The sequence below is a fragment of the Sphingobacterium daejeonense genome, from assembly GCF_901472535.1.
Taxonomy (GTDB): Bacteria; Bacteroidota; Bacteroidia; order Sphingobacteriales; family Sphingobacteriaceae; genus Sphingobacterium; species Sphingobacterium daejeonense.
The window spans coordinates 1,439,845-1,555,187 of record NZ_LR590470.1; the positions used below are offsets into that span (position 1 = coordinate 1,439,845).

128 protein-coding genes and 10 pseudogenes (2 of these 138 only partly in view) are annotated in these 115,343 nt (G+C 38.9%); 81 read left to right on the forward strand and 57 right to left on the reverse strand.

What is annotated here, in order from left to right; all coding sequences use genetic code 11:
* From FGL31_RS06875 to FGL31_RS06915, 14 genes are all read left to right on the forward strand, one after another.
* Positions 1-213: the final stretch of a hypothetical protein gene (locus tag FGL31_RS06875; protein WP_138090236.1), read on the forward strand. 894 nt of this gene lie to the left of the window's left edge; 213 of the gene's 1,107 nt are visible here — the last part of the coding sequence; its start codon lies off the left edge, out of view; its stop codon occupies positions 211-213.
* Between the two features lie 369 nt (positions 214-582).
* Positions 583-945, forward strand: a complete 363-nt coding sequence (locus FGL31_RS06880) for a HEPN domain-containing protein (protein WP_138090238.1) — start codon at positions 583-585, stop codon at positions 943-945.
* Positions 939-1,814, forward strand: a complete 876-nt coding sequence (locus FGL31_RS06885) for a hypothetical protein (protein WP_138090240.1) — start codon at positions 939-941, stop codon at positions 1,812-1,814. The genes FGL31_RS06880 and FGL31_RS06885 overlap by 7 nt, the downstream gene beginning before the upstream one ends.
* A gap of 340 nt (positions 1,815-2,154) precedes the next feature.
* Positions 2,155-2,259 carry a SymE family type I addiction module toxin gene (locus tag FGL31_RS29680; protein ID WP_394366184.1) on the forward strand — a complete coding sequence of 35 codons (105 nt, stop codon included), beginning with the start codon at positions 2,155-2,157 and terminating at the stop codon, positions 2,257-2,259.
* A gap of 992 nt (positions 2,260-3,251) precedes the next feature.
* A complete protein-coding gene (locus tag FGL31_RS06895; RefSeq protein WP_138090242.1) occupies positions 3,252-4,232 on the forward strand; it encodes a hypothetical protein in 981 nt (326 codons plus the stop codon).
* 34 nt (positions 4,233-4,266) lie between these two features.
* Positions 4,267-4,443 (forward strand): hypothetical protein, encoded by a 177-nt coding sequence (locus tag FGL31_RS22545; RefSeq protein ID WP_171017568.1) that lies wholly within the window; start codon positions 4,267-4,269, stop codon positions 4,441-4,443.
* Positions 4,403-4,978, forward strand: coding sequence for a hypothetical protein (locus tag FGL31_RS06900; protein ID WP_138090244.1), 576 nt, complete (start codon positions 4,403-4,405; stop codon positions 4,976-4,978). Before FGL31_RS22545 ends, FGL31_RS06900 begins: the two co-directional genes overlap by 41 nt.
* Complete coding sequence (locus tag FGL31_RS23200; protein ID WP_197734119.1) at positions 4,971-6,095, forward strand: hypothetical protein; 1,125 nt, start codon at positions 4,971-4,973, stop codon at positions 6,093-6,095. Before FGL31_RS06900 ends, FGL31_RS23200 begins: the two co-directional genes overlap by 8 nt.
* Complete coding sequence (locus FGL31_RS23205; RefSeq protein ID WP_197734120.1) at positions 6,082-6,804, forward strand: hypothetical protein; 723 nt, start codon at positions 6,082-6,084, stop codon at positions 6,802-6,804. Before FGL31_RS23200 ends, FGL31_RS23205 begins: the two co-directional genes overlap by 14 nt.
* A gap of 17 nt (positions 6,805-6,821) precedes the next feature.
* Positions 6,822-8,378, forward strand: coding sequence for a helicase-related protein (locus tag FGL31_RS23210; protein WP_197734121.1), 1,557 nt, complete (start codon positions 6,822-6,824; stop codon positions 8,376-8,378).
* 224 nt (positions 8,379-8,602) lie between these two features.
* Positions 8,603-9,973 (forward strand): DUF8724 domain-containing protein, encoded by a 1,371-nt coding sequence (locus tag FGL31_RS06910; protein WP_512745621.1) that lies wholly within the window; start codon positions 8,603-8,605, stop codon positions 9,971-9,973.
* Positions 9,942-10,526, forward strand: coding sequence for an MrfA Zn-binding domain-containing protein (locus tag FGL31_RS23215; protein WP_197734123.1), 585 nt, complete (start codon positions 9,942-9,944; stop codon positions 10,524-10,526). Before FGL31_RS06910 ends, FGL31_RS23215 begins: the two co-directional genes overlap by 32 nt.
* A 52-nt stretch (positions 10,527-10,578) precedes the next feature.
* Positions 10,579-10,959, forward strand: a complete 381-nt coding sequence (locus FGL31_RS23220) for an AlbA family DNA-binding domain-containing protein (RefSeq protein ID WP_197734124.1) — start codon at positions 10,579-10,581, stop codon at positions 10,957-10,959.
* A complete protein-coding gene (locus FGL31_RS06915) occupies positions 10,931-11,890 on the forward strand; it encodes an ATP-binding protein (protein WP_197734125.1) in 960 nt (319 codons plus the stop codon). Before FGL31_RS23220 ends, FGL31_RS06915 begins: the two co-directional genes overlap by 29 nt.
* A gap of 589 nt (positions 11,891-12,479) precedes the next feature.
* Here FGL31_RS06915 and FGL31_RS06920 read toward each other — a convergent pair.
* Positions 12,480-13,100 carry a phage lytic cycle repressor MrpR family protein gene (locus FGL31_RS06920; protein WP_232046335.1) on the reverse strand — a complete coding sequence of 207 codons (621 nt, stop codon included), beginning with the start codon at positions 13,098-13,100 and terminating at the stop codon, positions 12,480-12,482.
* Between the two features lie 780 nt (positions 13,101-13,880).
* Between FGL31_RS06920 and FGL31_RS22550 the strand changes: the two genes are divergently transcribed.
* The 5 genes from FGL31_RS22550 to FGL31_RS06950 all read left to right on the forward strand — a co-directional run bounded on the left by FGL31_RS22550 (position 13,881) and on the right by FGL31_RS06950 (position 18,668).
* Positions 13,881-14,612: a cupin domain-containing protein gene (locus tag FGL31_RS22550; protein ID WP_171017569.1), complete on the forward strand. Its 732-nt coding sequence runs from the start codon at positions 13,881-13,883 to the stop codon at positions 14,610-14,612.
* Positions 14,613-15,037: 425 nt separating this feature from the next.
* Positions 15,038-15,412 carry a DUF1304 domain-containing protein gene (locus FGL31_RS06935; protein WP_197734126.1) on the forward strand — a complete coding sequence of 125 codons (375 nt, stop codon included), beginning with the start codon at positions 15,038-15,040 and terminating at the stop codon, positions 15,410-15,412.
* A gap of 493 nt (positions 15,413-15,905) precedes the next feature.
* The gene (locus tag FGL31_RS06940; protein WP_138090246.1) at positions 15,906-16,655 is read left to right on the forward strand and encodes a (Fe-S)-binding protein; all 750 of its coding nucleotides are present in this window, start codon (positions 15,906-15,908) and stop codon (positions 16,653-16,655) included.
* Between the two features lie 42 nt (positions 16,656-16,697).
* Positions 16,698-18,086 (forward strand): lactate utilization protein B, encoded by a 1,389-nt coding sequence (locus FGL31_RS06945; RefSeq protein WP_138090248.1) that lies wholly within the window; start codon positions 16,698-16,700, stop codon positions 18,084-18,086.
* 90 nt (positions 18,087-18,176) lie between these two features.
* Positions 18,177-18,668 (forward strand): LutC/YkgG family protein, encoded by a 492-nt coding sequence (locus FGL31_RS06950; RefSeq protein ID WP_197734127.1) that lies wholly within the window; start codon positions 18,177-18,179, stop codon positions 18,666-18,668.
* 133 nt (positions 18,669-18,801) lie between these two features.
* Here the strand turns inward: FGL31_RS06950 and FGL31_RS06955 are convergent, their stop codons facing one another.
* The 11 genes from FGL31_RS06955 to FGL31_RS06995 all read right to left on the reverse strand — a co-directional run bounded on the left by FGL31_RS06955 (position 18,802) and on the right by FGL31_RS06995 (position 26,279).
* Positions 18,802-19,281 (reverse strand): Dps family protein, encoded by a 480-nt coding sequence (locus tag FGL31_RS06955; RefSeq protein WP_138090250.1) that lies wholly within the window; start codon positions 19,279-19,281, stop codon positions 18,802-18,804.
* A 371-nt stretch (positions 19,282-19,652) separates the two neighbouring features.
* Entirely contained in the window at positions 19,653-19,880 is a 228-nt protein-coding gene (locus tag FGL31_RS24740; protein WP_232046337.1) for a hypothetical protein, read from the reverse strand.
* Positions 19,849-20,328, reverse strand: coding sequence for a hypothetical protein (locus FGL31_RS06960; RefSeq protein WP_232046338.1), 480 nt, complete (start codon positions 20,326-20,328; stop codon positions 19,849-19,851). Before FGL31_RS06960 ends, FGL31_RS24740 begins: the two co-directional genes overlap by 32 nt.
* A 5-nt stretch (positions 20,329-20,333) precedes the next feature.
* Positions 20,334-20,666 carry a hypothetical protein gene (locus FGL31_RS24745; RefSeq protein ID WP_232046339.1) on the reverse strand — a complete coding sequence of 111 codons (333 nt, stop codon included), beginning with the start codon at positions 20,664-20,666 and terminating at the stop codon, positions 20,334-20,336.
* A 28-nt stretch (positions 20,667-20,694) separates the two neighbouring features.
* A complete protein-coding gene (locus FGL31_RS24750; RefSeq protein WP_232046340.1) occupies positions 20,695-21,246 on the reverse strand; it encodes a relaxase/mobilization nuclease domain-containing protein in 552 nt (183 codons plus the stop codon).
* On the reverse strand, positions 21,227-21,640 hold the full coding sequence (locus tag FGL31_RS06970) for a plasmid mobilization protein (protein WP_232046341.1): 414 nt from the start codon (positions 21,638-21,640) through the stop codon (positions 21,227-21,229). Before FGL31_RS06970 ends, FGL31_RS24750 begins: the two co-directional genes overlap by 20 nt.
* Before the next feature lie 92 nt (positions 21,641-21,732).
* The gene (locus FGL31_RS06975; RefSeq protein WP_232046342.1) at positions 21,733-22,614 is read right to left on the reverse strand and encodes a DUF8464 domain-containing protein; all 882 of its coding nucleotides are present in this window, start codon (positions 22,612-22,614) and stop codon (positions 21,733-21,735) included.
* 69 nt (positions 22,615-22,683) lie between these two features.
* Positions 22,684-23,730 carry an AAA family ATPase gene (locus FGL31_RS06980; protein ID WP_138090252.1) on the reverse strand — a complete coding sequence of 349 codons (1,047 nt, stop codon included), beginning with the start codon at positions 23,728-23,730 and terminating at the stop codon, positions 22,684-22,686.
* Positions 23,730-24,029 (reverse strand): helix-turn-helix domain-containing protein, encoded by a 300-nt coding sequence (locus FGL31_RS06985; protein ID WP_138090254.1) that lies wholly within the window; start codon positions 24,027-24,029, stop codon positions 23,730-23,732. The genes FGL31_RS06980 and FGL31_RS06985 overlap by 1 nt, the downstream gene beginning before the upstream one ends.
* A 330-nt stretch (positions 24,030-24,359) precedes the next feature.
* A complete protein-coding gene (locus FGL31_RS06990; protein ID WP_138090256.1) occupies positions 24,360-25,454 on the reverse strand; it encodes a hypothetical protein in 1,095 nt (364 codons plus the stop codon).
* Positions 25,455-25,466: 12 nt separating this feature from the next.
* Positions 25,467-26,279, reverse strand: coding sequence for a sigma factor-like helix-turn-helix DNA-binding protein (locus FGL31_RS06995; RefSeq protein ID WP_138090258.1), 813 nt, complete (start codon positions 26,277-26,279; stop codon positions 25,467-25,469).
* A gap of 1,852 nt (positions 26,280-28,131) precedes the next feature.
* Here FGL31_RS06995 and FGL31_RS07000 point away from each other — a divergent pair.
* The 4 genes and pseudogenes from FGL31_RS07000 (at position 28,132) to FGL31_RS22555 (ending at position 30,616) form a co-directional block, all read left to right on the forward strand.
* The gene (locus FGL31_RS07000) at positions 28,132-28,434 is read left to right on the forward strand and encodes a DUF7830 domain-containing protein (RefSeq protein WP_138090260.1); all 303 of its coding nucleotides are present in this window, start codon (positions 28,132-28,134) and stop codon (positions 28,432-28,434) included.
* Between the two features lie 300 nt (positions 28,435-28,734).
* Positions 28,735-28,879 (forward strand): annotated as a pseudogene (locus FGL31_RS24755) (transposase); the annotation flags it as partial.
* Between the two features lie 1,061 nt (positions 28,880-29,940).
* Positions 29,941-30,351 carry a hypothetical protein gene (locus FGL31_RS07005; protein ID WP_138090262.1) on the forward strand — a complete coding sequence of 137 codons (411 nt, stop codon included), beginning with the start codon at positions 29,941-29,943 and terminating at the stop codon, positions 30,349-30,351.
* 94 nt (positions 30,352-30,445) lie between these two features.
* Positions 30,446-30,616 (forward strand): hypothetical protein, encoded by a 171-nt coding sequence (locus tag FGL31_RS22555; protein ID WP_171017570.1) that lies wholly within the window; start codon positions 30,446-30,448, stop codon positions 30,614-30,616.
* A 159-nt stretch (positions 30,617-30,775) separates the two neighbouring features.
* Here FGL31_RS22555 and FGL31_RS07010 read toward each other — a convergent pair.
* The 6 genes and pseudogenes from FGL31_RS07010 to FGL31_RS22560 form a co-directional block, all read right to left on the reverse strand.
* Positions 30,776-31,657, reverse strand: a pseudogene (locus FGL31_RS07010) (IS982 family transposase).
* A gap of 173 nt (positions 31,658-31,830) precedes the next feature.
* Complete coding sequence (locus FGL31_RS07015) at positions 31,831-32,400, reverse strand: HdeD family acid-resistance protein (protein WP_232046343.1); 570 nt, start codon at positions 32,398-32,400, stop codon at positions 31,831-31,833.
* 69 nt (positions 32,401-32,469) lie between these two features.
* The gene (locus FGL31_RS07020; RefSeq protein ID WP_138090264.1) at positions 32,470-32,889 is read right to left on the reverse strand and encodes a hypothetical protein; all 420 of its coding nucleotides are present in this window, start codon (positions 32,887-32,889) and stop codon (positions 32,470-32,472) included.
* A gap of 467 nt (positions 32,890-33,356) precedes the next feature.
* Positions 33,357-34,172, reverse strand: coding sequence for an FRG domain-containing protein (locus tag FGL31_RS07025; RefSeq protein WP_138094702.1), 816 nt, complete (start codon positions 34,170-34,172; stop codon positions 33,357-33,359).
* A 115-nt stretch (positions 34,173-34,287) separates the two neighbouring features.
* On the reverse strand, positions 34,288-34,500 hold the full coding sequence (locus FGL31_RS07030) for an Arm DNA-binding domain-containing protein (protein WP_232046344.1): 213 nt from the start codon (positions 34,498-34,500) through the stop codon (positions 34,288-34,290).
* Between the two features lie 764 nt (positions 34,501-35,264).
* A complete protein-coding gene (locus FGL31_RS22560; protein ID WP_171017571.1) occupies positions 35,265-35,441 on the reverse strand; it encodes a hypothetical protein in 177 nt (58 codons plus the stop codon).
* Positions 35,442-36,661: 1,220 nt separating this feature from the next.
* Between FGL31_RS22560 and FGL31_RS22565 the strand changes: the two genes are divergently transcribed.
* Positions 36,662-36,802: a hypothetical protein gene (locus FGL31_RS22565; RefSeq protein ID WP_171017572.1), complete on the forward strand. Its 141-nt coding sequence runs from the start codon at positions 36,662-36,664 to the stop codon at positions 36,800-36,802.
* Between the two features lie 92 nt (positions 36,803-36,894).
* Positions 36,895-37,365 (forward strand): helix-turn-helix domain-containing protein, encoded by a 471-nt coding sequence (locus tag FGL31_RS07035; protein WP_171017573.1) that lies wholly within the window; start codon positions 36,895-36,897, stop codon positions 37,363-37,365.
* 449 nt (positions 37,366-37,814) lie between these two features.
* Here FGL31_RS07035 and FGL31_RS22570 read toward each other — a convergent pair whose 3' ends face one another.
* From FGL31_RS22570 to FGL31_RS24770, 4 genes are all read right to left on the reverse strand, one after another.
* Complete coding sequence (locus tag FGL31_RS22570; RefSeq protein WP_171017574.1) at positions 37,815-37,964, reverse strand: hypothetical protein; 150 nt, start codon at positions 37,962-37,964, stop codon at positions 37,815-37,817.
* A gap of 414 nt (positions 37,965-38,378) precedes the next feature.
* A complete protein-coding gene (locus tag FGL31_RS24760) occupies positions 38,379-38,849 on the reverse strand; it encodes a tyrosine-type recombinase/integrase (protein ID WP_232046345.1) in 471 nt (156 codons plus the stop codon).
* The gene (locus FGL31_RS24765) at positions 38,816-39,400 is read right to left on the reverse strand and encodes a phage integrase SAM-like domain-containing protein (RefSeq protein WP_232046346.1); all 585 of its coding nucleotides are present in this window, start codon (positions 39,398-39,400) and stop codon (positions 38,816-38,818) included. Before FGL31_RS24765 ends, FGL31_RS24760 begins: the two co-directional genes overlap by 34 nt.
* 148 nt (positions 39,401-39,548) lie before the next feature.
* Positions 39,549-39,710 carry a hypothetical protein gene (locus FGL31_RS24770; protein WP_232046347.1) on the reverse strand — a complete coding sequence of 54 codons (162 nt, stop codon included), beginning with the start codon at positions 39,708-39,710 and terminating at the stop codon, positions 39,549-39,551.
* 461 nt (positions 39,711-40,171) lie between these two features.
* Here FGL31_RS24770 and FGL31_RS24775 point away from each other — a divergent pair, with 461 nt between their 5' ends.
* The 19 genes and pseudogenes from FGL31_RS24775 to FGL31_RS07110 all read left to right on the forward strand — a co-directional run bounded on the left by FGL31_RS24775 (position 40,172) and on the right by FGL31_RS07110 (position 50,699).
* Positions 40,172-40,648, forward strand: a complete 477-nt coding sequence (locus tag FGL31_RS24775; protein WP_232046348.1) for an Arm DNA-binding domain-containing protein — start codon at positions 40,172-40,174, stop codon at positions 40,646-40,648.
* Positions 40,566-40,805, forward strand: coding sequence for a phage integrase SAM-like domain-containing protein (locus FGL31_RS24780; protein WP_232046349.1), 240 nt, complete (start codon positions 40,566-40,568; stop codon positions 40,803-40,805). Before FGL31_RS24775 ends, FGL31_RS24780 begins: the two co-directional genes overlap by 83 nt.
* Positions 40,768-40,890, forward strand: coding sequence for a hypothetical protein (locus FGL31_RS30500; RefSeq protein ID WP_512745608.1), 123 nt, complete (start codon positions 40,768-40,770; stop codon positions 40,888-40,890). The genes FGL31_RS24780 and FGL31_RS30500 overlap by 38 nt, the downstream gene beginning before the upstream one ends.
* Positions 40,835-41,410 carry a site-specific integrase gene (locus FGL31_RS24785; protein WP_232046350.1) on the forward strand — a complete coding sequence of 192 codons (576 nt, stop codon included), beginning with the start codon at positions 40,835-40,837 and terminating at the stop codon, positions 41,408-41,410. Before FGL31_RS30500 ends, FGL31_RS24785 begins: the two co-directional genes overlap by 56 nt.
* A gap of 220 nt (positions 41,411-41,630) precedes the next feature.
* Positions 41,631-41,906: a helix-turn-helix domain-containing protein gene (locus tag FGL31_RS07050; RefSeq protein WP_002993139.1), complete on the forward strand. Its 276-nt coding sequence runs from the start codon at positions 41,631-41,633 to the stop codon at positions 41,904-41,906.
* 660 nt (positions 41,907-42,566) lie between these two features.
* On the forward strand, positions 42,567-42,836 hold the full coding sequence (locus tag FGL31_RS07060) for a single-stranded DNA-binding protein (RefSeq protein ID WP_446677077.1): 270 nt from the start codon (positions 42,567-42,569) through the stop codon (positions 42,834-42,836).
* Positions 42,736-42,960: a single-stranded DNA-binding protein gene (locus tag FGL31_RS30260; RefSeq protein ID WP_446677085.1), complete on the forward strand. Its 225-nt coding sequence runs from the start codon at positions 42,736-42,738 to the stop codon at positions 42,958-42,960. The genes FGL31_RS07060 and FGL31_RS30260 overlap by 101 nt, the downstream gene beginning before the upstream one ends.
* A 43-nt stretch (positions 42,961-43,003) precedes the next feature.
* A pseudogene (locus FGL31_RS07065) lies at positions 43,004-44,080 on the forward strand (DUF932 domain-containing protein).
* Positions 44,081-44,132: 52 nt separating this feature from the next.
* The gene (locus tag FGL31_RS07070; protein ID WP_002993144.1) at positions 44,133-44,330 is read left to right on the forward strand and encodes a hypothetical protein; all 198 of its coding nucleotides are present in this window, start codon (positions 44,133-44,135) and stop codon (positions 44,328-44,330) included.
* 25 nt (positions 44,331-44,355) lie between these two features.
* Positions 44,356-44,694, forward strand: coding sequence for a hypothetical protein (locus FGL31_RS07075; protein ID WP_002993145.1), 339 nt, complete (start codon positions 44,356-44,358; stop codon positions 44,692-44,694).
* A gap of 18 nt (positions 44,695-44,712) precedes the next feature.
* Complete coding sequence (locus tag FGL31_RS07080) at positions 44,713-44,937, forward strand: hypothetical protein (protein WP_002993146.1); 225 nt, start codon at positions 44,713-44,715, stop codon at positions 44,935-44,937.
* A 210-nt stretch (positions 44,938-45,147) separates the two neighbouring features.
* Positions 45,148-45,755 (forward strand): annotated as a pseudogene (locus FGL31_RS07085) (PRTRC system protein E).
* An 18-nt stretch (positions 45,756-45,773) separates the two neighbouring features.
* Positions 45,774-45,992, forward strand: coding sequence for a PRTRC system protein C (locus tag FGL31_RS07090; RefSeq protein ID WP_002993150.1), 219 nt, complete (start codon positions 45,774-45,776; stop codon positions 45,990-45,992).
* Positions 45,993-46,009: 17 nt separating this feature from the next.
* Positions 46,010-46,501 carry a hypothetical protein gene (locus tag FGL31_RS24790; protein ID WP_232046351.1) on the forward strand — a complete coding sequence of 164 codons (492 nt, stop codon included), beginning with the start codon at positions 46,010-46,012 and terminating at the stop codon, positions 46,499-46,501.
* Positions 46,501-47,163: a hypothetical protein gene (locus FGL31_RS24795; protein WP_232046352.1), complete on the forward strand. Its 663-nt coding sequence runs from the start codon at positions 46,501-46,503 to the stop codon at positions 47,161-47,163. The genes FGL31_RS24790 and FGL31_RS24795 overlap by 1 nt, the downstream gene beginning before the upstream one ends.
* A 32-nt stretch (positions 47,164-47,195) precedes the next feature.
* Positions 47,196-47,888: a PRTRC system protein B gene (locus FGL31_RS07100; protein WP_232046353.1), complete on the forward strand. Its 693-nt coding sequence runs from the start codon at positions 47,196-47,198 to the stop codon at positions 47,886-47,888.
* Positions 47,888-48,409, forward strand: a complete 522-nt coding sequence (locus FGL31_RS24800) for a ThiF family adenylyltransferase (protein WP_232046354.1) — start codon at positions 47,888-47,890, stop codon at positions 48,407-48,409. The genes FGL31_RS07100 and FGL31_RS24800 overlap by 1 nt, the downstream gene beginning before the upstream one ends.
* A gap of 38 nt (positions 48,410-48,447) precedes the next feature.
* Positions 48,448-48,693 (forward strand): ubiquitin-activating E1 family protein, encoded by a 246-nt coding sequence (locus tag FGL31_RS24805; protein ID WP_232046355.1) that lies wholly within the window; start codon positions 48,448-48,450, stop codon positions 48,691-48,693.
* A 470-nt stretch (positions 48,694-49,163) separates the two neighbouring features.
* Complete coding sequence (locus FGL31_RS07110; RefSeq protein ID WP_027384264.1) at positions 49,164-50,699, forward strand: SulP family inorganic anion transporter; 1,536 nt, start codon at positions 49,164-49,166, stop codon at positions 50,697-50,699.
* 198 nt (positions 50,700-50,897) lie between these two features.
* On the opposite strand, the gene FGL31_RS07115 is transcribed toward FGL31_RS07110, so the two are convergent.
* Complete coding sequence (locus FGL31_RS07115) at positions 50,898-51,938, reverse strand: IS110 family RNA-guided transposase (protein WP_138090268.1); 1,041 nt, start codon at positions 51,936-51,938, stop codon at positions 50,898-50,900.
* A gap of 400 nt (positions 51,939-52,338) precedes the next feature.
* Between FGL31_RS07115 and FGL31_RS07120 the strand changes: the two genes are divergently transcribed.
* Genes FGL31_RS07120 through FGL31_RS07135 form a run of 4 tightly spaced genes read left to right on the forward strand, consistent with a single transcriptional unit; the run spans position 52,339 to position 56,475 of the window.
* A complete protein-coding gene (locus FGL31_RS07120; protein ID WP_002993154.1) occupies positions 52,339-52,647 on the forward strand; it encodes a helix-turn-helix domain-containing protein in 309 nt (102 codons plus the stop codon).
* Between the two features lie 23 nt (positions 52,648-52,670).
* Positions 52,671-54,173: an SMEK domain-containing protein gene (locus tag FGL31_RS07125; protein ID WP_002993155.1), complete on the forward strand. Its 1,503-nt coding sequence runs from the start codon at positions 52,671-52,673 to the stop codon at positions 54,171-54,173.
* Positions 54,170-55,618, forward strand: a complete 1,449-nt coding sequence (locus FGL31_RS07130; protein WP_002993156.1) for an argonaute/piwi family protein — start codon at positions 54,170-54,172, stop codon at positions 55,616-55,618. Before FGL31_RS07125 ends, FGL31_RS07130 begins: the two co-directional genes overlap by 4 nt.
* Before the next feature lie 5 nt (positions 55,619-55,623).
* Positions 55,624-56,475, forward strand: a complete 852-nt coding sequence (locus FGL31_RS07135; RefSeq protein WP_002993157.1) for a pPIWI-associating nuclease domain-containing protein — start codon at positions 55,624-55,626, stop codon at positions 56,473-56,475.
* Positions 56,476-56,477: 2 nt separating this feature from the next.
* Here the strand turns inward: FGL31_RS07135 and FGL31_RS07140 are convergent, their stop codons facing one another.
* The 3 genes from FGL31_RS07140 to FGL31_RS07150 form a co-directional block, all read right to left on the reverse strand.
* Complete coding sequence (locus FGL31_RS07140) at positions 56,478-56,861, reverse strand: response regulator (protein WP_002993158.1); 384 nt, start codon at positions 56,859-56,861, stop codon at positions 56,478-56,480.
* Positions 56,862-57,134: 273 nt separating this feature from the next.
* A complete protein-coding gene (locus FGL31_RS30265; protein ID WP_232046356.1) occupies positions 57,135-57,329 on the reverse strand; it encodes a helix-turn-helix domain-containing protein in 195 nt (64 codons plus the stop codon).
* 86 nt (positions 57,330-57,415) lie between these two features.
* Positions 57,416-57,889: a helix-turn-helix domain-containing protein gene (locus tag FGL31_RS07150; RefSeq protein ID WP_232046357.1), complete on the reverse strand. Its 474-nt coding sequence runs from the start codon at positions 57,887-57,889 to the stop codon at positions 57,416-57,418.
* A gap of 13 nt (positions 57,890-57,902) precedes the next feature.
* Here FGL31_RS07150 and FGL31_RS24815 point away from each other — a divergent pair, with 13 nt between their 5' ends.
* From FGL31_RS24815 to FGL31_RS07160, 3 genes are all read left to right on the forward strand, one after another.
* Positions 57,903-58,247 carry a hypothetical protein gene (locus FGL31_RS24815; RefSeq protein ID WP_232046358.1) on the forward strand — a complete coding sequence of 115 codons (345 nt, stop codon included), beginning with the start codon at positions 57,903-57,905 and terminating at the stop codon, positions 58,245-58,247.
* Positions 58,248-58,302: 55 nt separating this feature from the next.
* Positions 58,303-59,505 carry a hypothetical protein gene (locus tag FGL31_RS07155; RefSeq protein WP_232046359.1) on the forward strand — a complete coding sequence of 401 codons (1,203 nt, stop codon included), beginning with the start codon at positions 58,303-58,305 and terminating at the stop codon, positions 59,503-59,505.
* Positions 59,506-59,936: 431 nt separating this feature from the next.
* On the forward strand, positions 59,937-62,156 hold the full coding sequence (locus tag FGL31_RS07160) for a phospholipase D-like domain-containing protein (RefSeq protein ID WP_232046360.1): 2,220 nt from the start codon (positions 59,937-59,939) through the stop codon (positions 62,154-62,156).
* Between the two features lie 59 nt (positions 62,157-62,215).
* On the opposite strand, the gene FGL31_RS07165 is transcribed toward FGL31_RS07160, so the two are convergent.
* The 15 genes and pseudogenes from FGL31_RS07165 to FGL31_RS07225 form a co-directional block, all read right to left on the reverse strand.
* Positions 62,216-62,497: a hypothetical protein gene (locus tag FGL31_RS07165; RefSeq protein WP_002993166.1), complete on the reverse strand. Its 282-nt coding sequence runs from the start codon at positions 62,495-62,497 to the stop codon at positions 62,216-62,218.
* A gap of 121 nt (positions 62,498-62,618) precedes the next feature.
* Positions 62,619-63,068, reverse strand: coding sequence for a DUF3872 domain-containing protein (locus FGL31_RS07170; RefSeq protein ID WP_002993167.1), 450 nt, complete (start codon positions 63,066-63,068; stop codon positions 62,619-62,621).
* 11 nt (positions 63,069-63,079) lie between these two features.
* Positions 63,080-63,640 carry a conjugal transfer protein TraO gene (locus FGL31_RS07175; RefSeq protein WP_002993168.1) on the reverse strand — a complete coding sequence of 187 codons (561 nt, stop codon included), beginning with the start codon at positions 63,638-63,640 and terminating at the stop codon, positions 63,080-63,082.
* A gap of 27 nt (positions 63,641-63,667) precedes the next feature.
* Positions 63,668-64,563 (reverse strand): annotated as a pseudogene (gene traN / locus FGL31_RS07180) (conjugative transposon protein TraN).
* 24 nt (positions 64,564-64,587) lie between these two features.
* Positions 64,588-64,836: a conjugative transposon protein TraM gene (gene traM, locus FGL31_RS30270; RefSeq protein WP_232046361.1), complete on the reverse strand. Its 249-nt coding sequence runs from the start codon at positions 64,834-64,836 to the stop codon at positions 64,588-64,590.
* Positions 64,837-64,921: 85 nt separating this feature from the next.
* Positions 64,922-65,002 (reverse strand): annotated as a pseudogene (locus tag FGL31_RS30275) (hypothetical protein); the annotation flags it as partial.
* Positions 65,003-65,151: 149 nt separating this feature from the next.
* Positions 65,152-65,937 carry a hypothetical protein gene (locus FGL31_RS30280; RefSeq protein WP_232047198.1) on the reverse strand — a complete coding sequence of 262 codons (786 nt, stop codon included), beginning with the start codon at positions 65,935-65,937 and terminating at the stop codon, positions 65,152-65,154.
* Positions 65,924-66,208, reverse strand: a complete 285-nt coding sequence (locus FGL31_RS07190; protein WP_002993171.1) for a hypothetical protein — start codon at positions 66,206-66,208, stop codon at positions 65,924-65,926. The genes FGL31_RS30280 and FGL31_RS07190 overlap by 14 nt, the downstream gene beginning before the upstream one ends.
* A 17-nt stretch (positions 66,209-66,225) precedes the next feature.
* Entirely contained in the window at positions 66,226-66,654 is a 429-nt protein-coding gene (locus tag FGL31_RS07195) for a hypothetical protein (protein WP_138090272.1), read from the reverse strand.
* 10 nt (positions 66,655-66,664) lie between these two features.
* Positions 66,665-67,288: a conjugative transposon protein TraK gene (gene traK, locus FGL31_RS07200; RefSeq protein WP_002993173.1), complete on the reverse strand. Its 624-nt coding sequence runs from the start codon at positions 67,286-67,288 to the stop codon at positions 66,665-66,667.
* 20 nt (positions 67,289-67,308) lie between these two features.
* Complete coding sequence (traJ, locus tag FGL31_RS07205) at positions 67,309-68,304, reverse strand: conjugative transposon protein TraJ (RefSeq protein ID WP_002993175.1); 996 nt, start codon at positions 68,302-68,304, stop codon at positions 67,309-67,311.
* A 3-nt stretch (positions 68,305-68,307) separates the two neighbouring features.
* Positions 68,308-68,940: a DUF4141 domain-containing protein gene (locus FGL31_RS07210; RefSeq protein WP_002993177.1), complete on the reverse strand. Its 633-nt coding sequence runs from the start codon at positions 68,938-68,940 to the stop codon at positions 68,308-68,310.
* A 27-nt stretch (positions 68,941-68,967) separates the two neighbouring features.
* Positions 68,968-71,469, reverse strand: coding sequence for a TraG family conjugative transposon ATPase (locus FGL31_RS07215; protein ID WP_138090274.1), 2,502 nt, complete (start codon positions 71,467-71,469; stop codon positions 68,968-68,970).
* Entirely contained in the window at positions 71,466-71,798 is a 333-nt protein-coding gene (locus FGL31_RS07220; RefSeq protein ID WP_002993179.1) for a DUF4133 domain-containing protein, read from the reverse strand. The genes FGL31_RS07215 and FGL31_RS07220 overlap by 4 nt, the downstream gene beginning before the upstream one ends.
* A gap of 11 nt (positions 71,799-71,809) precedes the next feature.
* The gene (locus FGL31_RS07225; RefSeq protein WP_138094704.1) at positions 71,810-72,073 is read right to left on the reverse strand and encodes a DUF4134 domain-containing protein; all 264 of its coding nucleotides are present in this window, start codon (positions 72,071-72,073) and stop codon (positions 71,810-71,812) included.
* Between the two features lie 628 nt (positions 72,074-72,701).
* Between FGL31_RS07225 and FGL31_RS07235 the strand changes: the two genes are divergently transcribed.
* On the forward strand, positions 72,702-74,873 hold the full coding sequence (locus FGL31_RS07235) for a TonB-dependent receptor (RefSeq protein WP_138090276.1): 2,172 nt from the start codon (positions 72,702-72,704) through the stop codon (positions 74,871-74,873).
* A gap of 5 nt (positions 74,874-74,878) precedes the next feature.
* The gene (locus FGL31_RS07240) at positions 74,879-75,673 is read left to right on the forward strand and encodes a cation efflux transmembrane domain-containing protein (RefSeq protein ID WP_094280386.1); all 795 of its coding nucleotides are present in this window, start codon (positions 74,879-74,881) and stop codon (positions 75,671-75,673) included.
* A gap of 60 nt (positions 75,674-75,733) precedes the next feature.
* On the opposite strand, the gene FGL31_RS07245 is transcribed toward FGL31_RS07240, so the two are convergent.
* The 3 genes from FGL31_RS07245 to FGL31_RS07255 are packed head-to-tail and all read right to left on the reverse strand — an operon-like array spanning position 75,734 to position 77,549.
* Positions 75,734-76,369, reverse strand: coding sequence for a hypothetical protein (locus FGL31_RS07245; RefSeq protein WP_002993186.1), 636 nt, complete (start codon positions 76,367-76,369; stop codon positions 75,734-75,736).
* A gap of 2 nt (positions 76,370-76,371) precedes the next feature.
* Positions 76,372-76,770 (reverse strand): DUF3408 domain-containing protein, encoded by a 399-nt coding sequence (locus FGL31_RS07250; protein ID WP_002993187.1) that lies wholly within the window; start codon positions 76,768-76,770, stop codon positions 76,372-76,374.
* An 11-nt stretch (positions 76,771-76,781) separates the two neighbouring features.
* Entirely contained in the window at positions 76,782-77,549 is a 768-nt protein-coding gene (locus FGL31_RS07255) for a ParA family protein (protein ID WP_002993188.1), read from the reverse strand.
* A 690-nt stretch (positions 77,550-78,239) separates the two neighbouring features.
* Between FGL31_RS07255 and mobA the strand changes: the two are divergent.
* From mobA to FGL31_RS29695, 25 genes and pseudogenes are all read left to right on the forward strand, one after another.
* Positions 78,240-78,669: pseudogene (mobA, locus tag FGL31_RS24835) on the forward strand (conjugal transfer protein MobA).
* Between the two features lie 8 nt (positions 78,670-78,677).
* Positions 78,678-79,958 (forward strand): conjugal transfer protein MobB, encoded by a 1,281-nt coding sequence (mobB, locus tag FGL31_RS07265; RefSeq protein ID WP_138090278.1) that lies wholly within the window; start codon positions 78,678-78,680, stop codon positions 79,956-79,958.
* Between the two features lie 96 nt (positions 79,959-80,054).
* Positions 80,055-80,429: an ArsR/SmtB family transcription factor gene (locus FGL31_RS07270; protein ID WP_002993197.1), complete on the forward strand. Its 375-nt coding sequence runs from the start codon at positions 80,055-80,057 to the stop codon at positions 80,427-80,429.
* On the forward strand, positions 80,426-81,019 hold the full coding sequence (gene merTP / locus FGL31_RS07275) for a mercuric transport protein MerTP (RefSeq protein ID WP_002993200.1): 594 nt from the start codon (positions 80,426-80,428) through the stop codon (positions 81,017-81,019). Before FGL31_RS07270 ends, merTP begins: the two co-directional genes overlap by 4 nt.
* 7 nt (positions 81,020-81,026) lie before the next feature.
* Positions 81,027-81,233 carry a GDCCVxC domain-containing (seleno)protein gene (locus tag FGL31_RS28830; protein ID WP_002993202.1) on the forward strand — a complete coding sequence of 69 codons (207 nt, stop codon included), beginning with the start codon at positions 81,027-81,029 and terminating at the stop codon, positions 81,231-81,233.
* 200 nt (positions 81,234-81,433) lie between these two features.
* A pseudogene (gene mobC / locus FGL31_RS07285) lies at positions 81,434-83,433 on the forward strand (conjugal transfer protein MobC).
* Between the two features lie 723 nt (positions 83,434-84,156).
* On the forward strand, positions 84,157-88,461 hold the full coding sequence (locus FGL31_RS07295; RefSeq protein WP_232046362.1) for a CusA/CzcA family heavy metal efflux RND transporter: 4,305 nt from the start codon (positions 84,157-84,159) through the stop codon (positions 88,459-88,461).
* An 8-nt stretch (positions 88,462-88,469) separates the two neighbouring features.
* Complete coding sequence (locus FGL31_RS07300) at positions 88,470-89,729, forward strand: efflux RND transporter periplasmic adaptor subunit (protein ID WP_094258247.1); 1,260 nt, start codon at positions 88,470-88,472, stop codon at positions 89,727-89,729.
* Between the two features lie 11 nt (positions 89,730-89,740).
* Positions 89,741-90,163 (forward strand): Fur family transcriptional regulator, encoded by a 423-nt coding sequence (locus FGL31_RS07305; protein WP_094258248.1) that lies wholly within the window; start codon positions 89,741-89,743, stop codon positions 90,161-90,163.
* A 47-nt stretch (positions 90,164-90,210) separates the two neighbouring features.
* Positions 90,211-90,930, forward strand: a complete 720-nt coding sequence (locus tag FGL31_RS07310) for a transglutaminase-like domain-containing protein (RefSeq protein WP_094258315.1) — start codon at positions 90,211-90,213, stop codon at positions 90,928-90,930.
* Between the two features lie 5 nt (positions 90,931-90,935).
* Positions 90,936-92,969, forward strand: coding sequence for a heavy metal translocating P-type ATPase (locus tag FGL31_RS07315; RefSeq protein ID WP_094258249.1), 2,034 nt, complete (start codon positions 90,936-90,938; stop codon positions 92,967-92,969).
* A gap of 925 nt (positions 92,970-93,894) precedes the next feature.
* Positions 93,895-94,461, forward strand: coding sequence for a DUF3347 domain-containing protein (locus FGL31_RS07325; RefSeq protein ID WP_232046363.1), 567 nt, complete (start codon positions 93,895-93,897; stop codon positions 94,459-94,461).
* Between the two features lie 9 nt (positions 94,462-94,470).
* The gene (locus FGL31_RS07330) at positions 94,471-94,896 is read left to right on the forward strand and encodes a hypothetical protein (RefSeq protein ID WP_002993214.1); all 426 of its coding nucleotides are present in this window, start codon (positions 94,471-94,473) and stop codon (positions 94,894-94,896) included.
* Positions 94,897-94,914: 18 nt separating this feature from the next.
* On the forward strand, positions 94,915-95,493 hold the full coding sequence (locus tag FGL31_RS07335) for a DUF3347 domain-containing protein (RefSeq protein WP_002993215.1): 579 nt from the start codon (positions 94,915-94,917) through the stop codon (positions 95,491-95,493).
* A 93-nt stretch (positions 95,494-95,586) separates the two neighbouring features.
* Entirely contained in the window at positions 95,587-99,438 is a 3,852-nt protein-coding gene (locus FGL31_RS07340; RefSeq protein ID WP_002993216.1) for an efflux RND transporter permease subunit, read from the forward strand.
* A complete protein-coding gene (locus FGL31_RS07345) occupies positions 99,425-100,891 on the forward strand; it encodes a TolC family protein (protein ID WP_002993217.1) in 1,467 nt (488 codons plus the stop codon). The genes FGL31_RS07340 and FGL31_RS07345 overlap by 14 nt, the downstream gene beginning before the upstream one ends.
* A 25-nt stretch (positions 100,892-100,916) precedes the next feature.
* Positions 100,917-102,134, forward strand: a complete 1,218-nt coding sequence (locus FGL31_RS07350; protein WP_232046364.1) for an efflux RND transporter periplasmic adaptor subunit — start codon at positions 100,917-100,919, stop codon at positions 102,132-102,134.
* Positions 102,079-102,465 (forward strand): heavy-metal-associated domain-containing protein, encoded by a 387-nt coding sequence (locus tag FGL31_RS24840; RefSeq protein WP_232046365.1) that lies wholly within the window; start codon positions 102,079-102,081, stop codon positions 102,463-102,465. Before FGL31_RS07350 ends, FGL31_RS24840 begins: the two co-directional genes overlap by 56 nt.
* Before the next feature lie 60 nt (positions 102,466-102,525).
* Positions 102,526-102,999: a heme-binding domain-containing protein gene (locus tag FGL31_RS07355; RefSeq protein WP_002993219.1), complete on the forward strand. Its 474-nt coding sequence runs from the start codon at positions 102,526-102,528 to the stop codon at positions 102,997-102,999.
* Positions 103,000-103,264: 265 nt separating this feature from the next.
* Positions 103,265-103,762: a hypothetical protein gene (locus FGL31_RS24845; RefSeq protein WP_232046366.1), complete on the forward strand. Its 498-nt coding sequence runs from the start codon at positions 103,265-103,267 to the stop codon at positions 103,760-103,762.
* A 404-nt stretch (positions 103,763-104,166) separates the two neighbouring features.
* Complete coding sequence (locus tag FGL31_RS30285) at positions 104,167-104,418, forward strand: hypothetical protein (protein ID WP_446677063.1); 252 nt, start codon at positions 104,167-104,169, stop codon at positions 104,416-104,418.
* The gene (locus FGL31_RS07365) at positions 104,415-104,996 is read left to right on the forward strand and encodes an RteC domain-containing protein (protein ID WP_446677078.1); all 582 of its coding nucleotides are present in this window, start codon (positions 104,415-104,417) and stop codon (positions 104,994-104,996) included. Before FGL31_RS30285 ends, FGL31_RS07365 begins: the two co-directional genes overlap by 4 nt.
* A gap of 248 nt (positions 104,997-105,244) precedes the next feature.
* Positions 105,245-105,418 carry a transposase gene (locus tag FGL31_RS29685; protein ID WP_394366185.1) on the forward strand — a complete coding sequence of 58 codons (174 nt, stop codon included), beginning with the start codon at positions 105,245-105,247 and terminating at the stop codon, positions 105,416-105,418.
* Between the two features lie 4 nt (positions 105,419-105,422).
* A pseudogene (locus FGL31_RS29690) lies at positions 105,423-106,003 on the forward strand (IS256 family transposase).
* Positions 105,987-106,394, forward strand: a complete 408-nt coding sequence (locus FGL31_RS29695) for a hypothetical protein (RefSeq protein ID WP_394366128.1) — start codon at positions 105,987-105,989, stop codon at positions 106,392-106,394. Before FGL31_RS29690 ends, FGL31_RS29695 begins: the two are co-directional and overlap by 17 nt.
* Positions 106,395-106,413: 19 nt before the next feature.
* On the opposite strand, the gene FGL31_RS28835 is transcribed toward FGL31_RS29695, so the two are convergent.
* The 13 genes from FGL31_RS28835 to FGL31_RS07395 all read right to left on the reverse strand — a co-directional run bounded on the left by FGL31_RS28835 (position 106,414) and on the right by FGL31_RS07395 (position 113,998).
* Positions 106,414-106,749, reverse strand: coding sequence for a four-helix bundle copper-binding protein (locus tag FGL31_RS28835; RefSeq protein WP_002993225.1), 336 nt, complete (start codon positions 106,747-106,749; stop codon positions 106,414-106,416).
* A gap of 29 nt (positions 106,750-106,778) precedes the next feature.
* Positions 106,779-107,399 carry a DUF305 domain-containing protein gene (locus FGL31_RS07380; protein ID WP_002993226.1) on the reverse strand — a complete coding sequence of 207 codons (621 nt, stop codon included), beginning with the start codon at positions 107,397-107,399 and terminating at the stop codon, positions 106,779-106,781.
* Positions 107,400-107,595: 196 nt separating this feature from the next.
* The gene (locus FGL31_RS29700; RefSeq protein ID WP_232046367.1) at positions 107,596-108,108 is read right to left on the reverse strand and encodes a hypothetical protein; all 513 of its coding nucleotides are present in this window, start codon (positions 108,106-108,108) and stop codon (positions 107,596-107,598) included.
* A complete protein-coding gene (locus FGL31_RS29705; RefSeq protein WP_232046368.1) occupies positions 108,053-108,649 on the reverse strand; it encodes a hypothetical protein in 597 nt (198 codons plus the stop codon). Before FGL31_RS29705 ends, FGL31_RS29700 begins: the two co-directional genes overlap by 56 nt.
* A gap of 66 nt (positions 108,650-108,715) precedes the next feature.
* Positions 108,716-109,036 (reverse strand): helicase-related protein, encoded by a 321-nt coding sequence (locus tag FGL31_RS29710; RefSeq protein ID WP_394366129.1) that lies wholly within the window; start codon positions 109,034-109,036, stop codon positions 108,716-108,718.
* Complete coding sequence (locus FGL31_RS29715) at positions 108,948-109,244, reverse strand: hypothetical protein (protein ID WP_232046369.1); 297 nt, start codon at positions 109,242-109,244, stop codon at positions 108,948-108,950. Before FGL31_RS29715 ends, FGL31_RS29710 begins: the two co-directional genes overlap by 89 nt.
* Positions 109,245-109,251: 7 nt before the next feature.
* Positions 109,252-109,485: a helicase-like domain-containing protein gene (locus FGL31_RS30505; RefSeq protein ID WP_512745609.1), complete on the reverse strand. Its 234-nt coding sequence runs from the start codon at positions 109,483-109,485 to the stop codon at positions 109,252-109,254.
* Positions 109,442-110,245 carry a helicase-like domain-containing protein gene (locus FGL31_RS29720; RefSeq protein ID WP_512745610.1) on the reverse strand — a complete coding sequence of 268 codons (804 nt, stop codon included), beginning with the start codon at positions 110,243-110,245 and terminating at the stop codon, positions 109,442-109,444. The genes FGL31_RS30505 and FGL31_RS29720 overlap by 44 nt, the downstream gene beginning before the upstream one ends.
* Positions 110,133-112,031 carry a DUF8437 domain-containing protein gene (locus FGL31_RS29725; RefSeq protein ID WP_232046371.1) on the reverse strand — a complete coding sequence of 633 codons (1,899 nt, stop codon included), beginning with the start codon at positions 112,029-112,031 and terminating at the stop codon, positions 110,133-110,135. The genes FGL31_RS29720 and FGL31_RS29725 overlap by 113 nt, the downstream gene beginning before the upstream one ends.
* A 37-nt stretch (positions 112,032-112,068) precedes the next feature.
* On the reverse strand, positions 112,069-112,842 hold the full coding sequence (locus FGL31_RS29730; RefSeq protein ID WP_232046372.1) for an N-6 DNA methylase: 774 nt from the start codon (positions 112,840-112,842) through the stop codon (positions 112,069-112,071).
* Between the two features lie 25 nt (positions 112,843-112,867).
* Complete coding sequence (locus tag FGL31_RS29735; RefSeq protein WP_232046373.1) at positions 112,868-113,131, reverse strand: hypothetical protein; 264 nt, start codon at positions 113,129-113,131, stop codon at positions 112,868-112,870.
* Positions 113,118-113,555 carry a DUF1896 domain-containing protein gene (locus FGL31_RS07390; protein WP_002993229.1) on the reverse strand — a complete coding sequence of 146 codons (438 nt, stop codon included), beginning with the start codon at positions 113,553-113,555 and terminating at the stop codon, positions 113,118-113,120. Before FGL31_RS07390 ends, FGL31_RS29735 begins: the two co-directional genes overlap by 14 nt.
* Positions 113,556-113,668: 113 nt before the next feature.
* Positions 113,669-113,998, reverse strand: a complete 330-nt coding sequence (locus tag FGL31_RS07395; RefSeq protein ID WP_002993231.1) for a methyltransferase-A70 family protein — start codon at positions 113,996-113,998, stop codon at positions 113,669-113,671.
* A 169-nt stretch (positions 113,999-114,167) separates the two neighbouring features.
* Here FGL31_RS07395 and FGL31_RS07400 point away from each other — a divergent pair, with 169 nt between their 5' ends.
* The 3 genes and pseudogenes from FGL31_RS07400 to FGL31_RS07410 all read left to right on the forward strand — a co-directional run.
* A complete protein-coding gene (locus FGL31_RS07400; RefSeq protein WP_002993233.1) occupies positions 114,168-114,497 on the forward strand; it encodes an ArsR/SmtB family transcription factor in 330 nt (109 codons plus the stop codon).
* Positions 114,498-114,571: 74 nt separating this feature from the next.
* Positions 114,572-115,037, forward strand: a pseudogene (locus FGL31_RS07405) (DUF6428 family protein).
* Positions 115,038-115,056: 19 nt separating this feature from the next.
* Positions 115,057-115,343 carry the 5' end (the start) of a low molecular weight phosphatase family protein gene (locus FGL31_RS07410; protein ID WP_002993237.1) on the forward strand. Its footprint extends 328 nt past the window's final position, so only the first 287 of its 615 coding nucleotides appear in the window; its start codon is at positions 115,057-115,059; its stop codon lies off the right edge, out of view.

Genomic DNA, 115,343 nt, shown 5'->3' on the forward strand with positions numbered 1-115,343 from the left:
CTATACGGCAAGGGGTACAAATGGATTAAAAGGCCTTGGAAATATCTCCATGATCAATTTAAAAAGAAGCCTATCCAAGAATGGCGCAGTCTGCTGGAACTATGTCTGGAAGACGTATTGAGCAACCAACAAATCGGATATAGAATTGACCGTGATAACGATGAAATACTGGATTTCATTGATGGGATACTCTTTTTTGGAGGGACTATCTAAGTATGAACCAGAAATATATTAGCGTATGGAACAACTAAAAAATCAAGAAAATTTGGAAAAAATTATCTCCCAAATAACTTCTAAATACAACATCGAGCAAATCTATCTCAATACCTACAATCGTGATAACTTGCCTCCACGAACTGATCATCCTCGTATCCAACAAGTATGTCAAGGCTTTAGGCGATCTGGTTCCAAAGATTGTTAATACTATCAAGGAATATCCGCAATATAAAGTGATATGCTATGTGGCTTTTCAGGCAAAGGATAAGATCAGAGAAGGGAATCTATTTCTGTTTACGTCCTGTCAACCCCAAAAACTCATTTACACAAAGGAGAATTCTGAGTTTGTGCCGATCCCCGAAAATTTTGATTTCACCAAAATGCAGGGGGCTTGCTATCGATTTTAAGAATCGGGAACAGCAAAAAATCGACGAGTTTAAAGAGGGTTATTATCATTTCAATGAAAAGGGGAAATATTCTTTGGCTTCTTTCATGTTGCATCAAGCTATTGAGCTTACTTATCGCTATCTCGAACTTTTACTTATTGCCAAAGAACGGGTTACGCATTCGATCCGATGCCACCATCTGTATATGAAGGAAATCAGTTCTATTTATGCTAATGTTTTCGATGAAGACGATCACGATGATATCGTTTTACTCCAAGTTTTGGAAGATATATACCGCTCAACCGTTACGAAGATCATTTTGAGATCGCCCCTGAGATGTTAAAGCGATTAGAAGCGAAGATGGAGGCATTACATTTAAATGCGGAACAGATTTTTAGTCATGTTCTGCAATCTTTTGAACAACCTTATACCGAAAATCATCATCTAATTGACCAAGAACATTATTTACCCCGAGAAATAACAATAAGTAAGCTAGATGATAACGCATGTTTGAAGGATGCTGTCGAGCAATTAAAACTAAGCATATCAGAGCCTATTGCGGTTTATTTGTTTGGGCATCGTGCGCGGTCATTTTTTATCGAAGGGATCAATGAGCGTGAAACCATTGGTATCTGTGACTATTATTTCGATTTGTTGATAGTTAGCGAAACGGATATAAGGGAGCAGTTAAGCAGTTTACAACCTTTAATAAACGAGCGTATAGGCATTTCTTTATTTCTATTGTCCTTTACAAAAGTCCAGATACAAAAGGAGCTCGATAAAAACAGCCCATTCTTTCACCGAGTGCTGTGTGAAAATGAAGCGTTGCTTCACGCAGGATTAGAAGTTAGCGATTGGCATTTTCATGAAAGTAAAGGGATGCGCACAAAGCAAGAGGTTGAGACGGCAAGAACAAAGTGGTACCAGCGAAAGGATAACGCCAATGGGTTCTTGCATGGTGGTAATGCTATAGATAATTCAGAGGAAGTCGTGATTAAGGTTCTTTTATATAATCAGGCTATGGAGCAAGCCTGTCTTGGGTTGCTCGAGTTCTTTTATGGCTATACTCCCTATCAGCATAACCTTCATCATCTGTATAATTTATGCTGCAGCTTTTGGTACTTTCCAAATGATATATTTCCAAGGGCTACTAAAGAGGACAAAAGACTTTTTAAGGAATTTGTCCACGTAGTTAAAGAATGTTCGCTATAAAGGGCTGTCTTATATTGATTGGGATGAAGCATACCGGTACGAAGCACGATGTGAACGATTTCTTGAAGAATGTATCAAACTCGTCCAAGGAACTTTCTCTAATGAATAGATTTAATAGGGTCGTTAGCCGTAAGACCAACGACGCCCACTCTTGCTTTGGCTGTTTAATATAAAAAACTCATTTGCCATATGAGGTAATATCAGACATCTGTTGATTACTATTTAAAATCTTTAGCATAATACATCCAAGAAGAGAGTAAGCAAACGACAAGAGGTCAGAAGATTAAAAATCCAACCAAAAATCAAGTTTAACCGTTTCAGTGAAACTAAAGTTCGTGTAATCAAATTAAGCGGACTATGGCTCGACAGATTGGGATTTTCTCCCCAAAAACGAGTAACAGTGACGACAATGGACAAACTGCTCATTATTCGATTAGACGAATAATGATAATAACAAAGCCGTCAGTTCAAATCGAATTGGACGATTTTTTTTATTCTTCTAATTCTACCTTTTACTTCCGATTGGATAGCAGTCTAAATAAGGCATAAAATGATTAGATTTGTATAAGGCTTAATATCGCCGTTATAAAACCAAAGAAAATAAGAGACGAGCAAGGAAGTGGTGGTGCCCGAAAGGGATAACTATAATACGTCGATAATCTATATTAAATATAATAGCCAGTTGAAAAATTAGGTTTGAAAGAGAATGATATGTAAATGAAGAACCAAATTAAAAGTTATTTAGAGCAGGTTTACGTAGAGGTTTCAAGTAGCATTTCAAAGCAATTTGATATGCGAAAGAATGATTTATCAAAGTTTTGCACTTTTGATTTGGTTAATTTTCATTTGATTAGCCAATATATTTTAGATGAAAATAAAAAAGATTTTTCATTAACATTCCACAGAGTGAATACAGACCCAATTTTTTTACTTCAATTTTTCATTCAATAGTTCTAATCAAACTCTACCAAAATTATTTTAGTCACGAAAACGTGGTGCCTATATTGGATAAAGGAGATTTGATATATGCGAAGCGTAAATAAAGAATATAGAGTTTTTGTTGTCAAAAATTTACTACCAGAGCAAATAAAAAATAAACTTTAGGTTTCCAAGAAAGAATGAAATTGGAATCAATGATTTTCCACTAAAAAAGCAATTTCTTACGAAACTGAATCCAAATTTAGTAGATACCAGAAATTCAACGAAGAATGTAAACTCCTATCGTGAATTTTTATCCTCTAATTTTAATGAAGATTTCCCATTTATAACAGATTTTAAGAATAGAACATTGGTAATTGCCGAAAAGCAATTTTTCATTGAAAGTAAAGTTTACCCATCAGATACACGAGTAAGAAAGGAAAAATAAGTAATGATTTACCGTTTTTAAGTTATTTGGTTGAATGTTGCAATGACTTTAATTCTGCAAAAGAATTTGTGTTGAACAGTAGTCAATGTTTTGATGAAATAATTGTCATTGGAGATTCTAAATATCGAGACATTTTTGACTTTATCCTTCAAGAAAAACACAGGGGTAGGTACGAAAATATTGTTCTTATTGGTGCAGAAAAACCAAATACAGAAAATCAGTTTTTAGAATGGTCTTGGTCTCATGATGAGTTGAAGATAGCAAATAATGAAAGGGTAAACAGACTTACAAAAGTTGTATTAAAGGACGACAGTCTGTATTCGTTATTTATAGAATTAAAGTCTGAAGTTGAAAAAATAAAAGAAGAAAGCAAGGTTAATCTTGCGTTTATATTGAAATATGCTAATTTCTTTTCGAGAATGATTTTGGTAAATACCAATTTGTCAAAGGGAATTTTTCGGGAATATTTAGAGAGGCTGAACCATTATTTTCAAAGCGAGACATTTGCTGAAGAAGTTAATAGCCTTTTCTATGGAAAAGATATTTACAATCCTGATGTAATTGAGCATTATACGAATCGGATTTTTGATAAATTCTCTGGAATTTCAACGTATTTGGAAACTGAAAATTTAAAATGGGATTACATAAAACAAAAAGCTAACTCTAATCAAGCAAAAACTGTCTGTTTAATTGTAGAAAAGAAAAATTACGATGCTATAAATAATCAACTACTAAATGAAAGTATCAATACTATTCGTTTGATAAGTGATAAAAGAATAGACCATTCAAAACTTTATTTGGATAAATGGCTGAATGATGAACAAAATTCTCAAGACAAATTAGTCATTATCCCATATTTGAATAATATGGAACTATATACAAAGATTACATCTGTAAAAGGTTGTTGTGAAGTGCTTTGTTATGAAAATATAGATGAAATTTCATTTGACAATGTAGAACGGAGTTACCAAAGCCAAGAAAAGTTAAAATTAACACATAATGACAGAGCAAAATTTATAAAGACTAATTTCCGTTCAGATAGTCGAATTTAAAAAAAGAGATTTAGATGATGTTTTTACTTTCGATTTGAATGGTGAGAATTTTAAGAATAACCCTTACGAATATATTGATTTACCAAAGGAAAAGGCTTTTTATGAGGTTATGTTTGATGATGGAACAACAGAAAAATTTGAGTCATCAAAAGGAATTTTCCTGATTGAGAATGGGGGAGCAGATAAAAACTACGATTGGAGAACTATATGATAATTCTACCATTAGGTTCTATCAAAACAATAGCCCAAAAGAATTTAGGGAAATTTTAAAAATATTTGACACTGAAAACTTATTAGATTCATTTGATGAATATTCAATGAGTTGGAAGCAGACATTAATCAACCTATCATCAAAATTTGGGGGAATTGAGAATCTATACAATCGGATTTTCACAACTTATAAAATAAACTATAATACATTTCGATTATATTTTGATAAAAATTCTCAAACACGATTTCCAAGAGTGAAAACATTAGAAGCTATTCGAATATTTTGTTTGAATAATGGTTATACAGACGAGCTTATTGTAAGTGAATTTGAGAAGTTCAAAGTTTATTCAAAAAGAGACCATTCCATAAGACAACAAGCAGGAAAAATATTAGGTAACGATTTGTTGGATTATATTGCTTCGGATAAAACAGAAGTAAGTGATTCGTTGGGAAAATTATCCAAAAACATCCTGGATAAATTAACTGACACCATTCAAGAAAAAATTGTGATAAGAAAGACTTTATTAGATGAATAAATACATAGAAGAACCAAGATTAATATTCCGAGATACGATTCAAAAAAACTTGATTGGTCCCGGCTCCGATGTTTTTGTGTCAGACAGTGAAAACGAAATAATATCTGATTATCCATTAAGTAGATATTATTCAGGGATTTTGTTTCCTGAACGAGATACTGAAACTTCTATTGGTGAAAAAGAAATGATTGATGCTAATGCAGAAATAGAGGATGACAATCTTGAAGAGAATCTAATACTGTTAGACAAAGGTGAAGAAGATTTTGACGAAGATGTAGATATAAGCAAAAATGTAGAGCCTGAAAAAGAATATTCAGAAGCTAATCAGTACTTTCCGACAAATTTTGGGTTAACTTTTTGTGTCCCCAAAGATACAAAAAGTTTAAAAGTGGCTTTTAAGTACGCAAAGTATGAACAAATTAAACCTACAAATGCAGTAATAGAAATTGATGAAAAAGATTATAGATGGTTCGTAGAACATCCATATAATTATATTAACAGATATTTCAAGTATGAGAACGGACTAATGTCCTTAAACAAAGATGAGTTTGACAAAGGGGGATTGTCCGTTCGTAATTATAGGGATAGATTTAAGGAAGATGAGCGTCAAAGAGAATTGTTGGATAGCGTTGGATATAAAAAAGGAGAGCTATTGTTAGGGCGACTTTGGAAAAGAGTGCAACGAGAACCGATAGTTGTCGAACTAAATCTAACAGAAATTAATGCAGATGAATCAAAAGAATATCCATTGGACGAAAACCAAGAGGATAAATCGGTTATAACTTGTTATTACAAAAAGATTTATGAGACTCATTATGGTAAGTTCATAAAAATTCTTTTGGCAAACAGATTAAATCACCCGAAAAATAAATTTTCATTTGGTAATGAGTTACTAAATAAGAAAGCGATTTTTCAAGGTGAAATATCAATAACAGGAACTGAATTCCTACCATACAAACAACTCACAGAAACTAATCCATTTGACGAAGAATTAAACTTAATCAATTTTCAATACAGAGAAGAGCATTCTTTTGCTATTGGACACGGTTGTGCTGTTACTTGGAATAATGGTAAAACACCCACGGAATTAAAAACAACTTTTTTTGCCCGAAGTTGACATTAAAAATTACAGTAATGCCTTTAAAGACACTTTTCCAAAAGAGTTAAAGGAAATAACTGAATTAAAACAACTTTCGATTTGGACAGATTTAGATAAGTCTACCATTATCCAGAAATTAAAACTCTTTGCTCAAGAATATAAGAATTGGACAACAACAAAGCAGGAAACTACTATTGCAGAGGAAAATTACAGAAAATCTTTAAACACTGTTTTAGAAAAACAGAACAAAACTTATGATAGGCTAATCAAAAACATAGATTTTCTTAATTCAGATGAAATTGCTTTTAAATCTTTTTTGTTGGCAAATACAGCAATGTATATTCAGATGTTGATTTCCAATAAAGATTTGTTTGGTAAGAAGGGAATTGAGTTAAATGAGATTGATAGCAATTTGAATTATAATGATTTGTATTTCTTTAAAAATCATTCATTCAAACCAAATTACAGACCATTCCAATTAGCGTTTTTTCTTTTGAATCTTGAATCAACAATCAATGAAAATTCTAATGATAGAAATAATGTTGTCGATTTGCTTTGGTTTCCCACGGGGGGAGGTAAAACGGAAGCATATTTAGCAATTACAGCTTTCACGATGATTAGCAGAAGAATTTTACACGGCAAAGATTCAGAGGGGGTTTCTGTAATAATGCGATATACCTTGCGATTATTGGACAGCACAAACAATTTGAAAGAGCAACGAAATTGATTCTGTCATTGGATTTTTTGAGAAGAAATTTTAAATCAGATAATGATTACTTTTTTGGAAATGATAAAGTGTCAATCGGGATGTGGGTTGGAGCTTCTACCACACCAAACTCATACAAAGATGCTCAAAAAATATACAAAAAAGTCTTTGAAGAAATTACCAAACTAAATAATGGAAAAACTGGAGATTATCGCAAAGTCAATACGTTTCCTATAACAAACTGTTCTTGGTGTGGCTGTAACTCTGTTTCAAAAAATCAATTTGGGAAATATGATTTAGGTTACACAGCTACTGATAAATCATTTTCCACACATTGCCTTAATTCAGATTGTGCATTTAGTGAAGAGCTCCCTATTTACTTTGTAGATGATAAGATTTATCAACATCCACCTACATTGCTTTTTGCAACTGTAGATAAATTCGCAATGCTTTCACATAGAGAAGAAGGACATAAATTATTTAATTCCCAAGAAGAAAGTAAATTACCCCCTGATTTGATTATTCAGGATGAATTACATTTATTGAGCGGGCCTTTAGGTTCAATCACAGGTTTGTATGAATCCATCGTAGAAATGCTTTCAACAAAGGGAAACAGAAAGCCTAAAATTATCACATCAACAGCGACAACAAGAAATACGGAACAGCAAGTTGCCATGCTCTATGGTAACAGGGCATTGAATATATTTCCGCCAATGGGTGTAACGTATGATGATAATTTCTTTTCTTTTGTTTCCGATGATAGTAAAAGAAAACATATTGGTTTTATGCCAACAGGAAAAACAGCCCTAAATTCACAAATAAGGATTTTAGGTAATCTGCTTTTGTCTCGTATTGAGCTATTCAAGTATTATAGGGAAAAAGAGCAATTAACACGAGAGGATGCAATTGATAGAGAAAATAATTTTTGGACAATAGTTTCATTCTACAATAGTTTGCGTGATGTCGGAAAAGTTTATAACAAGGTTCCTGCGGAAATATCAGATTTCTTGAAACTGTTACATAACCGTTATCAGTTGAACAAACAGATTTATGGGTTCAATTATTTTGGGCTTTCCGGAAGAACGAAGGAATTAACGAGTAGAGTCGAAAGCAATTCTATCAAAAAACTCTTAAACGAATTGGAAGAACCATTTAATTTAGTTGTAAAGGATGAATGGAATTTTGTACAGAATACTGTTGATTTGGTTTTGGCTTCCAATATGTTTTCTGTAGGAATAGATATTGAACGATTGAATGTAATGTTAATGAATGGGCAACCTAAAAATGTAGCAGAATATATTCAGGCATCAAGTCGTGTGGGAAGAAAAGACAAAGGAATAGTTATCAATTTATTAGATGCCAACCGCTCAAGAGATAAATCCTATTTTGAAAACTATGTTCCATTTAACAACGCATACTACAAATTTGTTGAACCTTTAAGTGTTACACCATTTACAGAAATTGCTTTGGACAAAGTCTTAGCGAGTTTATTGGTTTGTTTTGTGAGACATAAGCAAGGTTTATACCTTGACAAAAGAGCGAAAGATTTGTTGGAAATTATGAAGACCTTAAGAAATTCATTTCAGATAGAATAAGAAATAAAAAGCAATTGGATTACGCTTTGGAAAAACTACAACTTTTAGTTGATAAATGGACTACAAAGGAAGGCGATTTGACTTATAAAATTCTGATTAAAAAGATGTCAGATTTAGATGATTGGAGTCTGATGATGTCAATGAGAGAAATAGACACAAATAGCATAGTAAAAATAATAAACAGATAATGGGGGCAATTTGAACAAATACAAACAAGAAAGGCTATTAGTTCTTATGGCGGTGTCGGTTCTATTATAGAAACAAGAGATGGCTCTATATTGATTGACAATTTTGATGAATGGCCATTTTTCCAAGTTGTGAATGGAAAGTTTGAAGAGCATAATTTTGTCATTGATAAAAGGTTTAAGAATCGTTTAAGTAAATATTTTCAAGAATTAGAGTATTTGATAAAAATTCCTGTTAATGATTTAAAACAAGGTTATCAACCTGAAAATCCATTTGCTTTTTTATCGGCTCAGTATTTCCCTGAATGGTTTTATTGCAATAATTGTCATCGTTTTGATAGAATTGACAATTGGAAACGAAATTGGGATAACAATGTAGAGAGTCACCATAAGACCACTAACACAGAACGAAGCTATTTTTATCCGCCAAAATGTTATTGTTGTTATGTAAATAACAGAGACAAAAAACGGAAATTTTTCAATTTGGAACAAGTAAGATTTATTTTAACCTCACCTAATGGGGAAATAGCAGATATTCCTTGGGATAAATGGGCGATGTTTTTGGATACAAAGAAGAAAGGAAATAAAGAAAAATCTGAAAATACAACGGACGAAGAAGAAATCATTACTCTTTCAAATGTTCAAGTTCCAGAAGATGTAATTTTTGAATATAAAACATCTGACAAATTAGATGATTTGAAAGGTATTTGGATAATAGCAAAAAGAAAAAATGGTGAACAAATAAGTTTTGCAACATTGTCAGGCTTATTCGATTTAAGGATAAAAATTCAAGAGTTATTACCCAATACTAAAGAAACGGATATTTTGTTTAAACCTGTTATTCGTTCAAGTAATAGCGTTTATTATCCGAATATTTTATCAAGTATTTTTATTCCTGCTAATGATGAATTAAATGATTATACGATCAACCTGATTAAAGAAGAATTTGAAGAAGGAAGTAATGTAAATCAAATTTCAAAAAATCTAAAACGATATAAAAATATAGATATTGAATCTCAGGCTATTCAAACTCTTATAGACAATAATTTTAGTGAACGAGAAGCTGAAATTGCAAAAACAGAAAACCAATACCGATACGATGAATATAAATTCATTACGGGAAAAGATAATGAAAGAGTTGAAGACAGATTAATTTTTTCCAAAATAGATAGTTCATATTTTCATAGCGATTTGATAAAATCCATTTACAAAATGGATAAGATAAAAATAACATCTGTACAAACATCCTATACAAGGCAGGAACCGATTTCTAAAAATTATTTTTTAGATGATGAGGACTTAGAGAAAGCAACAAAAGAAAGTATCACTAAAAAATTTACTTCCACTAATGGTAAGAATGCGAAATATTTGCCAGCGGTTGAGAGTTTTGGAGAAGGTGTTTTTTTTTGAATTTGACAATGATATTTTAAATAAGTGGATTGCAGATAATCTAAAGGTACAAGAACGAATTTCCATTATAACCGGTAACCACAGTCAATTGGAATCAAATTTTAATGATGACTTAATTTTAAGTCCAAAATACATTCTCATTCATACATTTTCTCATTTAATTATTAAAGAATTAGAATATTTGTGTGGTTATCCATCAACTTCTATTCAAGAAAGGTTATATATAGATGAGAGTTTAACAATGAATGGAGTTTTAATTTATACTATTGCTGGGTCAGAGGGAAGTTATGGCGGGATTACATCCATCTGCGATGATGACCGAATAGGAAAATTGATAGAATCTGCAATGATTCGTGCTACTGATTGTGCAACAGACCCAATTTGTTATCATACACATGGACAAGGTGTTGCAAATCTTAATCTTTCTGCCTGTTTCAGTTGTACTTTGCTTCCTGAAACATCTTGTGAAATGTTTAACTGCTATCTTGACAGAAGAATTTTAGTAGATAAAGATTATGGATATTTTAAAAACCTTTTCAATACGAAGAAATAAGCAATATTAATTTTTGAAAAGGTTAAATAATTCTGAAAATTAATAAAATAGGATGCCTGAACAACAAAATATAGAATATAAACAGAGTTGGCACGAAGAATATCTTAAGTGGGTTTGTGGTTTTGCAAATGCACAAGGTGGGCTGATTTACATCGGGAAAGACGATAATGGGGATGTCGTTGGTTTGGAAGATTATAAAAGGCTAATGGACGATATTCCCAACAAGATTCGTAACGCAATGGGGATAACTGTTGAGGTGAATTTACACGAGGAAGCAGGGAAACATTTCATTGAAATCGTTACGCATTCTTATTCCGTGCCTATTTCATTGCGTGGTAGATATTACTACCGTAGCGGAAGCACCAAGCAGGAATTGACAGGGGGCATCACTCAACGAGTTTTTGTTGAAGAAGTCGGGCAAGACGTGGGATGATGTGATTGAACCAAGAGCGACATTTGATGATATCGATGAAAATACTTTTTCCGCATTTCTAAAAATGTCAGAAGAAAAAGGTCGGATGCCCGAAACAATTGGTTTAACCATTCCACAGATATTTGATAAACTTCTGTTGACTGAAAATGGACAGTTGAAAAGAAGTGCTATTATTCTGTTTGGGAAAAATCCTGCAAAGTTTTATCCGAATACGTTTGTGAAAATCGGACGTTTCAGAGAGAACGATATTTTATTTCACGATGTAGCAGAGGGCAATTTGATTACACTTTTGCGAGAAGTTACGAATCAACTCAATCATAAGTATCTCACACAAAAAATTCATTTTGAGGGTTTGTATCGTATTGAAACAGGCGAATACCCTACACCTGCAATCAGAGAAATGTTATTGAACGCTTTGATACACCGTAATTATATGGGTGCAATGACACAAATCCGTGTGTATGACGATAGTATCAATGTGTGGAATGATGGAACATTGCCAGCAGGTATTAATTCAGAATCTTTGAAAAGACCGCATCGGTCAAATCCACGCAATCCGATTATTGCAGATGTTTGTTTCAAAGGAGGTTTGATTGATTCGTGGGGAAGCGGAACGATAAAAATCATTGACACTTGTAAACAAGCCGAACTACCCGAACCCGAACTTATTGAACAAGAGGGAGGTTTCTCGGTAACCCTTTTCAAAAATAAGTTGACAGTAGAACAGCTAACGAAACTTGGCTTGAATGACCGTCAATTAAAAGCCGTTGAGTATGTGAAAGAGAAAGGGAAGATTACGAATAAAGAGTATCAAGAGCTGTTTGAAGTTGCAAGAATGACAGCGACAAGGGATTTAACAGAATTAGTTGAAAAAGCCGTATTTAAGTCGTCAGAGGTCAAAGGAGCGGGTGCTTTTTATGAACTTTTGTGAATTGCACCATAATTGCACCAATTGCATCATAATAGCATCACGATTGCATCATTTAAGCATAACCAAAGTGTAAAGAGAGTTGGTAACCGACTTGATTTCCCCCGCTCATTAGTGGCTTGCGAAACCCCACTGCTCTTGCCCTGCGCTGTTCTCGCTTTGGCTGTTTACGGAATTGGTTTGATGATTAAATACCACAAAAAAGGATTGTTATTATCAGGATACTTTCGTATCTTTATGATAACAAAGTACATTGACTGATTGGAAAAGGTTCTATCGGGAGAACACAAAAGCCTACAAAGGCGGTGATATTAAAGGTGACCTATTCGGTTACCTCTCTTGATAGTTTACTTGTTAACATTAATATAATCAACGCATTAGAGGTGTGGTGGAAAATCCTGCCACCCCGACAAAAGCCATTGATTATCAGTGGCTTTTTCTTTTTTCGGACACATTTCGGACAAATTATATCTGAATATTGATTATTCAATAACCTAAGCAAAGTTAAGTTAAGCTAGAAGAATAACCCTTCTTAAAGAATGATTGGAGCATAATGCTTGTTTCTATAGAGCGTGAAAAGTTCATCTTATTCTTATAATAAATCAAGAGGGCTAGGAGTCTTTTGCTTGTCTATGTCAGTGATATGAGTGTAGATCATAGTCGTTTTTATATTTTCATGACCCAATAACTCTTTTACAATTCGGATATCGATACCTGATTGGATTAAATGTGTGGCATAAGAATGTCGCAATGTATGTACAGAGCCTTCCGACTGAACATTTGCTTTGATCAATGCTTTTTTCAGAATCAACTGTACACTTCGTTCGCTATACTTGCCACCCTTCTCACCTTCGAAGAGGTACTCCTTTGGCTTGAATGCTTGATAATAATGTCTCAAAGTCGCCAGCAATTTGTCTGGTAATGATACAATCCGATCTTTATTACCTTTGCTTTGATGGATTCTGATAATTCCATCGGAAGATTTTATGTCTTTGATTTTGAGATTCAACAGTTCGCTAAGACGTAGTCCACAACTATAGATTGTCATCAGAATAGCCTTGTGTTTTAGATTTTGAGTGTTATCGAGAATATTTCTTACTTCTTCTTTTGAAAAGAATTTAGGTAATTTAGAAAATGAGCGTTTCGGGTATAAGTAATCCAGTTGGATTTTTTTGTCCAATATCAGTTCGTACATCTTCTTGATTGCGCCCACTAATCCTTTTTGATAGGAAACACTAATTTTCCCATTTTGAACTTTTTCGTTTATAAACGCCTCAATATCTGACAGTGGAATTTCTTCAAGGGAGGGATATTTGCTAACATGTTTAAGAAATATACTAGCGTAATCCTTTTACGATCTAATGGTATTGCCAGCATATCTCTGCATCAGCAATCTCTTTTCGAAGGTTTCAAGTATGATTTCGCTATTCATATCAGGGAAATAGTATTTTATAATATTTTGTTTCGCTATTTGTGCGTTTTTATTTTTTAAATACAAATATATCAATATCTTATGTAGAAAGAAAAGTCAAATAACGAAACACGTATATAGGGTTGGTTAAGCGAAATTTTCCGTATATTCGTTTCGTTAAAACAGATGTTGTTAGCAATCCGCTGCGCTCCTTGCTAACAATGGCTCGGCGACTTACGTCGCTTGCCGTAAGCCGCCGCTTCGCGGACTGCTTACAACAAGCGACTTGGCTAAATAGCTCCGCTTTTGTATCTTCGATACAGCTTCGCTACTTCGCCAAGTCGCCGAGCCATTGTTAGCAATCCGCTGCGCTCCTTGCTAACAATGGCTCGGCGACTTACGTCGCTTGCCGTAAGCCGCCGCTTCGCGGACTGCTTACAACAAGCGACTTGGCTAAATAGCTCCGCTTTTGTATCTTCGATACAGCTTCGCTACTTCGCCAAGTCGCCGAGCCATTAGCTGCAACCCTAACCGACAACTCCTCATTTCGGCATCACAATAAATCAATACTACCTTTGAAATATGAAAAATAAAAATTTAGACCAAGACTTTGGCACATTGTCAGAAACCATTAATCGACTTGTTAAGTTAGGTTACACCCACGACTTTAATATAATGGACGAATGTATTGTATGCCATAAGGAAAATATTACATTATCACCAGACGATTTTCAAATTGACCACGTCTATCGCTTTGAGGGCGACTCAGACCCTGAATACCAGTCCATACTTTACGCCATTTCATCTACAAAGTTTGACGTTAGAGGAACTTTAGTAAATGGTTACGGCACTTCATCAGACGAAGTGACAACAAAACTGATAGAAAAATTAAACACTCATAACAACCAAAATAAAATGGAAAGTAAATCAAATGACGAAACACCACAACGGCCAGATAGTGAACGCTTATTAAATGCACCGTTTGTAGAAATGAATTTACAAGAGGTTATTAAACAAATAAAAAGTGAAACTACTTGGATTGACAGCGACCGAAATGCCGTTACACTTTTCAAATCGGAAACTATGAGAATTGTGCTTATAGGACTACACAAAAACGCAGAACTAAAACCGCACAAGGCTAACGGAGTAATAAGTGTTCAAGTAATTGAAGGCAACATAGAATTTACAGCAGAAGATCAAATTACTTCTCTGGAAAAAAGACAAATGATAGCATTACAAGAAAATATTATTCATAGTGTTAAAGCGTTGACAGAAAGTTTTTTTCTATTAACACTTGCAATGAACAACAAATAGACACGAGAAGAGAAGGGCAGCAGCTAACAGGCGTTTGGCAAAAAAGCGGGTTCAGTGGTTATTTGAACATTCTACCTCGTATCAACTTTTGTGCTGGGCTGAAAGTTTAGTGCTTCGAAATCCGCTTCTTCGCCAAGCTGAAAAACGTTGAGAGGAAATCCCTCCGGGCTTCCCTCTCAACGGATCAGGCGCTTGCCGGAGTACAGCCCTTCGAGACTGTCCTCTAACACGCGCTTGGAGCAATGCTCCAGCACGTGCGCCAAGCGCCTGATCCGTTATAGGCAAGCCTAACTAACCGTACTACACAACGCGACAGAAACCGAAAGAACAACCAGGCTCAACCCTCCAACCAAACTTACGGAAACGTTTCACTTGTGTAACGACAATTCTTTTCTACTTTTACACTATATTTAAAAGCTTAATTTATGGAGTTTATATACATCATTTCAAAAATACTGATAGCAATAGTCGCTATTGAACACCTATTCATTTTATGGATGGAAATGTTTGCTTGGGAAACAACAGGCAAAAAAGTTTTCAAAGGAGCATTGCCAGAAGAACTATTTAAACCGACAAAAGGGTTAGCCTCCAATCAAGGTTTATATAATGGTTTTTTGTCGGCAGGACTTATTTGGAGTTTCTTTATTTCCGACCCAATTTGGCAAAAAAACGTTGCCCTGTTCTTCTTAGGTTGTGTTATTACAGCAGGTGTTTACGGAGCTATCGTTTCATCTAAAAAAATATTTTTCACACAAGCATTACCTGCCATTATCGCCTTGACATTTACGTTATTGAGTTAGAAAGCGAGTATTGACAGAAAGCCCAGCCTATAACAAGGGTTTTGCAAGAGAGCGGGTTAAGTGCTTCGGTTCAGTGTTAGTGCATAAAATCCGCTCCCTCGCAAAGCCCCGAACCGTTACAGGCAATGTTACACAACCGCACTACCAACTCAATAAAAGAGCTACTTGAGAACATAATAAAAATTTAATCAATATGGCAAAAACAATATTGAACAAAGTAGAAACAAGAGGACACGTAAGACACGGCTAGTTATAATCCTGTCACATGTTTAGTTTTACAAAATTATCGCAATCCCGAACGTATGCACTTTGGTGCATTGCGGGCGTTGAATGATGATAGAGTTGATGCATGAAAGGAATGGGCTTTGGTTCTCGTAATGGAAGTACCAATGGAATTTTAATTAAAAACCGATAATCATTCCAAATTGCTAATGAATGAAATTTAAGACTGAAAATATTGTAAATTTGATTTAAAAAATTTTTCAAAAATATTATGAAAGTAGCGCTTTTTGTCCCTTGTTATATCGACCTTATCTATCCCGAAGTTTCAATTGCCACGTTGGAATTATTAGAAAAACACAACATAGAAGTTGTCGTTCCACTTAATCAAACCTGTTGCGGACAGCCGACTGCCAATGAAGGAGATCAGAAAAATTCGGCAAAGATGGAAAAAGTTTTTGCTCAAAACTTTCAGGATTTGAACGTAGATTATATCGTTGGTCCTGCCGGAAGTTGCGTGAAACAAATAAAACTTCATTTCGATGCCATCGAGCAAACTGAAAAAGTAACGGCAATGCGGGCAAAAACAATTGAGCTAGTGGAGTTTTTCACAGATGTCCTGAAAATCACGGATTTTTCTGACTTATCATTTCCGCATACAGTCGCCATTCACAACAGTTGCAGTTCTATCAGAGGATTGCACATCAGTTCTCGCTCCGAATGGCAGGAACCTCGCTTCAATAAAACAGAAGAACTTTTGAAAACCATTCAGAATATCAATATCAAACACATCAACAGACCCGATGAATGTTGTGGTTTTGGCGGAACGTTTTGTGTAACTGATGAAGCAGTAAGTGCCAAAATGGGACAAGACAAAGTTTCGGATTATGTCGGTAACGAAATTGAATACGTTGTTTCGCCAGATATGTCTTGCCTGATGCACCAAAAAGGCGTTTCGGACAAAGAAAAAACTGGATTGAAATTTCTACACGTGGCTCAGGTGTTGAATAACGGACCGTTTTGATAAAGAAGACACGAAGTTAATTGACAAAAAAAGAAATAGAAAATGAAAAAAGTCAATATAGAAAAAAACGCAGCGGCATTCATCTATCAGGACGATGTTCACGTAACGGAACACGACAAAAACCTGTGGAATGCAAGAGTAAAAAGAGATAAAGCCGCTTCCGAAATTCCCGAATGGGAAGAATTGCGAAATCTCGCTTCTGCCATCAAAGAGCATACACTTACACATTTAGACAAATACATTGAGCAGTTTGTAGAGAATGCCGAAAAAAGAGGTATCAAAGTTCATTTTGCAAAAGACGCCATTGAGCATAATGCCATTGCCTACGAAATTTTGAGCAGCCATAATGTAAAGAACATCATCAAAAGTAAGTCGATGTTGCAAGAAGAATGCGGAATGACACCTTTTCTGGAAGAAAAAGGAATAAATGTTTTAGAAACCGATTTGGGAGAACGGATACAACAGTTGTCGGGTCAGCTTCCCAGTCATATTGTAATGCCGGCCATTCATCAAACCAAAGAAGATGTAGCAAAATTGTTCGCAAAAAAAATTGGAACAGATCCTAACGATACCGACCCAAGCTCATTAAATACCGCTATGCGGAACAATGCCCGACCAAAATTTTTGGTTGCCGATGCGGGAATGACGGGAGGAAATTTTGCTATTGCCGAAACCGGAACTTTTGTTGTTTGTACCAATGAAGGAAATGCCGACCTCACCGCAAGTTTACCGCCTTTACACATTGCCAGTATCGGTATTGAAAAAATATTGCCCAAAGTAGAAGATTTGGGTGTTTTTATACGCATATTATCCAGAAGTGCTTTGGGAACTCCGGCTACGCAATACACTTCGCATTTTTCGGGACCGAGAGCAGGTTCGACAATGCACATTATTTTAACCGACAACGGACGGAGCAAACGTTTGGCGATGGACGAATTTTGGACTTCGCTGAAATGTATTCGTTGCGGTGCTTGTATGAATACCTGTCCTGTATATAGACGAAGCAGCGGTTTGGCGTACAGTGCTACTTATTCCGGACCGATTGGTATTATTATTGACCCCACTTTTGACCCAAAAAAATATTCCGAATTGCCATATCATTCCTCTTTATGCGGTTCGTGTACCGAAGTTTGCCCAGTACACATCAACATTGCCGAACAGATTATGGACTGGCGTAAAGTGATGATGAAAAACAAGGAAGTCGATTTCAGCCGGAGAATGGCGTTTAAAGCAGCAGGCGTAGTATTGAGCAATCCGAAGTTGTTCCGTGTAGTAGAAAAAGTAGCATATAATGCTATCAATATTTTACCCGAAGCCATCACCGAAAACAAAACCCTCGACCCTTGGGCGGCACACCGCAAACTGCCCGATGTAAAGAAAGAAACTTTTAGGGATTGGTATATTAAAAACAGAAAAAGCAATGAGCAATAAAACAAGAATTTTTACAATCGGTACGGGAAAGTTTGAAAAAACGCACCCAAAATCGAATACCCCAAAATCCCGACTTACGAAAAGGAGAATGTGGATTTGAAATCCCTTTTTGAAATAAATCTGAAATTGGCAGCGGTAGATTTTTACGATGTTTCTTCTGTGGAAGAAGCTCAAAAAATAATGCAGGAAAAACTGCCTGACACAAAAGTTGTTTGTTCAGCTACCGATGAGTGGAAAGGAAATAAAGACATCAACAAAATCGCTCGTCCGCAAGATTTGGCAGATGTGGATTTGGGAATTTTCCGGGCTGAATTTGGCGTTGCAGAAATGGGAATGGTTTGGGTAACGGAAAAATCGCTGAAAGTGAATGCTATCGGGTTTTTGTCGCAGCATTTAGCCGTGCTATTAGACCCTGCCAATATTACCGAAAATATGCACACTGCTTACAATATTCCCGGTTTATTCGATGTGAACTACGGCTGTTTTGTAATGGGACCATCAGCAACTGCCGACATCGGAGCGGTTTTGGTTCGTGGTGCACAAGGAGCAAAATCTTTGACTTTGTTTTTTTTGAAGAAATAAAAAACCTGCGGAAAATCCATATTTATAGAATTTTCAGCAGGAATACTATTTTTACTATAATTGTATTTTAAAAATGTTTCAATAAAAAAAGGCTGTTCTCTGACTTGAGAATAGCCTTTTTGATGATGATATATTATTTTAAATGCGAACGTAGCATCCAAGCTGTAGTTTCGTGCTGCTCCATTAACGTGGTAAGATAGTCGCTTGTTCCGTAAGCAAATTCTACTTCATTACCAATTTTTACAATACATTCCCGAAGATAGACGATAATTGCATCGTGGTCTGCCAAAAGATTTTTCATATAGCTCAAACTATCATTTTTTCCATCTCCTTGTTCCGATAAATGCGTTAAACCAAGATATTGCTTCATCGTTGCAGGTGCATAATGTCCCAATTTTCTTAATCTTTCAGCAACATCATCTACTACGTTTTCCAATTCCGTATAAAGTTGTTCAAAATACACGTGTACCGTATGAAAATCCGATCCTTCCACATTCCAATGTGCATTACGGGTTTTAAGGTACAGTAAAAATTCATCAGCCAATAAAGGCTCTAACATTTCTGCAAGGATTTCTGTTTGTTTTGGTGTAAGACCAATATCTGCTTTTGCCATAATTTTGTTTTTTATTTGTTTAACAATTATTAATTTAGAATATAATACATCGCTTAGTGAAGTCTAAAACCAGTCTTGCAAATTTACAATTCTTATTGTTTTAAAAGCAACCTACTATTTGTTTTTTTTATTTAAAAATCAACAAGATAAAACTTACAGCAGCAGACTAGAATGAAACACTTGCCTGTAACAAGGGGTTTGCAAAATGGCGGGGTTAAGTCTAAATTGAAACTTTCTGCTTCGTAAACCGCAAAAGCCAATTTTATTGGCTTTTTTCATAAATTAGCAAATAGAAATTGGCTTTTGCTACGTGTCGTCTAAATCGAAACTTCCATCTTCGATTTTCCGCCACTTCGCAAAGCCCCTACCCGTTATTCAACCTCTTTTAGCTTTTTGATTTCTTCTCGCCTCCTATCTATACTGTATAATAGTTTGTTTTCCTCTTCTCTTTTAATCACCAAATCGTGGAATTTATCAGAGTTTAGAGAGTATGCGGAATCGATGTGCGCAGTAATATCTGGCATTTCCAAAGTCATCATCCGGTAACGAAGTTCATACGATGTCTTATCACCGATCTGTCGATCCTTTTCCAGTAACATACCTAATCCCAATGAAAGAATGATCGAAAAACAATATCATGATAATGACCACGGGCGTGGATTTCAGGTCAACGCCGTAAAGATGCCTTATCTTCACGCTGTCGGGTATCTGAGATACTTTGGCAACTATTTCATTTTCCTTTTCAGTCAATATTGAAAGGTGTTTGCTTGTTGTCTCGGAACTCCTGTTGGCTACATCTTCCAGAGAACCGTAGTCTTTGATAATCTTGGATAAGATGTCGTGTTCCTGTTTGATAAAGGCTTTTATCTGGGTTAGATGTTCCTGATCCTTTGCACGCATATCGTGAAATTCCTGCATCGCTTTTTCATTTGCCGAGAGCAACGATACAATGGTCGGCATGATGCGTACAATATCTTCCGTAATGAGGTCTGTGTTCTCCTGTAGGGAATCGACCTGCTGTTTGATGTTTTCCAATTCTGTCTGCATAATTTCTAACGTTTTAATTTCCAGTTCTTTTTCTTTTTTCGTTTTTTGATAAAGGGGTCTTCCTGCTCCGGTGTAATTTCAGGGATCGAAAATAAAGCGGATGCTATATCTCCGATAGTTTCGCCGATACTGGTATCTGTCAGGTGACCTGTCGAAACGTTGCTTTCCACCTTGTGGAATTGTTCCTGTACGTTATCGATCCCGTTCAATGCCTTGTCGATCTGTCCGAAGCTCAACGAACGGTCAACGGCAGAACCCTGAAATACCTGTCCGTTCTTGGAAAATGAAACGCCCTGTATTTCATCTGTTCCCGACCGGTACTTAAACTGGATTTCCACACCCCTGTACCGTATATAGTTTTCCAGTTCAGCCCAGTTTTTGCTGTGGCGTTATACCTGCCTTGACAGTATCGTAAATCTGGTATCTTGTCCTGTCGTTACCTTTGAGCCGTCCCCTGTTGACATTCTCTTTGCCCTCGGACTGCTTGAAGCCATACATGGCATTGAGTTCCTTACAGGCTTTAAAGCTCTTGTACCTCCCATTGCTGTTGGAGATCGTCTTGCCATAATCGTTCACACGGTTGTAAATGATGTGGATGTGATCGTGTTTGCGGTCATGATGTCTGACCATCAGACACTGTGTATCCTTGATCCCCATTTTGGAGAGATACCGCTTGGCGGATGACACCATGATGTCATTGTTCAGCATGTTCTTGTCATCGGTATTCCATGAGAGAATAATATGCCCGACTGCATTGCCCAATCTGGGGTTCAGCATCCGCTGAAAATTAAAATCCTGTGCAATGGTCTTAGCCGAATCCGTCCGCAGTCCGTTAGCGTGGATGATCTCACTGTCTTTTTTCAGCACATACCCCACACATCCGCCGAATGATTTCCCCTCAATTATCTTCGCTATCATGGCGCAGTAGTTTATCGATACAATGGTTGATGTGGCTGATCGTATTCCGGCACTCCGTTGCCACGTCAAGCAATCCTGTTTGGTGGGCTTTCTTTGTCAACTGGTTGAGGTTGTTCGAAGCTCCTGTGATTGCCCTGAACGCTTTCAACTGTTCTTGTGTAAACCTCGGCACGATCTTGCGAAGGATCGCACTTTTACGTACCCATTCTGATTTGCTCATGCCTGCGGTTTCTGCATTATGCAGAACCTTTTTATGTTCCGTTTCATCGAAACGGACATTGATCCTAAACCGCTTTTTATTTTCCAGTGCGGGTCTACCGCCTTTGTTCTTGGTGTCTGTCATGATGTTCTTTTTTCGCTGCGACCATCGGGAGCTTATCGGTTTTGGGGTCACCAAAACACAACCTTGCTCCCTACCTATTCGATAGCTTTCTCCCCGATGGGATATTTTGGGACTGTCCTTGTGAGGAGGTTAAGATCAGGTAGTCATTGACATCCTTGATCCGTTTGCCCGGTCCCTGTAGTTGCTTGGTTCCATTTTTTACGGTGTGCGTTTTTCTCAAATTGACCCAGTAAAATCTGGTAAGATTTTTTCCCGCTCGCGTCATTGTCCAGATAACTCGTTATACCATTATGCCGCTGAAAGAATGGAAATGCTTTTTGCAGATTGGCGGTCGTATTCAGGACGCAGTAATTGGCATCTAGATAGGCCTTACCTGCATTCTTTTTTAATGTCATAAAGGACAGCAAGTCCATGAAGCTCTCAAACAGTACAACATCTTTGTTGTCGTTATCGATCGTAGTAATACCCTTTGTCAAAAGCGAGCGTTTGTCATAACTGTAACGGAGTTCGTATCCACCTGCATCATTCCTAAAACACACGGCAAAGAAGCCCTGTCCTTTTGCCGTACGGTAATAGATTTCCTGACAGTATGCCTCGGCAATTTCAAGATCTATTTTGCGCACATCGCTCAGGTAGTCTGTCAGCGCTCTGTTGCCGAGCGGTTTTATTGAAATTATGGTGTACGCCGGTTCATTATCAAGTCGCATAGCTGGCGCTTTGTCCCATACGGTCTGCTGGTGAAAAGAAAGGATATTTTTTCTTTCACCAGCCCAGTCCAGTACCCTGGACAGGTTGTCCGTTTCCAGGAACTTCAACAAAAAATCGATGTTGTTCCCTCCCAAACCTTCCGAATGGGAATACCAGATGTTCCTTTGGATATCCACTTTTGTGGAAGCCGTTTTTTCGTTCCCGCTCTTGAATGGATTCCTGAACCATGCTTCACGGCTGTTCATCCTGGCGCACGGAATCTCAAGATATTCCAATATGGATATGAGCGGTATTCGCTTTAATTCTTCACATGTCATGTTCTTAATTTATAGAGAGGTTTAGTTTAGTCTATTACTATATAGGGCAGACTAAACTAAACCTGTTTTTTAATAGTAAAATGCAGGATTGAACCGATAGGTCCTATCTTTCTTGATGATCATCCGCTTGTTCTCCAAAAAGGTCTTTAACTGCTTGGCTTTATTGATCCCAAAATTGAAGCCTTTTGCCAGATAGGCCTCCTTTAGTCTCTTGACAAAATCATCATAACTGCAGGTGATCTCTGAATCGTTTAACAGTTCCTGAAATACCTCTCGGAGGTTCTCTTCCGAGAGTTCCTGAAAGCTGAACCCTTTTTTTGCTTTGGGACCTGTTAGGTCAAAATTTTCATCCAGTACGGGCAGACCATCGTCAATAAAAAAGGTGAACGGTTCAAATTCGACATCCCTGATGAATTTAGGTGTTACGGTGCTGTAGTTTGATTCCAGGTCGTTTTTGGTGACCTGCAGGATAGATTCCGCCTTATTGTTCAGTTCTGTGCCCAGATGGCCCCGTGTGTTGTCATCTCCCTTGTTCAGGTGCAGTACGGTGTGGATATGGATATTCAGCTCCTGCGACCACTTCATCAGCCTGTTCGTAATTTCGGTTGCTTCGGTGGCGTTATTGATGTCGTACACAAGATCCCTGATCCCATCTATGATGAGCAGACTGATCCTATCGGTATATTTGTACAGGGCATATTCAATGATGTTGATGCGTTTCTTGGTCGGGTACACCCTTAAGGAAATGAACCGTAGGTTATCATGGACTTCCGTTGGCGGATAATCGATGAGCCTGTAAACCCTTGAAAGTAACCTGTGGCAATGGAACTTGCTCTGTTCGGTATCGCAGTACAATACCAACGGACGGTTTACGGGAACCTTTACCTTGTACTGTAGCACCTGTTTTCCGCACAATGCAGCAGCGACCATTGAGATCACGTTGAATGTCTTCCTGCTCTTTGCCTTTCCCGTGGATGCGCTGAAATTCCCAAGGGTTCCGATGACGGAATCCGAATTATCGATGGTTATCATGATTGGAGGTTCTAAGAATTCATCTGTTATCTTGACCATGGCCCTGTCCAGGGCGATGGCTGTTTCCTGCTTAAGTGGAATCATTATCTATCTCCTCTTGTCCGGTTGAAGCCGGCCATTGAGGCCACTACCTCCTGTTTTTTGAAGTAGATCCTTTTTCCCATCCGCATGTACGGTATACGTCCCTGTTTCATCCAATCGGTCAGGCTGACCAGGGAAATGTCCAGTTCGGCCGCCATTTCCTTTTTGGTCAGGAGTTTTTCTGTCGGCTGTCTCTCCGGATTACCGGCAGCCTTTCGAAAGCCAGAAATGAATAGCTGCATTTCTTCCCTTACGGCATCCTTGATGCAATCTCTAAGGGCTTTTTGGTCAAATTGAATCATGCTTTGCTCATGTTTGCAAGTTTAAAATGTCCGAAGTCGTGGCCACTTTCTTCGAGTGAATTAACATGGGCAAAGTTGGGGAATATGGAAATGAAAATCCCCCATAGACTTTCGTTCTATGGGGGATTGTGGATAGGAATATCAGTTGTACTGTTGTTTTTTTTCAGATGCAAAAAGGACCGGCCCGAATATGTCCTGCATGAAAAATAGGGTATAGGCCCATCATGGACCCCATTTATTGACCAGGCTGTGCCTGGATTGTTTTTACGAGATTGCCGGACTGTTCAGTATATATAAATTATCTACGTGTTTAACGCCATTTTGTTCCGGTCATTCGAGGATTACGTTTATACCGGCCATGTTTGCCTTGTACCGGATCATCTCTATCAGGCCAAAATAACTCCAATTCCGAAGAAGGAACCCATCTTCTTTGGCGACCTCTTCCTTGGAGGACTGGTTGACCAATAGCAGGGTGCCGGCCTGTGACTTTACACAGATGTCAATCAGGCGCCGGCTATAGAGATGCAGCCGACTTTCCACATAGGCACGTTCCTTCTGCTTGAAGCGATCCAGGCTCTGTAGCTTCTTCTTCCTTCCATGTCCACCTCTGTTGAAGGCCGCAGCTTTTTGCAATCGGTGCCTTGCGGCCTGTATGGCCAGGCGCCGATAAAGGAATTCCTCTTTGTCGCCTATCTGGAAATTGTCCCTGTCAATGGTTACCGTGATCGGGTACTCGACAGATAGCGAGGCTTCAGCGATGACATGTTCCTTGAGTTCATGTCTGTCCTTGGGGAGTTCCAGTGCCAATAGCAGGAATATCTTGCCTTTCACTATTTTAATGGAACTCGTGCATATCTTGATCTGGCCGACCAGGGCCCTCTGCAAGAGTACCCTTTTATCCGATCGGTCCTTTCCCAGGTAAGTACGGAATGGAATCTTGAAGAGTGTCAGTTTGAAATCCCGACCTTTCTCGTCACTGGCCAGTTTTACCTGATCTCCACCGAATGGGATGGGCATATCTTTCCTGTAGTTTCTCAATGACTTTTCTCCTTTCCAATAAGCTGACCGATCGGTACTGTAGGCCTTGTTCAAGGTCATGTTCATGGCCGAAATAATCCGGGAAGGCAACCTGTCCTTAAAATAACGTGACAGAATCCGGTATGTCGTGTTCATTTTCGAAGAGGTGAAAATACCATCGGGATCTTTTTTGAAATCTGCCAGTTTTACCTTGACATCTTCCCTGAGATAGATCAGTTCCTTTATCTGTTCCTGTACATATTGGTGCGTCATCACAATATTGGCGCCACGGTAGACCATATCCTGCCACTCAAACAGTTGCTTGAAATATGCCGATCGCTGCTCCTTGTCGTCACAGTCCAGGGAGATCTGGATCTTTCTGGTTAATATGATGGTATCCTTTTCCATATCTTTCTCCTATTATGCTGTTTTCTTTCCTGTTTTTATTCTGGCATGTGCCTGTACAAAGAGCTTTTTGACAGCTGCTGGGCTGAGGTTCAGCTCTTTTGAGATCTGTTCGAAGGATAATTGCAGTTCATAGCGCATGTGAAAGATCTCTGCCTGCTGTCCGTCAAATTCCCCCTGCAGCACGATCTTGGCAGGGCCGTTCATCAGCTCCATCTTTTGGGAACTGTTAAGTATGGCACGCAGGGTATCGATGGTTTTTTCCACTTGCCTGCTGACCTCATAGTCCGATATTCCCCCGAGATAATATGCGATCCGCCCGTAGTTGAAACTGTACTTTAAGCAGAGCTCGATGAACAATTGCTGCTTCTGGTTGAGGTTTGGCAGGAGGTTCCTGAGCTTATCCAAGCGTTGCTTTTTTTCTTCATCTATTTCATCCAGATAAATCACGTCCATCGCCACCTCGTCCTCCATGGCATAGCTGTGCAAAAACTCTTGATAATCCTCGATGCCATCCAACCTCAACAGGCTTCGGTGGAACCTGTTGTTTGATTTGGTGTAGAAATCGCGGATAGCCGATCTTACCTGAGTTTTTAGGAAGGTCAGTATATCTTCAATGCCATTGACCTTTGCACGGAACAGCCATAAACGAAACAAGGCTTCCTGAGCAATGCTTTGTGAGGCGCAGTCATCTTTTGTGGCGCGGAATGCCCTTGCGAAAAGATATCCGTATAACCTATGGTAGAAGAAGTCCAACCCTCTTTCGTCCCCTTGCCGTAATAGGCTCGTATATTTCTGTGTCTGTTGCTCTTGTAAGGTTTTTTTCATGATCAAAGTTTTGGTCTACCCTCCCTATACAGATCCCGGCCGGCCTTAACGGATTTCTTGGAAACCGGGATGCTGTGATAGAATTATATCAAAGCTGATTAAATCATTGACGTTATCGGTATTGATTGATTTTTGATGGACTTGGCAGCAAGACGTTGTGAAATATGTTCTCATTTAAGCTTTTATTGACTGATAGCCTGACCACATTTAATGTGGATACTTAATTATTCTTTTACTTTTGATGGTTTTTAGAAATAAGCTGAAATAATTGAAGGTGGTAGGATATACTTATAGGGGACGGCCCAACGTTGTGAATAATCTATTTTACGCTAATCAAAAGCCGACCTCCATTTTTTTATACTTTTAAATGTTTTCAACTGAAACGGAGAGAGCCCATTTGAGTATATCTACTACTCATCAAGTGAAATCCCATTTAACTGCATATATTGTAATGTTATTGAGAGCGTGAGAAACCCGTTGCGTATAGCTAAGGGATTTAAAGCAGCCCAGTGTGTAATATCACGGAGTCTTCATTAAGTCCCACTCTTCATATATACGAATGCATTAGCCTACCGTCTTTTGCAAATAAATAGTATTTAGCGAGTGACTATTGTCCTCACTCTACGGCGTCACAAGCCACCTCAATGCTGTTTATCAAATAAGCTTATTAAGAGGATTTGCTATAATCTCAATTTTAAAAAGAGCCACCTAAGTACTTCTTTTTGCTGTCACAGACGGACCACAAAATCTATGTGGAACCGTCAAGAACGTTGTATATTTCGTTAAAGAATTTAGTGAGTGACTATTGTCCTCACTCTACGGCGTCACAAGCAGCCTCTTAATATTTATTATCGCAATCAAATCCTGTTTTGCTTTTGTTATAATATACTAAAAGACTCGATAAGTGATTGTGAATAATCATCATCCGGATACGGTCGCATATCCCAGACATCTTCTTTTAAAACAAGGATGAGTGTACTTCCAGAAATAACAAATGCCCAATATTCAATCGCTATGTATATCCTAATTTTCAAAGTTCTTCAAAATCAGAGAGAAAGTCCTCCTTTGTGTTTTTTTGTTAAAGCTGACAGGGAACGCTTTGAATATTCTCTGCTGTAATAAGCTGATTCAAAAAACTTACATGAGCCAACCTATATCCTTATTATTTCGATCCACGGAATCTTCGTGATACCGCTAGGACGTTGTGTTTTGCTATAAAGAATTTAGTGAGCGACTGTTGTCCTCACTCTTTTTTTAAGTTTACGTGAGTATTGCCTTTGTACAATAGGGTTTTCAATTAACTGATTTCAATAATTGTAAATCGCTTAGAAACAATGCATATCACAATAAAAATTATTTGGTGAGTAATTATTATCCTCACCCCTACGGCGTCACAAGCAGCCTCGTTATGTTTTCTTAATGTTTTTTAATTTTCCATTTTGACTTTTTAATTTCAATACCAATACGTCAAAGAAAATCCAGCTGTTGCTGATGGTTACAATAATCCGTAACTTTAGATCAAAGTTATTTCATTACATATTATTTTCGCGTATGGTATTCTACCGATTTACCGGTAAAAAACCATTCCATAATTTTCATTAATTATGAATACTACTTAAAAAAAATACGAAACCATTAATTATAGCTTTTCTATATTCAAACCTTTTACAAAATAATTTATTTCCAGTTTTCGTGAACTCCTATTAAAGAATTGAATGATATTTAATGTTAAAATTTTACGCTAACTTTGATTTGATATACAATTACCAATAGTAAAAAGGATTAATACTTTTTTAACCTTATGAGTTAACTTCTTACAGTTGCCAGCATGCTCAATTCATTGCTATGTATTATGAAATCTAGAAACGAGCCCATTTCTTATGCTTATGACGTTTTGCTATCCAAAACAATTGGTCTTGGAGATGAAATCGATTCTCAAATAGAAGGTTTTGATTTACGTCTTACCTACAATAAGGATAGATCGAGGTACTCTTGTATTGAATGTAATCATCAGTTAGTGGTTGTAAACAGCGCTAGGGATAATATTTATTTTAGACATCTGCCAAATTCTAGCTATTGCATTCTTAAGTATGCTGGTTTCAATGATGATTTATCGGATGCCTATAAAAGGCAGGCATTTGCGAGGGAGGGTTAATACATAAACAACTTAAAAACAGCATTGGCGAAGCACTAAGAAAAGATCTATCTGTAAATATTGCCTCGGTGGATATAGATTCTAATTTTATTCTAATGGAATTAGGTAATCGGCGAAGGCACAGATTAATAACAGCATTAGAGCAAGTTTAACAGAATGATAGGAAAGGAACCTAAAACGGTGAGTGTGAATCTGGGTTTCCACAGGGAATACCCAGATTGGTGCCATCCAAGTGCAGATCTCCAAACCATTCAATGACAAAAAGCAGACAAATACCAACAGAAAAAGCTCAAAAAAGCACATCGAAAAAGAGCAGCAATAGAGTCTGTAATTGGACATTTAAAAACCGACCATCGGTTGGGAAGAAACTTTTACAAAGGAGTTGTTGGCGACAATATCAATATTATGCTAAGCTGCAGCTGATTTCAATTTCAAGCGAATGATGAATAAATGGAAATCATCATTTTTTGTCTTTATTCAAAACCTGATTATCCAATTCAATCTTTGGGTATTAAATTGTATAACCAGATCAAAAATCGCTTTTTAAGGTTTGACTTGTTAAGGTCCCTGCACCTCCCTGGAGTAGGGATTTTTTGTTTTTCTGACATCATTTTGCATGCCAAGAATATAGAGGTTTTGTCTCTAAATGTTACAAAAAGCAGAAAAGAATTGTATTCTTATGCAATTATTTTAAAATTGTGACAAACTAAACGGCGTAAAATAAGCCGCTATAAAAGATTCTAGACCCAAAACATATATTACCATTATGTATTAATGTTAACAACACTAACAATGTTTAAATGTGGAAATCTGGAAAGCTAGTGTAAAAGTGTTCATTCTGTGATTAAAAGTGTACAAACGTTATAGTAAGTTAATACTATGTTGTCATTTGTATGGTTATAAATATATTACTATGTTTGGTTAGGATGTGAATGTATTTACAAAATAAATGTCATTATCCAAAATTATTTTGACATGAGTTTTACGCAGTTAGATTAAACGTATTGTGTGATATTTAGTTTAAATAATACTAATAATAAATGTATAATAAAACTTCTATGAGCAAAACAGATAAAAAAGAAAATTTTGTTGTAGCAACAAAAGAAGGCCGTCTATATATTAAAATTCTGATTTTTTTAAACAAACGAAAATTAAAGAAACAATTGAAAAGTTAAAAAATTCTAAGATTTTCAAAAAAATTGAAGAAGAAAATAACAAGCTCGCCGGAGCGCAATGATATTAAACTTACTCGTCCTTCCTTTAGCAGCAGGCTATTATATCCTCACTAGATCATATAGATTTAAGTTTCGAACGCAAAGGTTAGATAGGAACTCTTTGTTTTTTGAGACAGTTATCTGTGGCCGTATTTATATTGTTGGGTGCATTTCTGTTAAAATCATTTGTATATGATCAGTTCTTTACAAATATCTTTAAAGATTCTTTTAAAGAGTTAAATCCATTAAAAACCACACCACTTTCTGGAATGGTTGGTGTAAGTTTTCTTTAGTGGTACTAATAACTTATGTAAGTAACTTCTTGCTAAATCGAGAACAAGAAATTCATGGTGCAATTAAAGCGATTGGCAATGAGTTTGAATTAATAGTTTCAAAGGCAATTAAAGAAGAAAAACTTATACTTTTATCATTAAAAAATGACAAATTTTACATTGGATGGGTTAAAGAAATACCAATCCCTTCTCAATCAAATTACTTAAGGATTATTCCAGTATTCAGCGGTTATCGGGACAAAGAAAAAAGGCTAAAATTTACTTCGCAATATATTGAAGCTTATTCTCTCCTTATCCAAGATGGTAAAGGAAGTAACTTCGAAGATTTTAATTCGGATGTAGTTATGCCCATATCTGAAATAATAACAATATCTTTTTATGACCAAGAGATATATGATATTTTAAACTAATCATCCATTTTATCCGGAGGGGACTATTGTTTTACAATTTCCACTTAACAGATTGTTTATTTTACTATCTTAGTTAAAACTAAATCAATTTTTTATGGCTAAATATTTTTCAATTAAGCCGGTTGCAACAGCTGCTAGATCTAATTTTTATGTTGTAGAATCTATTCAATCTATCGAATCTGCGGATAATTACACACTTATCACTTTAGGATCAGGTAAAAAACTTGCTGTACAGGAGTTTCTGAAGAAGTTTTTGAAAGAATAACAGGAATGCAAGATAATGATGTTACGGATTTTATAGAATATACACAAGATCGAACTGTTAATTTGGACTTTATTTAATTATTGAATCATTTTAAACTCGTAAGCCTCTTCCTTAACAGGTAGTGACTTGATTTTTATTTGTTAAAACCCGTTGTGCATTTTAAAGAATGCTGATTTTTAAATTATTGATATTCCTGTTGAATATATTTTTGTTGATGTATTGAATGACTGTCATTGCCGTAATCTTTGTGAGAATTCTGGTCCTAAAACCGTCAAAAGATTTGGCGTAATTGCGTCTAACCATAAATTGGTCGCACATCTGCGAGAATAATGTCTCGATCCTTTTCCTCGATTTTCTGAACAAGCTGAATTGAGGTTTGTAGCTCTTTTGATTGTTTCTCTTGGGCGTATCCAGCCTGATGTTGGAGTACTCGAAAAGATTCAGGCTGTATCTCCGCTGACAGATATCCTTTGTCTCCCCAGCAGGGTGCAGTTGGAGAGCTGATTACCCAGATCACCCAGGTAATGAATGTCATGCACATTTGCCGCGGTAAGGTCAACCGACTGAAAGACACCTTTTAAGGAGCATACAGCGTGGAGTTTATAGCCATAATAGTACATCTTTTGCGAGGCACAGTACCTTTTGGCCGGCATGCTATAGAGTTCCTCTTTACATATTTTTGACCGCGAACTGCGGGCAATTTTGCAGATTTCCAAAGGCATGCTGTCCACAATAAATACATCTTCCGACTCATTGAACGATTCGGCAAGCTTCATACGGATCGCATCCCTGATAGGGCATCAACCTGCGCTTTCTCCTATTGTACACCGTGCGGTCGATCTTATTGCCTAAACAGCTCGGGAGCTTTCGGAAAAGATCGTTCTCGCTGTCAATACCCATGTACTCTGCTGTCAGACTCAGACTGATGACCTCAAGGTCACTCATCGCTGGACGCCTGCGCTGCATGGATAATTGCCTGTCTGTCGATATTTTCCTTAAAACTTCCAATATTCTTTCGTAATTTGCTCTTAAGTTGTTCATTCTAAATCGTTTTGTCGTTAAAACAATTTACTGATTATCAGTGTAATGAACAACTTTTTTCAACCTTTTTTTATCCCGAAATCATAATGCACAACGGGTGACAACCTTATTTTATTTTATGGAATGGTCAATTTCTTGTTGTATGCTCTTGATTTTATCTTTTAGCTCATTTCCTATTTTGTGGGGTAGTTTTGGATTTTCTTCAGGTCAAAAGCCAGCACAACGGAGGCAATGCCTACGAAGATAAAAGAAGACGCTGTCAGTACAACTAAGGAAAGACCGGAGAAGATCGGATTTGCCAACAACATAAAGGATAAAAGGATGCCTAATACGCTCAGGATCGCTAAATTACCCCAACTGATGATACCCGTATCCTTTAAATCCAATGAAAAGCCCAACAATTGGAAGGATCGAAAAAGCAGCGTAAATCCAGCTACAAAAGGAAGTATAACCATGGATATTTGCGGATAGCTCACCAGATAAATACCCATCACCAACGAGAAGATACCACTGACGAGATACCACCCCCATCCGTTTACTACCTTGGAATTCTGGATCGAAAAGAAAATATCCGATAATCCAGAAATAATGAAGGATATGCTGAATACTAGAGACAATGCCAAGTACGTCTCCAGAGGAGTGGTATACACGTAAATACCACATAAAATAAAGATGACCCCGAGGATCAATGGTAGATACCAATGTTTAATAGAATTGGTAAAAGATTTTAAAAGGTTTGCCATGATGTTTTGTTTTAGATGAAAATATTGCCTACTCTAACCGTGGTTTTCGGCTTCTCCACCAAGGATTGATTAATACTTGTTTGCCTCCTTACGCGCCTTGATCGCTTTGATGATATCCTGTTCGGCGTCGGCCAAAGCACTCAATGCAAAATAAACACTTGTTTCGGCATCTTCTTCAGCCCATTCAGCCTTGAAGTCGGCTTTAGCAGCTTTTAAATCGTACTGTGCTTCCTTAAATTCCTGTTTAAGGTTGCCTACTCCTTTTTCGAAAGCAGTTTTTACAGACTCCCAATGTGCTTTTGTGTCACTTTTTAAAGTTTTCGTTTTTTCTTCGAAGGCTTCTCTTTCTTCTTTTAGTCTGGTTTTAGCACCTTCTTCCCATTCTTGTAACTGTTCATGGGTGTCGGTGTCGGCTTGGGCAATTTTGTCCTCCAGTTGTTTTGCTTTTTGGGATAATTCTGCAAGCAATTCTGATAATTTCTTTGCCATGGTTTTAAAAAATTTAATGCCTACTTTGTAAAACGGTGTTCGGCCGGTCCGGTATAAATGAGATGACACCATTTCCAGATCGGGTTCGGATAGATAGAAATGGAAGTCAGATAATTAGTAACAAAAAGAGTGCCGTATTTATACGGGTTTGACTTAAAATATATGAATTAGCATCTTCTTTGCGAATTGTTATGATGACCCTGTGAAAGATGGGCAATTTATAGAATGAAATTTGTGATTGGAAATTTGTTTCCTTACTTTTGGTTTATAATGGCCAGTGGCTAAACCCTATTCCGTTGGAAAAGGCTGTTTTGAATCCTAACCTGAAGTGAAACCCTATATGGGATCAATACCATTGCAATCACAGCTTTCTTGGGGCGAAGGGGCGCAAATTGTTTGCAAATGATGCTTCGACCGACTCAACATGACTTAGGGAACATTTTTATTCATAATGCACAACGAGTTTGTTAAATAAAATATTCATCATAAGAATACACAACCTTTTTAGATATTCCTTCTAACCCTGGATAAACTGTATCGTATGATACACCTAATTGAAATAGATCTCTTTTAATTTTTCTGAAATGTTTATGGGGAATTACAATTTTTGATAAAAATTTATCCACAAAAGGATGGTTTAATAACCCATTTCGATCATGTCCATGTAAAGTAAAACAAGATCCTTGATTTTTCATTCTGGTATCTAAATAATGAGGCTTTATAGCTATAGGGTATTTTGTATTATCAGACTTTACACTTAAGTAATCTATATTAAAATAATTTTCTATTTCTTCAGAAGGATTAAGAGATGTGTAAATTTTTAACTCATCGTTATCAATTCTTTTTGAGTATTTGGTGGTGGAGGCATTAAGTATGAGTGGATCTAAGTTCCATATTATTCCATCATACTTGCATTTAATATTTTCAACAGCAAAAAACAAGGCAATGAGTGCATTGTCCGACCAATCTAATAACCTAGTTTGAGCACCATAATGTTGCATAATAAAATTCGTTGTTAAATTGTTTTCAAGCAGCATAGAATTGGTCATATAAGGGTATGCTTCTATTTTAAAACTTCCCCGAGTGCTGGATTCTTTAATATAAAATTCTTGAACAGTACTCGGTCCTAATATGTATTCTCTAAATAATCCTGGTATTAATTGAGTTTTTATAAACAGCTCATTTTCTGCTCTATACCATTTAAGGTTTCCTGACATATAGTTTGAATGATTTTCTATAACATTCAAATAATCATTTATGGATTCAATAATTATATTTTCCATTGGTATAACTAGGTTTTTGTAAAAATACAAAATATATAAAGTGTATTCTTTCCTATCTATCTTATTTAATTTAGTTTGAACCTTATCTATTCGACCGCGTATGTTGTCTAATTTTTTATTTACTCTTGTTGCTTCGGCACTTTTTTCCTAAATCTCTGCCGATCTTTAAATCCCAAATATCTGCATTAATTTCTAACTTTGTTCCGAAAGTTTTAGGATTTCCATCCATGGTAATACGTGGCATTATCGGAGCATTACCTTTCTTTTTTGGTTTGTTCTTTTTCAGGTAAAAAAGCAATTTAAACCTTGACCTTTTTGTCTGTTCCATAACCACAATGTTTAATGTTTAAAATTAAATTACATTGAGTTGCAAGGGAACATAAAAAGGAGTGCAAAAAACTGAAATATAAAAGTAAGTCTTCATTAGTTGCTTGATTGAATTGGTAAAGATTTAGGAATATAACTTTGCATTTTAAGCCCAAAATCTATCGGAAAACGATTTCCAAAAAAAAGATTACGCTTTTATAAAGGGTTATATAATAACGGGTTTAACTGTTTTACATATCTTTGCTTTTACTAATCTTTTTTTTCAAAAAAGCAAGAAATGAAAGTAGAGACAGAAATATTAAAAAATTAAATGAACTTTAAGAAAGTGGAGAGCAAACGGTCTCCATATCGGAATTTTTGGACTTTATCCACGGACGAAATGAAGAGCTGTTGTATGGTGTAGAACTTTCTAATGAACGGTTTTCCTTAAACCCACAATTAGTAACTCTGTTAACTGACCATGGAATAAATTCAGTAGGTGATTTATGCAGTAAATCCTTATGCGATCTATTGAGAATAAAATATTTTGGTAAAAGGAGGTGTTACCAAATTTACGATTTTTTGACCCAATTTAATCTAAAATTGATTCCCTGATAAAATCTCCATTAGGGAAATGAGGTTAACTTCATTATGTTCAAAAAAGTTCACGAATCAGGCGAGGATAACCAACAATTGAATACTTCTAAAAGCTCATTTCAGAAAATCCGATTTCCCTTACCGCATTAGAATGAAAATTCTGTGGTCAATTATTTCTAGGTCTGTTCATTAATTATTCTTAGCCAATAAATAGGCTAGGGAAGGTGTATCGGATATGTGCCGTATCCCATGGAATGCCAAATCCTCAATATCCTTCTTTATCTGATTGAAGTTTATGGCCACCTGTTCAGGGCTGACTAGAGGGACCATTGGAATCTTTGTATATCCTTTAATTTCTTTTTCCAATTTAAGATGATCATTAATAATGGAACAATGGGAAGCTTTGAGCTTGATCCTATTATTTGGATTGTCAGCAACCATCCGCACAAATTCTCCGGAACTCAGCGAAGAGATTTTAGACGCCGGGATAGCAAATTCGAGCTGCTTAGAACGACTGATCGAGGTGTCGGCACTGTTTATGAGTATTCCCTATCCGTTAATATCTTTCCGTTCCCCTAGGAAAGTTGCTTTGCGGTATCGCCGCTTACCTGGGATAGAAAGTCCAACCATCTTTTGTACCCTTGCCGTAATAGGTTCGTATACCTCTGTGTTTGTTGCTCTTGTAATGTTTTTTTCATGGTCAAAGTTTTGGTATGCTCCCTATACGGATCCCGGCAGGCACTATCGGATTTCTTGGGGACCGGGATGCTGTGATAGGTTAATATCAATGCTAAAAAATTAAGGTATCGGTGCTGTATGGTTCCTTCCAGTGATATTGTTCTTGCAGTGCTGTGGTGAGCGTGAGAAACTAATTGTGTATCTATCAGAAAATTTCTGTAGTCCAACATATTTGGAAGGCAAAAAAGGATTTCTGTCAAAATGTACACATGCTACCGAAAGCTCTGTAGATGACAAACCTATACACCGGGGATTGTGTATGTCCGAATTATTGGATTTAGATCCGCTGATAATTTCTAGGCTGAGGTTCAAGGTTTACATATACTAATGCATTGAACTACCGACTGAACCAAATAAATAGGATTTAGTAAGTGACCTTTGTCCTCACCCAACGGCGTAACAAGCAGCCTCATTTTTATATCTTGAGAGATTTATAGTTTTTTTATTTCACTTAGGGACTTGGAATTAATAGTCTGTCACATTGCATCGAGCTAATGATGGAATGTCAATGTCGTTGGTTAGGGACTCGAAAAAAATGTGGTACCATTAAGAATGTTGCATTTCTAATAAGCATTTGATGTGAGATGCTCTCATCAATGCAGCTGAAATGGCCCACAATATTTTATTAAATGGGATGTGTTGTCCCTCCCAGCGAAGCCAGCGAATGAGTTTGAAAATAAAAAAGTTCCCATTTGCTTTATTTCTTTTATATCATTTCTAACAATAGATTTTCCAATATCCTTCACTCCATAAAGGGCCATGCCCTTTACAGGTGTGATCGTTACCAGTTGATGGCATTCCTCAAGAGGGATTCGGCCTGAAAGTTGTTAATTCGATAAAAGAATTTGGTGAGTAACCATTGTTCTCACCCTACGGCGTCACAAGAAGCCTCGATATGTCGATTGAACCAATGGGGAAAAATGGAAGTCCATACTTGCCAATACGTCAAAGAAAACACAGCTATTGCTGATGGTTACAATAATCCGTAACTTTAGACCTAAGTTAAATGTTTACTTTTCAATATCGTGAGTGGTTTCTTACCGATTTACCGGTAAAGCACCGATCCATTATTTTGATGATTATGAATACTAATTTTAAGGATAAAAAACAAACCATGCATATCGGCCACAACATCAAGCGTATCCGTGAGATCCAGGGGATCAAACAGGAGGCATTCGGCCAACTCTGTCGGAACAGGTATTCTCAACAAAGGATTTCAGACTTTGAGAATATGGTCGATCTGGATGAAGCCCTTTTGGAAGAACTTGCAACGGCATTGAGAGTTACACCTGAATTTGTTAAGTCCTTTAAGGATGAAAATGTAATTTATAATATTCAAAATAACAATAATACATTTAATGACAATTCAGTCGATCAGAGTCATAGCCAACATACACAACCAACAATCCATAATGATGGGTCAGATAAGCTGGTTGCCCTGCTCGAAAAATTTATTGAGGAAGATCGCGTAAAGACGCAGTCCATTGCAGAGCTCAGCAAAGCTGTTCTTGACCTGATGAATGAAATAAAAAACCTCAAGGGTAGCAACTAGGCGCCATCAGATATTGATGGCCCAAACTGTGCCGCAGTAAATGACAGAAAGGATGGACTTGGGTTGTGAAGCAGTCCTTAGCCCAACTATTTAGTTCTTTTATAATCTCGGGTTGATTCCTTGATGTGGAAGTATTTTTTTTCTGTTATGGGGGTTTCAGCATTTCCGCACCACTATAGCCCAAAAAATAATCTCGGACAGAATTCCAGTTGATATTTCGCTCTTTTTTGTCGGTTGGTATATTTTTCTCACCATATTCGAAGTAATTGGCAAGCAATGATGCCCCAGACATCAGGGGGGAGCAAAGAGATAGCCTCTTTCCGTTGTCGGATTCTTTAGGTCCTTTAACTGGAGGAAAAGGTCCAGTAATGGCTTATGGTCTCCACTGACTATCTGTATCTTTGATCTGGGCGATATGGCCCTAAGCTTCTTTTTTTATTTCGTGCAGTTCAGAAACCTTGGCCCTCCAATTCATCCTTTAAGCGATCCCTGTCTTCGATGATGTTCTTGTATTCAATGAAAAACCTTTCCGAACCAACTTCATCAAAAAGTAGTTTGGAAAGTACGTTCCTTGTGTCGTTAATGTTTTGCCAATCCATGATTTTCCTGCACGTAAGAAACAGATTTTTTGATCCGGTCCTCATTGGTTAGGGTCACTTCCCATTTGTCCACCTGTTTCAGCGCTTCCCTGATTTGGTCAGTTTATGTATCCTGGTCTTGGTTAATCTTTGGTAATAGTGCGTAGTTTCCCTTGATCGGATGTCCTTGTCTACGTACTGAATCACCCTTGTTAGGAATGTTTGCTCATTGCCAAGGGGATTGTTTTCAAAGTAATACCGTAGGTGGTAACGGTAAAAGGGCAGGTACTCATTTTCTTTCAGACTGAAAATGCACATTACCAGATAGCCTGGGATATGGGTAAGGGTCATTTTTCAGAAATCCACCTAGATCAAATTTGTTTTTTCGAAGTCTCCAGGTTTTTTCTCAACTTAAAGAAATTTTCTTCCATGATCTTAAAATCTATTCAGTGCATCGATTAATGAATCCGTGCTTGCAGATTCGTATTTCATTAAAGTCCTTATATCGGAATGTGCCGTTAGTTTCTGCACAAGGGTAATAGGAATGTTCCTGCTCAATAGGTTCGTTACCATTGATCTCCTTCCGACATGACTGGAAAGAAAATCATGTTTCTTTTTTTCTATCACCAGTTTTTGTTTTCCCGAATATCTGGTGATCTTGATCGTTTCGTCCAGTCCTGCAAGTTTTCCGACCGTTTTTATATATTCATTGAATTTCTGGTTAGATATCTTGGGTACATTGTAGCCGATACGCTCCAAGATATCCCTTGCCGGGGATATGTAACCCTCGAACGGTACGATCACCCTTTTCTTGACCTTTATCGAAATAAAGTCCCAAGCATTGTTTTTTATGTCCTTGCGATCAAAGTTGATCAGGTCCTCGAACCGCTGCCCCGTGTAGCACAACAGACAGAATAGGTCACGCACCTTTCCAGGCTGGGTTTGGCCGAAAGGTCATGGTTCATCAGTTTCTCTATCTCGGCTTCGGACAGGGCAATGACCTCATTGTAGGCTTTCTTCTTAAAGTTTGTTTTCTGGGTCTTGAAAACATCGGGATGCACCAGGTGATCATTGTCATTGCACCACTTCAAGAACACCTTTAAGGTTGAAATGTACTTGTGTATGGTGTCGTTCAGTAAACCGGTCTTATCATCATCGTTGGTGTTCTTCTTTCGGCTTAGGAATACTTCGAACTGATCGAGAAATTTGCTGTCCATTTCCCTGAGCACAAGATTTGAGCCTTTCTGTTTTTCAAAGTCTTCCAGTCCTTTAAATACGGTCCTGTATTCCTTTAAGGTGCCTTCTTTGACAAAATTGGATTTATAGGACAGGAATTGTGTTTTCAGGTGGGAAATGGATATTTCTCTGCTTACTGCATTGTCCCTGTCGATACAGCCCTGTATGACCTGTTTATAATCTTCCTTGGATAAAAACTGATTTTTGTCTTTCTTGGTCATCGCATCCCGTATGCAGAGATTGGCCAGGTTGTTCAGTTCGACGTTGAGTTCCAGCGCTCCGCTTGCACTTGGTTTCAGTCTTTCCTTCTCAAAATCCCAACTTTTGGGAAAGATCTTGTAGTTTGTCCTGTATTTGATCCTGCATGATTTAATCAGGTGAAAAGAAAAGGTACAGCGCAGTGGGCGATGGGTTCCAGAATTTCTCTGGAAGGTTTTTCTTTTTTCCTCCTACTTTGGATAGTTCCCGTTTGACCTTCTCAGGTACAATTTCTGGGTTATAGGGCTTGTCTAAATAAAAATTTACTTTCATGTTTTTTCGGACATATTTCGGACAGAAATGCTTAATAATACCATATTTTACCTTGATAAGGTTGGATAAAGATAGGTAATATAATTTATAAAAGCTTAATAATCAGGTTAAAGTATGAAAAATAAAATTAATGCAAATTAACAGTTCGAATCCTGCCACCCCGACAACACTTACACTAAGTAAGGTCAAAAACCCTCAAATTCTATGAATTTGAGGGTTTTTTGTTTTATATTATATCAGGAAACCCCAATAAATATCAATCTAAATGTGAGTTAAACGGTGAGTCTTTTTAAGTTTTATATTTACTCACCGGATAGCTTATAAATAATTGTAAATCATTTATTTACAACATTTATTTTGATGCTATTTATTATTGTTTGACTTCTTTACTGCATCATATCCAATAGTTGGATTGAGAGAACTGCACTAAAGTGTATCAGTTGAACATAAAATAAATGGATATGAAGAGTAAAAACACTTTTGGGATTCAATTCCTGTTACGGTTGCCCAAGAACAAGAAAGACGAAATGGCCACTGTTTATGCAAGGATTACAGTAAACGGCCGTAGAACTGAAATTTCCCTAAAAAGCAAAGTATCGATCAACAATTGGGACGAAGTAAAAGGAAGAGCAAAAGGAAAACGCCAAGAAATCGTAAAGCTGAACAGCCACATGGAGCAGGTACGCTCCCTTATTTTCGATTGTTATCACCAGTTGGTGCAGCAAAATAAAACCGTTACCATTGAAGCGGTTAAATCTGTCTACCTAGGCGAGGACATAGAGGAAACAATGACTCTTCTAAAGCTAGTGGAATACCATAAACAAGTGGCAGTAAGTAAACTTGCCCCCGGTTACCATGAAAAATTATTATACCACCGAAACCTATATTCAAAAATTTATAAAACAAAAATATGGAAAAAAAGACATACCGTTGGATGAACTGAACTATCGGTTCATTTTGGATTTTGAAAACTTCCTTAATGACTACAAACCTAAAGATCATCATAAGCCCATAAATAATAATGGGGTGATGAAAACATATGGAACGTTTGCGGAAGATGGTCAATTTGGCTGTTACGATGGATTGGCTGGTTAGGGATCCATTTGCCAAATACAAACTTCGGTTTGAAAAAGGTAGAAAGAGGCCATTTGTCAAAAGAGGAGCTAACTGTTTTGCTTAATAAATCCTTTTCAATAGAGCGTCTGCAATCCGTGTCGGACATGTTCATTTTTAGTTGCTATACAGGTCTTGCTTACATCGACATTTTTAACCTGACCCCCGAAAATATTTCAAAAGGAATCGACGGAAAAGATTGGTTGACGACAAAAAGACAAAAGACCGATACAACGGTTCGAGTTCCTTTGCTGCCCGAGGCTTCAGATCTTCTTAAGAAGTACAGAGGGCATCCGGTAGCTGAGGCGAATGGAACGATCTTCCCTGTCATATCCAACCAGCGAATGAACGGTTATTTAAAAGAGATCGCAGAAATTTGCGGCATCAATAAAAATTTAACGTTCCATCTCGCAAGGCATACTTTTGCTACAACGGTGACATTAAGCAATGGGGTGCCAATTGAATCGGTGAGTAAAATGCTTGGCCATACATCTATACGTACCACCCAAATTTATGCTAAGGTGTTGGAACATAAGCTAAGTGAGGATATGCACAAGTTAGAGGTTAGAATGGCTTCCCAGGATTAGATACTTCTAGATCATTATTGAAATGAAACGAGGTAAGGTTGTAATTTTAATGGATGCAATACTATATGTGTGCCTTTGGACGCCAAATGCAAACCACTGACTGCCATGTTGATCAAATTTGTAGATACTTTTGGTTCATTTGTATCCGTAAAGACAGAAAAGACCATAAATCAATTCTGTTCTAGAGGAGAGAATTTAGAAACATTAAAAAGCAGCGCAAATGAAAGTAGAACTTATCACTAAAGAAGACTTAGATAGCTTTAAAAAGGAACTTCTTGAAGAAATCAGGAGAAATAGACCACATCCGAGAAAAGCCGAAAAGGAGCCTCGGGAATGGCTCAAGAGTTACGAGATCCGAGAATTATTGGGGATTTCAGCGGGGACACTCCAAAACCTTCGGCTAAACGGAACGTTACCGTTCACGAAAATCGGTGGATTGATGTATTATCGGTATGAAGATATCCGGAAACTAATGGATGGTGTTGATGGGAGTTAGGGATTAAAATATTAAAAAATAAATGATATCAAGCAGGATTTGACGATCCTGCTTTTTTTTTGCCGGTACTTTTTGCAGCCAAAGCACATTTACCTCCCATAGCAATATCCTCGCAGTAAAAGAGCTTTCCGGCTATTTCTGAAACAGAAATTTTTAAAAAAAACCTCTCCGCTATTCCCATTTTCAGATATTTTTAAAATCCCTGTTCTGTGGTTTTGAGAACCACACCTTAAGAAAACATTTATCAATCCGACGAATTGGAAGTATTATTTCAATTCAAAACAGACCATTTTCTAATGCAATTTTCTCGGCTTCCACATTTCTTTTATTCAAAGAAGCCTGTATGCACTATTGTCCCATTTCAAGAGCAAAGGTATTTCCGTGTTCTTAACACCGCCAAAAGGTCAAGCAAGTTTGAAAAAAAATCTCCACCCGCTGGGTAGTATTTATTTTTCAAAACCTTGTGTCGGCTAAACACGAACCTTTTATGCTCGTGAAACGAAACATAGCATACTCCGGCTCTTTGGACGAATAAAAAAAATGTCAGTTATGAAAATTATAAGCATTAAAAATGGTAATGAAACGAAACAGCACCTCCTCTCATTACCGAATAAATCAGAAAAATTAAATCAAATATCAATCACTAAAAAATCAGCGAAAATGAACATCACAGGCAGACTGACAAGAAATGCGGAAGTACGCACATTGTCGAACGAAAAACAGGTGGTAAACTTTTCAGTAGCGGTAAACGACAGCTACCGTAACAAACCAGGGCGAACGAGTAGAGCAAACCACCTACTTCGATTGTGCCTACTGGATAACTCCAAACGTGGCAAGGCTACTGACAAAAGGCACTTTGGTAGAACTCACAGGGCGTGTAAGTCCGAGAGCGTGGGTAAACAAAGACGGAGAACCAAGAGCAGGACTTAATTTCCATACCTCACAAATCAAATTGCACGGAGGTAGCAATAGAGCCGAAACCGTACAGGTTACTGCAAAAGCAGAAAACAACAGCATTGCAGGAATATCAACCGAGGACGACCTCCCATTTTAACAACGAATATTCAATCGTTTTTCAACATCAAAATTTTAGCATTATGGCACATAACATCAATTACAACGAGAAAACAGGACGTTATTCATTCTTTAGCGTTCAGCAAAAAGCGTGGCACGGTCTGGGGCAAATCGTAGAGCAGTACCCCACAAGCGAGGAAGCTATCCGACACGCAGGGTTAGATTACGAGGTAGTCAAATCCCCTCTGTTTACCAAAGGTTCGGGCATTACCGAAACCGCAGACGGTATCGAGATAGGCAGTAACGAACTGGAAGTACCTAACTGTTTCGCCAACATACGCACCGATAACAATGCCGTATTGGGCGTAGTGGGTAAAGATTACCACATCGTACAAAACCGTGAAGCGTTCAGTTTCTTTGATGCTATCGTAGGAGGTGGCGAGGGTATTCTGTACGAAACCGCAGGGGCATTGGGCAAAGGCGAACGCATTTTTATCACAGCCAAATTGCCCGACTATATCCGTGTAGGCAATGGCGATGATGTTACGGAAAAATACATCTTCCTTACCACAAGCCACGACGGAAGCGGAAGTATTACCGCAGCGTTTACGCCTATCCGTATCGTTTGCCAAAACACCCTTAACGCTTCATTGCGGGAATATGACCAATGTAGTCCGTATCAAGCACACATCGGGAGCAAAAACAGCGTATCGAGAATGCACATAGGATAATGGGGTTAGCCAACACATTGAGTGACCAGCTACAGGGTATTTTCAATGACTGGACAACGATAAGGGCAACAGACCAAGAGGTCAGAAAGCTAATCCAATTGGCACTATGCCCGAACAAAGAAACCCTTGAGCTCATCAAAAAAGGTGCTGAAGACGAAATATCAACAATGTTTAAAAATGCCGTGAACGATGCGTTTGCCTATGCAATGACGAGTGATACGCAACAAATGGACACTACAAAAGGCACATTGTTCGGAGCATACAATGCTGTTACAGGCTACTTCCAAAAATGTACGCAATTACAGGGATGACGAAGCCAAGTTACAGAGTATTGTATTGGGTGGAACGGCTCAAATGAAAGGACAAAAAGCATTTGACCTATGTACAGCCTTTGCGACAGACGGTGCGGAAATCCTAAACCTCAATTAGATAATCACAGGCTACCGCCACAATCGGTTGTAGCCTGTTAAAAATAAGTTTTATGAAAGCGATAACAATAGAGGAAGCCAAAAATTTGGCGAGAGCCAAGAGCCTTGAAAAGAAGCACAAAGGCGAAAGCGTATTTATCATTTACTGCAATCGTACAGAGCATTTCTATATAGACACGAACGGTTTAGTACGCCTTTGGGAAAAATTACACGGCTACTATGTAAATGGGGTTTATGCCACCGAAGATTAACGCATAACATTCAAAAGCAGTTACAATGGAAACGAACGCCATAGCGATAAAATTTGTCAGCCACGAAGTACCCGAATTGGAAACGCTGAAAACCTCAAAGGTCTATCAGCTAAGGGAAAAACTGAACAAGGGCGAGAAGCTAAGCCGAGCCGAGAAAAATTGGATTGCGGAAGCGGTAAACCGAAACGCCTTTTTTAACGGGGCAGTTCCCCTAATGGGTTATCGGTTTGGGTTTGATGATATTCTAAAAACCTATGTAGTGAAGCAGTACGACAGTTGGCAGGAATACAGCGCACCCGACAAAACGAGCCTACGGAGTATAATCTATGGCAGGATTGACCAAATAGCAGAAATCAGTCATTAACACTTAAAGCAATCAAAGATGGAAACAACAGATAGAATTACCAAAGAAACAGACCTTGAAAAGTTTTGCAGGGAGCGATTTAAGCACTTGACCAATGCACAGCTTGTGGCAAGGGTAAACGGTCTTCCCGATTTTGGTTGGGATGATGAGGGCGTGGAACTGCGAAGAAGGCATAGGGTATCAAACGGTGCGTTTGACTATGCCTTTAATCATAACACGATGGTAATCCTAAAAGACGATTAATGATGTACGTAACAGATTTAAAACGGTTTGCCAAATCGAAGTAACGGATTTAAAGGAAGCCATAAAAATAGCAGGGCGGTACAAAGAATACCGCCACGAGGACGAGCGTTTTTCCGAGTTCGACAAGAGGCAAAAAGCCTATTGGGCGGATATGTACGAGAAACTTACAGCCATCAAAGAACAAGTAACAACACATTAAAACTCACAGCAATGAACACAAATTTTTTCAATCAAGTACAGCAGTTGGATTTTACAGGAATATTGCAACTGAACATTTCTAAGGGGATAGAAAACAAACTAATCGTAACAGTATTGCTCAACAATGAGCAATGCGGAGATAGTGCGAAAAACCTCATTCCCCCATTGATTTTTAACGCCACTTCGCAGGAGTTTGACGAGGGATTTTTTGAGCAGATAAACGCACAATTAAAGCCATATCGGGTTTAATGGTGGATATGGAAGCCTTTATGAAGCAAATGGAAACCGTCAAACTGCAATCCGAAATGGAGAAGCAGAAAACCGAGAAAGCCAAAAAGGAAAAAGAAACCAAAGACAAGAAGTACAAAGACGGTATGGCAAAGGTGGACGAGTTGGAGAAAGAGGGCAAGTTCCGTGAAGCGTGGATGAAAGTACCCGACATTACGGAGTTTCCCGAAAAAGCGGACGAGATACGCAAACGCAAAACGTCATTGTCCGACAAGTTCGGGACACCGAGCCTTTTTGGTGGAGTAACGGAGGAGCAACCCGAACCGCCAAAAACGGAGGAGGTTGCTACCTATTGCCCAATAAATACAACAAACGAAGAAGTAGAATATTAACAATTAAAAACGAACATTATGTTATTAGCAACAGTATTACCGAGAATTTTCATACTCAAAGATAAAGGACAGGATATTCCATTGACTGACCCCGAACCACGTTGGAGCGTGGAAGCCGTAATGAATTTCTATGCAAATTCTTATCCGATACTGACCACTGCCAAAGTATCTGCCCCTGTTATCCGTGACGATACAATACAGTACCGATTTGAGAGTGTAATGGGAACGAAAGGTTAAATCAAAAATCAAAAAAAATGAATTATGCAACGCAATATCATATCGGGCATCATCAAAACCCTACAGCAACCGAAACAGAAGACTTTGCACAAACAGTTGGGCGAGTTCGCAGATTGGATGCAAAGACCAAAGAACGCAGACGAAATAAGAAAAGACAAAATGAAATCGGTACCGATAACGGTACTACCAATGGTTTTCTAAAATGCTCATTTCTGCCTAAACTGCAAGAAGCACAAACCGTACAGGCTTGTGGAAAATCGGAAAAGACGGAAAGGGATTTTTATCAGTCCCTTTCCAAATTGGCAGGGCATTACGGTATACAACCTATGCAGTCCAGGCAGTACGGCTATCCCTACAATATCGCTTTAGCTTTGGATTCCACAGAGGAACAGTTAAGAAAGAAGTTTCGTGATTGGGAAGAACTCCGTTTGATACAGGATAGTAAGAAAACGTATTTCGTAAGTGAAGAACGGTACAGTACAGGTGCAACCTGTATTACATTCCCGTAGTGCCATTGTACCGACTATCTAAGCATCCCAATCGCAAGCAAGCCGTACAGCTATTGCAATCCGTGTGTGCGTACCTATACCACATTGCAGATGTTCCTTACTATCGACAGGAAAACAGTTATCTGTATTGGATGTATGAAATGGTAACAGAGTGGATTGTAAGCGATGACGAGAATGAGGACACGACAACGTATTTAAGCGAGATTAGGCAATCAGAACAGATAGGCGAACGTATGGAGCAGAAAATTTACAACAAGCACAATTTGAGCCGATTTGCAGTCCGTTTAAACTCCTTTAAAATCAAAGACAGCTTTGACCAAGATTGCTACAAACTGGCAAGTGAAGCCTTTGCCTTGTATGAACAATACCCGAATGCTACCATAAACCGTAATGCCCTGCCAAGCGGAGAAGCAAGCGAAGAAGATATGGAAAATAGTATAGGTGTGGAAAAGTACGTTTCGTTCTGTGCCGATGCAAAAGGTATTTTGTTTCAAACACTTTTTGAGAGCGTGAACACCGAGTTGCAAGAATACGGACAAATGGAAGAACCCACCATTGTGAAAAGGTTTGATGGTAGTGATATTACTGCAAATACCCTTGAATTTGAAAACCGTGTTTTTGCCTTAATTGAGGAATTGATATACATACTGAATAACTTTTAGATACTCTAAAATGAAAGATATAACACAAAACTTTGGAACGCTTTACCACCCTTTATCGGCTTTTGGTTTTTTACCAAACCAAAGGAAGTAATAGAACCACCTATGTAGAGCATTTTGATATGGATAGGAACGGTAATCCAATCAACGCCCATCCTTTGACCGAGAGAGAAGCTAAAGAATTGGCAAAAGCACTCAATACGGAAAAGGAAAAGAGCAAGGCATTTTTAAAATCTAACGGCATTCTGCCTACCAACGTCCTGCACATTAATCCGAGTGAAAACGGTACGGTACTTTGGTACACCAAAGCACGAAAAGTCAAAATGTTCTTTACTGAAAGTCTTGAAATACCAAACGGTACGGCGAAAGTACCTGCAATGCTTTGGTATGCAAGCAAACAGAGCCTTATTGTTTTCGCCCTAGAAAAAGACCGAAGACCTACCGAGAATACCGTATTATTTCACGCACCATTTTTCAATATTTACGAGGACGGACACGTATGTATGGGAACTGTAGATATCAATATCAAAAATTCTGCTTCGGTTGAAGAATTTATGCAAGCGTGGGAAAGCTACTTTTTTAACAGCTATTTCAGTCACTTGGTAAACGAACACAACCCCATAAAAGGAAATTGTGTAAGCCTTTGGAAAGACCTCATCGGCACAGACAAAGCCTTTCCTAAAGATATATTGAAAAAGACAAACAAGACCATAAAAACGATATTGTAATGAGCAAAGAAATTTTAAAAGTCCATTTTACGGACAGCGATTTGATAAATCCTACCAATCCCATAACGGTAAACGTAATCGGTGCAGGTGGTACAGGCTCAAAAGTAATGACTGCCTTGCTTGAGATGAACCACAGCCTAAACGAGTTAGGACACGCAGGGTTGTTTATTCGTCTTTGGGATGATGATGTAATTACCCAAGCCAATTTAGGAAGACAGCGTTTTGCAGAAAGTGAGGTCGGTTTGTACAAATCTGTTGCTATCATTAACCGTATAAATCGCTTCTCAGGTACGAACTGGAAAGCGGAAGCAAGGAAATTTGAAAAAGACAATAGCGACAGTTTCCCCGAAAATGCAGGAGGAAGTATTTATATTTCCTGTGTGGATAGCGTAAAAGCAAGATTTGAAATTGCGGAAATATTAAGTGAATTGAGCAGTGGAAGACCCTATTCCAACGCCCACGTTATTGGTTGGACTTCGGCAACAGTCAACATACAGGACAAGTTTTACTATCTACCATAGGAAAAATTCGCCAACCCAATTCAGAGAAATATGAAACGGTGGCAAGCCTGCCAATGGTTACGGATGAATTTGGCGAACTGCTTAAACAATCCGAACTGGAAGACGATACACCGAGCTGTTCCCTTGCCGAAGCGTTGGAAAAGCAGGACTTGTATATCAATTCCTCATTGGTTCAGATGGGTTGTTCACTGTTATGGGGTATGTTTAAAAATGGTTTGACACCATACAGGGGATTTTTTCACAACCTGAAAGATTTCCGAACCCATCCTATAAAAGTCGCCTGATTGGAAAATCGGGCGGCAAAAAGACACTCCCTCCCGATGGTCGGGACAGTCTTTTTGCATAAATCGGAGCAACCTCTTTGGCAAAATGGGATGCCTACCCACCATTCATTCCGGCACATTTTACCAAACAGGTTGCGACATTATTTGAGGGATGTTCATTATCCCTTTTGTTGTTTTAGGGAACTTCTTTTCTTGCCACATTGGCGACCAAAGAAAAGATTCTGTGTTATAAAACAAATATTTTTAGATTTATTTTGTATTAAATTGTATAAAATAATTATAAATTGTACTTTTGCACCACTCAATGAAAAGAACAGTACAAATATCATCCCAAGTTACTCCGCCCTGAGCGTAGGCTAAACTGTTGTTTTTTCCAATTTTAATTTATTGGCTTTTTTATGGTACCCAAAGGTTTTACTTTGGTACACCCTCTTTTTTATTTACATTTTTCATATTAAACATAATCTTTTATGCAGAAAGTTATTAATCTGTTTGATTTCAGACAGAAAATTAATTACAAGAATGAAATTCTTGCAGGTCTGGCAGTAGCTATGACCATGATCCCAGAGTCTTTATCGTTTGCTATTTTAGCTGGTCTCTCACCATTAACAGGTCTATATGCAGCTTTTTTAATGGGTATTGTAACCGCAATCCTAGGAGGCAGACCCGGAATGGTTTCCGGAGGTGCCGGAGCGACTGTTGTCGTGCTTATTGCACTGGCAGCATCACATGGGGTGGAATATCTTTTTGCCGCTGTTATAATGGCAGGTATAATGCAATTTTTAGTAGGAGTTTTCAAACTTGGTAAATTTGTGCGTTTAATCCCACAACCGGTAATGTATGGTTTTTTGAACGGTCTTGCAGTAATCATTTTCATGGCACAGGTAGCTCAATTTAAAGTCGTAGAAAACGGGATTGAAGGTTGGATGCAGGGTTCTGCACTCTATTTAATGGTAGGATTGACATTGTTAACCATAGCAATTGTATTTATATTACCTAAGTTTACCAAGGCTGTTCCTGCGTCCTTAGTTGCGATAATAGTTGTATTCGCTATCGTATACTTTTTCGGCATCGATACTAAAAAAGTAATTGATATAGCTTCTGTAGGTGGTTCACTACCATCATTTCATATTCCGGGAATTCCATTTAATCTGGAAACCCTGAAAATTATTTTCCCGTATGCCTTAGTAATGGCAGGTGTTGGACTGATTGAAAGCTTATTAACACTGAATATGGTTGATGAAATAACCGGTACAAAAGGACAATCCAACCGTGAGGCTGCCGCACAGGGCATAGCCAATATCACAAATGGCTTCTTTGGAGGAATGGGTGGATGTGCAATGGTTGCTCAAACATTGGTTAATATCGGAGCTGGAGGAAGAGCCCGACTTTCTGCAATAGTGGGAGCGCTTGCGATCTTATTGATCATTTTAGTGGCAGGCCCTGTAATCGAACAAATACCTATGGCTGCCTTAGTCGGTGTAATGATGATGGTAGCTATAGGAACCTTTGAATGGGTAAGTTTCCGTATTATCAATAAAATGCCTCGACACGACATTTTTATTGGTATGCTTGTAGCAGTTATCACCGTATTATTACACAACTTAGCTTTGGCGGTTTTAATAGGTGTGGTTATCTCAGCCCTGGTGTTTGCCTGGGAAAGTGCCAAACGTATCCGTGCAAGAAAATATGTAGATGAAGATGGTGTAAAACATTACGAAATTTTTGGTCCGCTCTTCTTTGGTTCTACTACTGCATTTATAGAAAAATTTGATGTTGTAAGCGATCCGAACGAGGTAGTAATTGATTTTAAAGAAAGTAAAGTAGTAGATATGTCTGCCATTGAAGCCCTAAATAAAATTACAGAGAAGTATCACAAGGAAGGTAAAAGACTACATTTACGTCATTTAAGTCAAGATTGTAGGCAATTACTTAAAAATGCTGAAACAGTTATTGATGTGAATATTATCGAAGATCCTACCTACAAAGTAATGACTAATAAGTAACATTGGTATAAATAAGTTTACATCGAAAGCTATAAGATTTTTTCTATGGTTTTCGATGTTTTTTTTATGCATTTCAGCCTTTTAATTCTAAACTAAGTTTAAATATTAGATTTAAATAAATCCAAAAAGGTTAGGGGGTTATAAGCTAAAGCCAACCTCTTAAACAAATTATCGATAGAGAATTAAGCTTCTCCTTATTTACATCGCTACTTCCTGAAAAGGAATGATTTGATACTGGTGTTCTGAATTATAATAAGAATTGTTTTTCCATAATATAAAAGTCAATTCTAGCAGTTTTCTTTGGATGGCAACTATAGCCTTCATTTTGATACCATGCCTTGAAACTATTCTTAAGAAAATATCTCTGAACCTTTCATCAGTCCTAATTTCAGCTAATGCTGGAAAGTGCATTACCTTTCTTATATTCCTATTACCCCGCTTGGAGATTCGAGGTTTGGATTTCACTGAGGTTCCAGATGTCTTTTCTCTTACATCTAATCCTGCATAACTGACCAACTGTCTTTTATTCTTTATTAACTCAAATCCGTTGGTTTCTGCTATAATCGTTACAGCAGTTAGATTTCCAATTCCGGGAATAGAAGATACCATTTTGATCTTTTCCACTAGAGTTTGATCTCCTTTGATAAGTATAGCAATTTCCTCCCTTATCTCTTTTTCCTGTAAATCAATAAGAGCAATTCTTTTTTTAGTTCGTTGCACTGAGTTTTCACTTGATGTTGCAGAAGTACGTTCTGCATGTAGTTGATTTTTTAACATTGTTCTCTCATGTACCAACTGCTCACGTTCCCGACAAAGCTGTCTCAGATCATTAAATATTTTTAAAGGAGGTAGCCAAACTTCCAACTTCCTTTCCAAACCAAATCTCGCAATGGCTTGTGAAGCACTCTTATCAGTTATGGTTTTTATATCAAGTGTTTTCGCATAATTACTGATTTTGTTTGGTAAAATGATACTGACTTGTTTTTGAATACTACATAAATAATATGCCAAGGATTCATGGTACACTCCTGTTGCTTCCATTACGTACCGTACCTCTGTTGTATTTGAAGTCTGCTTATTTACCCATGATACAAGGCTTGAAAATCCTTTTTTAGTATTGGGAAATACTTTGTAGTCATAAACTTCTATGTTGATCTGCTCATCCATTTTACCAAGCGATACAACTAATTCATTTTGTGCAACATCAATTCCTACTGTCTGCTTTAATAATACCTTCATCTTATCTGGTTTAGGTAAGTGATAACCTTTCTTCATCTTTTCTCCTGACTGGATATACTGGCTATAAGACTCATTATACTGAGCAAATTCCTTACATTCTGTTCAGATTCTAAAAGGTTAAAGAAGGGGAGGCAGTCTCTTTTCTTGAATATACCATAAGGCTATTTAAAGCAAAATCTGCTCTCGCCCTTCTTCACTTAGATTATATTGTACAAACATAGGAGAAGCAAAAGAACGCCGCATTATTTACCGCCACACAGTTATTAATTTTATCAGATAATTACCTTGAAGAGCCACAATAACTGGTTAATAATATATTGCCTGCTCAATGCGATTAATAGTTAAAGGAATAACGTATATTTGACATTATTTGTCAAGTAGAATATTTCAAATACACAAAATGGATTATAAAAAAACAGTTGGAGAAATATTACGTGCTAAACGAGAGGAGAAAGGGCTTCTCTTAAGGCAAGTTGCTGCTTTGCTCGAAATGGATACAGCAATTCTGAGTAAAATTGAAAGAGGGCAAAGAAATATCAATAAGGAACAGGTTTTTAAACTCGCAGATATTTTGGGCATAGAACGAGAAGAATTACTTATTCAATACCTCAGTGAGAAAATTGCAATTGAGCTAAAAGACGAATCGTTGGCGGATAAAACTCTTAGAGTTGCCGAAAAGAAGATAAAGTATATGTCACAAACTAAATAATAAACCTCGAAATATTTCAAAAATTGAACAGGATTGAATACATCAACAAGATCACTACTTGTGCAGCGAGATTTGTCCACGAAGTGGAAGGGTTTAATGCAATAGGAAATTATCATATTAATATCCATGCAGAGAATTTTTTGGTACCGTTATTAAATGAGGTTTTCGGGTTGGAACTTGAAAATCTTAATTCTACAAAAAAGAAAAATTTTCCAGCAATTGATCTGGCCGACTTTAAGAATAGGGTGGCTTTTCAAATTACGTCAACATCTTCTCTTGATAAAATTAGGACTACGCTCGAAACATTCTCAAAGTATGACCTACAAAATGAGTTTGATGTACTCTACTTATATATTCTCACAGAAAAGAAGCCGCAATACAATGATGCAAAACTGAAAGATGTAATACCCGATAGTTTTGGGTTTGAGTCAAGTGACCATATTATAGACAAGGACGTTATTCTTCAGAAAATAAATGCTATAAGCTCAACGCCCAAAATTCAAGCGATTTCTAAATTATACGAGCATGAGTTTTCGGATATACAGATTGAACAGCGCCAGCTTAAGTTCGAAAATGGATACTTGAATAACGAGCCAGAAGATATTTCGCCTAACATGGTTAAAATATCATTTCCGAAGGTTTTGTATAAGGCAGAATTGTTTATTAATGAAGAAGCTATCCTCGAAAATCTAAACGATTATTTGGAGAGTATTGGAAAAAGGAAAGTGAAAAAGTTGAAGCCAAACACACTGGTCAAAAAGGCTTTAAAACAAAATAAAGTATATTTTGAAGACTGGATTTTACATGAAAAGTGTATTTATACTTTTCGGGATTTATCTAAAAACAACGAACCATTGAGAAAAATTATAGATGCTGGCACAATAACTACTTTGGATTGTAAAGACTTCTACGAACAAGATGAAGCGAGTAACAAAGTATTCAAAAACCTTTTAAGAAAATCTCTGATCCAACTTTGCTATTATAAAGGAATAGAATTCTTCCCGCCAAGAGGAATTTTCAGATTTGCCAATTCAAGACCTCCTAAAGCAAAGCAAATTAGATGGAAGGGTAAAAAAGAGTCTACCAAGACAGTAATATTCGAAATGACAAATAAGAAGGAGGGGCACATAATCTGTTATAGACACTTAGCATTCAAAGCATCTTTTTTAAATTTTGAAATAGATTGGTATTTGGTCATAAATCCAACATGGAGCTTTACAAATCCGGGTGGATATAGGGAAAGTCGATTTGAATCAGCATATATGGCAGGAATAAAACGACTTGAGAATAACAATTCTGTTTACAATTACTTTAGATTCTTTGCGTACTACTTATCTTATACGGACCTGTTTGTTACTGAATATCCATACCTGCAGACCTCGAAAAATGAGCCATTAAGTTTATCTCCCAGCCTAGATGAACAAAAATGGATACCCGTTAAAATCGTTGAAGAAACATCTGAGTTTACTCCAACGGAAATAAGCCTTGATAACGAATTAACCAACTCAATTTTTTCTGATCAATGAAATTAAGATATATAGAAGAACCATCATTACAATTTGGCTTAGGACATCAGATTTGTCCTAAAAGTGGCATTTACAATTTTAATCCATTTGATATTGATCAAGTTAGACCTGAAAAAATCACCATTGGAGTAGTTGGAAAATCTGACAGTGTTGATGCAGTTTTAGAATGGATAGAATCATGCAAAACCCATATTGATGGAAAACAAAGTAAAACCCCACATCCCAACCTTTTTCTAAATTTTTGCGGTTTCAATAAAAGTATAGGCTTTAAGTGCGAGATCAATTATGATGATACATACCTAAGAAAGTTAAATAACTCTGATTTAGAGAAAATCGTCAAGAAAAGCAACTCCCTGGAAACGATAATTGCAGAAATTACAGAACTCTATTTAGCTGAAATCAAATTCTTATCTAAAAACAAAAAACCAGATGTAATTCTTTGCGCTTTGCCTGAAAATTTAATGAAACATATTACCGAAGCTAAGGCAAAAGCTTCTGGTGAAGATGAAGAAGAAACTGAAGTTCATGAACGTGATTTTGATGAAGATGAGGTTTCTTCAAAAGAACAGAATTTCAGGAGAAATCTTAAAGCAAAGGCAATGCAATATAATGTGCCTATCCAAATCATTAGGGATAGAGTTGCAAAACCAACCAAAGAGATGCAAGATCCTGCAACGGTTGCTTGGAATTTTTTTACAGCATTATACTATAAAGCTTCAGGAACGCCTTGGGCATTGATCAGAAAAGACACTGCTGAAACTACTTGTTATGCCGGTATAAGCTTCTTTAAAAGTAGAGATAGAAGCTCAACACAAACAAGTATTGCCCAAATATTTAATGAGTTAGGGAAAGGTGTCATTTTAAGAGGTGAGGAAATTACTTTGAAAAAAAACGATAGAACACCACATCTAAGTGAAGAACAAGCATTCAATCTTCTAAAGCAGTCCCTAACTGAATATTATGAAGCCGTAAAAATTTTTCCGAAAAGACTAGTAATCCATAAGACCTCTAACTTCAGTGAAGATGAAGTTTACGGGTTTACCCAAGCAGCTCGTGATTTGCATATAAATCAAGTTGACTTAGTTTCTATACAAACATCTGATTTAAGATTATACAGGAATGGCAATTATCCGCCGATGAGGGGAACACATTTCGCTATGAGTTATAAACACCACTTGCTATATACAAGAGGATCTGTGCCGTACTACGAAACGTATCCAGGTAGATATATCCCTCGAGCCATTGAAATAAAATTAGCACAACATGATGAATCTCCAAACATCATTTGCGATGAAATCCTTGCATTAACCAAAATGAATTGGAATAATACACAATTTGATAGGCAGATGCCTATTACAATTGAATGTGCGAGAAATGTTGGAGAAATATTAAAATATTTGAACCAAGAAGATAGTATGCAGCTTAAATACAGCTTTTATATGTAGAGACTATGGAGAAAGCCGAAAAAATAAAACAATTACTATCCAACCAATTTGAGTTGGATTTATTTGAAGCTTCAATTGCTAGCTTAAATGATCGAACAAACAAACTTCGCTTTAATAATTTTGCATGCTCTATAAGGGAGTTGTCACGACATTTTTTATATAACCTTGCTCCGGAAGAACGTGTGAAAAATTGTGTTTGGTTTAGCCCCGAAACTGCAGACGGAAAACCTACAAGAAACCAAAGAATTAAATACGCAGTCCAAGGTGGAATAGACGACACTTTTTTAGATCGTTGGGGATTTGAGGTTGACGAACTCAAAGACATGATAAAGGATGTAAAAGAAACAATCAATACTTTAAGCAAGTATACCCATATTAATCCTGAGGTGTTTAATATTAGCGATTCTGAAATTGAGCGTATGAGCCAAGATGTACTTAACTCTTTTATTAGTTTGGTAGAAACAATTGAGAACTATCGTGAAGATCTTAAACAATTCCTTGATGGACATATCGAAGAGCATATGGTATCATCCGTTGTAACTAATTTTTTTGAGAATGTTGATCGACTTGCACCTCACCATTCACTGGAATATAGTGAAGTGTCAGAATATCATATTTCAGAAATTAATGAATATGAAATTGTAGTGGACGTCTTTGGAGATTTACATGTGATTCTTGAATATGGGTCTAATAAAGAAAGACGTGAAGGTGATGGATTAGACTTGCCAGAAACATTCCCTTTTGAAACGAAGATACGCTATCAAATTGAAGAGGATTTTCCGTCCTCTAAGTTTGAGGTCGATGACTACGATGTGGATACTTCAAGTTGGTATGGAGACGATGATGATGAAATATAGTCTTAAGCACTGAAGATAGCTTTCTTAAAATCATCAACATCGCTTCCAAGTAGTAGATAACTTGAAAACCCAATCTCTAAAAGAGATTTCCCAACTTTCTCATCATCAATATCGCTATGGGCAACCAGTTTGATTGCAGGGTACTCTTTCCTTAATTCTTGAAGCTGTTTAAGCACATTTTGGTCGTAAAAATCCAAGTCAATAATACAGACTTTGGGGAGTTCATTCAATGAAGACAACTGTGTTAGCCCATTTTCAATGCTTTCTGACCGAGATAGTATTTCCATTCCAGATGCAGCGAGATCTTTGCAGATGTTATCGGTTACAGGGCTTTTGTCATTGATAAAAGACAGGGAGATTGTTTCTTGTACAGTACCAGTTTTCATACGTTACCTTTTTTTGAGTTAGATGAAGTTCCTGCACAAAAAGAAAGCGCAGGCAACTACACTTACCGCACATTGAGGTACTGGTATACCCGACAACGAATAAGCGAGCGCCCACGCCTATGGCATGAGCGTTCTTCCTTATCGTCCCGTTGTCTAAAAATTACCAGTTTTCAATGTGGGACTTAAAGCAAAAACACTTTAAGTATTTCTATATTTTACATAGCAAAGATACTAAACTCGTTTCGATATAGAAATATGATTGCTTGAAATCCGTTACTTGTTCTTTTGTCCATTGCAGACATAGTTTTGTTCAAGTATCCGTAAAAGGTCGGTTTGCTTAAAAATGATTTTGCCGCCTATCTGGATGTATGGGAGTATTTGGTCATCACGATATTGCTGTAAAGTCCGTCTGCTGATATGTAACAGCTTGCACACATCTTCGCCCGAAAGATATATTTCACCGTTCATTACAGGACGGTAGTTTTTTTAATATCTGTTCAATACGATTTCGTAGCTGTGTAATCATTTCCCTGTGGGCGATGATATCGTCACTATCATTCGTGAATAAATCCATTTTCAGTAGTATTGTCCAGCTGTCCGGCTTCGAGCAAAGCCTGTACATCTGAGCGTTTATAATAATTTTTACGGTTCAGTTTTGAATACGGTAATAGTCCTTTGCTTTTGTGGGTCTGTAAAGTCCGCTTGGTAATGTTCATCATCAGACATACTTCCTGGTTATCGAGCCATTGTTCCGCTTTAAAAATGGGCGTATATTTCTGTGTGGCATTTTCGGTCAATTCCAAAAGTGCTTTTAGCTCATTTTTCATTCCGTCTAGTGCCGACTTTTGTATTGCAATTACTTCCATTGTTTGCTCAATTTTACTATGGAAGTCGAATTTATAAATGCTTATGATAGCGTTAGAAAATGTTGCAGGCTTTGGCTCTGAAAGGTAGTGTTTGGCTCCGCGATAAATTTCAGCATAGTTTATTTTGTAAATTTGAAAATTATAGGTTAATAACAAATTCAATAAGAATTTTTAAATGGCATTATTACAAAAAGGCAAATCAAACTATCCGTTTTGGGGAGCATCAATAAATTTAATTACAGGACTTGACCCATTAGGGCTTCAGACAACTTCAGAGGCAACTTATGCAACGATGTTGCCCGGAATTTCTAACTTGACTAATCGACTGCGGTACTATGGCTTTTATTGCTGGTTATTAGATTTTTACTTTAAAACAGAGAAAAAGGGAAATTCAAAAGAGCAATACCGCTTTATTCGCAGGGCTGAGTTAATGATTGCTATCATAATGCAAAGTCAGCGGAAAGCAGTTCAGCAAATTACAGGAAGTAATTTCGCATCAAAACCTACTCAACACGATTGAAAATGATTATTTTGATTTAGCTGAGGGGGCTGATAAAGACGGTACAGACAAAAATGTGTATTGGAAATATCCGTCCGGTGCTTTTGGGCAATATTATTATGGGGCGATGCAAGCTCTTTCATTAATTATTACTGCGGTAAATGATTTTGGAGACGTTGTTTACAATATAAGCCAACCACATCCCAGACAAAAAGTTTCAGGAAAACAATTAGCTAATGCTTTTGAGATATCATTATCCCCCCAAATAAAAGAGTTATTTTACAGCAACATAAAAAAAGGAAAGCTTTACCAATCGGATATACCAGAACTAATCAAATATTTTGCGATTGAGACTATAGAAACTGAAAGCAGTGAATGGCAATTGTATATGGAAATGCTCCTTGACAAAGATGAGCCAAGCCAAGAAGTTGAAGAATTGGTGACTTTTCATAGAAGAGAAACCATTTTATCGCTAATAAAAACAGCGGTTCAAAACGATAATGACTATAATTGGTATAAATTTTTGCTCGAAAGCTATCATAAAAAATTAGGTTCAAGCACTCAACCCGAAACAGAAACAAACATCGGTTGGTATTGCTATCAACTAAATGAATATTGGCAATACAGTTGCGGAACAATATTTTGGGCATTGCTGCAACATCTTTACGATTTTCAACAAGACCAATATTTGCCGTCTTTTGTTGAGAAGTTTTCGGATAGCATCTCAAAAGAAATTTGCAAAGATTTTAACCAATCAATACAGCCCACATCTTTAGTTTCAGAAATTTTATCACTCATTCCAGATACGAACGACGAAGAGGAAACGAAAAGAGCAATCAACCAAACCAACGACCCAATTCTTGCTGGTAAATACGGTTTCATGCTTTTACTTCAGCTGTTCAAAAATAATAGAGAACAATTGCATCCTTTGAAAGAATTTATGAGTAGAAAGAGAACAGAAAGAGATGGAAATATGGTTGATGGGATCCTTACAGTTCATAAAGCAGAGAAAGAAATTCTTAAAGATTTTGTTGAACAATTTATTTTACGCAAAATAATTTACAGACACACAATGGTTGCCCTTAGAAAAATGGGTAATGGCTCACAATCCACGCATAAATTTTTTATAGAAGAACAATACATCCGTTTCATCGACATATTTCCACCAAGAAATACATCGCCGAGAATGAATGCTTTGCAAAACATAATGTTTGATTTGCAGGTAATCGACGAGGAAAAGGTTTTGTCTCCGCTTCACACAAAACTTTTGGTTGACTAATGGCATTTGAAAGAGAAAACATTTTGACTTTAATTGGAAGCAGAAGATACCATTCTTGTATTCTTACCACTTTCAGCTTTGACTTTTACTTTTTTGAAATGAAAGCAATGAAATGGTTGCGTTCGTGTGGTGTGAGAAACATTAATGTTTTTATTGACGGCTACTATTATTCAGAGTTGATGCGACAAGCCACTGGCGAAGAAATGCAACTTACTGCCGGTTATTCACTTTATCCTGTTTTTCAAAATTCAGTATTTCATCCAAAAATCTGGATGCTATTTGGCGATAAGGAGGGTTTATTAATTGTTGGTTCAGGAAATCTTACCAATTCGGGAAATGGAAACAACGATGAAATTTGGGGAGCATATCATTTTGATATTCGTTCGACCGAGAACGCCCCAATATTTTCATCTGCTTGGAATTATTTATCGATGCTTTCATCAACAGTTAAAGGTCAGATGAATGAAAAGACCACAAGGTGGATAATTGAACATTCAAAATGGCTTAATGAATTACCAGCAGTAAAACCGTTTGAATTTTTAAATACTTCACAAAAAGAGAAAGTTGCTTTTTTATTCAATTCCGAAACCTCTTCGATTTGGAATGAGCTATTAAAACATATTAGCAACGAAAAAATTGTTGAAATTACTACCATTTCTCCATTTTATGATAGCAAAGGAAAGGTACTGCAAGAGCTTAAAAATCTTTTCCCAAAAGCAGATATTAATGTGGTTTTAGAAGAAAGTGGTTTTATTCCATCGGCAATGGATTTAAGTAAAACATTTTCATTTTACGACTGGTGCAATGCTGGTATCAGTAGAGTTCAATATTCGAAATCTGATAATTCAAACTCTAAACTTCACGGAAAGATTATCCATATTAAAACAAAAGATGGTAAAGAATTTTGCCTTTTCGGAAGTGCCAATATAACACCGGAGGGCTTGGCATTAGCAGGAAAAAATGCAAATGCAGAAGTTTCACTTCTTATACGATCTGAAAAAGGTGGCTTGCTTAATAAATTAGGCATAAAATTGAAAGTTGGCAACAAAAAACAACTTTCAGATTTTACTTCTACAGCTCATAAATCCATTTATGAAACGATAATCAAGAATAATAAATTTCAGGTTCAACTTCTTAGCGCAGAATTGATTTATGATGAGCTTACAATTCACTTAAATGGCAATTTCTCAGAACCGTTTAAATTTATGCTTTTTGATAAAGAGAACCGATATTTTCATTCCCAAACATTCTCGAAGTTTGAGCAAGAACTAAAAGTAAAACTCAATGCAGAATTAGGTAGTTTTCAGTACGTTCAATTGGCTAATATGGAGGATGAATTTGTATCAAACAAACTTTTGGTGTCTGATTATTTTCATCTTGCCAAAACCCATCCAAATCCTAAAACTGAAGACATAGAAAGGATTTACAGCGAAATCCAAAATGGAGAACTAAGCAAAGTTCTCGACTTGTTGCATTATGCGATAATTGATGAAACGGAAAACGAAGAAAGTGCAAGTATTCTGAATAGCCGTAAAACTACAGATGCAAAAAGAGACGGAAACAACGAGCCCGAAAAGCTGTATGACCTTTCTTCTTACAAACCAATTGAGCATTCTGCGTATGAGAAAAGTCTTTTGCTTTCTTCTCTTTCGCTTCGGGTTTTAGATGTTTTAAAATTCATTCACTCAAAATCTCTGTCCATAAACAGACAGATTGATATTAGCATTGATGAACAGGAAGAAAATTTAGGTAACATTGATGGCAATGAGAAAAACGAAGTAAAAATAGTTCGTAATCTTTCTTTTGCGTTGCTAAAGTCTGAAAAAAGAAAATTGACAAGCTATTTTGATAATCTGTATTATAATCAGCAAGAACTTCTTTATGGTAACAATAGACCCCAAAACTATAAACCCACATTAACAGACTTAACCAAATATTTGATAACGCTTGAGCTGATACTTGAATATGGAGGCAAAACAGAAAAATACGACGAGCAAGAAAAGCAACATTTCTTTAGCTATCTTCCGTTTAGCAACAATTATGACAACAATAATGTGAAAGGTTGTTGTTTAAACTTAATAGGCGACTTTTTAATGTTGGCAAGAACAGGCTTTAAAGAATACGAATTTGATTATACAAAAAAGAAAGTTGAGGAATTAAAAGCCGATGCACTTGTAAACACGATTGTTTGCCTGATAAACAATTATTGGAAAGATGGCGAGATGCATTACTTTTTTTCAATGCTTCTAAACACGCTTCATTATTTAGGGTGGAAAAATATTGATGATTTTGAAAATAATTTTGATGATTTGCAAATTAAAATCAATCTTAGAATTTCTGACCTAAAACAGCGAACCAAAGGACTTGAACAGAATCTGATGGTGTTTTATTACAAAGTTTGTCCAGCATTTAAAAAAGTTATGAAGCAACTTGCAGAAAAAAACTTCGATACACTGGCAGTTCAAGGTCAAATTATTTACAAATCTCCGTGGGGTTACAGCTATGTTCAATCAGTAAATAAAATAAATGACTTTACGCTAGTTAGACCAGGCTTTATGTGGGATGATGTTAAAGAAGATTATATAAAACATAGCCCAGATGAAATATATTTGCCGTTAAGGCTCTCTTCTTTTATTTGTACGGATTTGTAGTCATAAAAAATCGGATAACCTTTTGGGCTATCCGATTTGCTTTTAAAATTCTGTAATAATTATCTGCGTTGGGCAGGTTGTTCGGTTGTTACGTCAGGCTGCTGTTTTTCCTTTTTTTCACGGGAATAAACCCATAACGACAACAGCCCAAATATAATCAACGCATAAGCTATCCATTTGCCAACCTTTTCAATCAATTTAATGAAAATCGAACTTTCATAAGATGAGAACCCCTCAGTTCCCATAGAGCTGCGCCTGTAAAACTTTCTACGGTTAATCCAGTAACGAAGTACCAAGCCTGCAACCAAAAATATGATACCTATAACGAGTGATGCAACCATAGTTTATTTCCACTATTTGAATTTACAAAAAAATATTTGTTTAGCCCCTGAACGATGCGTATTCAATACAAAAACGGCTTACCAATCCAATAAGCCGTTTTTTATGAATTGACATGCTGTATTAATCACTACTGTTAAACTGAAAAGTTATCTGCTTTTCGTTCCCGAAGTTATCCGAAATCCAAACCTCAAAGGATTGAGATACTGCAGATGCCGAAGTATAGTACAAACGGAACTGCTCGGTTGGTAACTCATACAGATCATTAGGTAGGTACGGCGGCTCATCGTAATACCTAAGTGTGCCCTTTCCGTCAAACTGGAAGTAGCGAAGGAAATATTGCGTGCTGCTATAATTTCCAGTTCGCTGTATTGTAATGCGGATCTCTACCGTCTGGCCGTTGGCAACATATTTAGGCACTGGCATCACTTTGACCTCAAAAGGAAAGTCCTTTTGTATTTCGAGTTCATCATCTTTGCTACAAGATACCAACGTAACCGAAGCTGTGAGGATTGCCAGGAATACATATATCGGCAGTAATCCTATTCTGAAATTATTGAATATTGCTATCATTGTTTTCTGTTTTAAAAGTTAAACCTTAATCCCATACCTACGGACGGTCGGAACTGTTCTAAGTCTTTACCCCAAAGGACTTTTGTACGCCCTTGCAGGACTAATACAAATCGGTCGGACAGGTACGTTTCAAATGTGAGCCGTCCACCAGCTCCGTAGATAAAATTGTCCTCGCTCAGTATCTTCGATCCGTCATACAACATAGCTTCGCCCCGGTTAATGCTTTCATAACCGACTACGCCTGTTATTCCTAAATTCAGCGTGATGTTTTTTCGGGCATCGCCCAACAAGTAGAAACTGTAACCGCCTTCGGCACTATAACTTTCCTGCGGTATGCGCAGGTCTTTATAGTCGTGGTATTGGTGTGTATATTCCAATGCCCAAAGCTGGTAATTGCCGTTTTTACCATTTACAGTCATCGCTACACTGATGTAATAATCATTGCCAATCTTATCATTGGATAATACGCCTGTGCTTATTTCCAAGCCTTTCTGTTTAGGCAGCATTCGTTGTGCCTGTGCCATTGTGATGCCCATTAAAACAAGCATCACGGTATAGATATACTTTTTCATTTTATTGCTATCTTATTTAAAGGGTTATTAAAATTTCAGGTGCATATCGTTAATCAAACGAGCCTTGATTAAATCAGAGTTTTCTATCTGAAAGTGTTTGATGCCTGCCACCGTTTTTCTCGAAAATCTCAATCAGTAATACCTTGTCATCAGCAATGGTAAATTGGTCTAACATGAACACGTTTTGCTCGATGGTTTTTCCACCGATCTCGTCCAATGGTTTGTAAGTGCGTAGCGGTATCATCGGACGTTCCTGTACTACGGTACGTTTGGCTACCTTTTTATCCACTACCTTGAAATTCACAAAATCAATCTGAAATGGCACATTGGTACGGTTTTCTCAATTCCGTATGCAAATAGTATTTGCCGTTGTGGATGTAAATGCCTTTGAGCATAAACTGAATGCCGAAGCTCTTAGCTCCAATATGCTTTACAATGCGTTTGTCTTTCTTGTAAATGGTTTCCAGTAGCAAGCCTGCCAGCGAGGGCGAATTGTTGCCCAATTCTTCAAAAAGCACATCGTTACCATTGGCTTTATCTACCGCTTTCTGCATCGTGAGCAGGTCATAGCTCATTGCCGCCGGGTAGGAACTGTAATACACGTTGAAGTTGTAAAAACGACCGTCATTCGTGATAACGGAAAAATTGGTTTCAGGCTCAAAGTCCCTTACAGATGCTTTCACACGCAACACGTTTTCTGCATCTTCGGCTTTTCCTGCTATCAGGTATTCGCTGCCCAAGTCCACATAACGAATGGCGGTCGGGAAAATCAAGTGCGAAGTTTTATCGTAAGTTACTTCCATACGGTACGGTTCTATCTTGCCCAGGGCAAGCGGCGTTCTGATGGTGTCCTGTGCGTAAGAGTTTACGGCAAAGCCGAGTATCAGGGCAAAAGCCCAAAAGGTTTTTAAATGATTTTTCATTGTTTTATTTATTTGAGTTCAACATTATTTTTTAGATACAAGAAAGACCTGATAGCCCGCTTTCAGTGTAACCTTTGGCGTTCTTACTTTCTTGGCGAAATAGCCTGAGATACCCTGTACCACGCCACGGCTTAAATCAGCCGCTACCTGCTGTCCGGCATTCTGCGTGAGCATTACGCTTGTTCCCCCTGTCTGGCTCATATTGGCCGCCATTTCGGTAAGTGCATTCATTTCCGGCGAATACGGAACGTACAAGCCTTGCTGCCCGTCCAAATCGTAAATGATTATATCTACCGGAATGATGTTGCCCTCCCAGTTCTACGGAGGTAACTTTTAATTGTAGCCTGCCATTCTGAAATTTTGCATTAGCCGTTACAATTGTTCCTTTGGGAATGGTACGTTGCGGGGTTTTAGCAGGCTCTAATAGTCGTAAGCGCACACCCGTTTCGCCAACTACTGTCTGGGCTTCGTTTACACAGGCTTTGATGCTGTTTTTTAGGCTGTACTACCTCTTCAGTAGAACCTGCGGTATAGAACCCGCGGCTTTTTGTTTGGCTCCAATCGGCTGCAAAGGCACTGTCCGACGGTTCACGGTACAAGGCTGATACAATGTTCTTTCTTGTTGGTGTGAACGATACAAATTGCTCTTTTTTGGTTAGCACCCGCAGCCACAGTAGTTGCACCGTTGGCAGGAGCAGCATTTCCGGTGTTAGCATTTTGCGGAAGATACTTTGCAGCCATTTCATAGGATTTCTCCATTAATTTGAGTTGGTCGTCAACGGTGGCCACAGGTGGCACATCTTTCTCGGCCAGCTTTTCTTTCATTTCGTCCAGTTGCCTGCGGAGTTCCATTGTTTCAGAATTATTATCCTGATAGAATGAACCCAATGTGCTTTGCATATTTCTGTAGCTGTTCAATCCATGATTACCGTTTCTTCCCGAATTTCTGCCGCCACCGCCAAAGCCGTTGCTTTCTTCATCTTGTTCAGGTAAACCTTCTTCATTGTCAGCAGATGCACTGTCTTCAGTATTCCAATAATCAGAAAGCGTGGTCAGTGCATTGCGCTTTTCCTGCTCTTTGCGTTCGAGCATTTCCTGTTCATACGCCTTGCCTTTATCGGCAGGCATTCCTGCCCCGGTAGCCTGTGGTACGGCATCGTTTAATCCGATGTTCTCCACCGCCTTTTTGTCTTTCGACGGTTTAAATATCAGGTACATACAGCCGAGAAATACCACTCCCATTAAAAGGAATATAAGTGGCTTTTTGAGTTTGTCGGCTTTGTTCTGTGCGCCGTCTTGCAACACATCAGCAGTTTCATTCGGGTTCCCCTCCGTTACCCGAACAACCGATTTTTTGTTCTCATTTTCTTTCATAAATCTGATTTTTTAAAATTGTTGATACACTATCCGGCAACCTTGCAGGATTTCCATTTTTAAGGACAGGGTTCTCAATATGTTTAATGACCATATTGTTACCTGACTTTGAGGTGTCGTACATCACTTTGCCAATGACCACTACGGTGAGCAGTAGGTAAACCACAAAGAAGTACAGCGTATATTGGCGCTGTTTGCGCAAAGGCAACGCCCGCCAACGTTCATCGAGCCGGTCAAAGTACCTGTCCATATTTGCTCTTAATTTTTTCATAGCCTTACTATTTGTTGTTACAGCTTGAAACGCTTAGGACTTTTACCCGCCTGTTGCTTTGGCTCATCGTTGACCAGTGCGACCGCTTCCGTTAATTTGGGTGCAGATATGACGGACAGGTTTGCCAGTTCTGATTTTTTAAGCAACTGCCCGAAGCCGTCTTTCTTGGCTATTTCCATACGGCTAAGCGAAAATTTGCCATTCAGGTATTTTACCCACATACTGCATTCTACACGGGGCTTGTCATCACCCGACCATTGTAGGTAGCCTGTCAGAAATAAATCCTGTTTAGGTAAATTGTCTGCACCTTTTTGGCAGTTTTTGAGGAATTCGCTGATACTGTCTTTCAGCTTTCTGGCATACGCACCCTGCGTATGGAAATAGCCGTTATATCCTTTGTCTGTAAGGATTTTTGCGAACGTTTTTAAATCTGATAATGCTTCCATAAGATTGTTTTTAGCGTTCGATGACTTCGATATCCCTGTTTTCCACGACTGCAAATTTTTCAATATTGAAACCTTGCGGGTTGTTGTCAGAGCGAACGGAGTTAACGAGATAGCAGGAAGTAATCAGGTTACGTCTGGTTACATTGCTTGACCGGATGATGAACTGTTTGGCATAGGTGCGCACTGCATACGGGTAGTTGTCGAAGTTGCACACGACACTATCTACCTCTATGCGTTGTTGCACGTTCCCCGAAATAATCCTGCTGTAATAGCCCTTTTCCGATAAGTCTTTGTAGTAATCAAAAGCACTTTTATCGGCAAGGTTGAATGCCCTGCTCATATTGCTTTCAATAGCATTCTTGTCGGGGGCAAGCGTAAAGAACAGTTCGTGGAAACGTCTGACGTGTTCCCTTGCTTCAACCGGGCGGTTGATGCTTGCATCCTGCGACAAGGCAAGCATCAGGGATTTACCATTATCCAGTACATAGATTTTTTGGCGTTGTTCTTCTGCAAAGCGGTAGGAACGCCATACGGCGTATCCTACCACACTGGTGCAGAGAACCGCAAACACAATGGCATATAACCTTATCTGCCTAAAGCTGTTTTCGATATTTCTTAGCGTTTTAAATTCCATTTTTTAGAATGATTAATTGTTTATTTATTCATCAGTTTACCGCCGATGTTTCCAACTGTCGAACCTGCGCCTGCTCCGGCGATATTTCCGGCTTTCATTGCCGTGGAGTTTACATTGCGGGTAAAGTTCCCTGCGCCTCCGGCTTGGATTACCCAACCTGTTACTGTCGGTATAGTGAAGTACCCGATGATGCCGATAATCATAAAAATGATGTACACGGTATTGCTCGTATCAGGAATGTAGGTGGGGTCGGCAAGCATTGCTATATCCCGTTCTAAAATGAGGGATTGTATTCTTGCCAACATTGAGCTGAACAAATCCGAAACGGGAAGCCACAGGTAAACGCTTACATACCTCGTGAGCCATTGCGTGAGCGTGGACTGAAAGCCGTCCCATACGGAAATAGCAAAGGCTATTGGTCCGAGTATGGAGAGGACTATCAGGAAAAACGTTCGTATGGTATCAATGACCAAAGCCGCCGCCTGAAAGAGTATTTCCAATAGATTGCGAAACCAGTCCTTTATCGCCTTTTCAATCTTGTAGGCTTGCCTGTCCATATACATACCCGCCATTGTACCAATGTCGGACGGCGACCAACCCAGTTCGTCCAGTTTCTTATCAAACTCTTCGTCTGATACCATATAGGCAGTTTCAGGATTTCTGACCATTGCCTCATATTCCAACTGGTCTTTCTGCTGTTGCAGCTTGTTCAGGTCAATCACCTGGTCTTCGAGTATTTGGTGGGTTCCTACAACCACCGGGCTTAACACTGCATTGATGGTTCCCAGTACGATAGTCGGGAAGAACATAATGCACAGCCCCAAAGCGAACGGGCGCAGCAGAGGGAACATATCAATAGGTTCGGCACGGCTTAAAGCCTGCCAAACCTTTAATGCTACATAGAACAATGCTCCCAATCCCGCCAAACCCTTAGCTACTGCCGCCATATCGCCTGCAAGCGGCATCATATCGTCATAAAGCGATCGCAGGAGTTCGTGAAGATTATCCCATTCCATAGTTTACCAGTATTTTTGGTTAGCAGTTCCGTAGAGTTCAAGCACTCTTTGGGCATCGTTTTTCTTTTTCGCTCTTAGGTAGCTCACAGAAATGTTCTTAGTGGTGTAGTAGCGTACAAGGCTGTGGTAATCCTTTACCTCTTTGTACACACGGTCAATAATGTCCATACGCTCTTTGTCATTCAGCGAAAGGCTTGAAGAGGTTACAATCTGCTTTAGTTCTTTCAGCAGTTCGGTACTTTCATTGAGCAGTGCCGAATAACCGTTGCCAATAGCGACCAATTCCTGTGGCGAAAAATTGGGGTCGTTCATCATCTTGCCGAAGTTCTGCACGTACATTTCGGACACATCGCCCACCAAGAGTACGGTTTGCTGCACCTTACGGGCATCTTTTACAAGGTTGTTGATAGCTTTCAGCTTGTCGTAATACTCCTTGCCCTGGTCGTACACTTTCTTTACTTCGTTGAAGTTCTTTATCACATTACTCACGGTGGAAGAAGTCTGTATGATTTCATTCGCACTGTTGATAATCCCTGAAGCCAAATTAGCGGGGTCGGTTACAACCCATTGGGCTTTTGCTGACGGTGCTACGGCGAGCATCAGTGCCGTACACACCAGATACATTACTTTTTTCATTGTTCTGATTTTTTAAATTGTTAATGACTATTGATTTGAATTGTCCCGCCGTTGCATTGCGATATGCTTAATAGCGAGTTCTACGTTACCATCGAGTTCCGCAGCAAGCTGCATCACTTCCATCTTTTCGGTTTCCTCTGTGGTGTAGGCGAGGTATTCCTCCAAACTAACTTCGGTGGCATAGACTGCCGAGTGCGTACCACCTAAACCAATCCAAACCTCTTTGTACAAGCGGCTTGCATCGTTGTTCATATTGATGGAAAGTACCTGACCTTTTTCTTTGTCGGTAAGCCCCAACATTGCCTGTATATCATCAAACTTGTTCATATACTTGCGTTGGTCTAAAAGGATTTTACAGTCGGAGTTATTGATGATACTTTCTTTCACAATGGGCGACTGGATGATATCATCGACCTCCTGTGTTACGACAATGGCTTCTCCGAAAAACTTACGCACGGTTTTGAACAAATACTTGATGTATTCTGCCATTCCCTCTTTTGCAATCGCTTTCCAAGCCTCTTCAATCAGGATAAGTTTGCGAATACCTTTCAGTCGGCGCATTTTGTTAATGAACACCTCCATAATGATAATCGTGACTATGGGAAAGAGGATTTTGTGGTCTTTTATCGCATCAATTTCAAACACGATAAAGCGTTTGGAAAGAAGGTCTAACTGCTTATCGGAGTTGAGCAAATAATCGTATTCTCCTCCTTTGTAATAGGGTTCGAGAACATTCAGGAAATTGGCAATGTCAAAATCTTTTTCCCTGACTTGTTTCTCCTCCAATACTTTGCGGTAGTCGTCTTTTACATACTCATAGAAGCCGTTAAATGACGGATAAGTATCATCTTGTTTGATACGTTCGATGTAACCGGAAACAGCATTGGACAATGCTACTTCTTCCGACCTTGTCGGCGGTTCATCGTCCCGTTTCCAAAGAGTGAGTATCAGAGTTTTGATACTTTCCCGCTTTTCGATGTCGAACACGCCGTCATCGGTATAAAAGGGATTGAACGCAATCGGGTTATCTTCGGTGTACGTGAAGTAAACACCGTCTTCGCCTTTGGTTTTTCCTTTGATGAGTTCGCATAATCCCTGATAACTGTTACCCGTATCTACGAGTAGAACGTGAGCACCCTGTTCGTGATATTGGCGTACCATATGGTTAGTGAAGAAAGATTTTCCCGAACCTGACGGACCAAGTATGAACTTGTTTCTGTTCGTGATAATCCCACGTTTCATCGGCAAATCGGAAATATCCAAATGGATTGGTTTTCCTGTAAGCCTGTCCGCCATTTTGATACCGAACGGAGAGGGCGAATTGTGGTAATTCGTTTCTTCTGCAAAGAAGCACAAGGCAGGTTCTATAAACGTATAGAAACTTTCCTCACTCGGAAAATCGCCAGCATTGCCTGGCATTGCAGCCCAATACAATGTGGCAACGTCTGTCGTGTTGTGGCGGGGCTTACACTCCATTAGTGCCAACGCACTACCGCAATCGTTCTTTAGCTGTTTGAGTTCCGCAGGGTCTTCCGACCAAGCCATAATATTGAAGTGTGCTCTTACAGAAGATAGCCCGAAGCTGTGTGCTTCGTTCAGATACTTCTCAATCCACTCCTTATTGATTTGGTTCGCCCGACTATAACGGGTTAAAGAGTGCATATTACGGGCAGATTTCTCAAACTTTTGCAGGTTGTCCTCGCTGTTATCCAAGAATAGGTACTGATTGTAAATGTGGTTACAGCTCAATAACAACCCTACGGGTGCAGCAAACGACAAACGGCAGTCGCTCCGGTCGGTAGATAGCTTTTCAAAGCGGGTATCAGCCGAAACAGTTGCAGGCAGGTCGTCCGTATCGGACAAGGTGTGCAAAGACAGCCTTTTGTTGCCGATACGCACTTCTTCCGCTCCTAATGCGATGTCCTGCATTGGTGTTCCGGCTTCTCTCGAAAGTGTAAGGTATTGTTCCAGCAATCCCTGTTTTTCGTCTGTTCCGATGATGTCGTCTTCGGTCAAACGTCGCAGGTTTACAAAACCGCTATCATTCACGATACGTTCAAACTGTGCGACCGCTTCCATAAATTGATGTATCGTTTCCTTATTGATTTCCTTTGGAATAAGCGTACCCTTGCAAAGCGAACTGAAATTGCTTTGCATACGCATTCTGTTCTTGGTCGTTTTTGTCAGGAACAGGTAGCAATAATGGTTCAGGAATGGTCGTTCGTTGAAATGCCGTTGATAGCTTTTGGAAAGAAAACTCTGGTCTTCCTGTGCCAAATCGGGAGTGTAGCTTTCTTTGATATACCAATCTTGCTTGTGAATGACTGTAAAATCGGGTAATGTCTTAATCGCCTTATGCCAGGCGGAGTGAATAGCTTCGTATTCAGCCGATGCTACCGTAAACAGCTCAGGCAATCGTACTTCAAAACAGGCGGTTATGTCCGCATCTTTGGACAGGATACAGTTGTTTTCTACTGCCAAGAGTGGAAACTTATGTTCCAATGTGGTTGTTTTGGCTACATTTCTCATACGGCTTTCGGTTTAGGAGTGAATTTTAAATACCTGCGTACAGGCTTACGACAAATAATGTAGCGAGGGTGTCGTTTTCTCGCACCTACTTTCATTAGTCCGTGTTCTCTGTACTTTCGGTTCAGCGAAAAGGTCTGCCATACAATGAGCGAAGCACCGCCAGCTCCGAGAAACAGGCAGACGTAATTACTTACGCCAGCCATATACAATATCATCACGAAGATGAGCGTACCGAGCAGACCACCAGCGAATATGAACAGGTATTGGGCTTTCAGCCCTTTAAATTCCACTGTCCTGCCAATGCCTTTGTTAATGTTATAACTGTTCATAAGGCAGAGGTTTACAGGAAGAATGAACGCAGGATAGTAGCCGCAACAATCAGGAAGATACACGCACCGAACCACGAAGCCGCCGTCTTCGATGTGTCGGGGTCGCCCGAGCTGAATTTGTTGTACACCTTAACACCTCCGATTAAGCCGACAACCGCCCCAATCGCATAAATGAGTTGGGTGGCAGGGTCGAAATAAGACGTTACCATTTGGGTAGCCTCGTTGATACCTGCCGACCCGTTTCCCTGTGCGAACGCACCCATTCCTGACAGCATTGCTACGGCTGCCAGCAAAACTTTTTACTTTGTTTTTTCATAATTGAAACACATTAATTTGTTACTGTTATCCCGCACCTTGCGGACTTTCGGGACAAAGGTGTTTTAGAAATCAAGGCGTGATAACAAAGTGGCAGTGAGAGGAATTGTTTGGCTGTGGGTGGCTGAATTGCTAAAGAAAATAGAGAGGTGTTGACAGGAAGAGAGAGGTTTTTACTATCTTCGTAAAATGAAATCCTTGTCGTACATATTAGCATTAATGGTTTTGGTCTTATCGACCTTGCCAAGCTTTATGGAAGATAAATGTTTTGACCTAGTGAATCAAACAACAAATAGTCAAGAACAAGATAGCGACGATTGCGGTATGGAATGTTGCTCGCCTTTTTCTAAATGCAATACCTGTACTGGATTTGTAATTACTTCCTTTTATGCTTTAACATCCAATTATGTCCAACAACCTAAAAAGAAATTAGGTGTAATAACAGCGTCAGCTGTTTCAGACTTCCTCTCTTCCATTTGGCAACCCCCTAAGATTAATTAATGTTTTTAGTGTCTTCGGCACAATAACAGATTACGGTGCTACAAACCGTCAATTCTCATTTTTCAAACATTAATGTTTTTTTATACAATGAAAAAAATAGTCTTTGTGTCATTTTTTATGACACTAAATCTCTGTGTATTTGCACAAAACATTTTAAATGCTGTTATTAGAAACAGTGAAAACAAAAATCTTTTGATTGGAGTGACAGCATCTATAAAAGGAACCTCGCTTGCCGCTACATCAAACGAAAACGGTCTCATCATAATAGAAAATATTCCTGATGGGATACAGGAAATACATTTTAGCTATATCGGTTTTAACGACTATATAGATACATTGGAATTTCCATTAGCTGACAACAGTCCTATTGAAATCTTACTCAAAGAAAGTTCAGAGGAGTTAGAGGAAGTTGTCATTTCATCCACAAGAAGCACAAGGAGTATACAAAATATCCCTACCCGTATTGAATTTATTGGAAGTGAAGAACTGGGCGAAAAAGGGAACATGAAACCGGGAGATATTCGTATGCTTTTAGCGGAAAGCACAGGTATTCACGTACAAACCACTTCGCCTACCAGTGCCAATGCAAGTATTCGTATTCAGGGACTTGATGGAAGATATACACAAATCCTGAAAGACGGTTTCCCCATTTATTCAGGTGCTTCAAGTGGATTGGGTTTGTTACAGATACCACCACTTGACCTCAAACAAGTAGAAGTCATCAAAGGCTCTACATCTACACTATATGGAGGCGGAGCAATAGCTGGACTGGTCAATCTGATTTCCAAAACGCCGACCTATGAGAGAGATTTAGGTTTTCACCTCAATGGAACATCCGGCAGGGGTTTGGATATAAACGGCTTTTATGGACAAAGGTTTAATAAAATTGGAACAACTATATTTGCTTCCCATAACCGTAACGCAGCTTATGATCCTGCTAAGAACGGACTATCCGCTATTCCACAATTCGAACGCTATGTACTGAATCCGAAGCTCTTCGTTTATTTCAATGAAAAGACGAAACTGAACTTCGGTATCAACACAACGATCGAGAGCCGTTTGGGAGGTGATATGCTTTACATCAAAGGAAATGGAGATAATACAAACCAATATTTTGAGGAAAATAAAACACAACGCTATTCCACACAATTTATTTTCGACCATATCATCAATGAAAACAGTACTGTTCAAGTCAAAAATAGTGTAAGTTATTTTAACCGAAATACTACCATTCCAAACTATAAGTTTGAGGGAACACAAACAGCAAGTTTTACCGAAGCCAACTACACCAACAGTACTGAAAAATCGGAATGGGTCACAGGTATTAATATTTGGACGGATAATTTCAAAGAAAAGCAGATTATGGCATCTCCGTTGAGAGATTATAATCAGACTACATTCGGTGCTTTTGTACAAAATTCTTTTAATGCTACGGATTGGTTTCAATTGGAAACAGGTTTTAGAACGGATTATGTTGTGGATTATGGGGTGGTATTCTTACCGAGAGTTTCGGCTCTATTCCACATTGCCGAGGGCTTAACTTCACGAGTTGGTGGTGGATTTGGCTATAAAACACCTACCATTTTTACGGAAGAAAGCGAACGCCTACAATATCAAAATGTAATCCCCATTGACGACAAGACCAATAAATTGGAAAAAAGTTATGGAGCAAATGCAGACATCAATTACCGCACCTACATTGGGGAAGATTGGTCATTTAGCATAAATCAATTGTTCTTTTACACCTATTTGGATAATCCCTTGTTACTTGAAAACTCCTCGGCAAATCTGTATCAGTTTGTTAATTCTCCTGGCTACATCCATACCAAAGGAACAGAAACCAATATTAAAATTGGTTATGATGACCTGAAATTGTTTTTGGGTTATACCTATACAGATGCCCGATTACACCATAATGGAACGACTGTAGAAAGCCCTTTAACACCAAAACACCGCATTAATTCCATCCTGATGTATGAAATAGAAGACAAATGGAAAATTGGTCTGGAAGCCTATTATTTCAGTCGCCAAAAACTGAATAATGGAACTACGGGCAAAGATTACTTTATTACTGGATTTATGGCTGAAAAGATTTGGGAAAGATTTTCTCTGTACATCAACTTTGAAAACTTCCTCGACACCCGACAAACACGCTTTGACAGCATTTATACAGGAACAATAACCAATCCAGTTTTTAAAGACAATTATGCACCTTTGGACGGATTTGTGATTAACGGAGGAATAAAATTTAAGCTTTAAAATAAATGGAAAAAACCATATTCAATATAACTAAAATGGATTGCCCAAGCGAGGAGCAATTAATCCGTATGAAACTGCAAGACTTTGATACGGTAAAAGGATTGGAATTCGATATAGCCAATAGAAAATTAGACGTTTATCACGATGGAAACCCAGAGCCAATTTTTTTGGCTCTGGGAACACTGAATCTAAATACGACATTGGTTTCAACCGAAAAAAGTAATTTCGTTGTTGAAACAGATACAAGCAACAAGCAACGGAAATTACTTTGGATCGTATTGATTATCAACTTCCTGTTCTTTGGATTGGAAATGTTATTCGGTGTTTTTTCAGGCTCAATGGGGTTGGTAGCCGATAGTTTGGATATGCTTGCCGACAGTGTCGTTTACGCATTGGCATTAATCGCCGTGGGTGGAACAATCGCTTTAAAAAACAACATCGCCAGATTTGCAGGATACTTCCAAGTCTTACTGGCTATTATAGGTTTCGTTGAAGTAATCAGACGTTGTATGGGAATTGAAGCTATGCCCGATTTCAAGACAATGATTGTCGTTTCAGTTTTAGCATTGATTGCAAACGTATTTTGCCTTTATCTTTTACAAAAGAACAAAAGTAAAGAAGCGCATATGCAGGCTTCGATGATATTCACATCAAATGATGTCATTATCAATTCGGGAGTTATTGTTGCTGGTCTTTTAGTTAATTGGCTCAATTCAAGTTATCCAGATTTGATTATTGGAGCTATTGTATTTGTAATTGTAGCAAGAGGGGCTTACAGAATATTGAAGTTGGCAAAGTAAATGTAAAAATAAGTTGAGCCTGAAATTTAGTTTTTCAGGCTCAATTAAAATAATTCCGTTTCAGACAAACTCCCCAATATCAAAATCATCTAAATCATTGTTCCGCAAAGTGGAAGAACTGATTTCCGTTTCAGATGAGAGTGAGCTATCCAATAGCTTGGCAATTTTACTGGATGCACCCGCTATAGAATTTTCCAGCAGACTAAATAATTCGGTTCCCTGTATTTTCTGAACGATTGCTATCGCTGTTTCCTTTTGAGATGACTCCAGTTTTTCTTGCTGAAGCAACATCCCCACGGAGCTTAGTTCTTCAAAGGTAACCCCTTGGGCAAAACCATTATCGCCACCAGATATTCCGTACCTGTTCCATTCTTCTTCCTCTTCTTCAAAATCAGGTTGATTGCTAAAAACTTCATCCAGCTCTTCCTGCGGAATCTGAATACTCCTGTTTTCATTTTCGTCGTATTCAATGTCTAAATTATCGGGATTTACCTCTGGTTCCTCAATCTGGCGTTCATTGGCAGTGTTTGGCACTGAAAGGCGTTCTACGGGTTTGGGCTGTCCCATAATATCGGGCAGATCCGGATTGACTTTCTTTTGCGGAGGTTTTTGTTTTGACCTTTTCTTAATGATAATCTTATCCTGCAAAAGCAGGACAATGACGATCAGCAGGCATATTACTATTACAATTTCCATAACTATAAAATTGGTTTAAAACGTTCGTTGAAATAATCTGTAATATCGTCCCCGTACTCTCTAAAATGGTGTTCAAGAATGTTGTCGATATAAGAATAGAGTGTAGTCTTTTCTTCTCTTGTTAATTGTACTATACGTAACAACCTTTCGTGATATTCTGGACGAATGTAAACGACCTTTCCGTTTCGACCTGAAGGAAAACGATTGACCAGAAATGTCTCCTCATAATCCACCTTCTTTAGGGAGCTATTGCGGGCTTTTGGTTTTGTTTCCTTCTGTATTTTCTGTTGTTGAATAACTTCGGGTATAGTAACAGATTGATTACCACTCATGATATTCATGATTAATTCTTCATCAACATCGGGCTTATCAAAATCTTTTCTTCTCTTATCTGTTGACATACTTAACTATTTTAGAGATTAACAATTTTTAAAAATTCTTCAATAAATAAATCCAGTCTCGTTACTTTCATTAGTTGAGGTTCGGCAGGTAACAGACTTGACCGAAATACACTGTTCGGTGTATCGTCCGTCTCTTTTCTGAAACGTTTACTATCCATTATCCGAGAATTCATCACAGATAAATCGAGTTCGTTAATAACGCTTTGATAAGCCTCGTATATTCCTGTTTTCTCTCGACCATCTACCTGATTCCAAAACATCCACATTTTCTGATCTTCATTACTCTCCTCCGTTTCGGGCAAGCCAAGGAATGCTTTAGTAAAGCTCAGTGTACTTTCCATAACTAGACGGTCAGCACTAATTGGAGAAAAAATAAAATCCATTGTTCTTAAGGTCGTGAGCACACCTTTTGTATTAGCTGTTCCGGGAAGATCAAAAAAAGTTATATCAGGCTCTATTGCAGATTGATTTACGTATTCTAAAGCCTTTGACAAGGCATCCTCCGGTTTACAACTGATAATCGGATATGCTTTTTTATTGATACTTTGATACAACTTCATTGCAGCTCTTTTGTGGTAATCATTCTGCATAATAGTTTTCAAATCCCTTTCCCTCATATTGGCTAAGCTGTGTTGTGGGAAATCACAATCCATTACAAGGACATTAAAAGCTAAACGATAATGCAATACACTTGAAAGTAATGCGGTCATAGTAGATTTTCCAACACCGCCTTTAGGCGTTGAAAAACTAATTTTTAAAGTTTTCTTTTTTGTTTCCATTATTTAAAGATTTATTGTTACACATTTTATTTGTTTGGCAGGTTTGAATATTGGTTTATTTAAATAGTACCTATTTCCTATATGCCTGTATTCCCCTTTTGGAAATTTTCTTGATTGTTATTTGCTTTTATTACCGCTTGGTGGGTAATCATTTTTAGCAACTGGAAAACCTTACAACTTGTAAATTGCTTTACCGCTTTTATGCTTTTACAGTTTTATGTTTTTAAAACCCTATGCTTTTATTCCAAAATTTCTGTACTAAAACCCAATTTATTTTTTATCCTCATTACATTTTTATTACCTGCACTAAAACTATACGGCAAATAAAGCGATTGAATCGGCTCGTTATTGATGGGTGGTAGTCTTTGGCACCCAAAGGCAGTGTTTGGCTATGTGTCTGATTGTGATGCTCTCATAAGTAGTGTCTTACTTTGTATATAGAATTTTATTAACAGATTTATGCAAAGGCATCTTGAGGAACTGGACAAAAGCAGAACGGCATCAAGCCGTTTATCCCTGCTACATTTAATCCGTCCCGAAGGGCGGATTTTTGTGTTCACCAGAACACGGCAAGTTGTGTTTTGAGCATCTCGAAAAGATTTCCGATGCTCAAAACAACTTGCCCTGCCGGGGCAGAAAACGTCCTCCGAAGTCGGCGTTTTGTATGAATTAAAAATGGATTAGTGATGAATGAAAAACAGCAGAAAGCAGTTAAAAAAGGGCGGGCGTCCTCTAAAAAACGATCCCGCTAAAATCCGGTACACGATTTCCTTTAATGAGGAAGAGCATGCCCGTTTTCTTGACTTATTTGAAAAGTCCGGTATGCAGGTTAAGGCACATTTTATAACCTCTTGCATCTTCGATAAGACGATAAAATCTGTTAAAATAGACAAAGGAACAATTGATTTTTATATGCGATTGACTTCGTTTCACAGTCAATTTCGATCTATTGGCGTGAATTATAATCAGGTCGTAAAGCTATTGTATAAGAACTTTTCGGAGAAAAAGGCAGCCAGCATATCTCTATAAATTGGAAAAACATACGGCTGAAATGACCGCCTTGTTTAAAGAAATTGTCCAGATAACGGAAGAATTTGATGTAAAATATCTGAAAAAATAACAGCAGAAATGATTGCGAAAATTGGTAGAAGCGCAAATTTATACGGAGCCTTGGCATATAATCAGCTCAAAGTGGAGAACGAAAATGGACAAATTTTGTTCGCCAATAAGATAATTGAAACTGCTAACGGACATTATTCCGTAGCACAATTAGCCCAATCTTTTGCTCCTTATCTCATCGCCAACCGCAATACCGAGAAACATACGTTGCATATTTCGCTCAATCCTGATCCCAAGGATAATGTAGATGATGATAAGTTTAGGGAAATGGCGGAAGAATATATGCGTGAAATGGGTTACGGCGAACAGCCTTTTGTGGTCTTCAAACATACCGATATTGACCGTAGTCATATCCATATCGTATCGGTCTGCGTGGACGAACAGGGCGTGAAAATTTCGGATAGTTTTGAGAAAATGCGGTCTATGTGTGTATGCCGTGAACTGGAAAGAAAACACGGTCTGATACCCGCAACGGACAAAGAACGTAATCACAATGATAAGGTTTTTCGTCCGGTGGATTATCGGGCAAGTGATATAAAAAGTCAGATTGCTTCGGTCATTCGCCACTTGCCGAACTATTATCAATACCAAACTTTGGGAGAATACAATGCTTTGCTTTCCCTGTTCAATATTACCACCGAGAAAGTGGAGGGAGAATTACACGGAAAGGCACAGCAGGGTTTATTGTACATTCCATTGAATGAGAAAGGCGAAAAAGCAGGACATCCGTTCAAGGCTTCGTTTTTCGGAAAGAACGCAGGGCTTCCGGCTTTGGAATTGCATTTTGCGAAATGCAAAACAACCCTGAAAGATACCGCAACCAAACAGACTTTAAAATCAGCCGTTACCATTGCCCTGCAATCAACGGTTGACGAATTGAGCTTTAAAAAACAGTTAGGCGAGCAAGGTATCAATGTAGTGATACGCAGAAACGATACCGGACGAATTTACGGTATGTCGTTCATTGACCACAACTCTAAAAGCGTTTGGAACGGTTCACGATTGGCAAAAGAACTTTCTGCCAATACCTTTAATGATTATTGGAACAATAATATCAAAGCGGAGATTAAAGAGCCAGTTGCACCCCTACCAAAATTGTCCAAACCAACTGATACGGAGGATTTACCTGCGGAAGAACCACATCATTTGTTCGACTTCTTAAATACTGAAAAACACGAAGACGGTTTGATAGAAGCCTTTGGAGGTTTGCTCATACCTGAAGCACAGGGGGAAGATTACGAGGAACAGGATTTTGCTAATAGGATGAAGAAAAAGAAAAGAAGACTATAGTAAGTCATCTTTTGGAATTAAAATCTGCTTTTAAAACGATTTGTTAAATTGTATTTTAGCATTTGCTTAAATAAACGAATTAACTATATTTGCACTATGGGTAATAATTCTTGTATACGTCAACAAGCAGACATTGAACAAATAAACCGCTGTAAAGACCGGGTTTTAGAGCTTAACGATTCGTTTGATTATTTATCGAATGGGCTTGAATTGGCAGGAAATACCGTAAGACTTAAAATTCTCTTCCTACTTTACGAAGAAAAACGACTTTGTGTTTGCGATATAAGCGACGTTCTTGGAATGACAATCTCGGCAGTTTCACAACATTTACGAAAACTTAAAGACCGTAATCTAGTAGAAACAGACAGGGAGGCCCAAACTATTTTTTATTCATTGACCAAGGAATATGAAAAATTGCTAAAACCGTTTTTTAAAATACTTGATGAAAACAAAGTCATAGAAGCAATATGAAAACAAACAACAAACTTATCGGCGCAGGACTTTTGACTGCAATTGCAGCTTCACTTTGTTGCGTTACACCAGTTTTGGCTCTCATTGCAGGAACAAGCGGACTTGCATCCACTTTTTCTTGGCTTGAATCTTTCAGACCGTATTTTATCGGTTTGACAATTTTGGTTCTTGGTTTTGCTTGGTATCAAAAGTTAAAGCCTAAAAAGCAAATTGATTGCAATTGTGAAACAGCAGAAAAACCAAAATTCATTCAGTCGAAAACGTTTTTAGGAATTGTAACATCATTTGCAATAGTAATGCTTGCTTTTCCATATTATTCAAGTGTTTTCTACCCAAAGACAGAAAAGCAAATCATAATAGTGGACAAATCCAATATTGAAAAAGTAGAATTTACGATTAGCGGAATGACTTGTGCAAGTTGTGAAGAACACATAAATCACGAAGTGAATAAATTGATAGGGATTGTCAATCTAAAAGCTTCTTATGAAAATGGAAATACAATCGTAGAGTTTGACAACTCGAAAACAAATATTTCTGAAATTGAAAAAGCAATAAACTCAACAGGGTATTCTGTAACCGCGAAAAATTAAAATTAAAATGGAAATCAAATTGCAATCAATAATCACTTGCCCCAACTGCGGACACAAGAAAGAAGAAACAATGCCGACAGATGCTTGCCAATATTTTTACGAATGTGAAAAGTGCAAACATGTTCTTAAACCAAAGCAAGGCGACTGTTGTGTTTATTGTAGTTATGGAAATGTTCCTTGTCCACCTATTCAGCAAAACAAAAAATGTTGCTAACGGGTATAAAACAAAAGAAGGTCGATATAACTAAAGTATTTTTATTTTACTACCTATAAATATTACTATATAAAAGGGGTATAGAAGCTATACCTCTTAGACCCAGCCGAACCCTGCCACTCACCGCCATCCACTACCACTTTTCCAAAGCCAATCTTTATAGTCTTTAAATTCACGCCCGAACATTAAAATTAAAAATAATGCAAGGAGAAGACGATTTAAGAGGTTTAGCCAAAATAATGGCTTTTATGAGAGCAGTTAGTATTCTATTAGTACTGATGCATCTTTATTGGTTTTGTTATGGTTTCTTTATGGAACGTGGCTGGACACTAGAAGTAATCAATAAAATATTAGGGAATTTTGACCGAACAGCCGGTTTGTTTTCGCATACTTTATATACCAAAGTATTTGCAATCGTGTTATTGGCTTTAAGCTGTTTGGGAACCAAAGGCGTGAAGAACGAGAAGATAACCTGGTCAAAGATTTACGTGGCTTTGGGAATTGGTTTTTTGCTGTTCTTTCTGAATACACCACTGTTAAAGTTGTCGCCCATCATTGGCACATTCTTTTATATACTGACTATCGGACTAGGTTATATTGCTTTGCTGATGGCTGGGGTTTGGATAAGCAGGTTATTGAAAAACAACCTGATGGATGATGTTTTCAATATGGAGAACGAAAGTTTTATGCAGGAAACCAAATTGATGGAAAATGAATATTCCGTAAACCTGCCTACTAAATTTTGGTACAATAAAAAGGAACACAAGGGCTGGATCAATATCGTAAATCCTTTCAGAGCAACGATTGTTTTGGGGACTCCGGGTTCTGGTAAATCGTATGCCGTCGTTAACAATTATATCAAGCAACAAATTGAAAAAGGTTTTTCGATGTATATCTACGATTTCAAGTTTGACGACCTTTCTACTATTGCTTATAATCATTTATTGAAACATCAGGATAAGTACGAAATAAAACCAAAGTTCTACGTCATCAACTTTGACGATCCACGCAAGAGCCATCGTTGCAATCCGCTCAATCCAGATTTTATGACTGACATATCCGATGCTTACGAGCCGCTTACACGATTATGTTGAACCTCAACAGAAGCTGGATACAAAAACAAGGAGATTTCTTTGTCGAATCTCCAATTATTCTTTTAGCGGCTATCATCTGGTTTTTAAAAATTTACGAGAATGGTAAGTATTGCACCTTTCCACACGCCATTGAATTGCTGAATAAAAAGTATTCGGATGTATTTACCATTTTAACTTCGTATCCTGATTTGGAAAACTATCTTTCACCATTTATGGATGCTTGGCAAGGCGGAGCACAAGACCAGTTGCAGGGACAAATTGCATCGGCTAAAATCCCTTTGTCACGAATGATATCACCGCAGTTGTATTGGGTTATGACAGGCGATGATTTTTCATTGGACATCAACAACCCGAACGAGCCGAAGATTTTGTGCGTGGGTAACAATCCCGACCGTCAAAATATCTACTCCGCAGCTTTGGGCTTGTACAACTCCCGAATTGTCAAGCTCATCAATAAGAAAGGACAATTAAAGAGTTCGGTTATTATAGATGAGTTGCCCACGATTTATTTTAGAGGGTTGGACAATCTTATCGCAACGGCGAGAAGTAATAAGGTGGCTGTGTGCTTGGGCTTTCAGGACTTTTCGCAGTTGATACGTGATTACGGCGATAAAGAAGCTAAAGTTATTCAAAACACCGTAGGTAATGTATTCAGTGGACAGGTTGTAGGAGAAACGGCAAAAAGCCTTTCGGAACGTTTTGGAAAAGTATTACAGAAACGTCAAAGTATGACGATAAACCGTAATGATAAATCAACTTCTATTTCTACACAATTAGACAGCCTTATTCCGGCTTCCAAAATTTCAACCTTAACGCAGGGTATGTTTGTCGGTTCTGTATCGGATAATTTTGACGATCGTATCGAACAAAAGATATTTCACGCAGAAATCGTGGTCGATAATGAAAAGGTAGCCGCCGAAACAAAAGCCTATCAAAAGATACCGCAAATCCTATCCTTTGTAGATGAGCAAGGCGAGGATAAAATGAAGCAGGAAATTGAAAGCAATTACCGTCAGATAAAATCAGATATTCTGCATATCGTCGAAAGTGAAATGGAACGGATTAAGAATGACCCGAACTTACAGCATTTGATACAGCAAGAGTAATAAAGGTACAAGTGGAAATTTTTAGTATAGACTAAAAAATATTGGCGATACTTCTTCTTAAATTTAGTATGGAGTGTCGCCAATATTGTTTTGAACAGTATGTAAAACAAATATTCAGAATGAAAAAGGATATTATATAAAATAGTAATTATTCAAAACAATGCAATGCCATTGCATTACTTTTTTACTAACTTTGCAAAAGAATATGAAAGTCTTTTTTTCCATATTGGCAATTTATATGATGGCGGTATTTTTAATGCCTTGTACCGATATTTATGAAAAGGAGAGTTTTCAAAACCATAACCATTCAGAAGAATTAGCCATAAAGCAAGCCACGACCATCAGGAAAAACCTGATATGTGCAGTCCGTTTTGTTTATGCGGTTGTTGTGGAATGGTGTCGGGCATAGTGCTTCAATGGAATGTATATAACTTAGTTAAGAAGACCTTTGACTTGTCTAAGGCCAAAGTTTACTATAAATCTATCTTTATATCCCTCTATCTGGGAGAAATTTGGCAACCGCCAAAGATTAATGCATAATTTTTAATGTTTAAATGATTACAGCTTAATGCTAACAGCGTTAGCTTGGTTTTTAGGGTATTTATATTCCCTAAAAACATAATCATTATGATTTTATCATTATTTATCCATCATTAATCATCACAAAAAGTGTTAAATAACATTATAAAATTCTCTATAAAGAATAAGTTCATTATAGGATTAATGACCTTATTACTCATCATTTGGGGGGTATGGAGTGCCACGAAAATCCCCATTGATGCCCAACCTGACATTACAAACAATCAGGTTCAGATTATTACCCTGTCACCAACATTAGCAGGACAGGAGGTGGAGCAACTGGTTACATTTCCTGTAGAGCAAAGTATCGTCAATCTTCCCAAAGTAGAAGAAATAAGAAGTGTTTCGAGGTTTGGACTATCTGTTGTAACCGTAGTGTTTCAAGACAATGTCGATATTTATTTTGCAAGACAGTTGGTAAGCCAACAGCTGAAAGAAGCACAAGACCAGATACCTGATGGAGTTGGAACGCCTGAACTTGCTCCTGTCAGTACAGGTCTTGGCGAAGTGTACCAATACATTCTCCATCCCAAACAAGGAAGCGAAGATAAATATTCTGCAATGGATTTACGGACAATGCAGGATTGGATTGTCGCCAGACAACTTTACGGTACTCCGGGAATTGCAGAAGTTAATAGTTTCGGCGGTCTGCTCAAACAATACGAGGTATCCGTTGACCCTAACCGCATCAAAGCGATGGACGTCAGTATCTCCGATATTTTTACTGCACTCGAAAACAACAACCAAAATACCGGAGGCGCTTATATTGATAAGAAACCCAATGCATACTTCATTCGGGGAATTGGTTTAGTCACTTCACTGGAAGATGTAGGTAATATTGTTGTTAAAAATACGGAAAGTGTTCCGGTATTCATCAAAGATGTAGCAAAAGTACAATTTGGTCACGCTACCCGATACGGAGCAATGACCTATAACGGCGAAGTAGATGCTGTGGGAGGTATTGTAATGATGCTCAAGGGAGAAAACACTGCTACGGTCGTAAAAAACATCAAAGAAAAAATACCGGTTATCCAACAATCTCTACCCGATGATGTGGTCATAGAACCTTATTTGGATAGAATGAACCTGGTAGATAGAGCGATAAGTACTGTCGAAAAAAACCTAATTGAAGGTGCATTAATCGTAATATTTGTATTGATTATCTTCTTAGGGAATTTCAGGGCAGGTTTAATCGTCGCATCAGCTATACCGTTATCAATGCTTTTTGCATTGGGAATGATGAGGTTATTTGGCGTAAGTGCCAACCTGATGAGTTTGGGAGCTATTGATTTCGGATTGATAGTGGACGGTTCGCTGATCGTTGTTGAAGCCACAATGCACCATTTGGGCTTACGGAAATCCACTCAAAAACTTACGCAGGCAGAAATGGACGAGGAGGTGTATGAATCTGCAAGAAAAATCCGTACGAGTGCAGCATTTGGAGAAATCATTATCCTCATTGTTTATATTCCTATCCTTACTTTGGTCGGCATAGAAGGAAAAATGTTTACGCCAATGGCGCAGACCGTAAGTTTCGCCATTTTGGGAGCTTTGATTTTGTCCTTTACCTATATCCCGATGATGAGTGCCTTGTGTCTGTCTAAAAAACCGATTACCAAAAGGAATTTTTCAGACAAAATGATGGACTATCTTCAAGGGGTTTATAAGCCTTTGTTAGAAAAAGCCATTCGGATAAAATATGTGATTATTGCGGTTGCCGTCGGACTTTTTACCATTAGTATATTCCTTTTTTCACGGATGGGCGGAGAGTTCCTGCCAACATTGGGCGAGGGCGATTTTGCTTTCCATTGTATTTTGCCGCAAGGAACATCCTTAAGCCAAAGTCTGGAAACCTCTATGCAGGCATCTAAGATAATCAAGGAGTTTGACGAAGTAAAAATGGTTGTAGGAAAAACGGGGGCTGCCGAAGTACCGACAGACCCGATGCCGCCCGAAGCGACCGACCTGATGATTATTCTTAAACCACAGGACGAATGGAAAACAAAGAAATCGTATGACGAACTTTCCAATGAAATGATGGAGAAACTCGAAGTTATTCCCGGTGTATTCTTTGAAGCCAACCAGCCGATACAGATGAGGTTTAATGAACTGATGACGGGTATCAGGCAAGATGTAGCTGTGAAAATATTCGGAGAGAACCTCGACAGTTTGTTGATTTATGCCAATAAAGCCAATGCCATTATTCAAAAGGTAGAGGGTGCAACCGCTCCGCAGGTAGAACGGATAGCAGGTCTTCCACAGATTAATATCGAATACGACCGTACCCGAATAGCCAACTATGGCTTGAATGTACAGGAGATAAACGATATTGTCAGTACTGCGTTTGCAGGTAAATCAGCAGGCGTGGTTTATGAAAATGAGCGTAGATTTGATTTGGTGGTACGGCTTGATGAAGAACACCGCAGTTCTATTGAGGATGTGAGCAATCTGTTTATTCCACTTCCAAACGGAGAGCAGGTTCCACTTTCGCAGGTTGCCAACATTGACTATAAATTAGGTCCTGCACAAATCAGCCGTGAAGGAGGAAAACGAAGGATATATGTCGGATTTAATGTACAAGGGCGGGATGTAGCAAGTGTTGTAGAAGAAATTCAGGATAAGTTGGCTGAACAGGTTAAGCTACCGACAGGATATTATTTTACCTATGGCGGTCAGTTTGAGAACCTCCAAAAAGCTACTGACAGATTACTGATTGCAGTACCTATCGCCCTGCTTTTGATTTTTATCTTATTGTACTTCACGTTTCATTCGTTCAAGGAAGCCGTTTTGGTCTATACAGCTATCCCGATGAGTGCCATTGGAGGTGTGTTTGCCCTATTGTTGAGGGATATGCCATTCAGCATATCAGCAGGTGTAGGGTTTATCGCTTTGTTTGGTGTTGCTGTTCTGAACGGGATTGTACTGATTTCCACATTCAACAGATTGGAAAAAGAGGGTTGGAACGAGATTATCCCGAGAATTATCGAGGGGGCTAAAACAAGACTAAGACCCGTATTAATGACAGCGTCGGTAGCAAGTTTAGGTTTCTTACCGATGGCATTGAGTACAAGTGCGGGTGCAGAAGTACAAAAACCGTTGGCAACGGTCGTTATCGGCGGATTGATGTCAGCAACGGCATTGACGTTATTCGTACTGCCTTTACTATACCTCGTATTTATGAGAAATCATAAGCCTACAAAAAATAATAAAATGAAAGCCATAACACCTATATTGTTACTGTTTACGTTCTTAGGCTTTTCTCAAACCAGTAATGCACAAAATCCTGTAAACGTAGATAGAGCTATCGAAATAGCTATGGAAAATAACCCTCAGCTCCGTTCCAAAAAATTGGAGATTCAATCTACCCAAAGTTTGAGTAAGACAGCATATGAGCTACCGAAAACCGATTTAAATTTCCAATATGGGAATACAGATGGATTTGAGTACAATGACGGTTTCCAAATTTCGCAGACTATACCCTTTCCAACACTTTTTGGGGTAAAGAAAAACCTTGTCAAAGAGCAAGTCAAAGGGCAGGAATGGTCAAAGGCTCTGACAGAAAATGAGCTAAGAAAGCAGGTAAGAACATATTATTATCAGTTAGCGTATCTGGAACATAATGCTTCGGTATTGAAGTATTTGGATAGTATTTATGCAGACTTTATCCGTGTGGCGGAGCTGCGTTATAAAACAGGAGATATAGGGCGGATAGAAGTCAGTACGGCTGTTACCAAAAAGGGGGAAATCAATATATTGCTCCAGCAAAATGAGGTCTTCAGGCAAAATGCCTATCAGAATCTTAAAAACCTGATGCAGACAAAGGAAGATTTTGCCATTGAACCCAAATCAGACTATGAACCATTACTTTTGACTTCTTTCATAGACAGTTCAGCTATTGAAAACCACCCAAGCATCCAGCTATTGTATCAGGAGGCTAAAATCGCTGAACAGAACAAGAAGTTGGAACGGGCAAACAGCCTGCCTGATTTTACGTTCGGTTATAATAATATATCGCTGATAGGAATGCACAGTAGAAACGGCGTGGAACAATTTTACGGCAGAGGACAGCGGTTCAGTTTTGTTGATGTAGGCATAACCATTCCACTCTTTACTACGACCAGAGCGAAAATCCGTTCCCTTGATTATCAAAAACAATCATTGGAACTGAATGCCCAATGGCAACAACAGCAGCTAAAAACGGAGTTGGCAAATGCCCTGAAACAATATGAACAGAATGTTTCACAGTTTACCTATTTCAAGGAGCAGGCACTTCCGAATGCTGATGAAATCATCAATGCGGCAAAGTTAGGGTACAGTACCGGAGATATTTCTTATGTGGAGTACCTCTTTGCCTTGCAGACAACAACCGATATTCAGCTTAATTATCTAAAGAGCATACAGCAAATCAATGAGGCTGTAACGCTTATTCATTCATTAATCAGCAAATAATACAAAATATGAAACGTATCATCAATAATATAGTTTTCAGCGTTTTTGTCCTCGTAGCAATCTTTGCTTTGAACGCCTGTACAAATAAACATACGGAGGACGACGGACATAATCACGGTAGCGAAGCAGCAGCAACAACGGACGAACACGAAGAAGAAAACGTTGCGGTACTGACCGATGAACAGATAAAAGCTGTAGGTATCGAAATCGGGATGATTGAACAGAAACAATTGTCCGCAACATTGAAAGCCAACGGTGGATTGAGAGTACCCAACAGCAACAAGGCAAATGCAACTTCAATGTTTGGCGGCGTTATCAAATCCCTCAATGTGGAGATAGGCGATTTCGTAAAAAAAGGTCAGGTCATCGCCACTATTTCCAATCCGGAATTCATACAATTACAGGAAGAATACCTAAGCATCAATAGCAGGATAGAATTTGCAGAGCAGGAAGTTGCAAGACAAAGAGAGCTGAACGAGGGAAATGCAGGTGCAAAGAAAAACCTGCAAAGTGCCACATCTGAATTGAACACGTTGAGAACACGAAAAGCATCGTTACAACAACAAATCCAAATGATGGGCATTAATCCGGCTTCCCTGTCAAATTCCAGCCTTAAATCCTCGTTGGTCGTTACAAGTCCGATAGGCGGTACGGTAAGTAACGTTTTTGCCAAAATCGGAAGCTATGTAGATGTGTCTTCGCCTATTGCCGAAATAATAGAGAACACAGCATTGCACTTGGACTTACAGGTTTATGAAAAAGATATTCCCCTAATCAAAATAGGTCAGAAAATAGATTTTGTCGTAACCAACAACCCCAATAAGACCCATTCTGCCGAAGTTTATAGTATAGGTTCATCTTTTAGCGGAGAGAGCAAAACCATTGCCGTTCACAGCAGAATTACCGGAGATAAAACAGGATTGATTGACGGAATGAGCATAACCGGAAATGTAAGTTTAGATGATGTATTAAGTACGGCTGTACCCAACGAAGCGGTTGTCAATGCAGACGGGAAATATTACATCTTTTTGGTCAAGGAGCAGGAAGAAGAACCGCACGACCATAAAGAAGATGAGGCTCACGACCACGGTTCGGAAAATGGAACTCAATTTACAAGAATGGAGGTCGTTAAAGGTGCTTCTCAATTGGGTTACACGGCGATAACGCCTGTAAATGAAATTCCACACGGTACACATATCGTGATAAAAGGTGCGTTTTTTGTGAATGCAAAAATGAATGATACCGGAGAACACGGTCACGCTCACTAAAATGGTATATAATGAAAAAAAGCATTGAACAAAAGCTGTTGTCAAAGAACACCAATCCGACCAGTATGCGGATATTGGTATATGATTTCTTGGAGCAACAGCAGACAGCGATGTCCTTATCTGAAATCGAAAGTCATTTCTATAAAGCAGACAGGGTTACGATTTACAGGACTTTGAAAACTTTCGAGGAAAAAGGCATTGTACACAGTATTCAGGAGAACACTACCGTTAAGTATATTTTGTGTCACGATGGGTGTGATGAAGAAACACACAAAGATTGGCACTTACATTTCTATTGTAAAATCTGTAAACAGACAACCTGTAAGGAGGATTTTATAATACCGCAGAATGGAAACCAAAATTACCGTATTGACGAAATAAAACTATTTGGTAAAGGTATTTGCGAGAACTGTTTAAAGGAGAGTTTGCAATAGCATTGCAGGCTCTTCCTGTGTATCTTTGTCATAAATATAAATGTGTTATGGATAACTATCTTAAAGAAACAAAAATCCTTGACTACTCAAACGTTTCTATACAAGAGCTATTGGAACAAAGAGGGTGGAAAGATTTGGGCAATGTTTCAAGAGTTAAAGCCATTTACAATTTTGTCAGGGATGAAATAAAATTTGGCTACAATGTTTCGGACGATATACCTGCATCAGAAATATTGCAGGATGGCTATGGACAGTGCAATACCAAAGCGACTTTGCTAATGACGTTATTAAGAGCAACGGGAATACCTAACCGCATTCACGGTTTTACCATTGACAAAGCCTTGCAAAAAGGAGCTATTACGGGTATTTGGTACAAACTTTCGCCTCAAAACATCTTACATAGCTGGGTAGAAGTATGGGTAAATGAACAGTGGTATTTTTTAGAAGGTGTGATTTTGGATAAACCCTATCTCACCAAATTGCAGGAGCAGAACAGCGATTGCAAAACCACATTTTGTGGTTTCGGGGTTTATACCGATAATTTTGAGAACCCACCGATTGAATGGAACCTCAACAATACGTTTATTCAGGATAAGGGCATCAATCAGGACTTTGGCGTTTTTGATACACCCGATGAATTTTATTCTAAGCATCAGCAAAAGCTAAATGCGTTAAAGCGATTTGTTTTTCAGTATATCGTGAGGTATATAATGAATAATAACGTAGAAATAATAAGAAATAAAAGTGTAACGAACCTAAAAAATTAAAGGCTATGACAAATACAGACAAAAATCATAAGCATACGTATGATGCACAAGGCAAAATGACTTGTTGCACGCTGGAAGAAAAAATTTACACCGAAGCAGGTGCAAAAGAGCTGGTAAATGAAAAGCATCAACACGACCACGGCGATGATGAAGGACACGACCACAGTCATAGTGAGAGTAGTCCAATTAAAATGTTTTTGCCGAGTATAATATCATTGGTATTGTTGCTTGCTGCCATAGCATTTGATCATTGGCTTCCACAGCAATGGTTTACGGGTTGGGTAAGGATTATTTGGTATGTGGTTGCGTATGCTCCCGTTGGGTTTCCTGTATTGACAGATGCCGTGAAAAGCATCAGAAAAGGGGAAATCTTTTCAGAGTTCTTTTTAATGGGCATTGCCACCATCGGGGCATTTGCCATTGGCGAATATCCCGAGGGCGTTGCCGTGATGTTGTTTTATGCTGTTGGAGAAGTTTTTCAGACAATGGCGGTTTCCAGAGCCAAAGCAAATATCAAATCATTGCTCGACCAAAGACCTGATGAGGTAACGGTTTTAAGAAACGACCAACCCCTAACTGTAAAGGCGGAAACCGTGAATATCGGCGAAATAATACAATTGAAACCGGGAGAAAAATTAGGTTTGGACGGAGAATTATTGTCTGAAACGGCATCGTTCAACACCTCAGCACTCACAGGCGAAAGCAAACCCGACACCAAAGCCAAAGGCGAAACGGTTTTGGCAGGTATGATAAACCTTAATACCGTTGCACAAGTGCAGGTCACAACCGCATATATGGATAGTAAGTTGAGTAAAATTTTGGAATTGGTACAAAATGCTACTTCACAAAAAGCACCAACGGAATTATTTATCCGCAAGTTTGCGAAAATATATACCCCTATAGTGGTACTGTTAGCGGTCGCTATCTGTGTGCTGCCTTACTTTTTCGTAGCTGATTATGAGTTTAGGGATTGGTTGTACAGGGCTTTGGTATTCTTAGTTATTTCTTGTCCTTGTGCCTTAGTAATCAGTATTCCATTGGGTTATTTCGGTGGCATTGGAGCAGCGAGCAAAAACGGAATACTGTTCAAAGGAAGTAACTTTTTAGATAGCCTTTCCAATATCCAAAATGTGGTAATGGATAAAACGGGTACAATGACAGAGGGTGTTTTCAAGGTTCAAGAAGTGGTATTTGACAAAGCGTTCAATCAAGATGAAATTTTGCAATTGGTCAATGTATTGGAAAGCCACAGTACGCACCCCGTAGCGACAGCTATTCACGAATACGTGGGGGAACTGGATAATACAATCCGCTTAGAAAATACAGAGGAAATTGCTGGACACGGGCTGAAATCAACCGTAAATGGTAAAGACTTGTTGGTTGGAAATTTCAAGCTGATGAACAAGTTTGGAATACAATACGACTTAGATCCGAACAGCATCGTTTATACGACCATTGCCGTTGCTTACGATAACAAATTTGTCGGTTACATTACGATTGCCGACAGTATCAAAGAAGATGCAGAGAAAACCATCCGTTTATTGCATAAACTCAATGTGAAAGCAACTATGCTTAGCGGAGATAAAAGTACAGTGGTAAAGTATGTAGCGGAGCAGTTGGGGATAGATAATGCTTTTGGGGATTTATTGCCCGAAGATAAAGTAAACAGGGTTAAAGAAATTAAAGCCAAAGGCGAAAGCGTTGCTTTCGTCGGCGACGGCGTGAACGATGCTCCCGTTGTGGCGTTGAGCGACGTAGGTATCGCAATGGGCGGTTTGGGAAGCGATGCCACTATTGAAACGGCAGATGTGGTCATACAAGACGATAAGCCGAGCAAAATCCCAATGGCAATCAATATTGGAAAAAAGACAAAGAAAATCGTTTGGCAAAATATCACATTGGCATTTGTGGTAAAAGGAATTGTATTGGTGCTTGGTGCAGGTGGATTGGCTACAATGTGGGAAGCCGTTTTTGCTGATGTGGGCGTGGCGTTATTGGCTATTCTTAATGCGGTACGAATACAGCGGATGAAATTTTAAAGGACGTCAATTTATAAGTATTGAAAAGAAAACAGAAAATACGCAAAAAGAAATATATAAAGGTATTCAACCGAAGCGACTTAATGTCTTTGGACATCAGTGACGACAACCTTGTTGATGTAAGAACCATTTAAGTAGGTTGAAGTATGCTTCTGAAAACCCCGTAACCGGGCGTATGGGTGTATTCAATATGGGACGAAATATCAGTGTTAAATTAATAATGAATTTCTGATTCGATATTATTGAGTGAAAGATTTAAAAGAACGCTAGCAGGAAATGTAACTGACACTATAATGCTCATGGAATAAAAATAAATGGCGGATAAGAGAAACTTATCTGCCATTTATTTCAAAAAAAACGAACCGGTTTGAAAAATACCATTATCTTTGCAATAGTTTTTTTGTTTTTTACATGTTAAAAAGGATAAACATATTAATGATTATATGCTTATTGGGCTTTTTTATAATCCCAATGCAATCCTATGCGTGTAAATCGCATTCCAAAGAAATTGTTATCAAGGAGAAGTCATGTTGCAGTGCCAACAAGCAGCATCATTCAGAAGATCAATGTGAGAAAGACTGCTGTAAGTCTAAGGATGACACGAGCAATGAATGCTCTGGAAATTGTGGACCTACGTCCTGCCACAGCTCTTCTAATAGTTTTTCTGCAACACCCCCATTTTTTAGGAACGCTCAAAATCCTGTTTTTTCTAAAAGTAAAAAATCATACCCTTTATACAAAGAACCCTTTTATTCTACAGGGGAATCTTCCATTTGGCAACCGCCTAAAATAAGTTAAATTAGTACTGTATAGCCATAGGTGTGCGAAATCGGTTGATTTTGCACCTATCCGCAATACATGTTTTATTAAAAGCCAGATCTGGCTTTTGATTATTTACCATTTTTAATACTTAATAAGGTTCCAAATGAAATCAATATCAAAAATATTGATGGTAATCACCGTATTACTATCCGCAGCAAACAGCTTTGCGCAAAACCAGAACGAGCAACATCACAACCATGGTGGAACAGCTCAAGCAAAGAATATTCCATCACAAAATTTATCACAATTACATGCCGTATTTGACAAGTATTTTTCCATAAAAGATGCTTTGGTAAACGCAGATGTAAATATAGCATCTTCAAATGCTACTGAATTAGCCACAGTTATTAAAACAGTGGATATGGGTGAACTTTCTCCCAAAGAGCATACCGTATGGATGAAGGTCATGAAGGAACTGTCTTTAAACACAGAAAACATCTCGAAATCGAAAGACGTCGTAAAGCAACGGAGGGCATTTGCCCTACTTTCTAAGAATGTCTATGAATTGGCAAACGCATCAAAGCAAAAAACAACTATGTACTACCAAAACTGCCCGATGTACAACGATGGCAAAGGTGCAACTTGGTTAAGTAAAAGTACGGATATCAAAAACCCGTATTACGGTTCAAAAATGCTGACCTGCGGTAGTACTATTGAAAAATTAAATTAGTCAGCCATTATGAGATGTCTATTGATTGGGATCGTTACTTCTATTGTAGTCATATTTAGTTCATGCAACAATAACCCTACACTAAAGGTGCAAGACAATACATATACTTCAAAAAGCTCAAATACAAATACCCGTGACCACAATGCCTTTGAAATGGGCGATGTAGTTCCGTCGGAAGAGGTATGCATGGTCAACAATGAATACATGGGCAAAAAACAATTTGAGGTAAATTTTGAAGGAAAAATATATTACGGATGTTGCCAGATGTGTAAAGAACGTATTCCAAAAGATCCTTCTACACGCGTTGCCATAGATCCATTTTCCAAAAAGCAGATAGATAAAGCGACTGCTATAATAGCAATTACGGGCAACAACGGGGAAGTATCATATTTTGAAAATAATACTACATATACAAATTACATAAATCAATTTTAATTATTAAAAACAGAAATCATGACAATGAAACATTTATTTGTAGGCTTACTAGCCTCATCCGTATTGACCTTGGCAGCATGCAATGGCGCTTCTGAAAAAAAATCAGAAAGCGACGTCCATACTGAAACAACGGTATCCAACGAAAGCAACGCTGCAAGCGACCAGGGAACTTTTTCGGAACTTTTTTCCCATTACCAGCACCTGACTTTTGCTTTGTCTTCCGATAATGATAAAGAAGCCGCAAATGCAGCTAAAGGCATGCTGGAAGCACTCCCCAAGATTAATACCGAGGGCTTTAGTGCAGAACAGAAAAGCACCTTCGATGACATCGCTGCTGATATTCAGGAACATTCGGAGCACATAGGTGATAACATAGGCAATATCGCTCATCAAAGAGAACATTTAGTGATCTTGAGCAAGGATTTTTATGATATAACAAAAGAATTCGGCACCGAAAAGCCCATGTACAAGATTTTTTGCTCGATGTACGATGACAACAAAGGAGCATATTGGTTAAGCGATAGCAAAGAGGTCAAAAACCCTTACTATGGTGAAGATATGCTAACATGTGGTGAAGTTCAGGAAGAACTGAAGTAAAAACGCTGATTAAGATTTGAAATTCAAATATCAGGTACCGGTCGATTTCTGTAGGCTGGTATCTGATATTAAAATGTAAACAATGTATATGTTATGCTTAAAAAAATTATCAAATATTTTTTGGAGAACCGAGTAATAACACTGTTATTACTTGTGGTTGTCCTTATATGGGGGCTGATTACAGCGCCCTTTAATTGGCATCAAAATGCGTTGCCGAGCGATCCTGTGCCGGTCGATGCGATTCCGAACATTGGGGAGAACCAGCAAATTGTTGCGACCGAATGGATGGGGAGGTCTCCCAAAGATATACAGGAGCAGATTACCTATCCACTCACGACCTCCTTACTGGGCATCCCCGGCGTAAAAACAATCCGGAGCAGTTCGATGTTCGGCATGTCCTTCCTCTATGTCATTTTTGAAGAGGATGTTGAGTTTTATTGGAGCCGTTCCCGTATTCTGGAAAAACTGAATTCATTGCCTGCCGGCACATTACCATCCGATGTAACGCCCACGCTCGGGCCGGATGCCACTGCTTTGGGGCAGGTCTTTTGGTATACACTGGAGGGACGCAATCCCGAAACCGGAAAACCTACAGGAGGCTGGGACCCCGATGAGCTGCGCACGATTCAGGATTTCTATGCCAAATATAATTTGGCAGCATCGGAAGGGGTTTCCGAAGTGGCTTCCATCGGAGGTTTCGTAAAAGAATACCAAGTCGATATCAATCCAGATGCGATGCGCGCATACAATGTATCCGTAATGGATATCATGTCGGCTATCCAAAACAGCAACCTGGATATCGGTGCAGAGACGATCGAAATAAACAAAGCGGAATATCTGGTGCGTGGATTGGGCTACCTTAAAAGTGTCCAGGATCTTGAAGATGCCGTAGTGGCTGTGCGCAATAATGTTCCCGTAAAGATAAAAGACGTTGGGTTTGTCAATTTGGGACCCTCCACACGACGCGGTGGATTGGATAAGGAAGGCGTGGAAGCAGTTGGCGGTGTAGTAGTTGCCCGGCATGGAACCAACCCCATGGAAGTCATCAATAATGTCAAGGCGAAGATCAAAGAAATGGAGGCAGGTTTCCCTCAAAAAACATTAGAGGATGGGACTATTTCAAAAGTCACCGTCGTTCCGTTTTATGACCGCTCGGGTTTAATCCAGGAAACCATCGGGACGCTGGAAAATGCTTTAGCACACGAAATCCTGATCTGTATTATCGTTGTGATCGTGCTGGTGATCAACCTGCGAGCATCGATTCTTATATCCAGTATCTTGCCCATTGGCGTACTGGCGACCTTCATAATCATGAAACAAATGGGGGTCGAGGCGAATATCGTTGCCCTTTCGGGAATCGCCATTGCCATTGGGGTCATGGTGGATGTGGGGATTGTCTTTATCGAAAGCATACTACGCCATATGGATGAAGAAAAAGCCAAGGGTGTTGAGAGTCGGGGGAAAGCCTTTGTAAACTTGATTTCCACCGCTGTTGCGGAAGTGTCGGGTGCTTTGTCAACGGCGATGCTCACCACGATCATCAGCTTTTTACCTGTTTTTATGATGGAAGCACAAGAAGGTAAGTTGTTCGGTCCCTTGGCATACACCAAAACCTTTGCTTTGGTTTCAGCCTTTGTGTTAGGCATTATTATCTTGCCAACACTGGCTTATTATATATTTTCAATCCGTATCAATGGGAGTAAAGTTCGCCGGATAGCCAACTACGTTTTGGTAGTTGCCGGTATCGCTCTTTGGATCTATACAGGTGTTTTTGTCGCGTTCGCATTGACTTTGATCGGAGTCAACAACCTGTTTACACCAAGATGGAAAGGAGAAAAAATTGCCAACTACGTTAATGTAGCTATCACACTTTTTGTAGCGATGTATTACCTGACGGTTGAGTGGCTGCCACTCGGCACGCAGGCAAGCACCACACTTAACTTTGTGTTCGTATTCTTTGCCATTGGTTCCATCCTGGGAATGTTATGGGCATTGGTGATCTATTATGAACAGATTCTTCGATGGTCACTTTCCAACCGGTGGAAATTCATGGCCATCCCTATCATTACTTTATTATTCGGAATGTTAGCATGGATGGGCGTAGAGAAGAGTTTTGGTTTTGTTGCAAATGGCTTCGAAAAGACAGGTTGGAAATCATTTCGGGAGACTGCCTTCTGGCAAAAATCCACCGAAACATTTCCCGGTATCGGGGAGGAATTTATGCCAAGCCTCAATGAAGGTTCTTTCCTTTTGATGCCCACCAGTATGCCGCATACTGGGATTGAACAAAACCTGCAATTGATCAGAACACTTGATAAACGTATTCAAAACATACCGGAAGTCGAACTTATCGTAGGAAAATGGGGCCGTGTGAATTCTGCACTTGATCCGGCTCCTACACAGATGTTTGAAAATACGATCAATTATATCCCGGAATTTTATCTGGATGAAGACGGGCATCGTGAAAGGTTCAAGGTAAACAGTTCCGGAGAATTCGTGTTGAAAGGTGACAAGACCTATGCTGTTTCCGATGGTTTCCGTTCCATACCACGGGACAGTCTGATTGAAGATAAAAGCGGAAAATTTTTCCGCAGATGGCGTCCTGAAATTAAAAAGGCCGACGATATATGGCAAGAGATCGTCAATGTTTCCCATCTGCCCGGATTGACTTCCGCTCCTAAGTTGCAACCGATAGAAGCGAGAATGGTAATGCTTTCTACGGGAATGAGGGCTCCGATGGGGCTAAAGGTTTCGGGTCCGGATCTGGAGTCGATTGAAATCGGTGGCAAGGCCTTGGAAGCAGCCTTAAAGGATGTTCCATCTGTTATGCCATCGACCGTTTTCTACGACAGGGCTGTTGGCGCACCCTATATCGAAATCCATCTGAACCGGGATAGAATGGCCAGATACGGTATTACCGTTGCCGAGCTTCAGGAAGTAATCAGTGCGGCAGTCGGCGGTATGACGTTGACCACTACAGTCGAAGGCCGGGAACGGTTTCCCGTTCGCCTGCGCTACCCACGAGAATTACGGGATGACCCGGATGCGTTGCGAAAAATAATCATTCCGACAGCTACAGGAGCTCAGATTCCATTGGGGGATGTGGTGGATGTTGAATATGCCAAGGGCGCTCAGATGATCCAAAGTGAAAATACCTTTTTGTTGGGTTATGTAATCTTTGATAAAAAAAGTGGCATAGCGGAAGTCGACGTAGTATACGAAGCGGATCAACTCCTAAAGGAAAAAATAGCGTCTGGAGAACTGGATTTACCCAACGGGGTGACGTATAAGTTTGCCGGAAATTATGAACAGCAAGAACGTGCCGCAAAAAGGCTAATGCTTATTATACCACTGAGTTTGTTAGCCATTTTAGTAATTCTCTACTTTCAGTTCCGAACGGTTACAGCATCGTTAATTCATTTTTCCGGTGTTTTTGTAGCTCTTGCAGGAGGTTTTATTTTGTTGTGGCTTTACGGACAGCCTTGGTTTATGGATTTCTCTGTCGGAGGGACAAATATGAGGGATCTGTTCCAGATGCACAGCATCAATCTCAGCATTGCCGTTTGGGTAGGATTTATCGCCCTGTTCGGACTGGCGACGAGTGATGGTGTATTAATGGGAACATACATCCACGATACATTTGAAGCACGGAACCCCAGAACAAAAGATGAAATACGGGAAGCAGTCATATACGCAGGCTTAAAGCGTGTCAGACCGGCAGCGATGACCACTGCTACAGCACTGATCGCCTTACTGCCTGTCCTGACCTCTACCGGTAAAGGTGCGGAAATCATGGTACCAATGGCCATCCCGACTTTCGGCGGCATGCTGATCCAATCCATGACCATGTTTGTGGTTCCAGTATTCCAGTGCTGGTGGAGGGAATCTGCCACTAAAAAAGAAAATAGAAAAAATAATAAAAATATAGCGAATGAAAACGAATAAGATAAATCGGTATATAACCGTGGCTGTATTAACAAGCTTAAGCATTTTTTCGCAAGCTTTAGCCCAAGACTACCCCACCGATTCGCTGTCCTATTATATACAAGTCGCAATCGAAAATAATCCGGGTGTAAAATCACAAAAGTATGCGCATGAGGCATACCTTGAAAAAATTCCGCAAGCCGGAGCATACCAAGACCCCGAATTGTCCATGGAAGCATATACGATGCCTATGGAAATTATAGGAGGGCGTTCTATTGGAAATGTGAGCTTGATGCAAATGTTTCCATGGTTCGGCACGAGAAAAGCAGCTCGCACAGAGGCTACACATATGGCCAATATGCAAGATCAACAGTATCGGGAAGCCATAAATAATCTGATCCTTCAGGTCAGCACACAGTGGTACACGATGCAAAAATTGAACGAGCAACTCAAGAATAATCAGGAAAACCAAGTGTTTCTAAAACAATTGGAACAATTGGCAATACGGAAATTCTCTGCGCCCTCAAGCACCTCACAATCAAGTGTAGCACCCGTCGTAAGCAGTAATACGCCTTCCTCACCAACCAGATCTAGTGCTTCATCGGGTATGGGAGGGATGAGTATGGGAGGAGGCAATTCAGCTCCTGCTACTAATCAGAATATGAGTATGCCGTCCGGTGGTGGCATGGGAGCAATGGAAGGTGGCTCCGGATCGGGTATGTCAGAGGTGCTTCGTATCCAATTGGAAATTGTCGAAATTGAAAATAACATTGAAAGTTTACATGCTCAGATTAAAGCCGAAAAAGCAAAATTCAATGCATTGTTGAATCGGGAAGCAACTGAAAAGGTCATGCTGGGACAAGAGATCCACAAGCTGAATTTTTTATATAGCGAGGAAGAGGCACTAAGGGTTATTGAGGCAAACAACCCCATGCTTGAAATGATTGCCGAAGAAGGCTTGGCATTTAAGGCAAAAGCGGAAATGGATCGGAAAATGAGTTATCCCATGATTGGTATCGGTGTGGAATACATGGTTGTGGGAAGGACGAATAATTCAATGCTGGCCATGGACGGGATGAACGGTAAGGATATGGTCATGCCTATGGTTTCAGTGAGCCTGCCACTCTTCCGTAAAAAATACAATGCCCAGCAAAACGAAAGCAGGCTATGGCGAAAATCAAGCGAAGAGAACTTTAAAAACACCTTCAACACTTTGAAAAGCGAGTTTTACAGTCTCAAAAGCCAACTGGATGATGCTCAGCGTGCCATCGAGCTGTACGAAAAACAAACTACGCTCGCCCAAACGACATATAACCTGATCGTAAAAGAGTTCGTTACAGGCAAAAGTGACTTGACCAACGTTATTCAGGTGCAGCGGCAATTATTGGACTATCAGCTTAGGAAAGCTGAGGCCCTTGCCAACTATAATACGATGGTTGTGTCAATAAAAAAATTATTAGCAGACCATAAATAATGCAATTATTTTGAAATTCTTAGCAATGAATAAACTGAAAAATATTTTTAGAAATAAGGCGGTAACTTACGGGGTTATATTATTGTCCGGACTACTGCTTGGCTGGGCGATATTTGGCGGGAATTCGTCCCATGATCACAGCCATGACCTTGAAATGGAAGTGACCGAGGACGGGGAAACAGTATGGACTTGCTCCATGCACCCCCAGATCAGAATGGATAAACCGGGGAAATGCCCGATATGTGCAATGGATCTAATTCCCTTGAAATCATCCGGGGGAGGTGATGATGTAATTGACGATGACGCCATCCAGATGTCAGAAGAAGCCATAGCATTGGCGAATATCCAGACTTCGATTGTCGGCCACCAAGACGCTGTTAAAGATGTCCAACTGTATGGGACTATTCAGGTGGACGAACGTTTACAACAATCCCAAACATCGCATGTCAATGGCCGTATTGAAAATCTTTACGTAACCTTTACTGGCGAGTCGGTAAGAGAAGGACAACTGATAGCCAAAATCTATTCGCCTGATTTATTGACGGCGCAGCAAGAATTGCTCGAAGCTGCAAAATTGCAGGATATGCAGCCCCTCCTATTGGATGCCGCGAAAGAGAAGCTGAGTTTATGGAAGGTGTCAGAGGATCAGATAAGCAAAATATTGACATCCAACGAAGTTTCACCCTACGTCAATATATATGCGAATACAAGTGGTGTTGTCATAGCAAAAAATGTAAACCCGGGCGATTATATCGGCCAAGGGAGCGTCTTGTACACCATTTCAAACCTTTCCAAGTTATGGGCGGTTTTTGATGCGTATGAAACAGATCTGCCATTTCTAAAGGTGGGAGATCAGCTGGAATATACATTACGGAGTTTGCCCGGAAAAGTCTATAATGGGCGGATTGCCTTTATTAACCCTATCCTTGATGCCAATTCAAGAACGGCAAAAATCAGGGTCGAAGCCGATAACCGGGATCGCAATCTCAAACCTGAAATGTATGCAACAGCAAGGATCACTGCTCCTTTAAAGGGCTACAACGATGAGTTGGTCATTCCCAAGTCGGCGGTTTTATGGACAGGGAAGCGCTCCATAGTTTACGTAAAACAGCCAAATACATCCACGCCTGCTTTTAAACTTCGGGAGATCGTCTTGGGCCCCTCCATTGGGCGACCAATATGTTGTTATGTCGGGGCTGGAAAATGGCGAGGAAATCGTGACCAAGGGAGCTTTCACCGTTGATGCAAGTGCCCAGCTGGAAGGTAAAATCAGTATGATGAATAACGATGGCGCAGCATCGGCTGCCGGACATCAGCATGGCGATGCTCAAACCAATGTCAATAAGACCCATGATATGTTGAAAGTATCAGGAAATTGTGAAATGTGCAAAAGCCGGATTGAGAAAGCGGCCAAAAGTGTCAAGGGGGTGATTTCCGCAAACTGGGATGTTAATGCCAAAGTTATCCATTTGGATTTCGATTCAAAAGTAACCTCAAAAAGTGCCATAAGCAAAGCTATTGCTAATGTTGGTCACGATACAGAGCTGGACAAGGCTCCCAAGGCGGTTTTATGACGACTTACCGAGTTGCTGTCTCTATGACCGGGGATAATGGTACTTGATTAATATTAGATCATGAAAAAAAACGGAAAACGAACGAAAGCATACAAAGTAATTTTAACAGTTCTGTTAAGTGTGTTTGTGTTAATGCAATTTATAACCCCCCAAAGGAACCTATCCCCGGTTCCTGCGGGCCAGGTTTTTGTTGATTCATTTAAGGTCGATGCAAAAGTTAATGCAATCCTGTCGGTATCATGCTATGACTGCCATAGCAATAATACCCAATACCCTTGGTACACTAATGTTCAGCCTTTGGGTTGGTTCATGGCAGATCATATAACCGAAGGAAAAGAGAAATTGAACTTTGATGATTTGCCAAATTACAGCCCGAGAAGGATAAACTCAAAGTTTAGCCAGATTATTGAGCAAATCGAGAAAGGTAAAATGCCGTTGAGTTCATATACGTGGATGCATGGGGGTGCTCGTCTAAGCATGGAAGATAAGAAGCTGTTAGTTGAATACTTTAACTCGTTGATGGATAATGAATAAGTTTAGAGTGTTAATAGTACAGACGGTTCCTTCGGAAATAGACTCCAAAACGTAAATTTTAATAACAGGAAAAGTGGAAAACCAATCTAATATCTTAAAATACAAACATCTCGGAATCTACACTCAAAACGAGAATGTAGTATATATGCATGAAAACTGGCCACGTTTGTGCTTCAGAAGGCTTTGAGGCACTTACCCGAATTAGAATATCCACTGCAACGGACTCATCGTAGCAAGTCTTAATGTAATTTCATCCAATCTTCTATTGACTGATGAAATTGGGTTATCGGACGCCGCAGCAAAAAAACTGAATGTTTCCCCAAATGAAACTTTGTATGTTTCACATTTGGAACCTATTAAATCTTTAAGCCACGTACGGGCAAAAATCTACAATCAGAAACTGGATTACTTGGCGTACAATGAAATCATTACGGATATAGTTCAGGGCAATTATTCCAATATCGACCTCACAGCATTTATCACCGCCTGTGCCGGAAATAGAATGGATCTTGATGAAATCACCTATCTTACAAAAGCCATGATTGCTTCTGGTATGCAATTGCACTGGAACAAGGAGATTGTTGTTGATAAGCATTGCATCGGAGGGTTACCAGGCAATAGAACAACATCGTTGGTAGTTGCCATTGTTACTGCCTTTGGCCTTACAATGCCCAAAACGTCTTCCCGTGCCATTACCTCGCCTGCCGGTACTGCAGATACCATGGAAGTATTTACCAATGTAACGCTTTCCCTGAAAAAATAAAAGAAGTGGTTCATAAGGAAGGGGGGTGTATCGTTTTGGGGTGGAACAGCCCAGTTAAGCCCGGCAGATGATCTGCTGATAAAAATCGAAAAAGCCCTCGATATAGATTAGCGAGGGACAGCTAATTGCTTCGGTACTCTCAAAAAAAGCAGCGGCGGGTTCCACGCACGTTGTTATAGATATTCCTGTAGGTGAAACTGCAAAAATGAGAAGTACAAAAATGGCACAGACAAAGAGTATATGGGTGGTCTAAAATACATTTTGACCAGAAACATTGCCGCTACTACCCATTATGACAGCGATATGGGCTGGGGGTTCGGATTGAATTTGTCCTATTAAGTTTGACTTTCTATGAGGTCGGATTTAGAATCCGACCTCTTTTGATGAATTAAAAATGTTACTTAATGAGCAATTATTACGAGGAAATAATAAAGAAACTAGAAGATGAAATAAAAGAGGTGTCTCTTGAACTGGATGGTTCCATAGCTTTGTATGAAGTTATTATCGAGTTGATATTATCGAGACTTTCCGAAATAAAGGAATATACACTAAAAAATGGCTTTGATAGTATAAATGAAGAGATCCACTTTTTCAAAATATCAAAAAACCAGTCATTGTTGCAAAACTCATTTACTATAACGCTATCTATAAAATAGAGACAAAAAAACCTAATGATATAAAAGCTATTAGGAAATACATTAATGGTGAGCTAAGGAAACTCAAACGGTATTTTGAGAGTAACCTTGAATTCTATAAATATTACCGAACAGGCAGTTCATTTGTAGATGAAAAGTTATTTGTTCGGGGCAAACACGATATAAAGTTAAGTTTGGACACGGTTTATTTTGAAACCGACCACCGGTTTTCTACATCCCACGATTATAAGGCGGCAAAAATAATTGCCAATGACCTGATTCAAGTTTATCTTGAAGACCAACTTCACAACATAATCTATAAAGATAAATCAATAGACCTACCAACATTAAGTTGGACGGGAAGCAAAGCGGCTTTAACGGAATTGATTTACGGACTGCATTCTCAAGCCGTCTTCAATAATGGGAATACAGATATTATAACCATAGTCAGATTTTTTGAAAACAGTTTTAATGTTGATTTGGGCGATTTTTACCATACATTTTTGGAACTCAAAGCAAGAAAGCTGAACCGAACGAAATTCCTTGACAGCTTACGTGATGCTTTGATTAAAAAAATGGAAGAACAGGACGAAATATAAAATCAAAAGACGATTTTGTCGATCAGAGACTGTAAAATAAACTGTGTCAAGGATAATAAACAGAAGTATTATTTTTGACATAGTAATTATGAGTATTAAGGAAAGCGATTTTGATTTTGAGTCCATGAAGGACCTGGCCCTAGAACAGTTACGTAGTGGTGAATCACTTTATGGCAAGAACGGAGCTTTTGCTCCTTTAATGAAAAAAGTTTTTAGAAGCAGCGCTAGAAGCTGAGATTGAGAGCCATCTGGATGAAGCTGAACGCTCTTGTGGTAATCGTCGTAACGGCAAGTCCAGCAAGCAGATTCGCACCTCAGATGGCACTATCGAGATCGATACTCCGCGTGACCGTCGGTCTAACTTCGAACCCCAGCTTATTAAGAAACGTGAGACGATTTTAGCTTTCTTCGATTACCGATAAGATCATTCCCCAGGTCAAGGAGTGGCAATCAAGAAGTCTAGACTCGCTTTATACGATTGTTTGGATGGACGCCATGCACTACAAAGTAAAAGAAGACCATCGGTTTGTTTTCGGCGGGCAGTATACAATATTCTTGGCATTGATCGAAAATGGACATTAAAGCATCTGTTAGGGATGTATGTTTCGGAGAATGAGGGAGCTAACTTTTGGTTGAGCGTATTGACTGATTTACAAAATCGAGGCGTAGAGGATATCTTAATTGCTTGTATCGATAATTTAAAAGGGTTTTCCGAAGCGATACAGAGTGTTTTTCCCGACACCGAAGTACAGACCTGTGTAGTACATCAAATCCGAAACAGCCTAAAGTATGTAGCCAGTAAGGATCAAAAGGAGTTCATGAACGATCTAAAACCCGTATATAGGGCCGATACGTTGGATCTAGCCGAGCTTCGGATGGATGAACTTCAGGATAAATGGGGTGAAAAGTATCCTGTGGTCATTGAATCCTGGCGACGCAACTGGGATCGTCTGACCACCTATTTCCGATACGATAAAATCCATCCGAAAGTTGATATACACGACTAACACGATCGAAGGATTTCATCGCCAAGTGCGTAAGGTCACCAAAACTAAAGGTGCATTCACCTCCGATATAGCGTTATTGAAATTGATTTATTTAGCACATAACAACATTAAGAAGAAATGGACGATGCCACTAGCCAATTGGGGGAACAACAGCACAGAAATTAGCAATTTGGTTTCCGGGAAGAATGGTGTTAGATTTGCAATAAGAAAAATGGTTGAATTACCGCCCCGCGGGGCGGTAATTCAACCATTGACACAGTTTATTTTACACTCCCGTCGATCATTATTCGGCGAAGGAGCCAGTCCATTTTCCTCTTTCCCTAACTATCGTTTACAAATGGAAACGGTCCTGAAATTCTTTACCCAGTTTGAATTCATTGGAGGTTTTTAGACTTCTACCAATAATGAGATTATACCGCCGTTGCCATTTGCTCACAAGCTTCTGCGCATTTGTAGCAAGCATCCGCACACTCTTTGCAATGTTGCATATCATGCTTAGCACATTCATCTCCACACGCTCTACAAATCTCCGCACATAGCTTGCAAAGGTGACGGCTATATTGGCTTCCCAAACTCATGAGTTCGGCTGCGGCTCTACATATGGCTGCACATTCCAGATCAAGCTGGATACATCGAGCCATCATTTTTACATTGTCCTCTTGCAAGCAAGAAGCTGCACAATGGTTACAAGCTACAGCACAGGCGTAGCATTCGTCAATACATTTTTGAAATTGTTGATGTGACATAATTTTATTGTTTTAAAGTGAGAAATTATTTATCTATTCTTATTAGCTAATAACCAGGTTTGAATCTCCGAGATTTCCTGATCCTGTTTTTCAATAATATTTTTTGCCATTGTCTGCATAGCACTTTCGTGTCCGTAAATAAGTTCCAATTTTGCGTTTCCAATTGCATTTTGATGATGCTGAATCATCAACATGGCAAAATCGTGATCCGTGTCTCCATTAATGATTTGGAGATCTGTCACTCTGCCTGAGCGTTCCATATTTTTCATCTGCTCTGTAACAAATTCGGGAACATTTAGATGCGGTACGTGACCATTGAGAAATGTGGTTAATTCTTGAATCTCAGCCTTCTGGTCTTTAATTATTTTCTGGGCCATCTCCCTCATTTGCGCATCATCGCCGGATTGCAGTTCCTTATTTGCCATGTCGATCGCTCCCTGATGATGCATTCGCATCATCAGAGCAAAAGCATTATCAGGGTCGGGAGGCATTTGCATGGCCATCATCTCATCCATCATGTTGTGCATGATAGTCATCATTTCATTGTCATCGTGATTCTGGATTTTGATTTTGTTGATATCGTCCTTATCGCACGCTTGGATAAATAACAGTATTCCTGCTATTGCCATTATTTTTATCGCTAATTTCATAGATGTATATTATTATTATCAATTTCCTTTTCTCTTTTAATAATGAAATGTTAAAGACTTTTTTTGATAGAACACATAGACAGAACAACATACAATTCAATTTGTTTGATTTTTTGGATTCAAAACGAGCTACAGATAAGATATGTGGGTGTAAGATTATTTCTGTAATGTAGTGGTTTATGCTACTATTTATTCATCAATTTTGAAATGAATCACAGTCCAGAAATAAATTGAACGAACCTGAGATGTTGTGATTAGGAAAATGTATGAATGGGTAAATGTTTTTACAATACTCCCCGTGACATATAAATACTTTTTGTCCGGTACTACGCTTTCCATAGCCTTTGGATTTTCTTGCTGGCTTTTCGACTTGTTCTGTAGAATTTTCTATTGGTTCCGGAGTGTTAGATAACTGTATTTTCCGCTCAATTGCCGCCAACTCCGTTTTGAGTTCGCTAAGTCGGTTTTCTTTTGTCCACGTACCATTGATTACTTCCTTAAGTATTGGAATGTTTTTTTGGAAATCTGCCATATTCTCCTGTTCTTTTCTGATATAGGTGGGCAGCTTTTCCAATGCTTTAATAAAATTTAGTGAAGCTGTTTCGGGATCTTTTGCCATTACACCATTGTTGAATGTATATTTGATAGTACCCTCACCTTGAATAAAAAAACGGTTTACACGAATATCCACCCCCTCTTTTTGTGACATTTCCGTTTTTACCAAAAAGTTGAAAGCCCATACAGATTACCGATTTCTTCATAATCCCCCACCGTTCGGGATTTGTCGGCAAGCTGATTGAGCTTTGCACCCGATTTGTTGTTATATCCGCATTGGGCGACAAAACGTCTAATTTAATAAGGTTGGCAACGGAACCGTCAGTGTTTTTTTGGATACGTCCCTGCAAATTATTCCAATCAAGGCTCATACGGTCATAGCGGGATTGGGCTTTTCCAAGTTCTGCCTCATAATCTTCCAGTTTGTACTTGGCACTTGATTTTGAACGATTGAACGATTGCCTTTCGCTTTCCAATCCGGCAATCTGTTTCTCTATTTTAGCTTTGTCCAAAAGGTCGGTATTGCCCATAAGGATAGCTACATATTCCGAGAAATTCATACCCGACTTTTCATCCATACCACCTTCGTCAATCGTCCGTTTACCAAGATTGTTGGATTTTAATTGGTCAATAAATAGCTGTTTGTTGTGCAGCAGGTTGAACTTATAACTATCCAGCGATTTTTTCAACGGCATAGATGATTACATCCACTTTATTGTCGTTAAAAATGCTTGGCAATCTCATTGCCTTTGCGGATAGCCCTACCGTCCCTTTGCGGCAAGGTCGGACGGTCGCCATGGCGTATCTAAATGGTGTACGGCAACGGCTCTTTTCTGTGCGTTCACACCTGTACCGAGCATACTCGTAGAACCGAAAAGGACACGGATTTTGCCCTCGTTCATTCCTTTGATTAGCTCTTTTCGTTGCTTGTCATTCTTCGCTTCCTGTATAAAGCGGATTTCGTGTGCAGGTATGTCGTGGTCTTCCACGAGCTTACGTTTGATTTCGGAGTAGATATTCCACTGATTTGGCTTGTATGTTCCCAAATCCGAGAAGATGAAACTGCGTGCCTTTCTGTGCATTGAATTTATTGTAATATTTAGCAATATTATCTGCACAATGGGAAGCTTTGTTATCGGCGTGGTCTTGGTAATGGGGGCTTACCATTCGCATATCCAAAGACATCTTTCGAGCGTAGTCCGTAGCGATAAGCATTTTTGCTTTTTCTTCTTTTTTAGATAGCGGTTTTCTGCCAAGTAATTCCCCTTTGCCTGATTTGGCAAACTCCATCAGCTTTTCAATAAAACTTCTCCTGGTCTGGAGTTGGAGGTATGTTGTAAAATATCTCGTTCTTTTCGGGACGGTCTATTCCAATCATTTCGGCGGTACGGTAATCCGTGATTTCGGAGTAGAATTGAGCGAGTTCCGGCACTTTGATAAAGTAGCGGAAACGCTCTTTTGCCACGATATTATTGGCGACCGAAAACTCATAATCGGTTGTTTTTCTTTGCGTAGATTGCCGCCCACGCATCAAACGAGTTAATGCCCTGTTTTGCCAAAGCCCTTGGTCGCAGGTATTTGAACAACAGGTACAATTCGGTCAGTGAATTGCTGATAGTCGTACCCGAAAGGAAAGTTGCCCCCATATCCGCATCGGTACGTTCCTGTATAGTCCGTATAGCAAACAAAAGATTCAGTGCCTTTAGGCTTCCCTGTTGATTGCCCAATCCTGCAACCCTTGAATGCCTTGTGTTGAAAATCAGGTTTTTGAATTGGTGGCTTTCGTCTACAAATAAATGGTCGATACCCATCATCTTGAAGTCCACAATATCATCTTTGCGGTTTTCAATGTCGTGTTGCAGGGTTTTCAGCTTGACTTCGAGGTTTTCTTTCTGTTTCTCTGCTCCGGCGAGCATACCCCGGGTTACTTCATCGCCCTGACTTCGCAAAACGTCAAGATTTTCCTCCACACTGTCCAGTTCGGATTGCAGGATTTCCTTTTGTATTTCGGGCGATTGGGGTATCATTCCGAACTGGTCGTGGGTCAATATCACACAATCCCACTCGTTGTTCTTAATATCTCCGAAAATCCGCAGTCGTTTTTGGGGCGTAAAATCATCAATGCCCGGATAGAGTATTTTAGCGTGCGGATAGGCGGTGCGGTAGGCTTCGGCAATTTCAGGTATATTCGCTTTCAACCCGATAATCATCGGTTTGTGAGCCAGTCCCAAACGCTTCATTTCCTGTGCACCCGTGCACATTATCAACGTCTTTCCGGCACCTACTTTCATGGTCGCAGATAGCACCGTTATTGAGCTTTATTATCCAGACAGCATCCTTTTGGCTTGAATACAGGTCTTCAATACCCAATGCTTTTCGGTCCAATTCCGGAAACACCTGATGGGAACCGTCGTAGTGCGGTCGGACAAAACAGTTAAAGGTGTCGTTGTATTGGTCAGTCATCCTTATCTTGAACTCATCGTTTTGGGCGTGGAGCCAATCGTTAAAGGAGGTTCGGATTTCGTCAATCTTGGTATTCGCCATTTGTATGGCTTCCATATCCCGTACCTTGACATTCTTTCCGTCAACCTGTACCGTTTTGGAAATATCGGGTGTGGTATTGACAAGGGCGTGCTTGAGCAGGGCAATCCCGTCATACGTCCGGCTTTGGGCTTTGACCGCATATTTATCCCATATATGGACATTTTTCTGTTTGCAGGTGACGGAAAAATCATCGGCACTGTCCGAATAGTGGATTTTCACATCTGCGTCGAACAGATGCGATGCAAATCGGGCGTAGATGCCAGTGGGTATCCAGCGTTCGCCCAGATTAAAATCGAGTTCCTCAAATTCGATACGTCTTGGTCGGGCTTCTTCCAAAACGGTAAGGCTTTCTTTAGCTTGGGTATCATCGGGATTGCTTTCGAGGTAATCTCTTATTTCGTTGGCTTTCTCCACTACATTGCCCGCAACCCAGCGTTCGAATATTTCATATTCCTTTTGCAATGGATTGTAGTAGATGAGACCGTGTAAGGCTTCTTTCAAAGCATCAGCAGGCATACCGCTGATTTCGGACATAAAGTCCAAATCCACGCTTCCGTATTTGTTCAGCGAAGCCGATAACGCTTCTTCGGGATTGTCCGTTGCAATGGTTGCGGTAGAAAAACTTACAGGACGGCTGAATATATCTGCCTTATGGATTACACCACCAACGACACGCTCCAGATAGGGCATTTCTTTGCCTACACTGTCTGTTTTGATGAGCTTGATATTGTCCGCACTGTTGAGATTTCCGTACCTTTTGACAAAAGCATCGTATAAGCGGTTAAGGTTTTCCCTTTCTTCCTTGTGTTCTGAATGTTTCTCGGCTTCTTTTTGGTAGAGGTCGATATAGGTATCACGAACTTGGATATATGCTTCGGCTCTTGCTTTTTGCAAAGACGGTAACTGCAACGGGTGGAATATTGCCCTTGCATCACTTTTATCCACTTCCTGCAAATAGCCGACCCAACCGTTATCTACGACAAGGCAATCGTTACGGTGAAACTGTTGGAGTTCGTCACTGTACGGAGCAGGTTCGGGAACAGTAGCAGGTACGGTACCGGCTGACTTATCGGCTTGGCCATTACTGTTTGCCTGTGAAAATAAATCGCCGATTGTTTTCTGTTTTGTGCCATTGGTTTGTAAGGTTTTATTGACCGTGCCGTTTGATGCTGGAGATGTATAGGACTGTTGCATCGCTCCGCTAAAGAGGTCGGTTTGCCGACCTCTTGGGGTACGTTTTCTTTTTGTCGTTTGTCTTTTGGCTTGGGTGGTTTTCTTTGGCGGGGTAATAACCGCTACGGTTTCATTTACATTTTCAAACAGGTCGAAAATGCTTAGCTGTTTTAATTCCTGCTGGCTTTCCTGTACAATGGCTGGTGCAGTAAAACGCGGTCGTTCGGGTTGTATGATTTCGGGTTCAGTAGCCGGAGGTGCCGGCGTTGGCGTAATCGGAATTTGTACGATAGGTTCATCGTTGCTTTCGCCTTTGTACAAATCAAAATTCAGGTGCTTTCCAAAATCTTCGGAAAGCATTTGCTTCAAATCTTTGGCAATCCCCGCAACACCGTCTTTATGCGTATAGATAATTGCAGGTTTTTCCGTATGGGTCGGTATCTATCTTACGGTCGGTATGTATGACCCTCGTACCGTCACGGAAAAAAGCATTGCTTGAAGTATCGTATTTGGTCTGCCTGCTTTGGCAAAACAGCTCTTCCAATTCGCTCAGAGGTTGTTTTGCCGTATTCTTTTGCAGGATAATCAGGTCGCTTCCGACTTCTGTACCTGCATATTCCGTGAACAGGTTGTTTGGCAATCGGACAACCGACACCAGATGGTTGCTTTTCATTAACGCCCTACGTATCGGCTCATTGTTGGGGCTGTTTAAAATTCCTTGCGAAGTAATAAATACCTGCAAACCACCCTCACGGAGCATATCGTTTCCTTTCAAAAAGAAATAATTGTGTATGCTACGGGCAGCCTGTATTTTTGCGGGGTCTTTGCTTCGGGAAAACGTAAGATCGAACACGGAAGTATCGCCAAACGGAATGTTGCTTGCAACAACATCATAGCTATTTTGTTCCTTTTCGGGGATTTCCTCAAAACCGCTCACACGGATATTGCTTTCGGGATAGAGGTGTTTTAGGATTTTGCTTGTCAGCAAATCTTTTTCATAGGCAGTTACTTTGGTTTGTTGGTTTTCGGAAAAGGATTGTATAAACGAGCCGATACCTGCGGAGGGTTCAAGGAATTTCTGAATATTTACATCGCTTTCCCGCAGGGTTTCGGAAATTGCATCAATTACCTGTGGAGGTGTATAAAAAGCCGTCAGCACGGAGCTTTTCATACTGTCCACGTATCGGCGGTATTGCTTATCGTCTTCGGACTTTTCTTTGAGCAGTTTTGTGGAGTTCCAGCGTAATGGGGAATAAATCGTGTTCGGTTTTCCTCCAATGGTTGATATCTATTTCATTTGCTATGGGGTTCAATACGAATTTAAGACCGCCAAATCCGCTGTATTGTTTCATTGACAGTCTTTCACCCACGGTAGCGTTTCGTTGCTCTTTTTCCAATGTAAAGGCAATCCGCAGGGCTTCGATATTGTCCAAGAGATGCTGCCGTTTACTGAAGCCCATTTTCCTCAATCCATATTGCGATGGTTCCGGTTATCTCGGTATAGAGCAGGTCAAACTCATAACCGTAGGCAAAATCATCGGCTAGTTCATATTGGGCGAAAACATTCTCGCAAACAGGGAACATTTTCAGAGCGAACCGCCGCAGTTCCTCGTCTGCCATTAGGGTATCGAACTCATTGCATACTACCTGAAAAACCATATCAAACTTGGAGAAGTGCAAACCCTCAAAGAGTATGTAATTCGCTATCTCATTACATTGCTCAATGGCATTGCCGGAACGGAACGCATCCTCATAGGCATTGGCAGCCCACGAGGAACGCTGGTCAATAAATTTTTGGTTGCTGGCTTTTTCAGGGAAACTACTGTTCAGGAGTTCCTGTAGTCGTAAACGGAAATACGACAGGTCTTTTTGCTGTGTACTCATAATTAAATTTTGTTTAGAATTTTGCGTAAAACCTAAAATTAGAGCAGGGAGCAAGAGCCTTTGAAGAAGTGGCAGGGTTTGGCTTCGGGAGGCAGGATTTGGCAGAACAGTGTTTATTCAGATATCGTTATAGAGTTGTCCACTTCATTGACATATACGTCCGACCCATCAAAATCATCATCATCGTTTTGGGAACTTTGTCTTGTAAAAAGCTCCAGTCTGTCAACTTGCCCAAAAAGCCGAACAATACGCTTTCTGATTTTGTCAGGTTTTTCGGATTGTCTTCCACGGGGAGATATAAGCACCTGTGGAACATCTCTTGCATGTCTTTCAAGAGGTTTTCCCTTTGTGAACAGTAGGACGATTTCTGCATTTGCCCGTGTAATATATCCCATTCCAATAAAAACCCAATCATTGTTCCTGTTCGTTTTTTTTTCTTGCAACGGCTAAGGTATCAGCGAGAAGAAAAGGTCGACTGAAAGTGGCAGAGTTTGGCTTTGAGAGGTAGGGTTTTACCACACATAAGATTATTAAAAGAATTGATTGTTTTTTTACAAACCATATTATATCTAAATTTATTATCGTAATATTGCGATATATAAAAAACAAAGCATGGGACTTACTAAATCAGAAATATTCACGGACGAGCAAAACAGATTAGCTTCTCTATTTAAGGTTCTGGCACACCCTGCAAGGGTTGCCATACTTCAATATATCATTAACCAGAAAGCCTGTATCTGTAATGATCTGGTCGAGGAATTGGGATTGGCACAGGCTACGATTTCTCAGCATTTAAAGGAGTTAAAGAGTATCGGCATCATTCAAGGCACAATCGAGGTTAAATCTGTTTGTTATTGCATCGATAAAAATGTTTGGAAAAAAATCCAAGCAGATTTTAATTCATTCTTTGATCAGGAAGTAAAGGTAAACAAGTGCTGTTAGCCGTGATTTTTTAATATTTAACATCGCTATATTACGATACAATATTTTAATAAATCATTTCAAAATTCAAAACAATGAAACTATCAAACATCAAAGAAATCTTACCAACATTGGACAATGTTGAATTTCAATTAGCGGACGGAACATTTGTCCCCAAACATTTCCACGTTACGGAGGTAGGTATTGTTACCAAAACATTTTATTGATTGTGGCGGAACGATCAGAAATGAAAAGGTCGTCAACTTCCAGTTGTGGAACGCCAACGATTTTGAACACAGGCTAAAGCCGACCAAACTATTGAACATCATCAAACTGTCCGAAGAAAAATTGGATATTCAAGATGCCGAAATAGAAGTGGAATACCAAAGCGAAACCATTGGCAAATACAATCTGGATTTTAACGGAAACCATTTTGTACTGAAAAACAAACAAACCGCTTGTTTGGCAAGTGATGCCTGCGGTATTCCTGCCGAAAAACAAAAAGTAGAATTATCAGAGCTGAACAGTGCTTGCTGTTCGCCTAATTCGGACTGTTGTTAAACCCTATAAACCAATCGTAATGTACAAGAATTTAGCTGAAACCATAAAGGGAATATCTGATGTTCAGACCGTAAGCGAAGAACGTAAAACCATATTGCAACCCTTGATAGACTTCGTACAACAAAAAGTAAGCAACGGACAGGTAATAAATCTCAATTTCATCTGTACACACAATTCACGAAGAAGCCATTTATCGCAGGTTTGGGCACAGGTGGCAAGTGTATATTACCATATCCCGAATGTATATTGCTATTCGGGCGGTACGGAAGAAACGGCATTATTTCCGAAAGTAGTGGAAACATTGAA

Excerpts from the sequence above, each read along its gene's own strand:
- FGL31_RS06885 (WP_138090240.1), top strand. The coding sequence starts at position 939 with ATGTTAAAGCGATTAGAAGCGAAGATGGAGGCATTACATTTAAATGCG.
- FGL31_RS06900 (WP_138090244.1), top strand. The coding sequence starts at position 4,403 with ATGGGGGAGCAGATAAAAACTACGATTGGAGAACTATATGATAATTCT.
- FGL31_RS23200 (WP_197734119.1), top strand. The coding sequence starts at position 4,971 with ATGAATAAATACATAGAAGAACCAAGATTAATATTCCGAGATACGATT.
- FGL31_RS23220 (WP_197734124.1), top strand. The coding sequence starts at position 10,579 with ATGCCTGAACAACAAAATATAGAATATAAACAGAGTTGGCACGAAGAA.
- FGL31_RS22550 (WP_171017569.1), top strand. The coding sequence starts at position 13,881 with ATGAAAAATAAAAATTTAGACCAAGACTTTGGCACATTGTCAGAAACC.
- FGL31_RS06935 (WP_197734126.1), top strand. The coding sequence starts at position 15,038 with ATGGAGTTTATATACATCATTTCAAAAATACTGATAGCAATAGTCGCT.
- FGL31_RS06940 (WP_138090246.1), top strand. The coding sequence starts at position 15,906 with ATGAAAGTAGCGCTTTTTGTCCCTTGTTATATCGACCTTATCTATCCC.
- FGL31_RS06945 (WP_138090248.1), top strand. The coding sequence starts at position 16,698 with ATGAAAAAAGTCAATATAGAAAAAAACGCAGCGGCATTCATCTATCAG.
- FGL31_RS06955 (WP_138090250.1), bottom strand. The coding sequence starts at position 19,281 with ATGGCAAAAGCAGATATTGGTCTTACACCAAAACAAACAGAAATCCTT.
- FGL31_RS24740 (WP_232046337.1), bottom strand. The coding sequence starts at position 19,880 with ATGTTACTGGAAAAGGATCGACAGATCGGTGATAAGACATCGTATGAA.
- FGL31_RS06960 (WP_232046338.1), bottom strand. The coding sequence starts at position 20,328 with ATGCAGACAGAATTGGAAAACATCAAACAGCAGGTCGATTCCCTACAG.
- FGL31_RS24750 (WP_232046340.1), bottom strand. The coding sequence starts at position 21,246 with ATGATAGCGAAGATAATTGAGGGGAAATCATTCGGCGGATGTGTGGGG.
- FGL31_RS06975 (WP_232046342.1), bottom strand. The coding sequence starts at position 22,614 with ATGACATGTGAAGAATTAAAGCGAATACCGCTCATATCCATATTGGAA.
- FGL31_RS06980 (WP_138090252.1), bottom strand. The coding sequence starts at position 23,730 with ATGATTCCACTTAAGCAGGAAACAGCCATCGCCCTGGACAGGGCCATG.
- FGL31_RS06985 (WP_138090254.1), bottom strand. The coding sequence starts at position 24,029 with ATGATTCAATTTGACCAAAAAGCCCTTAGAGATTGCATCAAGGATGCC.
- FGL31_RS06990 (WP_138090256.1), bottom strand. The coding sequence starts at position 25,454 with ATGGAAAAGGATACCATCATATTAACCAGAAAGATCCAGATCTCCCTG.
- FGL31_RS06995 (WP_138090258.1), bottom strand. The coding sequence starts at position 26,279 with ATGAAAAAAACCTTACAAGAGCAACAGACACAGAAATATACGAGCCTA.
- FGL31_RS07000 (WP_138090260.1), top strand. The coding sequence starts at position 28,132 with ATGAAATCTAGAAACGAGCCCATTTCTTATGCTTATGACGTTTTGCTA.
- FGL31_RS22555 (WP_171017570.1), top strand. The coding sequence starts at position 30,446 with ATGGCTAAATATTTTTCAATTAAGCCGGTTGCAACAGCTGCTAGATCT.
- FGL31_RS07015 (WP_232046343.1), bottom strand. The coding sequence starts at position 32,400 with ATGGCAAACCTTTTAAAATCTTTTACCAATTCTATTAAACATTGGTAT.
- FGL31_RS07020 (WP_138090264.1), bottom strand. The coding sequence starts at position 32,889 with ATGGCAAAGAAATTATCAGAATTGCTTGCAGAATTATCCCAAAAAGCA.
- FGL31_RS07025 (WP_138094702.1), bottom strand. The coding sequence starts at position 34,172 with ATGGAAAATATAATTATTGAATCCATAAATGATTATTTGAATGTTATA.
- FGL31_RS07030 (WP_232046344.1), bottom strand. The coding sequence starts at position 34,500 with ATGGAACAGACAAAAAGGTCAAGGTTTAAATTGCTTTTTTACCTGAAA.
- FGL31_RS07035 (WP_171017573.1), top strand. The coding sequence starts at position 36,895 with ATGAATACTAATTTTAAGGATAAAAAACAAACCATGCATATCGGCCAC.
- FGL31_RS22570 (WP_171017574.1), bottom strand. The coding sequence starts at position 37,964 with ATGGATTGGCAAAACATTAACGACACAAGGAACGTACTTTCCAAACTA.
- FGL31_RS24765 (WP_232046346.1), bottom strand. The coding sequence starts at position 39,400 with ATGACCAAGAAAGACAAAAATCAGTTTTTATCCAAGGAAGATTATAAA.
- FGL31_RS24770 (WP_232046347.1), bottom strand. The coding sequence starts at position 39,710 with ATGAAAGTAAATTTTTATTTAGACAAGCCCTATAACCCAGAAATTGTA.
- FGL31_RS24775 (WP_232046348.1), top strand. The coding sequence starts at position 40,172 with ATGAAGAGTAAAAACACTTTTGGGATTCAATTCCTGTTACGGTTGCCC.
- FGL31_RS24780 (WP_232046349.1), top strand. The coding sequence starts at position 40,566 with ATGAAAAATTATTATACCACCGAAACCTATATTCAAAAATTTATAAAA.
- FGL31_RS30500 (WP_512745608.1), top strand. The coding sequence starts at position 40,768 with ATGGTCAATTTGGCTGTTACGATGGATTGGCTGGTTAGGGATCCATTT.
- FGL31_RS07050 (WP_002993139.1), top strand. The coding sequence starts at position 41,631 with ATGAAAGTAGAACTTATCACTAAAGAAGACTTAGATAGCTTTAAAAAG.
- FGL31_RS07060 (WP_446677077.1), top strand. The coding sequence starts at position 42,567 with ATGAACATCACAGGCAGACTGACAAGAAATGCGGAAGTACGCACATTG.
- FGL31_RS07070 (WP_002993144.1), top strand. The coding sequence starts at position 44,133 with ATGAAAGCGATAACAATAGAGGAAGCCAAAAATTTGGCGAGAGCCAAG.
- FGL31_RS07075 (WP_002993145.1), top strand. The coding sequence starts at position 44,356 with ATGGAAACGAACGCCATAGCGATAAAATTTGTCAGCCACGAAGTACCC.
- FGL31_RS07080 (WP_002993146.1), top strand. The coding sequence starts at position 44,713 with ATGGAAACAACAGATAGAATTACCAAAGAAACAGACCTTGAAAAGTTT.
- FGL31_RS07090 (WP_002993150.1), top strand. The coding sequence starts at position 45,774 with ATGTTATTAGCAACAGTATTACCGAGAATTTTCATACTCAAAGATAAA.
- FGL31_RS24790 (WP_232046351.1), top strand. The coding sequence starts at position 46,010 with ATGAATTATGCAACGCAATATCATATCGGGCATCATCAAAACCCTACA.
- FGL31_RS24800 (WP_232046354.1), top strand. The coding sequence starts at position 47,888 with ATGAGCAAAGAAATTTTAAAAGTCCATTTTACGGACAGCGATTTGATA.
- FGL31_RS07110 (WP_027384264.1), top strand. The coding sequence starts at position 49,164 with ATGCAGAAAGTTATTAATCTGTTTGATTTCAGACAGAAAATTAATTAC.
- FGL31_RS07115 (WP_138090268.1), bottom strand. The coding sequence starts at position 51,938 with ATGAAGGTATTATTAAAGCAGACAGTAGGAATTGATGTTGCACAAAAT.
- FGL31_RS07120 (WP_002993154.1), top strand. The coding sequence starts at position 52,339 with ATGGATTATAAAAAAACAGTTGGAGAAATATTACGTGCTAAACGAGAG.
- FGL31_RS07130 (WP_002993156.1), top strand. The coding sequence starts at position 54,170 with ATGAAATTAAGATATATAGAAGAACCATCATTACAATTTGGCTTAGGA.
- FGL31_RS07135 (WP_002993157.1), top strand. The coding sequence starts at position 55,624 with ATGGAGAAAGCCGAAAAAATAAAACAATTACTATCCAACCAATTTGAG.
- FGL31_RS07140 (WP_002993158.1), bottom strand. The coding sequence starts at position 56,861 with ATGAAAACTGGTACTGTACAAGAAACAATCTCCCTGTCTTTTATCAAT.
- FGL31_RS30265 (WP_232046356.1), bottom strand. The coding sequence starts at position 57,329 with ATGAACGGTGAAATATATCTTTCGGGCGAAGATGTGTGCAAGCTGTTA.
- FGL31_RS24815 (WP_232046358.1), top strand. The coding sequence starts at position 57,903 with ATGGCATTATTACAAAAAGGCAAATCAAACTATCCGTTTTGGGGAGCA.
- FGL31_RS07160 (WP_232046360.1), top strand. The coding sequence starts at position 59,937 with ATGCTTTCATCAACAGTTAAAGGTCAGATGAATGAAAAGACCACAAGG.
- FGL31_RS07165 (WP_002993166.1), bottom strand. The coding sequence starts at position 62,497 with ATGGTTGCATCACTCGTTATAGGTATCATATTTTTGGTTGCAGGCTTG.
- FGL31_RS07170 (WP_002993167.1), bottom strand. The coding sequence starts at position 63,068 with ATGATAGCAATATTCAATAATTTCAGAATAGGATTACTGCCGATATAT.
- FGL31_RS07175 (WP_002993168.1), bottom strand. The coding sequence starts at position 63,640 with ATGAAAAAGTATATCTATACCGTGATGCTTGTTTTAATGGGCATCACA.
- FGL31_RS30280 (WP_232047198.1), bottom strand. The coding sequence starts at position 65,937 with ATGAAAGAAAATGAGAACAAAAAATCGGTTGTTCGGGTAACGGAGGGG.
- FGL31_RS07190 (WP_002993171.1), bottom strand. The coding sequence starts at position 66,208 with ATGAAAAAATTAAGAGCAAATATGGACAGGTACTTTGACCGGCTCGAT.
- FGL31_RS07195 (WP_138090272.1), bottom strand. The coding sequence starts at position 66,654 with ATGGAAGCATTATCAGATTTAAAAACGTTCGCAAAAATCCTTACAGAC.
- traK (WP_002993173.1), bottom strand. The coding sequence starts at position 67,288 with ATGGAATTTAAAACGCTAAGAAATATCGAAAACAGCTTTAGGCAGATA.
- traJ (WP_002993175.1), bottom strand. The coding sequence starts at position 68,304 with ATGGAATGGGATAATCTTCACGAACTCCTGCGATCGCTTTATGACGAT.
- FGL31_RS07210 (WP_002993177.1), bottom strand. The coding sequence starts at position 68,940 with ATGAAAAAAGTAATGTATCTGGTGTGTACGGCACTGATGCTCGCCGTA.
- FGL31_RS07215 (WP_138090274.1), bottom strand. The coding sequence starts at position 71,469 with ATGAGAAATGTAGCCAAAACAACCACATTGGAACATAAGTTTCCACTC.
- FGL31_RS07220 (WP_002993179.1), bottom strand. The coding sequence starts at position 71,798 with ATGAACAGTTATAACATTAACAAAGGCATTGGCAGGACAGTGGAATTT.
- FGL31_RS07225 (WP_138094704.1), bottom strand. The coding sequence starts at position 72,073 with ATGCTGTCAGGAATGGGTGCGTTCGCACAGGGAAACGGGTCGGCAGGT.
- FGL31_RS07235 (WP_138090276.1), top strand. The coding sequence starts at position 72,702 with ATGAAAAAAATAGTCTTTGTGTCATTTTTTATGACACTAAATCTCTGT.
- FGL31_RS07240 (WP_094280386.1), top strand. The coding sequence starts at position 74,879 with ATGGAAAAAACCATATTCAATATAACTAAAATGGATTGCCCAAGCGAG.
- FGL31_RS07245 (WP_002993186.1), bottom strand. The coding sequence starts at position 76,369 with ATGGAAATTGTAATAGTAATATGCCTGCTGATCGTCATTGTCCTGCTT.
- FGL31_RS07250 (WP_002993187.1), bottom strand. The coding sequence starts at position 76,770 with ATGTCAACAGATAAGAGAAGAAAAGATTTTGATAAGCCCGATGTTGAT.
- FGL31_RS07255 (WP_002993188.1), bottom strand. The coding sequence starts at position 77,549 with ATGGAAACAAAAAAGAAAACTTTAAAAATTAGTTTTTCAACGCCTAAA.
- mobB (WP_138090278.1), top strand. The coding sequence starts at position 78,678 with ATGATTGCGAAAATTGGTAGAAGCGCAAATTTATACGGAGCCTTGGCA.
- FGL31_RS07270 (WP_002993197.1), top strand. The coding sequence starts at position 80,055 with ATGGGTAATAATTCTTGTATACGTCAACAAGCAGACATTGAACAAATA.
- merTP (WP_002993200.1), top strand. The coding sequence starts at position 80,426 with ATGAAAACAAACAACAAACTTATCGGCGCAGGACTTTTGACTGCAATT.
- FGL31_RS28830 (WP_002993202.1), top strand. The coding sequence starts at position 81,027 with ATGGAAATCAAATTGCAATCAATAATCACTTGCCCCAACTGCGGACAC.
- FGL31_RS07295 (WP_232046362.1), top strand. The coding sequence starts at position 84,157 with ATGACCTTATTACTCATCATTTGGGGGGTATGGAGTGCCACGAAAATC.
- FGL31_RS07300 (WP_094258247.1), top strand. The coding sequence starts at position 88,470 with ATGAAACGTATCATCAATAATATAGTTTTCAGCGTTTTTGTCCTCGTA.
- FGL31_RS07305 (WP_094258248.1), top strand. The coding sequence starts at position 89,741 with ATGAAAAAAAGCATTGAACAAAAGCTGTTGTCAAAGAACACCAATCCG.
- FGL31_RS07310 (WP_094258315.1), top strand. The coding sequence starts at position 90,211 with ATGGATAACTATCTTAAAGAAACAAAAATCCTTGACTACTCAAACGTT.
- FGL31_RS07315 (WP_094258249.1), top strand. The coding sequence starts at position 90,936 with ATGACAAATACAGACAAAAATCATAAGCATACGTATGATGCACAAGGC.
- FGL31_RS07325 (WP_232046363.1), top strand. The coding sequence starts at position 93,895 with ATGAAATCAATATCAAAAATATTGATGGTAATCACCGTATTACTATCC.
- FGL31_RS07330 (WP_002993214.1), top strand. The coding sequence starts at position 94,471 with ATGAGATGTCTATTGATTGGGATCGTTACTTCTATTGTAGTCATATTT.
- FGL31_RS07335 (WP_002993215.1), top strand. The coding sequence starts at position 94,915 with ATGACAATGAAACATTTATTTGTAGGCTTACTAGCCTCATCCGTATTG.
- FGL31_RS07340 (WP_002993216.1), top strand. The coding sequence starts at position 95,587 with ATGCTTAAAAAAATTATCAAATATTTTTTGGAGAACCGAGTAATAACA.
- FGL31_RS07345 (WP_002993217.1), top strand. The coding sequence starts at position 99,425 with ATGAAAACGAATAAGATAAATCGGTATATAACCGTGGCTGTATTAACA.
- FGL31_RS07350 (WP_232046364.1), top strand. The coding sequence starts at position 100,917 with ATGAATAAACTGAAAAATATTTTTAGAAATAAGGCGGTAACTTACGGG.
- FGL31_RS24840 (WP_232046365.1), top strand. The coding sequence starts at position 102,079 with ATGTCGGGGCTGGAAAATGGCGAGGAAATCGTGACCAAGGGAGCTTTC.
- FGL31_RS07355 (WP_002993219.1), top strand. The coding sequence starts at position 102,526 with ATGAAAAAAAACGGAAAACGAACGAAAGCATACAAAGTAATTTTAACA.
- FGL31_RS30285 (WP_446677063.1), top strand. The coding sequence starts at position 104,167 with ATGAGCAATTATTACGAGGAAATAATAAAGAAACTAGAAGATGAAATA.
- FGL31_RS28835 (WP_002993225.1), bottom strand. The coding sequence starts at position 106,749 with ATGTCACATCAACAATTTCAAAAATGTATTGACGAATGCTACGCCTGT.
- FGL31_RS07380 (WP_002993226.1), bottom strand. The coding sequence starts at position 107,399 with ATGAAATTAGCGATAAAAATAATGGCAATAGCAGGAATACTGTTATTT.
- FGL31_RS29700 (WP_232046367.1), bottom strand. The coding sequence starts at position 108,108 with ATGTCACAAAAAGAGGGGGTGGATATTCGTGTAAACCGTTTTTTTATT.
- FGL31_RS29705 (WP_232046368.1), bottom strand. The coding sequence starts at position 108,649 with ATGCCGTTGAAAAAATCGCTGGATAGTTATAAGTTCAACCTGCTGCAC.
- FGL31_RS29710 (WP_394366129.1), bottom strand. The coding sequence starts at position 109,036 with ATGCACAGAAAGGCACGCAGTTTCATCTTCTCGGATTTGGGAACATAC.
- FGL31_RS29715 (WP_232046369.1), bottom strand. The coding sequence starts at position 109,244 with ATGGAGTTTGCCAAATCAGGCAAAGGGGAATTACTTGGCAGAAAACCG.
- FGL31_RS30505 (WP_512745609.1), bottom strand. The coding sequence starts at position 109,485 with ATGCGTGGGCGGCAATCTACGCAAAGAAAAACAACCGATTATGAGTTT.
- FGL31_RS29720 (WP_512745610.1), bottom strand. The coding sequence starts at position 110,245 with ATGAAAGTAGGTGCCGGAAAGACGTTGATAATGTGCACGGGTGCACAG.
- FGL31_RS29725 (WP_232046371.1), bottom strand. The coding sequence starts at position 112,031 with ATGCTTTCCGAAGATTTTGGAAAGCACCTGAATTTTGATTTGTACAAA.
- FGL31_RS29730 (WP_232046372.1), bottom strand. The coding sequence starts at position 112,842 with ATGAAAAGCTCCGTGCTGACGGCTTTTTATACACCTCCACAGGTAATT.
- FGL31_RS29735 (WP_232046373.1), bottom strand. The coding sequence starts at position 113,131 with ATGGGCTTCAGTAAACGGCAGCATCTCTTGGACAATATCGAAGCCCTG.
- FGL31_RS07390 (WP_002993229.1), bottom strand. The coding sequence starts at position 113,555 with ATGAGTACACAGCAAAAAGACCTGTCGTATTTCCGTTTACGACTACAG.
- FGL31_RS07400 (WP_002993233.1), top strand. The coding sequence starts at position 114,168 with ATGGGACTTACTAAATCAGAAATATTCACGGACGAGCAAAACAGATTA.